General features: G+C 41.9%; 94 protein-coding genes, 5 tRNA genes and 1 pseudogene (1 of these 100 only partly in view). 51 read left to right on the forward strand and 49 right to left on the reverse strand.

Features of this window, described 5'->3' with window-relative positions; all coding sequences use genetic code 11:
* The 7 genes from hpnI to ZYMOP_RS01595 form a co-directional block, all read right to left on the reverse strand.
* Positions 1–593 carry the 5' portion of a bacteriohopanetetrol glucosamine biosynthesis glycosyltransferase HpnI gene (gene hpnI, locus ZYMOP_RS01560; protein ID WP_013933606.1) on the reverse strand. It extends 562 nt beyond the left edge of the window, so 593 of the gene's 1,155 nt are visible here — the first part of the coding sequence; it begins with the start codon at positions 591–593; the stop codon falls past the left edge of the window.
* A 57-nt stretch (positions 594–650) separates the two neighbouring features.
* Positions 651–1,676: an adenosine deaminase gene (locus tag ZYMOP_RS01565; protein WP_013933607.1), complete on the reverse strand. Its 1,026-nt coding sequence runs from the start codon at positions 1,674–1,676 to the stop codon at positions 651–653.
* A gap of 42 nt (positions 1,677–1,718) precedes the next feature.
* Entirely contained in the window at positions 1,719–2,843 is a 1,125-nt protein-coding gene (locus tag ZYMOP_RS01570) for a purine-nucleoside phosphorylase (protein ID WP_013933608.1), read from the reverse strand.
* A gap of 4 nt (positions 2,844–2,847) precedes the next feature.
* Positions 2,848–4,173: an NCS2 family permease gene (locus tag ZYMOP_RS01575; protein ID WP_013933609.1), complete on the reverse strand. Its 1,326-nt coding sequence runs from the start codon at positions 4,171–4,173 to the stop codon at positions 2,848–2,850.
* Between the two features lie 360 nt (positions 4,174–4,533).
* Entirely contained in the window at positions 4,534–6,123 is a 1,590-nt protein-coding gene (locus ZYMOP_RS01585; protein WP_013933610.1) for a DHA2 family efflux MFS transporter permease subunit, read from the reverse strand.
* Positions 6,101–7,342 (reverse strand): HlyD family secretion protein, encoded by a 1,242-nt coding sequence (locus ZYMOP_RS01590; RefSeq protein WP_013933611.1) that lies wholly within the window; start codon positions 7,340–7,342, stop codon positions 6,101–6,103. The genes ZYMOP_RS01585 and ZYMOP_RS01590 overlap by 23 nt, the downstream gene beginning before the upstream one ends.
* A 20-nt stretch (positions 7,343–7,362) precedes the next feature.
* A complete protein-coding gene (locus ZYMOP_RS01595) occupies positions 7,363–8,793 on the reverse strand; it encodes an efflux transporter outer membrane subunit (protein ID WP_013933612.1) in 1,431 nt (476 codons plus the stop codon).
* An 89-nt stretch (positions 8,794–8,882) separates the two neighbouring features.
* On the opposite strand from ZYMOP_RS01595, the gene ZYMOP_RS01600 reads away from it, so the two are divergent.
* A complete protein-coding gene (locus ZYMOP_RS01600; protein WP_013933613.1) occupies positions 8,883–9,518 on the forward strand; it encodes a TetR/AcrR family transcriptional regulator in 636 nt (211 codons plus the stop codon).
* Positions 9,519–9,606: 88 nt separating this feature from the next.
* Positions 9,607–10,752 carry an N-acetylglucosamine-6-phosphate deacetylase gene (gene nagA, locus ZYMOP_RS01605; RefSeq protein WP_013933614.1) on the forward strand — a complete coding sequence of 382 codons (1,146 nt, stop codon included), beginning with the start codon at positions 9,607–9,609 and terminating at the stop codon, positions 10,750–10,752.
* Positions 10,753–10,758: 6 nt separating this feature from the next.
* On the opposite strand, the gene ZYMOP_RS01610 is transcribed toward nagA, so the two are convergent.
* A complete protein-coding gene (locus ZYMOP_RS01610; RefSeq protein WP_013933615.1) occupies positions 10,759–11,253 on the reverse strand; it encodes a c-type cytochrome in 495 nt (164 codons plus the stop codon).
* Between the two features lie 142 nt (positions 11,254–11,395).
* Here ZYMOP_RS01610 and mtgA point away from each other — a divergent pair, with 142 nt between their 5' ends.
* On the forward strand, positions 11,396–12,112 hold the full coding sequence (mtgA, locus tag ZYMOP_RS01615; RefSeq protein WP_013933616.1) for a monofunctional biosynthetic peptidoglycan transglycosylase: 717 nt from the start codon (positions 11,396–11,398) through the stop codon (positions 12,110–12,112).
* On the opposite strand, the gene ZYMOP_RS01620 is transcribed toward mtgA, so the two are convergent.
* From ZYMOP_RS01620 to petA, 3 genes are read right to left on the reverse strand one after another with little or no spacing between them, the layout of a single operon-like run.
* Positions 12,081–12,920 (reverse strand): cytochrome c1, encoded by an 840-nt coding sequence (locus tag ZYMOP_RS01620; RefSeq protein ID WP_013933617.1) that lies wholly within the window; start codon positions 12,918–12,920, stop codon positions 12,081–12,083. The genes mtgA and ZYMOP_RS01620 overlap by 32 nt on opposite strands.
* A gap of 1 nt (position 12,921) precedes the next feature.
* Positions 12,922–14,214 (reverse strand): cytochrome b, encoded by a 1,293-nt coding sequence (locus ZYMOP_RS01625; RefSeq protein WP_013933618.1) that lies wholly within the window; start codon positions 14,212–14,214, stop codon positions 12,922–12,924.
* A gap of 11 nt (positions 14,215–14,225) precedes the next feature.
* Positions 14,226–14,783 (reverse strand): ubiquinol-cytochrome c reductase iron-sulfur subunit, encoded by a 558-nt coding sequence (gene petA, locus ZYMOP_RS01630; RefSeq protein ID WP_013933619.1) that lies wholly within the window; start codon positions 14,781–14,783, stop codon positions 14,226–14,228.
* A 169-nt stretch (positions 14,784–14,952) separates the two neighbouring features.
* Here petA and ZYMOP_RS01635 point away from each other — a divergent pair, with 169 nt between their 5' ends.
* Genes ZYMOP_RS01635 through ZYMOP_RS01645 form a run of 3 tightly spaced genes read left to right on the forward strand, consistent with a single transcriptional unit; the run spans position 14,953 to position 16,853 of the window.
* On the forward strand, positions 14,953–15,411 hold the full coding sequence (locus tag ZYMOP_RS01635) for a tRNA (cytidine(34)-2'-O)-methyltransferase (RefSeq protein ID WP_041581621.1): 459 nt from the start codon (positions 14,953–14,955) through the stop codon (positions 15,409–15,411).
* Positions 15,398–16,240, forward strand: coding sequence for an oxygen-dependent coproporphyrinogen oxidase (gene hemF / locus ZYMOP_RS01640; RefSeq protein ID WP_013933621.1), 843 nt, complete (start codon positions 15,398–15,400; stop codon positions 16,238–16,240). Before ZYMOP_RS01635 ends, hemF begins: the two co-directional genes overlap by 14 nt.
* Before the next feature lie 10 nt (positions 16,241–16,250).
* A complete protein-coding gene (locus tag ZYMOP_RS01645; RefSeq protein ID WP_013933622.1) occupies positions 16,251–16,853 on the forward strand; it encodes a GNAT family N-acetyltransferase in 603 nt (200 codons plus the stop codon).
* A gap of 54 nt (positions 16,854–16,907) precedes the next feature.
* On the opposite strand, the gene clpX is transcribed toward ZYMOP_RS01645, so the two are convergent.
* The 5 genes from clpX to ZYMOP_RS01670 form a co-directional block, all read right to left on the reverse strand.
* Positions 16,908–18,176 (reverse strand): ATP-dependent Clp protease ATP-binding subunit ClpX, encoded by a 1,269-nt coding sequence (clpX, locus tag ZYMOP_RS01650; protein ID WP_013933623.1) that lies wholly within the window; start codon positions 18,174–18,176, stop codon positions 16,908–16,910.
* A 146-nt stretch (positions 18,177–18,322) separates the two neighbouring features.
* Positions 18,323–18,958: an ATP-dependent Clp endopeptidase proteolytic subunit ClpP gene (gene clpP / locus ZYMOP_RS01655; RefSeq protein ID WP_013933624.1), complete on the reverse strand. Its 636-nt coding sequence runs from the start codon at positions 18,956–18,958 to the stop codon at positions 18,323–18,325.
* 89 nt (positions 18,959–19,047) lie between these two features.
* Positions 19,048–19,998, reverse strand: a complete 951-nt coding sequence (locus ZYMOP_RS01660; protein WP_013933625.1) for a glycosyltransferase family 2 protein — start codon at positions 19,996–19,998, stop codon at positions 19,048–19,050.
* A gap of 18 nt (positions 19,999–20,016) precedes the next feature.
* The gene (gene tig / locus ZYMOP_RS01665; protein WP_013933626.1) at positions 20,017–21,501 is read right to left on the reverse strand and encodes a trigger factor; all 1,485 of its coding nucleotides are present in this window, start codon (positions 21,499–21,501) and stop codon (positions 20,017–20,019) included.
* 113 nt (positions 21,502–21,614) lie between these two features.
* Positions 21,615–21,699 (reverse strand) — tRNA-Leu (locus tag ZYMOP_RS01670).
* Between the two features lie 148 nt (positions 21,700–21,847).
* On the opposite strand from ZYMOP_RS01670, the gene ZYMOP_RS01675 reads away from it, so the two are divergent.
* The gene (locus tag ZYMOP_RS01675; RefSeq protein WP_013933627.1) at positions 21,848–22,741 is read left to right on the forward strand and encodes an aldose 1-epimerase family protein; all 894 of its coding nucleotides are present in this window, start codon (positions 21,848–21,850) and stop codon (positions 22,739–22,741) included.
* A 94-nt stretch (positions 22,742–22,835) separates the two neighbouring features.
* Here the strand turns inward: ZYMOP_RS01675 and ZYMOP_RS01680 are convergent.
* A tRNA-Gln gene (locus ZYMOP_RS01680) sits at positions 22,836–22,910 on the reverse strand.
* A gap of 218 nt (positions 22,911–23,128) precedes the next feature.
* On the opposite strand from ZYMOP_RS01680, the gene ZYMOP_RS01685 reads away from it, so the two are divergent.
* The gene (locus ZYMOP_RS01685) at positions 23,129–24,667 is read left to right on the forward strand and encodes a glycoside hydrolase family 32 protein (RefSeq protein ID WP_013933628.1); all 1,539 of its coding nucleotides are present in this window, start codon (positions 23,129–23,131) and stop codon (positions 24,665–24,667) included.
* Between the two features lie 111 nt (positions 24,668–24,778).
* Here the strand turns inward: ZYMOP_RS01685 and ZYMOP_RS01690 are convergent.
* Positions 24,779–24,853, reverse strand: a tRNA-Gln gene (locus ZYMOP_RS01690).
* Between the two features lie 124 nt (positions 24,854–24,977).
* Between ZYMOP_RS01690 and ZYMOP_RS01695 the strand changes: the two genes are divergently transcribed.
* The 3 genes from ZYMOP_RS01695 to guaD all read left to right on the forward strand — a co-directional run bounded on the left by ZYMOP_RS01695 (position 24,978) and on the right by guaD (position 27,958).
* Positions 24,978–25,979: a GDP-mannose 4,6-dehydratase gene (locus ZYMOP_RS01695; protein ID WP_013933629.1), complete on the forward strand. Its 1,002-nt coding sequence runs from the start codon at positions 24,978–24,980 to the stop codon at positions 25,977–25,979.
* Between the two features lie 158 nt (positions 25,980–26,137).
* Positions 26,138–26,638 (forward strand): MarR family winged helix-turn-helix transcriptional regulator, encoded by a 501-nt coding sequence (locus ZYMOP_RS01700; protein ID WP_013933630.1) that lies wholly within the window; start codon positions 26,138–26,140, stop codon positions 26,636–26,638.
* Between the two features lie 18 nt (positions 26,639–26,656).
* Positions 26,657–27,958 (forward strand): guanine deaminase, encoded by a 1,302-nt coding sequence (gene guaD, locus ZYMOP_RS01705; protein WP_013933631.1) that lies wholly within the window; start codon positions 26,657–26,659, stop codon positions 27,956–27,958.
* 8 nt (positions 27,959–27,966) lie between these two features.
* Here the strand turns inward: guaD and ZYMOP_RS01710 are convergent, their stop codons facing one another.
* On the reverse strand, positions 27,967–29,715 hold the full coding sequence (locus tag ZYMOP_RS01710; protein ID WP_013933632.1) for an alkaline phosphatase family protein: 1,749 nt from the start codon (positions 29,713–29,715) through the stop codon (positions 27,967–27,969).
* A gap of 409 nt (positions 29,716–30,124) precedes the next feature.
* On the opposite strand from ZYMOP_RS01710, the gene ZYMOP_RS01715 reads away from it, so the two are divergent.
* Positions 30,125–31,360 carry an amino acid aminotransferase gene (locus ZYMOP_RS01715; RefSeq protein ID WP_013933633.1) on the forward strand — a complete coding sequence of 412 codons (1,236 nt, stop codon included), beginning with the start codon at positions 30,125–30,127 and terminating at the stop codon, positions 31,358–31,360.
* Between the two features lie 146 nt (positions 31,361–31,506).
* Here ZYMOP_RS01715 and ZYMOP_RS01720 read toward each other — a convergent pair whose 3' ends face one another.
* The gene (locus tag ZYMOP_RS01720; protein ID WP_013933634.1) at positions 31,507–32,388 is read right to left on the reverse strand and encodes a DMT family transporter; all 882 of its coding nucleotides are present in this window, start codon (positions 32,386–32,388) and stop codon (positions 31,507–31,509) included.
* Positions 32,389–32,631: 243 nt separating this feature from the next.
* Between ZYMOP_RS01720 and ZYMOP_RS01725 the strand changes: the two genes are divergently transcribed.
* The 6 genes from ZYMOP_RS01725 to ZYMOP_RS09630 all read left to right on the forward strand — a co-directional run bounded on the left by ZYMOP_RS01725 (position 32,632) and on the right by ZYMOP_RS09630 (position 35,439).
* The gene (locus tag ZYMOP_RS01725) at positions 32,632–33,264 is read left to right on the forward strand and encodes a glutathione S-transferase family protein (RefSeq protein ID WP_013933635.1); all 633 of its coding nucleotides are present in this window, start codon (positions 32,632–32,634) and stop codon (positions 33,262–33,264) included.
* A gap of 266 nt (positions 33,265–33,530) precedes the next feature.
* Complete coding sequence (locus ZYMOP_RS09185) at positions 33,531–33,854, forward strand: hypothetical protein (protein ID WP_013933636.1); 324 nt, start codon at positions 33,531–33,533, stop codon at positions 33,852–33,854.
* A gap of 199 nt (positions 33,855–34,053) precedes the next feature.
* On the forward strand, positions 34,054–34,608 hold the full coding sequence (locus ZYMOP_RS01735; RefSeq protein WP_013933637.1) for a glycoside hydrolase family 108 protein: 555 nt from the start codon (positions 34,054–34,056) through the stop codon (positions 34,606–34,608).
* Positions 34,609–34,650: 42 nt separating this feature from the next.
* The gene (locus ZYMOP_RS01740) at positions 34,651–34,875 is read left to right on the forward strand and encodes a hypothetical protein (protein ID WP_013933638.1); all 225 of its coding nucleotides are present in this window, start codon (positions 34,651–34,653) and stop codon (positions 34,873–34,875) included.
* Positions 34,872–35,297: a hypothetical protein gene (locus ZYMOP_RS01745; RefSeq protein WP_013933639.1), complete on the forward strand. Its 426-nt coding sequence runs from the start codon at positions 34,872–34,874 to the stop codon at positions 35,295–35,297. Before ZYMOP_RS01740 ends, ZYMOP_RS01745 begins: the two co-directional genes overlap by 4 nt.
* Positions 35,298–35,304: 7 nt before the next feature.
* Positions 35,305–35,439, forward strand: coding sequence for a hypothetical protein (locus tag ZYMOP_RS09630; RefSeq protein WP_255312299.1), 135 nt, complete (start codon positions 35,305–35,307; stop codon positions 35,437–35,439).
* 72 nt (positions 35,440–35,511) lie between these two features.
* Here the strand turns inward: ZYMOP_RS09630 and ZYMOP_RS01750 are convergent, their stop codons facing one another.
* Positions 35,512–36,501 (reverse strand): P1 family peptidase, encoded by a 990-nt coding sequence (locus tag ZYMOP_RS01750; protein ID WP_013933641.1) that lies wholly within the window; start codon positions 36,499–36,501, stop codon positions 35,512–35,514.
* 269 nt (positions 36,502–36,770) lie between these two features.
* Between ZYMOP_RS01750 and aat the strand changes: the two genes are divergently transcribed.
* Positions 36,771–37,577, forward strand: coding sequence for a leucyl/phenylalanyl-tRNA--protein transferase (aat, locus tag ZYMOP_RS01755; protein WP_013933642.1), 807 nt, complete (start codon positions 36,771–36,773; stop codon positions 37,575–37,577).
* Between the two features lie 35 nt (positions 37,578–37,612).
* Here aat and ZYMOP_RS09655 read toward each other — a convergent pair.
* From ZYMOP_RS09655 to secA, 4 genes and pseudogenes are all read right to left on the reverse strand, one after another.
* A pseudogene (locus ZYMOP_RS09655) lies at positions 37,613–38,080 on the reverse strand (DUF2155 domain-containing protein); the annotation flags it as partial.
* Positions 38,077–38,589 (reverse strand): outer membrane lipid asymmetry maintenance protein MlaD, encoded by a 513-nt coding sequence (gene mlaD / locus ZYMOP_RS01760; protein ID WP_013933644.1) that lies wholly within the window; start codon positions 38,587–38,589, stop codon positions 38,077–38,079. The gene mlaD and the pseudogene ZYMOP_RS09655, both read right to left, overlap by 4 nt.
* A 195-nt stretch (positions 38,590–38,784) precedes the next feature.
* Complete coding sequence (locus ZYMOP_RS01765) at positions 38,785–39,351, reverse strand: cold shock domain-containing protein (protein WP_013933645.1); 567 nt, start codon at positions 39,349–39,351, stop codon at positions 38,785–38,787.
* A gap of 222 nt (positions 39,352–39,573) precedes the next feature.
* Positions 39,574–42,348 (reverse strand): preprotein translocase subunit SecA, encoded by a 2,775-nt coding sequence (gene secA / locus ZYMOP_RS01770; RefSeq protein ID WP_013933646.1) that lies wholly within the window; start codon positions 42,346–42,348, stop codon positions 39,574–39,576.
* 355 nt (positions 42,349–42,703) lie between these two features.
* Here secA and argJ point away from each other — a divergent pair, with 355 nt between their 5' ends.
* Positions 42,704–43,933, forward strand: a complete 1,230-nt coding sequence (gene argJ, locus ZYMOP_RS01775; RefSeq protein ID WP_013933647.1) for a bifunctional glutamate N-acetyltransferase/amino-acid acetyltransferase ArgJ — start codon at positions 42,704–42,706, stop codon at positions 43,931–43,933.
* A gap of 56 nt (positions 43,934–43,989) precedes the next feature.
* On the opposite strand, the gene ZYMOP_RS01780 is transcribed toward argJ, so the two are convergent.
* Both ZYMOP_RS01780 and ZYMOP_RS01785 read right to left on the reverse strand, forming a co-directional pair.
* The gene (locus ZYMOP_RS01780; protein ID WP_013933648.1) at positions 43,990–44,430 is read right to left on the reverse strand and encodes an ASCH domain-containing protein; all 441 of its coding nucleotides are present in this window, start codon (positions 44,428–44,430) and stop codon (positions 43,990–43,992) included.
* 64 nt (positions 44,431–44,494) lie between these two features.
* Positions 44,495–45,607 carry a hypothetical protein gene (locus tag ZYMOP_RS01785; protein WP_013933649.1) on the reverse strand — a complete coding sequence of 371 codons (1,113 nt, stop codon included), beginning with the start codon at positions 45,605–45,607 and terminating at the stop codon, positions 44,495–44,497.
* 536 nt (positions 45,608–46,143) lie between these two features.
* Between ZYMOP_RS01785 and ZYMOP_RS01790 the strand changes: the two genes are divergently transcribed.
* The 3 genes from ZYMOP_RS01790 to ZYMOP_RS01800 all read left to right on the forward strand — a co-directional run bounded on the left by ZYMOP_RS01790 (position 46,144) and on the right by ZYMOP_RS01800 (position 52,485).
* A complete protein-coding gene (locus ZYMOP_RS01790; protein ID WP_013933650.1) occupies positions 46,144–47,550 on the forward strand; it encodes an NAD(P)H-dependent flavin oxidoreductase in 1,407 nt (468 codons plus the stop codon).
* A 260-nt stretch (positions 47,551–47,810) separates the two neighbouring features.
* Entirely contained in the window at positions 47,811–49,256 is a 1,446-nt protein-coding gene (locus ZYMOP_RS01795) for a catalase (protein ID WP_013933651.1), read from the forward strand.
* Between the two features lie 178 nt (positions 49,257–49,434).
* Positions 49,435–52,485, forward strand: coding sequence for a ligand-binding sensor domain-containing diguanylate cyclase (locus ZYMOP_RS01800; RefSeq protein ID WP_158498488.1), 3,051 nt, complete (start codon positions 49,435–49,437; stop codon positions 52,483–52,485).
* Between the two features lie 29 nt (positions 52,486–52,514).
* Here ZYMOP_RS01800 and ZYMOP_RS01805 read toward each other — a convergent pair whose 3' ends face one another.
* The 3 genes from ZYMOP_RS01805 to ZYMOP_RS01815 all read right to left on the reverse strand — a co-directional run bounded on the left by ZYMOP_RS01805 (position 52,515) and on the right by ZYMOP_RS01815 (position 55,892).
* Positions 52,515–52,931: an MliC family protein gene (locus ZYMOP_RS01805; protein WP_013933653.1), complete on the reverse strand. Its 417-nt coding sequence runs from the start codon at positions 52,929–52,931 to the stop codon at positions 52,515–52,517.
* A 488-nt stretch (positions 52,932–53,419) separates the two neighbouring features.
* Entirely contained in the window at positions 53,420–53,629 is a 210-nt protein-coding gene (locus ZYMOP_RS01810) for a heavy-metal-associated domain-containing protein (protein WP_013933654.1), read from the reverse strand.
* A 19-nt stretch (positions 53,630–53,648) separates the two neighbouring features.
* Positions 53,649–55,892: a heavy metal translocating P-type ATPase gene (locus tag ZYMOP_RS01815; RefSeq protein WP_013933655.1), complete on the reverse strand. Its 2,244-nt coding sequence runs from the start codon at positions 55,890–55,892 to the stop codon at positions 53,649–53,651.
* 316 nt (positions 55,893–56,208) lie between these two features.
* Between ZYMOP_RS01815 and folD the strand changes: the two genes are divergently transcribed.
* Entirely contained in the window at positions 56,209–57,111 is a 903-nt protein-coding gene (gene folD / locus ZYMOP_RS01820; protein WP_013933656.1) for a bifunctional methylenetetrahydrofolate dehydrogenase/methenyltetrahydrofolate cyclohydrolase FolD, read from the forward strand.
* 56 nt (positions 57,112–57,167) lie between these two features.
* A complete protein-coding gene (locus ZYMOP_RS01825; RefSeq protein WP_041581628.1) occupies positions 57,168–58,268 on the forward strand; it encodes a branched-chain amino acid aminotransferase in 1,101 nt (366 codons plus the stop codon).
* Between the two features lie 60 nt (positions 58,269–58,328).
* Here ZYMOP_RS01825 and ZYMOP_RS01830 read toward each other — a convergent pair whose 3' ends face one another.
* Positions 58,329–60,215, reverse strand: a complete 1,887-nt coding sequence (locus tag ZYMOP_RS01830) for a DUF885 domain-containing protein (protein ID WP_013933658.1) — start codon at positions 60,213–60,215, stop codon at positions 58,329–58,331.
* 230 nt (positions 60,216–60,445) lie between these two features.
* A complete protein-coding gene (locus ZYMOP_RS01835) occupies positions 60,446–61,627 on the reverse strand; it encodes a polysaccharide biosynthesis/export family protein (RefSeq protein ID WP_252507449.1) in 1,182 nt (393 codons plus the stop codon).
* 315 nt (positions 61,628–61,942) lie between these two features.
* Between ZYMOP_RS01835 and ZYMOP_RS01840 the strand changes: the two genes are divergently transcribed.
* The 3 genes from ZYMOP_RS01840 (at position 61,943) to ZYMOP_RS01850 (ending at position 65,103) form a co-directional block, all read left to right on the forward strand.
* A complete protein-coding gene (locus ZYMOP_RS01840) occupies positions 61,943–62,599 on the forward strand; it encodes an ABC transporter ATP-binding protein (protein ID WP_013933660.1) in 657 nt (218 codons plus the stop codon).
* 35 nt (positions 62,600–62,634) lie between these two features.
* Positions 62,635–63,882 (forward strand): glycosyltransferase family 4 protein, encoded by a 1,248-nt coding sequence (locus ZYMOP_RS01845; RefSeq protein ID WP_013933661.1) that lies wholly within the window; start codon positions 62,635–62,637, stop codon positions 63,880–63,882.
* Positions 63,883–64,149: 267 nt separating this feature from the next.
* Positions 64,150–65,103 (forward strand): KpsE/RkpR family capsule polysaccharide export protein, encoded by a 954-nt coding sequence (locus tag ZYMOP_RS01850; protein ID WP_252507430.1) that lies wholly within the window; start codon positions 64,150–64,152, stop codon positions 65,101–65,103.
* 273 nt (positions 65,104–65,376) lie between these two features.
* Here ZYMOP_RS01850 and ZYMOP_RS01855 read toward each other — a convergent pair.
* The 3 genes from ZYMOP_RS01855 to ZYMOP_RS01865 form a co-directional block, all read right to left on the reverse strand.
* A tRNA-Arg gene (locus ZYMOP_RS01855) sits at positions 65,377–65,453 on the reverse strand.
* An 89-nt stretch (positions 65,454–65,542) separates the two neighbouring features.
* Positions 65,543–67,510: a glucans biosynthesis glucosyltransferase MdoH gene (gene mdoH / locus ZYMOP_RS01860; RefSeq protein ID WP_013933663.1), complete on the reverse strand. Its 1,968-nt coding sequence runs from the start codon at positions 67,508–67,510 to the stop codon at positions 65,543–65,545.
* A gap of 325 nt (positions 67,511–67,835) precedes the next feature.
* Positions 67,836–69,407 (reverse strand): glucan biosynthesis protein D, encoded by a 1,572-nt coding sequence (locus ZYMOP_RS01865; protein ID WP_013933664.1) that lies wholly within the window; start codon positions 69,405–69,407, stop codon positions 67,836–67,838.
* Between the two features lie 311 nt (positions 69,408–69,718).
* On the opposite strand from ZYMOP_RS01865, the gene ZYMOP_RS01870 reads away from it, so the two are divergent.
* The 4 genes from ZYMOP_RS01870 (at position 69,719) to ZYMOP_RS01885 (ending at position 77,619) form a co-directional block, all read left to right on the forward strand.
* Positions 69,719–72,811, forward strand: a complete 3,093-nt coding sequence (locus ZYMOP_RS01870) for a beta-galactosidase (protein WP_013933665.1) — start codon at positions 69,719–69,721, stop codon at positions 72,809–72,811.
* Positions 72,812–73,166: 355 nt separating this feature from the next.
* Positions 73,167–74,861 carry a 2-isopropylmalate synthase gene (leuA, locus tag ZYMOP_RS01875; protein ID WP_013933666.1) on the forward strand — a complete coding sequence of 565 codons (1,695 nt, stop codon included), beginning with the start codon at positions 73,167–73,169 and terminating at the stop codon, positions 74,859–74,861.
* Positions 74,862–75,098: 237 nt separating this feature from the next.
* Positions 75,099–77,351 (forward strand): TonB-dependent receptor, encoded by a 2,253-nt coding sequence (locus ZYMOP_RS01880; protein WP_049778858.1) that lies wholly within the window; start codon positions 75,099–75,101, stop codon positions 77,349–77,351.
* Between the two features lie 64 nt (positions 77,352–77,415).
* Positions 77,416–77,619, forward strand: a complete 204-nt coding sequence (locus tag ZYMOP_RS01885) for a hypothetical protein (protein ID WP_013933668.1) — start codon at positions 77,416–77,418, stop codon at positions 77,617–77,619.
* Positions 77,620–77,650: 31 nt separating this feature from the next.
* Here the strand turns inward: ZYMOP_RS01885 and gltX are convergent, their stop codons facing one another.
* The 3 genes from gltX to ZYMOP_RS01900 form a co-directional block, all read right to left on the reverse strand.
* Entirely contained in the window at positions 77,651–78,985 is a 1,335-nt protein-coding gene (gene gltX / locus ZYMOP_RS01890) for a glutamate--tRNA ligase (RefSeq protein ID WP_013933669.1), read from the reverse strand.
* Between the two features lie 12 nt (positions 78,986–78,997).
* Positions 78,998–80,668 carry an NAD+ synthase gene (locus ZYMOP_RS01895; protein ID WP_013933670.1) on the reverse strand — a complete coding sequence of 557 codons (1,671 nt, stop codon included), beginning with the start codon at positions 80,666–80,668 and terminating at the stop codon, positions 78,998–79,000.
* A gap of 263 nt (positions 80,669–80,931) precedes the next feature.
* Positions 80,932–81,738: a PAS domain-containing protein gene (locus ZYMOP_RS01900; protein WP_013933671.1), complete on the reverse strand. Its 807-nt coding sequence runs from the start codon at positions 81,736–81,738 to the stop codon at positions 80,932–80,934.
* Positions 81,739–81,927: 189 nt separating this feature from the next.
* On the opposite strand from ZYMOP_RS01900, the gene ZYMOP_RS01905 reads away from it, so the two are divergent.
* The 3 genes from ZYMOP_RS01905 (at position 81,928) to ZYMOP_RS01915 (ending at position 83,851) form a co-directional block, all read left to right on the forward strand.
* Positions 81,928–82,003 (forward strand) — tRNA-Thr (locus ZYMOP_RS01905).
* Between the two features lie 400 nt (positions 82,004–82,403).
* Positions 82,404–82,649: a hypothetical protein gene (locus tag ZYMOP_RS01910; protein WP_013933672.1), complete on the forward strand. Its 246-nt coding sequence runs from the start codon at positions 82,404–82,406 to the stop codon at positions 82,647–82,649.
* Positions 82,650–82,966: 317 nt separating this feature from the next.
* On the forward strand, positions 82,967–83,851 hold the full coding sequence (locus ZYMOP_RS01915) for a nuclease-related domain-containing protein (RefSeq protein WP_013933673.1): 885 nt from the start codon (positions 82,967–82,969) through the stop codon (positions 83,849–83,851).
* 31 nt (positions 83,852–83,882) lie between these two features.
* Here the strand turns inward: ZYMOP_RS01915 and ZYMOP_RS01920 are convergent, their stop codons facing one another.
* Positions 83,883–85,601, reverse strand: coding sequence for a tetratricopeptide repeat protein (locus tag ZYMOP_RS01920; protein WP_013933674.1), 1,719 nt, complete (start codon positions 85,599–85,601; stop codon positions 83,883–83,885).
* Positions 85,602–85,750: 149 nt separating this feature from the next.
* On the opposite strand from ZYMOP_RS01920, the gene ZYMOP_RS01925 reads away from it, so the two are divergent.
* The gene (locus ZYMOP_RS01925) at positions 85,751–86,794 is read left to right on the forward strand and encodes a serine hydrolase domain-containing protein (protein WP_041581884.1); all 1,044 of its coding nucleotides are present in this window, start codon (positions 85,751–85,753) and stop codon (positions 86,792–86,794) included.
* Between the two features lie 4 nt (positions 86,795–86,798).
* On the opposite strand, the gene ZYMOP_RS01930 is transcribed toward ZYMOP_RS01925, so the two are convergent.
* Positions 86,799–89,543 (reverse strand): ATP-dependent DNA helicase, encoded by a 2,745-nt coding sequence (locus tag ZYMOP_RS01930; protein ID WP_013933676.1) that lies wholly within the window; start codon positions 89,541–89,543, stop codon positions 86,799–86,801.
* 382 nt (positions 89,544–89,925) lie between these two features.
* On the opposite strand from ZYMOP_RS01930, the gene ZYMOP_RS01935 reads away from it, so the two are divergent.
* Positions 89,926–91,503 (forward strand): lysine--tRNA ligase, encoded by a 1,578-nt coding sequence (locus ZYMOP_RS01935; protein WP_013933677.1) that lies wholly within the window; start codon positions 89,926–89,928, stop codon positions 91,501–91,503.
* Between the two features lie 62 nt (positions 91,504–91,565).
* Here ZYMOP_RS01935 and ZYMOP_RS01940 read toward each other — a convergent pair whose 3' ends face one another.
* Positions 91,566–92,183, reverse strand: coding sequence for a LysE family translocator (locus ZYMOP_RS01940; protein ID WP_013933678.1), 618 nt, complete (start codon positions 92,181–92,183; stop codon positions 91,566–91,568).
* Between the two features lie 124 nt (positions 92,184–92,307).
* Here ZYMOP_RS01940 and ZYMOP_RS01945 point away from each other — a divergent pair, with 124 nt between their 5' ends.
* The 12 genes from ZYMOP_RS01945 to ZYMOP_RS02000 all read left to right on the forward strand — a co-directional run bounded on the left by ZYMOP_RS01945 (position 92,308) and on the right by ZYMOP_RS02000 (position 104,113).
* Positions 92,308–92,745, forward strand: a complete 438-nt coding sequence (locus ZYMOP_RS01945; protein ID WP_013933679.1) for a GNAT family N-acetyltransferase — start codon at positions 92,308–92,310, stop codon at positions 92,743–92,745.
* A gap of 103 nt (positions 92,746–92,848) precedes the next feature.
* Positions 92,849–94,024: an aldose epimerase family protein gene (locus tag ZYMOP_RS01950; protein WP_013933680.1), complete on the forward strand. Its 1,176-nt coding sequence runs from the start codon at positions 92,849–92,851 to the stop codon at positions 94,022–94,024.
* Between the two features lie 250 nt (positions 94,025–94,274).
* Positions 94,275–94,832, forward strand: coding sequence for a recombinase family protein (locus ZYMOP_RS01955; protein ID WP_013933681.1), 558 nt, complete (start codon positions 94,275–94,277; stop codon positions 94,830–94,832).
* A gap of 169 nt (positions 94,833–95,001) precedes the next feature.
* Positions 95,002–96,252 (forward strand): L-dopachrome tautomerase-related protein, encoded by a 1,251-nt coding sequence (locus ZYMOP_RS01960; protein ID WP_013933682.1) that lies wholly within the window; start codon positions 95,002–95,004, stop codon positions 96,250–96,252.
* 5 nt (positions 96,253–96,257) lie between these two features.
* Positions 96,258–96,779, forward strand: coding sequence for a cupin domain-containing protein (locus tag ZYMOP_RS01965; RefSeq protein WP_013933683.1), 522 nt, complete (start codon positions 96,258–96,260; stop codon positions 96,777–96,779).
* A 213-nt stretch (positions 96,780–96,992) separates the two neighbouring features.
* Entirely contained in the window at positions 96,993–97,520 is a 528-nt protein-coding gene (locus ZYMOP_RS01970) for a DUF192 domain-containing protein (protein WP_013933684.1), read from the forward strand.
* A 298-nt stretch (positions 97,521–97,818) separates the two neighbouring features.
* Entirely contained in the window at positions 97,819–98,298 is a 480-nt protein-coding gene (rplM, locus tag ZYMOP_RS01975) for a 50S ribosomal protein L13 (RefSeq protein ID WP_013933685.1), read from the forward strand.
* Positions 98,298–98,852: a 30S ribosomal protein S9 gene (gene rpsI, locus ZYMOP_RS01980; protein ID WP_013933686.1), complete on the forward strand. Its 555-nt coding sequence runs from the start codon at positions 98,298–98,300 to the stop codon at positions 98,850–98,852. The genes rplM and rpsI overlap by 1 nt, the downstream gene beginning before the upstream one ends.
* Positions 98,853–99,062: 210 nt before the next feature.
* Positions 99,063–100,466: a globin-coupled sensor protein gene (locus ZYMOP_RS01985; RefSeq protein ID WP_013933687.1), complete on the forward strand. Its 1,404-nt coding sequence runs from the start codon at positions 99,063–99,065 to the stop codon at positions 100,464–100,466.
* Positions 100,467–100,683: 217 nt separating this feature from the next.
* Positions 100,684–102,375 carry a chemotaxis protein CheW gene (locus ZYMOP_RS01990; protein ID WP_013933688.1) on the forward strand — a complete coding sequence of 564 codons (1,692 nt, stop codon included), beginning with the start codon at positions 100,684–100,686 and terminating at the stop codon, positions 102,373–102,375.
* 368 nt (positions 102,376–102,743) lie between these two features.
* A complete protein-coding gene (gene cheB, locus ZYMOP_RS01995) occupies positions 102,744–103,769 on the forward strand; it encodes a chemotaxis-specific protein-glutamate methyltransferase CheB (protein ID WP_013933689.1) in 1,026 nt (341 codons plus the stop codon).
* Positions 103,770–103,852: 83 nt separating this feature from the next.
* The gene (locus ZYMOP_RS02000; RefSeq protein ID WP_252507431.1) at positions 103,853–104,113 is read left to right on the forward strand and encodes a hypothetical protein; all 261 of its coding nucleotides are present in this window, start codon (positions 103,853–103,855) and stop codon (positions 104,111–104,113) included.
* Positions 104,114–104,153: 40 nt separating this feature from the next.
* On the opposite strand, the gene ZYMOP_RS02005 is transcribed toward ZYMOP_RS02000, so the two are convergent.
* Positions 104,154–104,744: an ABC transporter substrate-binding protein gene (locus tag ZYMOP_RS02005; RefSeq protein ID WP_013933691.1), complete on the reverse strand. Its 591-nt coding sequence runs from the start codon at positions 104,742–104,744 to the stop codon at positions 104,154–104,156.
* Positions 104,745–105,234: 490 nt separating this feature from the next.
* Between ZYMOP_RS02005 and ispH the strand changes: the two genes are divergently transcribed.
* Entirely contained in the window at positions 105,235–106,260 is a 1,026-nt protein-coding gene (gene ispH, locus ZYMOP_RS02010) for a 4-hydroxy-3-methylbut-2-enyl diphosphate reductase (protein WP_013933692.1), read from the forward strand.
* Between the two features lie 3 nt (positions 106,261–106,263).
* On the forward strand, positions 106,264–107,409 hold the full coding sequence (gene hpnH / locus ZYMOP_RS02015) for an adenosyl-hopene transferase HpnH (protein ID WP_013933693.1): 1,146 nt from the start codon (positions 106,264–106,266) through the stop codon (positions 107,407–107,409).
* On the opposite strand, the gene ZYMOP_RS02020 is transcribed toward hpnH, so the two are convergent.
* The 7 genes from ZYMOP_RS02020 to hpnA all read right to left on the reverse strand — a co-directional run bounded on the left by ZYMOP_RS02020 (position 107,353) and on the right by hpnA (position 115,280).
* Positions 107,353–108,030 (reverse strand): phosphorylase family protein, encoded by a 678-nt coding sequence (locus ZYMOP_RS02020; protein ID WP_013933694.1) that lies wholly within the window; start codon positions 108,028–108,030, stop codon positions 107,353–107,355. The genes hpnH and ZYMOP_RS02020 overlap by 57 nt on opposite strands.
* Positions 108,031–108,161: 131 nt before the next feature.
* Complete coding sequence (gene shc / locus ZYMOP_RS02025; RefSeq protein ID WP_013933695.1) at positions 108,162–110,138, reverse strand: squalene--hopene cyclase; 1,977 nt, start codon at positions 110,136–110,138, stop codon at positions 108,162–108,164.
* A 19-nt stretch (positions 110,139–110,157) separates the two neighbouring features.
* Entirely contained in the window at positions 110,158–111,399 is a 1,242-nt protein-coding gene (gene hpnE, locus ZYMOP_RS02030; RefSeq protein WP_013933696.1) for a hydroxysqualene dehydroxylase HpnE, read from the reverse strand.
* Positions 111,396–112,271 carry a presqualene diphosphate synthase HpnD gene (gene hpnD / locus ZYMOP_RS02035; RefSeq protein ID WP_013933697.1) on the reverse strand — a complete coding sequence of 292 codons (876 nt, stop codon included), beginning with the start codon at positions 112,269–112,271 and terminating at the stop codon, positions 111,396–111,398. The genes hpnE and hpnD overlap by 4 nt, the downstream gene beginning before the upstream one ends.
* Positions 112,271–113,131: a squalene synthase HpnC gene (gene hpnC / locus ZYMOP_RS02040; RefSeq protein ID WP_013933698.1), complete on the reverse strand. Its 861-nt coding sequence runs from the start codon at positions 113,129–113,131 to the stop codon at positions 112,271–112,273. Before hpnC ends, hpnD begins: the two co-directional genes overlap by 1 nt.
* Entirely contained in the window at positions 113,128–114,267 is a 1,140-nt protein-coding gene (locus ZYMOP_RS02045; RefSeq protein WP_041581887.1) for a glycosyltransferase, read from the reverse strand. The genes hpnC and ZYMOP_RS02045 overlap by 4 nt, the downstream gene beginning before the upstream one ends.
* Positions 114,267–115,280 carry a hopanoid-associated sugar epimerase gene (hpnA, locus tag ZYMOP_RS02050; RefSeq protein ID WP_013933700.1) on the reverse strand — a complete coding sequence of 338 codons (1,014 nt, stop codon included), beginning with the start codon at positions 115,278–115,280 and terminating at the stop codon, positions 114,267–114,269. The genes ZYMOP_RS02045 and hpnA overlap by 1 nt, the downstream gene beginning before the upstream one ends.
* Positions 115,281–115,343: the final 63 nt, after the last annotated feature.

Genomic DNA, 115,343 nt, shown 5'->3' on the forward strand with positions numbered 1-115,343 from the left:
ATGACAGAAGGTAAAAAATTATAATCAATATTGGCCGCTGATAAACGTGACCAGTAACCGTTATCTCCCCTTCCATGATAGAGACAAGTAACGGCGCCTACACCGGGTTTTTCCAACGCATTGACCACTTGGCTGATATAATAGTCAGAAACGCTCATATCACTGTCACTAATAATCATAATATCATGACCGATATGGGCCGTTATATTAATTAAATTAGAAATTTTTGCGTTAGTACCATGCGTCTTGTTATCCACGATCAGACGGACCGGCGCTTTTGAATTTTGTGCCGCAATCAGACGCACAGTTTCTCCGGCGGGATCAGCGGGATGCTGAATACCGCACAACATTTCATAATCAGCAGGATAATCCTGATCAAGAAACGTCTGAAGATTTTCGGCCAAAGCAGGCTCATCACCATGCAGCGGTTTGATCAGAGAAACAGAAGGCCAGTTCCTAAGGGAAACAGTTTCTTTTTTTTGCCAATAGAGAACAACGATTGCTGCCAGTATAGTATAGCCGACCCCTATTAATGCCATAAGTAAAGCAATGCTCCCTATGAGCATTAATAGGACATGCAGGATGGTTATCATCTTTTAATCCTGATCATGAGCCGTTCTTATGCCTTTCTGGCTTGTTATTTATGAGAATTAAGCGCGTGCTTCAAAAGAGGCAGTATATTTATCTAATACCTCAATATAATGCGTGACAGTCTCATCTGAAAGAAAAGAGCCCAGAAAACTATTGCGAGCAATCAACGCAAAGTCATTCGCATCCAAGGCACAATTTTCGGCTAAGACTTGGTAGTTATCATTCACATAACCACCAAAATAGGCTGGATCATCCGAATTAATGGTAACGCGCAGACCATGCTTTAACATGTAAGGCAGAGGATGTTTCTTTAGATCTTTCACAACTTGTAATTTCTGATTGGAAAGCGGGCAAAGCGTAAATGTCATGCCAGAGCGTGCCATTCTTGTCACAAGCAAAGGATCTTCGACAATCCGATTGCCATGATCTAAGCGATCAACTTTCAAAACATCAATAGCCTCATCAATATAAGAAGGGGGGCCTTCTTCTCCTGCATGTGCAACTAATTTCAAGCCCTTTTGACGAGCTGTTGCAAAGACATGTTTAAATTTTGACGGTGGATGCCCCACTTCTGAGGAATCTAATCCGACGGCTGTAATTTTATCTAGCCAAGGTTCAGCCATACGCAAGGTTGTAAACGCAGATTCTTCATCAAGATGGCGAAGAAAGCACATAATTAACTGAACCGTCATCCCTAACTGGGATTCAGCTTCGGCAATACCTGCCAACAAACCGCGCATGACAACATCGAAAGGAATACCTCGATCTGTATGGGTCTGCGGATCGAAAAAAATTTCGCTATGGATGACATTATCACGACTTGCCCGATAGAAATAATCGCGGGCTAAATCACGAAAGTCTTCTTCCGTCCTTAAGACATTAGCGCTCTGATAATAAATATTAAGAAATTCTTGTAGATTGTTGAAATTATACGCTTCTTTTACAGATTCTATATCTTTAAAAGGCAGTTTAATCCGATTGCGTTCTGCAAGCTGAAACATTAATGTCGGTTCGAGGCTGCCTTCGATATGCAGATGTAATTCTGCCTTAGGTAGGCCTTTAATAAATTGACTCAAATTGTTCATCTAACATTCTCAATTAAATAAAAATTATGATTTATAATGTGGCTATGGTTGTGGAATATGGTCCCGATAAATTTCCCAATGTTGAGATAATTCATTCACGACTTTATTACCTACAGTGAAGGCCGCATTCAAAGCGGATTGCATAGCAGAAAGACTATCTTCTTCATGAACAAGACTAAAAACTGCATTTTCACCAAGCGGTGGAAGGGTGTAATTTGAGGCTGTCCGTAATATCATGACGCGATTGGGATCAGCGCGGCCTTGCGTTCCCAAGACAGAAATAGCACGTAAAATTCCGCTATCCTCCATCCCACTCATGACAAAAATTCCCTTCCCACCCGTCCAGTAAGCGACCCATTTTTCAATGTGATTATTGGCAATAGCCCCATGCCAGAAAGTCTGTCCGGTTGCTTCGTCCCCTTTTAAAATTTCAGGTGGATGGAGAGCCGCTTTATATCTGGGATAAAGCGCCCGAATTTTTTGTAATGTCAGCGTATCCGGTAAAGTTGTTTTCTGGGTTAATTGATAAGCCCAATTTTGGAGCTTTTTATTAAGCGGAAACAGATTATGAGCGGTATCCGGTAAAGGCTGCTGATAAGGTTTCTGGCGATCCCATGGCAGCCATCCAGTTGTCCAGTTAGACGGAATTTCACGTGGATCAACCATGTAACCAAAATCGCTGTCAATGACATCTCCGATCCAAGCTGCCGAACCGACACTGCCCGTATTCGGATTAACGCCAGCAATAGCAGCGACTAACCAATAAGCATGGGAGAAATCAAAGCGAGGATCTAACCCTAGGGCTATAACAGAAGTGGCGGCTTGCCCGGTTCCTATACCTGTATTGACAGCTAATACGCCCGTTTTTGGGTTATATCGAAGATTACGAGGGCCTGCTGAAAAAGGTAATTTATCAGGTAAAATATCAGCCCATGCTTGAAATTCACCCGCTTTGTCACCCTGATCTTCACCGATTTCAAAAGCGGTTAAAATGACAACACGAATAGATAGAGGTGTTTTTTGCGCTGCCAGTGTGCGTTTTGGATAGGCTTTAATATGAGCAGCAGGAATGGCCGCCGAAACTATACCGGGGCCAAATGTTGAAAGGCTCAAGGCCACAAGCAAGGCCGTGGCCGAAACAAGATTATTTCGTATATCTACCTTCATGCCCTCATCCTCTAGCCAAATAGCAAAAACGGCCAATAAACAAGGCCGCCAGACTGTACAGCAACCAATTTTCTTTCTTCATTTTGCCGCGCCCAATCTGGATTACTGCATAGGCAATAATGCCAAAAGCCAGACCATTGGCGATAGAAAAGCTTAAAGGGATTATAATCAACGTTAAAAAAGCAGGCAGAGAAACTTCGATATTTTCCCAATCAATTTCGGTCAAAGGCGCCATCATCAAAGCGCCCACTAGAATTAACGCAGGGGATGTTGCACTCACAGGAATGACTTGAGCATAAGGCGCTATAAAAAGCATACAAAGAAAAAGAGAACCCACAACAACCGCAGTAAGACCACTTCGGCCACCACTCTGTACGCCAGCCGCACTTTCAATATAGGATGTTACTGTAGAAGTCCCGGCAAGAGCCCCGACAAGGGTAGCAATCGCGTCGGTTAAAAGCATTCGATTTAAATTGGGAATTGAACCATCTTTATTCATAAGGCCGGCACGCTTGGTAACCGCAACCAAGGTGCCAATATTATCAAAAAGATCTACAAATAATAAAACAAATAAAATCTCAAGGACAGCTGATCCAAAATTATGACCACGATAGAGGGCACCTTTAATATCCAATGCAAAAGCCGTTTTTTTCAGCATTGCAGGGGTGTATTCATTCACTGAAAAATGAATAAGACCTGCTGACCAACCGATAAAAGTCGCCGCAATAATACCTAACAAAATAGCGCCTTTAACGCGATAGGCCATTAAAAGCGCTATAAATAACAGACCTAGAAGCGCAAGCAGCGTCTGCTTATCGCCGAGATTACCTAAGGTAACCATAGTGGATGGGTTAGCAACAATGATACCGGCATTCCGTAAACCAATAAAAGCGATAAAGAGGCCAATTCCTCCTGCGGTCGCTGAAAAAAGGGGGCGAGGAATAGCCTTGATAATCATCTGACGAATGCCGGCAAAAGTCAGTAAAAGAAAGATAACACCCGAGATAAAGACACAGCCCAAGGCCTGTTGCCAAGGTATCCCCATTTGCCCCACAACCGTAAAAGCAAAATAGGCATTCAAGCCTAACCCCGGTGCCAAGGCTAAAGGGGTATTCGCATAAAAACCCATAAGGATACTGGCGAACCCAGCGGCAAAACAGGTCGCCGCCGCAACCGCAGCATAAGGCATCCCGGCCTGTGCCAAAAGGGTCGGATTAACCACGATAATATAGGCCATGGTTAAAAAAGTTGTCAGACCCGCCAAGGATTCAGTCCGAACAGTGGTGCCCCGTTCTGTCAGCTGAAAATAACGGTCAAGCCATGCATACATACGCGCTCCCCTTAATTATAAAAATTATGTCCATTTTTGCAGGATTGTGCCCATTTTGTTGCACAGGGGAAGGCCTGTCATAAGGAGAGCGAAAAAGGTCAACAGTCAAAATTGACCGGATAAAACTTATACCAGTTAGCAGCCTTTCTATAAAGATATGCACCCAATATCTATAGAAGGCTTTTGTATTCATAAAGATCAGACCAAGATTTGAGAAAAAGCCCAAGGTAATAAACCCTAAAGCCGATGTCCTCGTAATACTCACTAGTCGTCCTATAAAAATTGATCAGCCTTCCAATATTAACCTAACAACAGATAGCCCGCTCTGCCGAACAGAGCGGGATCAAGACAGCATAGTTTCTAGTGGTTGGCTTTGTTTTTGGGAGCGGGTGCTAACCAAATGACCGTAGAAGCCGCAACGAAAATAAAAGAGCTAATATAGAAAATATAGGTGGTTGATAAGGCATAGGATTGCGCTTCAACAAGCTGATCAATAGCGGCGCGCGCTTTTTGTGCATTTATGCCACCCATCTGCAAAATAGGGACTAATGAAGCGGGAGCCTGAAGAATATTCGCTAATTCATTATGCATGGCTCTCGCATGATCTTCCCAAAGCGTGGTTGACCACGATGTACCGATAGCACCGGCCAAAGTTCGAAGAAAGTTCATTAAACCAGCCGCTGAAGTTGTTTCTTCCGGTTCTACCGAGGCCAAAGCTAATGTGGTCAAGGGAACGAAAAAGAAAGGCATCCCGATACCCTGCAAAAACTGGGGAATAGCAAAAATCCAGTAACTGCTATTAGTATCCCATAAAGTTCTAAGGGCAGTACATCCGCCTAGCCATAGAATACCCCCACTTACTAAAATACGGGGGTCTACAATAGAACTTAACTTAGCAACAATAGGGGAGAATAGAACCGCCAAGACACCAGACATAGCCGTTACAAAACCGGCATTGGTAGCCGTATAGCCCATAATACTTTGCAGCCATTGTGGAATAATAACCGAGGAAGCAAAGAAAACCCCAAAGCTGAAAGCCAAAGAGAGAACACTTATAGTAAACCCTCGATGTCGAAATATTCTAAGATCAACGATAGGTTCTTTTTCAGTTAATTCCCAGATAACAAAGACAACGAAACCAATCGCCGCGATGATCGCGAGGGTGACAATCATATTGCTGCCAAACCAATCATGATCGTGCCCGAGATCAAGTACAATCTGAAGACAAGCGATCCAGACGATCATGATCGAAAGGCCACCTTTATCGATATATTCTTTCAAAGTCTGTGTTTCTGTACCCCGTAAAAGAGCAAAAACACCTAGTGCACAGCTGACACCGATAGGAATATTGATGTAAAAAATCCATGGCCATGACCAGTTATCACTAAGCCACCCCCCCATAATAGGCCCGATGATCGGCGCCGTAATGGTTGTCATAGCCCAAAGCCCCATAGCTTGGGCATGCTGTTCTTTTCTGAAAACCCGAAGCAATAAAGTTTGGGTAATCGGCATCAAAGGGCCGCCACAAAAACCCTGACAACAGCGAAAGATCAGAATCGTAAGCAAGCTATGTGAAAAGCCGCAAAGGCAGGAAAAAAGCGTAAAACCTATAATAGATAAAAAGAACAATAATACCGTTCCAAATCGACGGGATAACCACCCCGTCAGAGGAACACAAATAGCTTCAGCCACAGCATAAGATGTAATAACCCACGTGCCTTGTGAGTTAGAGACAGCAAGATCACCCGCGATATGGGGAACAGATACGTTGGCGATAGTCGTATCAAGTACCACCATGAAATTAGTCATCGCCAGAATAATACCGGCAATAAGCTGGGTTCTCCCTGATAAGATGCCTACCGCTGAGGCTGGCAGGCGTTCATCGTTGGGCGGGCCAAAGGAAAAACGGGAAAAAAAAGCCGTCAGCTTATTTTTTTGAAGAGAGGTCAATGTCCGCCTCCATCGATAGACCTACCCGAAGCGGGTGAGCCCGTAACTCTTTAGGATCAAGCGCAATACGGACAGGCAAACGTTGGACAACCTTAATCCAGTTACCCGTCGCATTTTGCGCTGGAATAAGGGAAAATGCAGCGCCGGTTCCACCAGAAAAACCAACCACATGTCCATGATAAACAACATCACTGCCATAAAGATCAGAAGTCAGGGTCGCACTCTGTCCTACACGCACTTTACCGAGTTGGGTTTCTTTAAAGTTCGCATCCACATAAAGCTGATCAATCGGCACAATAGTGGCAATAGGCATACCGACATTAACCCGTTGTCCAACCTGTACTTGTCGTTGGGTAACAACACCCGACATCGGCGCTTTGATTTCAAGACGGCTCATATCGAGACGCGCCTGATCTAACGCTGCACGAGCAGCCATAACCTCAGGATTGGTTGAAACGGTGCTGTTTTTGATTAAGGCTTGGTTCGCTTCAAAATTGCCGATAGCCGTTTCTTTCGCTGCACGCGCCTGATCAACCGCGGCATGACTTTGTAGTAAAGCCGCACGGGCTTTTTCCAAGGCATTCGAAACAGCTGTCATCTCGTCTCGAGATACTGCGCCCGATTCAACCAACGCATGGCGGCGGCTGTAATCTGTTTCGGCACGATGATAGGTTGATTGGGCAGCAAGGTAATTGGCTTCAGCCTGTTCGATATTAGCCTGCTCTGCCATGATATTTTGGGATAAAGCATCGCCGCTGGCAGAAGTCTGCCCAAAACGGCGTTCTGCTACGGCTAAATTGGCTTCGGCACGGGCTAAAGCAATTTTTTGATCATCGGGGTTAAGACGGACTAAAATATCCCCTTTTTTGACCTGATCGGTATCCGATACGAATACATTTTCAATCGGGCCTGAGACCAACGCCATAACCTGTGCCGATTCAGCATTGACATAGGCATTATCTGTCGAGGCATGACGGGAGCCGACCAACCAGTACCAAATACCGTAAATGATAACAATTATCAGAAGAAGAAAAGCAAAATAGCGCAACCAGCGTTTACGTTTAGCCTTACTTTCTGTATCTGGCTTTGCATCCTCGACTGCCTTAGGAGAGGCTTCCTCCTGATGCGTCTGAGCATCAACCGTTGCATTGGCTTTATCAGGTGACGCATCCTCATTGGACGTTGCGGCATGCTGATTGTTTGGGTTATTCTCTGCCATGTTTAATCACCAAGATAAAGTTATGCTGCAGTAAAACCGCCGCCCAATGCCTGAACTAACGATACATCAAGCTGGAAGGCGCGTGCTTGAAGATCTGCGACCGCTTTTTTCAGAGACAGAATATTTTCCTCCCCCTGTAAAACCTCGATATAGGTTACAAGACCGCTTCTATATCTATCTGTTAAGACACGATAGGAAAGCTCGGCATGATTAAGGGCCTGTCGTGTTTGATCTAATTGCTGATTAAGTTGCCGCTGGCTAGTGGCAGCATCCGCTACCTGTTGTAACGCATTTGTTAATGTTTTATCATAATTTCCTACCGCTTCATCATAAGCAGCCCGCGTTTCCCGATATTGGCCTGATAACTGTCCACCCTTAAAAATAGGGAGATTCAGTGCAGCGCTTGCTGCCCCCAAGGCCATGCCATGCGTTGCCATATGTTCAAGGGCTCTGGTTTGATAACCAACAATGCCGGCAAGGCTAACATTCGGATAAAATTGTGTCTTAGCGGTTTTAATGCGATAATTGGCCGCTTCTGCTGTCAATTTAGCAGCCACAACATCGGGACGGCGTCCTAAAAGATTAATAGCGGCATTATCAGGCAGACCAATAGCCCTTAATTTTTCAGATTGGGGACGCGTAATCGCCATACCCCGATCAGGCCCCGCCCCCATCAAAGCAGCAATCTGATGACGGGTGATGTCAATGGATTCCTGATTGGCAACCAACTCTGCCCGCGCATTGGCTTGTCTTGAGCTGGCGTCCTGCATGGACGCATCATTATCCAGCCCATGACCTAATCTCTGCTCAGAAAGCTTTAATATATAGCTGCGAACTTCAAGGGTGCGCTCTAAAACAGCCCGTTCTTCAAATAAACGGGAAAGATTCGCATAGGCAGCTGCGATGCCTGTTGTCAGCATTAAAGCAGCTTCTTGCAAATCCACCTGAACGGCCTTAGCTTCCGAGGTCGCCGCCGCTAACTGGGCATGGTAGCCCCCCCAAATATCAATATTATAGTTGATCGTAAGGAAAGAAGCCCCACCATCGCCCCAGTCTTGCATATTGGGATTGCCCGTCAGTTGGCGGATTTCCTTATCCCGCATAAAATGACCGGCACCTGTACCCATGAAACCGTTTATAGAAGGCAGTAATCCGGCACCGGCTCTTTGTTTGCTGCCTGATGCGGATAAGACGCGGGCCCGCGCAATGGCCATATCAGGGGCTTTTGCAAGCGCTTCTGTCATCAAGCCATTAAGCTGGGGATCGTCATAAGATTTCCACCATCCCTCTCCCGGCCAAGGGGCGCCATTACCCGCTAACGATTGCACAGAGGCATAATCATGTGCATCTCGCATCTTTGGGGCTTTCCCCAAATGAGGAATCGAGGCACATCCCGTCAGCAATAGCGTCGCAGAGGAAAGGCTGATAATGATAGATTGCTTCAAATTCATATATTCTTCCGTACCAGACAGTACACTTTCCTCTTGTGCGAGAAGATAATTTTTGTCAAGAAAAATGTACTATAGAGTATTGAGTAGTTATGGAAATCATGGATACCTGCAAACATCATAAATACCAGGATCGTCGAGAAGCCATTCTGGAAGAAGCCACAAAATTTTTCCTCGAGAAAGGCTATGCTGAAACATCGATGTCAGCTATTGCGGCCAAAGTCGGAGGATCAAAAGGAACATTATGGTCTCATTTTCCTTCTAAAGAGGCTTTATTTGCCGCTGTAGTTGAACGATTAACCGATAATTTCCATAAAATTTATGTAAATTTACTCAACCCTCAATCAGATATTGAAGTAACCTTAAACCAATATGGTCAACTTTTACTTAAAAATATTGTAAAACCCGATAAAGTGGCTGTTCATAAATTGGCTGTTTCGGAATGTTGGCGTTTTCCTGAAGTAGGGCGTATTTTCTATGAATCAGGGCCCAAAATAGCTATTCATAATCTAGGGCTCTATTTAAAAAGTGCCATGGACAAAGGGCAAATCTGTCAAGATGATCCTGAGAAAACGGCTGGTTTCTTTCTTCATTCCCTATGTGCTGCCAGTATTCCTTCCAGACTTTATAATATTCCTCAGCCTGAACTTTTGAATAATCTTGAAAAGGATGTTAGCAAAATCGTTAGTCTCTTTTTAAAAGCCTATGCGCCCAAGAAAGAAAAATAATAAACTAGTCTCTGCGATATTCTACATATTCATTCATATGCCTTAAATATCAAAGAATTTTTAATATCAGTTTCAAGAAAGACGGACGATGCGGTTTGCTTTCACTCATGGTCAGATAGTAACACCAGAGGGTATTCTGCCTGATCATTCTGTTTTAATCGAAGAGGGTTTGATTAAAACTATTACCAAAGAACCCATTGATCCGCAGATTTCCTGTCTTGATCTTAAAAATCAACTACTTTTACCGGGTTTTATTGATATTCAGGTAAATGGTGGCGGAGGATGCCTGTTAAATGATAATCCGAGTGTAGAAACAATTGCTGTTATTGCCGCCGCCCATCGGCATTTCGGGACAACGGGTTTACTTCCTACCTTGGTCAGCGAAGATCTCAACGTTATTAAAAAAGCCTTATCCGCGACCAAAGAAGCTATTAAAACGGGTATTCAAGGGATATTAGGCCTTCATATTGAAGGGCCTTTCATTGCGATGAAACGGCGAGGTATCCATGCCCAAAGTAAAATTCGATCTATAGCTGAAGAAGATATCCATTTTTTATGCAAAGCCGCTGTAGAAAATAAAAAGCTATTTAAAATAATGCTGACGCTAGCCCCTGAGACAATGCCTCTTTCTATTATTGAAAGACTGTCTCAAGCCGGTATTTTAGTATCCATTGGTCATTCTGATAGTGATTATGAAACGGCGCAAAAAGCTATTGAAAAAGGGGCACGCGGTTTTACCCATTTATTCAATGCTATGTCCCAAAATACTGGCCGTGCGCCTTCTATGGTTGGGGCAGCTTTGGATAATGAAGGCGTTTATGCCGGAATTATTGTAGATGGTCAGCATGTTCATCCCGCCAATATTCGTATTGCCTTTAAGGCAAAAGGAGCGGATCGATTAATGTTGGTGACCGATGCTATGCCCTTAACGGGATGGGATCGGGACAGCTTTATGTTACAAGGTCAGATGATCTATCGTGACCAAGGTCGCATCACTGACGAAAACGGGGTATTGGCGGGTTCTCTTTTAGATATGTCCACAGCCTTCGCCAATATGATTAAAATGGGTCATGTCTCTATAGAAGAGGCCTCGCGTATGGCCTCTTCTACGCCAGCGCAATTTTTAAAATTAGATGACCGAGGGGTCATTGCTATAGGAAAAAGAGCCGATTTTGTTGTGCTCGATACGTATTTTAAACCACAAAGCGTTTGGATAGCCGGAAAAGCCGTTTAAAAAGCGCTAAAATGATCCATGTGCCGCGATCAGCTTTTGCCGTTCAATAGTCATTTGTGGGGCTGACTTTTTGGGCAGTGATCGGGCGGCTTTCACTTCGGCTGGCGTAAATGGTTTTATTTGCGGCATATTCTGCAAAGATAAAATGTAATTAAGAGCCCCTGAAATATCTTCATCTTTAAGATGACCCAAAGGCGTCATAACCCCTAAAAAAGGCATCCCGTCCACTACAATACGGCCTGCCATACCATTGAAGACAACCGAAAGCATATAGCGACGGCCTTCGTCAAAAGAGGCGATTTTACCGATCCGGTTGCTTAATTTTGGAGCCAAGTTAGTTGACCCCTCCCCCTTGGTTTGGTGACAGGTCGAACAATTGGTCATATAAGGCACGATACCTGGTGGGGCAGCTAGGACGCCCTCCAGAAACAGAGGCATAAGTGCTAAAATTGTCCCGAAAAACAGTTTTGAAAGCACTGTATTTCGGGTAAAATTTATCATCACTATTTCCCTCTCTAATAATTTTATAAAATCTGTAACTGTATGATCATAAATAACTATAAATCTTAAAAATTACCTTATAAACCCTGAAAGTAAGTATTCTGTTTTTAAATATAAAATTTTTATAGAGCAGGATTATGCGATGTTCCGGCTTCTCTATTTTATCGGACAGCTTGTTTTATCATTCGCTCTTTTAAGCACACTATGGGTGATGGTTTATAGTTTTGTCAGGCCACCCGTTACCTTAACCATGATAAGCAATGCTGTGGCTGGTTATGGCATTAATCAAAAATGGCGTTCTTTGGAAGATATTGACTCTAAAATGGCAGATGCGGTTATCGCCGCCGAAGACAGTAACTTTTGCAACCATCATGGTTTCGATTTTACGGCTATTGAACAGGCGGCAAAACATAATGCTAGCGGCGGACATATCCGAGGCGGTTCAACCATTAGTCAACAAACCGCTAAAAATACCTTTCTTTGGCAGAATGGCGGCTACGTTCGTAAAGCCATTGAGGCATGGTTTACTTTTTTAATAGAACATTTGTGGTCAAAGCACCGGATTATGGAAGTCTATCTTAATATAGCCGAAACCGGCATCGGTATTTATGGCGTAGAGGCGGCCTCACAGCATTATTTCCATCATGATGCCCGCCATTTATCGACTTTGGAAGCGGCAAGATTAGCGGCGGTCTTTCCTTTACCTAAAAAACGCACCGCTAATATGCCGAAAGGTTTTGTGCGCCGCTATGGCAATATCATTCAAAGCCGAATGGCAACCGTTGAAAAATCAGGGCTCAACCGCTGTCTTTTCAACACTATAAAAGCTAAACATCTCGCCATATCTGATAGCAAATAATGACAGCCAGCCCTGTTGCTATTAAGAGAAAGACTATAACGCCAAAGCCAATATGGTGGCGTTTTTCCAGTTCCGGTTCCGAAGACCACTGCAAAAAGGCGGTGACATCTTTGGCCATTTGATCCACCGTCGCCTTCGTTCCGTCTTCATAGATAACTTGATTATCTATCAAAAGAGGCATTGGCATCGCGATATGAAGGCCTTTAATATAAGGATTATAGAAATTGCCTTCTGGTGTTTTAAATTGTGGATAGCGTTGTTCTATTTCTTTCGGTTCAGTTTCATAACCGGTTAAAATAGAATAGATATGCTTGGTACCGCCTTTACGGGCTTTTACCATCAAAGATAAATCAGGTGCTGTCGTGATACCGCTAGTTCCAAGAGGATTGTAATAAGGCCCTGTTATCCGGTCGTTCATTTCCGGCTGGCGCATAAGCGCTTCTCCGGTATTATGATCGACATCTGGAATACGGTTGATCCATTCTTGCATCAACGCTTCGATCTGGGATTTATTGTAGCCTATTTCCGACAGATCCTGAAAATGAACCTGATTTAAGCTATGACAAGAGGCGCAAATCCCTTGAAAAACGGTAAATCCACGTCTTAATTGCGATTTGTCAAAATGACCCATTAAACCATCACTGGGTAAAGACAATGATTTTAACGGTTTCTGATAGTGTCTTGTTGGATCATCGACCTGTTTTAAACGGGGTTGTCCTATCCCCATCAATAAAGTGAGAACAAGCCCTAACCCCACAAGAATAGCCAATAGGCGAAGGCAGCCGATGCGGCGAAGAATAGTAAGCATATCAGGCACCCTCCCCTTTTTTAGGTGGTTGATTTAAGGGCACTGTTGTCTTGGGATAGCCTGCTTCTTCTAAGGATTTTGGAACGGGTAAAGTTTTTTCAAAGACTGGGAGAACAGGTAAAATCACAAAAAAGAAAGCAAAATAGTAAAGCGACGCGAACTGACCTAACCTTATCCATGGCTCTTCGGCAGGTTGTCTTCCACAAAAACCCAAAATTGCCATATCCAACAGAAAAAACAGGAAAAACAAACGGAATAACGGACGATAACGCCCTGATCGTACTGGGGCGTTATCAAGCCAGGGTAAGAGGAACCAGCAAAAGACAGATAATCCCATACCGATTACGCCCCACATTTTGGCAGGGACCCATAAAAAATCTACCGTAAAAGAGCGTAGAATTGCGTAAAAAGGCCAAAAATACCATTCTGGTTTAATATGGGGCGGCGTGACAAGATTGTTGGCCGGAACATAATTATCTGGATCAGAAACAATATTAGGACAAAAAAACAGTAAAGAACAGAATATCAGAAGAAACACGCCCACTGCCACGGCATCTTTGGCAATGTAATAAGGATGCATGGGAACGACATCTTCTGCTTTTGTCACTTCGATACCTGTGGGGTTACCTGAGCCCTTCCGGTGTAACGCCCAGATATGAAGCCCAACGACTCCAAGAATGACAAAGGGAAGCGTGAAATGCAGTACAAAAAAGCGGTTAACGGTGGCTGTATTCGGCGTAAACCCACCCAATACCCAAATACGGATATGCTCCCCAAAAAAAGGAACAACAGAAAACAGACCTGTGATGACTTGAGAAGCCCAATAGCTCATTTGTCCCCAAGCTAAGGTATATCCTAAAAAGGCTGTTGCCATGGATAACATGAACAAAACAACGCCAATCAACCAAATCATTTCTCGTGGGGCTTTATAAGAACCATAATAGATCCCGCGCAGCATATGGATGTAAAGCGCCGCAAAAAACAGACTGGCCCCTACCATATGCCCATAGCGGATAAGCCAACCTAGATTGACATAACGCATAATCGCTTCGATTGAATTGAAAGCCTCACTGCTGCTGGCAATGTAATGCATAGCCAAGGCCAGACCTGTGACGATCTGAAGGGTAAGCGCGATACCGGCAAGGGCACCAAAATTCCACAACCAGCTTAAATTACGGGGCACAAGATACCCGCCGCCCATAACGTCATGGAACAAACGGATAAGGGGTAAGCGATCATCAAGCCATTTCGTAAAACGGTATTTAGGCTGATATTTATGCGGAGGTATCGTCATAATAGAGAAGCTCAACCAATTGAAATGACAGAATTGCTGATAAACGCATAAGGCGGAACAACAAGATTTGTCGGTGCTGGCCCCCGTCTGATCCGACCGGCAGTATCAAATGCAGAACCATGACAGGGGCAAAAATAGCCTCCATATTCGCCACGAGGTTCACCAACATTACCCCCCAAAGGGATGCAACCGAGATGCGTGCAAAGTGCCATCGTAACAAGCCAATTTGACTTTCCTGGCTTGGTACGTTGAGAGAGCGTCTCTGGATCGCGCAAATCTGAAAGAGACACCGCGTTGGCTTCTGTAATTTCTTGTTTTGTCAGATGCCGGATAAAAACGGGCTGACCACGCCAGACAACTTTCAATGTCTGTCCTGGCTGGACAGCCGTAATATCTACTTCCGTTTTAGCCTGTGCCACAATATCTTTAGAAGGGTTCATCTGAGCAATTAAAGGTACAGCCGCACCACAAATCCCAACCCCCGTTACGCCACAAGCGGCAATATTCAAAAAATCTCGACGGCGTATGGGATGCATATCCTTTGACAAGCCATCTTGAGAAGACGACATAGATTTCCCCTTCCTTGCCCCTGGTTATTGCTGTCTTTAGATGACCCTCGAGCAGAAAAGCAACTTTTCTGAGCCATTTATGATGTAGGATTGAGATAGAGATGAAAATTATTAATATTCTTAATAAACTTTTTCACCATAACTTTCCAACTATTATTATAATCCAATGATGAGAATAGCATTATATCAACCGGATATTGCCGGTAATGTCGGAACTATTCTTAGAACTGCGGCCTGTTTCGGGGTGGGTGTCGATATTATCGAACCCTGCGGTTTTGCTTTTTCCGATCGTGCCTTAAAACGCGCCGGTATGGACTATGCCCAAATGGCACCCCCTATTAGGCATGATGATTGGCACGCCTTTTTACAGGCAAGACAAGAGCGGTTAGTGTTACTGACAACCTCGGGCGATATTAGCCTTCCTGAGATGGATTTTCAAAAAGAGGATATTTTATTGTTTGGATCAGAATCGGCGGGTGCGCCTGACTTTGTGCATCAGGCTGCCGCCCGACAGGTCAGGATTCCGCTTCTTTCTCAATTCCGATCTTTGAATATTGCCGTTTCAGCGGGGATCGCACTTGCCGAAGCGCTGCGCCAAACTAAAGGTTTTGTTCATGAAGTTAGATGAGCAACAACAATCCGTCTGTCATTGGTTCCAAAATTTGAGAGATAGGATTTGTTCACGTTTTGAGGCCATAGAACAAGAAGCCGGAAGCGATGCCTGTTTTACATTCGTTCCATGGCAGCGACAATCTGAAGAAATAGAAGAAGATGGCGGTGGTGGTGTTCGTAGCCTGATGAATGGACGGGTTTTTGAAAAGGTAGGCGTCAATATTTCTACCGTTCGGGGCTGTTTTTCAGCTGATTTTGCACGAAAAATTCCCGGGACAGAACGGAATCCTCATTTTTTTGCAACGGGTATAAGCTTGGTCGCGCATATGGCGAATCCCCATGTGCCGAATATTCATATGAATTGTCGTTTTCTAAGAACCTCAAAAAGCTGGTTTGGTGGTGGTATCGACCTCAACCCTTCTACCCCTTATGAACAAGATACTTCCGATTTTCATCATCATCTAAAAGAGATGTGCAATCGGCATAATCCTGACTATTATCCCCGTTTTAGCCAATGGGCAGAAGAATATTTTGACATTCCCCATCGCCATATAAAACGGGGTGTTGGGGGTATCTTTTATGACTATTTGGACAAAGATTTTGAATCGGACTTTGCTTTTACGCGCGACGTTGGAGAAGCTTTTTTAGATATTTTTCCTAAATTAGTCGCAAGAAGACAGGATATTTTACCTAATCAAGAAGATTTTAAGCGATTAAATATATATCGAGGCCGTTATGCTGAATTTAATCTGCTCTATGATCGAGGGACTATCTTTGGTCTGAAAACAGGTGGAAATATCGAGGCTATTCTTATGAGCCTGCCGCCACAAGCCGTTTGGAAATAGAGGATAGGCTATGGCTTTCTTCCCCTTAAAAAAAGGACAACTCGCTTCTTTAGTAACCGCTTTAGAAATGGTAAAACAACCCGACGGTGCCCTTTCTTCTTTAAGATCGATCCCTGAAAAAAATCTTTCTTTAAGCCGTTGGATAAGACCAAGCGTTGAAGCATATAAAGAAATTTTCCAGAAAATTGGTAGCCCATGGTTATGGTTTTCTCGGCTGGAATTAGAAGAACACGCTTTACTAGCGCTTATTCACCATCCAAAAATTGAAATTTACCGTGTGTTCAATGCTGAAAAGACCGAAACTATTGGGATATCCGAGTTAGATTTTCGCGAAAAAGGTCAATGTGAAATTACCTTTTTTGGCCTTTCACCGGATTATATCGGTCAGGGGATAGGAAATCAGTTAATGGGTATGACATTAGAAAAAGCGTGGCAGCCTGGTATCCGCCGCATCTGGCTCCATAGCTGTAGTTTTGATCATCCTTCCGCTTTATCTTTTTACCAACGCCATGGTTTTAAACCCTTTCAACGGATGATAGAGATTCATTCTGATCCGCGTATAACAGGCCTTTTACCAAAAGAGGCCGCTCCTCATATTCCTGTTATCCTTTAAAGATTACAGCAAAAAAGCAGCAGCCTCTTCTAATTCAAATTAAGGAATAGTATTTTAAGCAGCGCCTGAACTGGCCTCTTTATCTTTTTTAGCGAAAACACGAAGCGGCTCTTTGCGGCCTTCTGCTACATCCTTATCTACAATAATCTCTGACACATTCTCTAAAGAAGGTAGCTCGAACATTGTATCCAGCAAAATACCTTCTAAAATAGAACGGAGACCGCGTGCCCCTGTTTTACGTTCAATACCTTTACGGGCAATAGCCACCAAGGCATCTTCGGTAAATTCAAGCTTGGCATCTTCTAGCTCGAAAAGCTTCTGATATTGTTTTACCAAGGCATTCCGAGGTTCAGTGAGGATGCGCACCAAGGCGGCCTCATCAAGATCTTCCAGCGTTGCAAGAACAGGTAAACGACCTACAAATTCTGGAATAAGCCCGAATTTCAACAGATCTTCCGGTTCACATTCCTGTAAAATCTTTCCAGTGCGCCGTTCATCGGGGCTGGCGACATGGGCACCAAAACCGATTGATTTGCCTTCCAGACGATCAGCAATAATTCGATCTAAGCCGGCAAAAGCGCCCCCACAGATAAACAGAATATTGGTCGTATCGACCTGTAAAAATTCCTGTTGAGGATGCTTGCGTCCTCCCTGAGGCGGAACCGATGCGGTAGTCCCTTCCATTAATTTCAGTAAGGCTTGCTGAACCCCTTCACCGGAAACATCCCGTGTGATAGAAGGATTATCTGATTTTCGGGTAATCTTATCGATTTCATCGATATAAACAATACCGCGCTGTGCCCGTTCTACGTTATAATCACTTGCCTGTAATAATTTCAGGATGATATTTTCAACGTCTTCCCCGACGTAACCAGCTTCGGTCAAAGTCGTGGCATCAGCCATGGTGAAAGGTACGTCAAAAGTCCGTGCCAACGTTTCAGCCAGCAAAGTTTTACCGCAACCCGTAGGACCAATCAGCAGAATATTGGATTTAGCGAGTTCAACATCGGCATCTTTTCCGCCATGATTTAATCGCTTATAATGGTTATGTACCGCAACAGAAAGCACCCGCTTGGCTTTATTCTGTCCGATAACATACTGATCCAAAATCGTACAGATTTCCTGTGGCGTTGGCACACTGCCATCGCTTTTATGCAAAGCGCCTCTGGTTTCCTCGCGAATGATGTCATTACATAATTCGACACATTCATCGCAGATAAACACTGTCGGCCCGGCGATAAGCTTACGGACTTCGTGCTGCGATTTGCCGCAGAAAGAACAGTAAAGCGTGCTTTTGGAATCGCTGCCGCTCAGTTTGGTCATAACATCATCCTTGGCGGCTCTTTAGCCGCTTTCATCCATTCCAAGACCATTTTAGCGCCTGTTTTCCCTTTGCCGCAATCCGAAAAACGGAAAAATTGCAGCAAAGGTTCAAAAGAGCGGTATAAAAAGATTGAGTTAGGTTAGAATCACTTATCTTTTTCTTCAGAAGCGGCTGGACGCTTGTCAAAGACCTTGTCGATTAAACCAAAGGCCTGTGCTTCATCGGCTTCAAGAAATTTATCGCGATCCATAGCCTTTTCGATCTCTTCGATAGGCTGGTTGGTATATTTCGAATAAAGCGAATTCAAACGGTGGCGCATGCGTAAAATTTCACGAGCCTGAATTTCAATATCCGCAGCCATACCTTGCGCACCGCCTGATGGCTGATGAATCATAATGCGGCTGTTAGTCGTTGCAATGCGCATTCCGGGTTCACCGGCCGCCAGCAGGAAGCTACCCATAGAGGCAGCCTGACCAATACAAAGCGTTCCGACTTTTGGACGGATATATTGCATTGTATCGTGGATAGCGAGACCCGCTGTCACTACACCACCCGGTGAATTAATATAAAGATAAATATCTTTCTTTGGATTTTCAGCTTCCAAAAATAAAAGCTGAGCGCAAATCACAGAAGCCATATGGTCTTCGACCTGACCTGTTACGAAAATAATGCGTTCGCGTAACAGACGGGAATAAATATCAAAGCTACGTTCGCCACGGTTTGATTGTTCGACAACCATAGGCACCAAAGCATTAAAAATATCAGCGTGATCATGGCTCATGGAAAAACAGAGTCCTTAACAGTTGGCGAAAATTATAGATTGTCGCTATTGCTTATTTATTCAAGCCCCAAAGATTGCTCATTTCTCATTCAAAAAATCTCATGAGGACTTGGTTGTGTAAGATAAGCTAATCTCAAGGCCTCTCGTCGTCCATAAACGACCGTATCCAAAATAAGGCCACAGGCAAAAGAAAGGCTGGAAAGAATAACAAGGCCCGTTGAAAGAACGGCGGTTGGAAGACGCGGAACCAAGCCTGTATAACAATAGGTAATCATCAACGGAACCGCAAGGGCTATACCGGCTATAGCCAATAATAACCCTATGCTGCTAAAAAAGAGCATCGGCCGCTTAAGCCTGAATAAAGAAAAAATAGTTAAAAGAATAAGCCAGCCATCACGATAGGTTGATAATTTCGAAAAAGAACCCTCTGGTCTTTCACTATAGCGTGTATCCACTTCAGCGACTGGCATCTGAAGTTCTAAAGCATGGACGCTTATTTCAGTCTCGATTTCAAATCCGGTGCTTAATAACGGAAAACTTTTAATAAAGCGTCTTGAAAAAACCCGATAACCAGACAGAATGTCGGTAAAACTATGACCAAATAACCAAGCAAGGATAAAATTAAGAATTCTGTTTCCTAATTTATGCCCCAGGCGATAGGCTTGGTCGGAAACTGATTGACGGATGCCTACTACCATATCCAGCCCTTCATCACAAAGCATCGTGACCATTTTGGGCGCCGCATCGGCATCATAGGTGGCATCCCCATCGGCTAAAATATAGACATCGGCATCAATATCCGCAAACATCCGTCTAACGACATGCCCCTTCCCTTGCAGCCGTTCCGAACGAACAATAGCCTTATTCTCTTGGGCAACAGCAACGGTATTATCGCTACTATTATTGTCATAGACATAAATTGAAGCATCTGGGAGTGCATGACGAAAAGCTGCCACCGTTTTACCGATGGCAGCTTCTTCATTATGGCAGGGCAACAATACAGCTACTTTGTAAGGCGTTTTCTTTAAGCTGGGTTGCACCTTGTCTTAAGCCTTTGATTATTTAGCCGCAGAATCTGAGGTTTTTTCTTCAGATTCTTTAGCTTCTTTTTCTTTCTTCTTGGAAGAAGCCTTTTTCGCCTTTGGTTTAGCTTTGGCATGATCGTGATCGTGATCGTGATCATGGTCATGATTATGCGCTTTGCCGATGCTATCGTCATCAGCTTCAATAGCGGCTTCTAACTCTTCCCGCGTAACAGCGCGATCGGTGATTTCTGCTTTTTCGAAAAGAAGATCTACGACTTTATCTTCATAAAGCGGTGCACGAAGCTGAGCTGCAGCCATAGGTTCTTGACGCAGATATTCCATGAAACGCTGACGGTCAGCCGGATTATAACGCTGTGCCGCCTGAGAAATAAGCATATTCATTTCAGAAGACGTTACTTCTACGTTATTTTTTGTACCAATATCAGAAAGCGCTAAGCCTAAACGGACGCGACGTTCTGCAATAGCCCGATAGTCAGGGCGTTCCTTTTCCATTTCAGCCAAGGCAGCTTCTGAATCTTCTTCATGGCTGGCGGCATGTTCTAACTGCTGCCAAATCTGATTGAATTCAGCTTCGACCATCTGGGATGGAACTTCAAAATTGTAACTATCGGCTAATTGATCGAGCAGTTTCCGCTTCATATGGGTGCGGGTCAGGCCGTTCAATTCCTGTTCGATCTGGCCTTTCATTAAATCGCGAAGCTGATCTAAACTTTCAAGACCTAAGGATTTAGCAAACTCATCATCTACTTTTGCTTCGTGAGGAATGCGAACATCGCTAGCCGTTACGTCAAATTCTGCGGCCTTACCTTTAAGATAAGGCACACTGTAATCTTCTGGGAAAGAAACTTTAAGAACGCGACTATCACCTTGTTTGATGCCGACAAGCTGGTCTTCAAAGCCAGGGATAAACTGACCTGCCCCAATTTCGACGCTCATATCCGAGCCGGTGCCGCCGTCAAAAGCTTCGCCATCGACTTTACCAACAAAGTCGATAACGACCAGATCACCTTTTTCAGCCGCATGGCCTTCTGGCGCATCATCAAAGCTTTTTTGCTGGGTAGCAAATTCTTGGATTTTCTCGTCGATGATAGCCGTTGAAGCCTCAACCGTAAGCCGTTCTAGCTTCAGGGCATCCAAAGAAATTTCAGGGATTTCAGGCAAAATTTCAAATTTTACCTTTAATTCTGCATCTTTACCCAGCTCATAGCCTTCTGCCAGTTCAATTTCTGGTTGCATGGCGGGTTTTACACCCTTTTCGCTCAAAAGCTGCTGAACGCCTTCTTGCAGGGCACCGTTAAGCGCATCCTGAGCAATAGAAGCACCATACATTTTTTGAACCAGTTTCGCTGGCACCTTACCCGGACGGAAGCCTGGCATATTTACGCGTGGGGCTGCATCCGCCACTTCTTTATCGATTCGCTTACGAATCTCATCTGCCGTAATGGTCAGCGTATAGTTCCGCTTTAGGCCTTCATTTAACGTTTCGACAGTTTGCATTTCGTAACGAACCTTTATTTCTGAATTCTGCTAAAAGCCAAAAAATATTTGTGTCGAACTGACTCGACACAAATGTTGCTGTTTCCAGGATAAGATTCCTGAATAGAAAATGATGGTGCGGGCGAAGGGACTTGAACCCCCACATCTTGCGATACTGGAACCTAAATCCAGCGCGTCTACCATTTCCGCCACGCCCGCAAAGTTAAAATCTTTTGGCGAGGTCTATAACAATACTTTCCCTAAGAGCAAGCCCGACGTTGCTTTCTCTTAAAATATTCCTACCGATATAGCTTCAAGATTGATTAAAAGTAGCAGTTTCAAAAAAAAAATGCCATGAAAGCCGGTCATGAGCAAGCTAATCACTATAAAAAATAATTCGTTGGCGCTCGATATTTCGACATTAGGTGCCGAATTGCAGCGTATTGAGGATGCCAAGGGCCAGCAATGGCTATGGGATGGAAATCCTGCCATCTGGAGTGGACATGCCCCATTTTTGTTCCCGATTGTTGGGACTTTAGTCAATAATCAATATCATTTAGGCGATAAAAGCTATGACCTTCCGCGTCATGGTTTCGCACGCCGTAAGGAATTTGATGTCATTATCTTGGAAACAGACCATGTTTGTTTTCAACTGAAAGACGATTCACAGACTCGTGCCGTTTATCCCTTCCCTTTCACGCTTGAAATTGATTATCGTCTTAAAGAGGCCAGCCTGATTATTGATGTTAAAGTAACCAATACGGGCGATTCTTCCATGCCTGCCAGTTTTGGTTTCCACCCTGCCTTACGTTGGCCGCTTCCCACCGGGGCAGATCGAAAAAACCATGTGGTTCTTTTTGAAAAAGCAGAAACGGGCAGCATTGCAGGTGTTGATGCAGAGGGCTTATTTACCGGCCCGAGGGAGAATCCTGTGCATGACCGAACCGTTATTTTAAAGGATGATCTTTTTAAAGAAGATGCCTTGATTTTTGATAAAGTCGCCAGTCGAGCAGTTTGGATGGGTGCACCCGGTTATAAAGGGGCTGTGGTACGATTCCCTTTGATGCCCTCTCTTGCTTTATGGATGAAACCCGGCGCAAATTATCTCTGTATTGAGCCATGGCAAGGACATTCAGATCCGGTCGATTTCCAAGGTGATATTTTTCAAAAACCGGGAATTGTGACTATTGAACCGGCTAAAGAGCGTCATTTTGGTATAGAAATAGAAATTAATGCTGATGAATCGGCGTTAGAAAAGTAAATTAGTTTTTACGCATTTTTGTAATCTAGATGGGATCAGGCCATAGGTTATTTTTAACTTATGGCCTCATTCTTTTCTATTTTAAGAAGATATTTGGTTGGGGCGGCAGGATTCGAACCTGCGCATGACGGGATCAAAACCCGTTGCCTTACCGCTTGGCTACGCCCCATCAGATAAATCAAGGATAAAATTTCTTTTGTTAAGAAGCGCTGTCTTATAGCGTTCAAAATTTATTTGAAAAGCCTTGATTATTAAAAAAATCGTTAGAAAGAATTTTTATTCTCTAAGAGAGAAAATAGATTTTCTCGTAATTCTATTTAAGATGATCTAACTTCCAATAAAATTAATTTTTTGTTTTAAAAATCTCTAATTTTTGGGAGTTTTTGTGTGACGCAGCTTATTTCTTATGATCAACGTTTGATAAAAGCGAATGAAACACAGAAAAAAGGCAGCGTCACGGCTTTATCTTCTCGGTGGTATCCCGGCTATCATTTGGCGCCTCTTACAGGGTGGATGAATGATCCTAATGGTGTAATTTTTTTTAAAGGGGAATATCATGTCTTTTATCAATATTATCCCTTCGCACCTGTCTGGGGCCCTATGCATTGGGGACATGCTAAAAGTTCTGACCTTATCCATTGGGAAACCTTGCCCATCGCCTTAGCGCCTGGTGATGCGTATGATAAGGATGGATGTTTTTCAGGCTGTGCTATCGATGATAACGGGACATTAACCCTAATTTATACAGGGCACATTATAACCAACAAGCCTCATGAACCAGAAACTATTCGTCAAGTGCAATGTATCGCTACAAGCCAAGATGGCATCCACTTTGAAAAACACGGTATTGTACTTTCGGAGCCACCCGAAAAGGTTATCTGTCATTTTCGTGATCCCCGTGTGTGGCAAGAAAAGGATCACTGGTTTCTAATCATTGGTTATCGTACTGATGATGATCATCACCAAGGGACAGGGCATGTTGCTCTTTATAGTAGTAAAAACTTAAGGGATTGGAGCTTTTCAGGCACGCTTCTGTCTGATGATTCAAGATTACCGGCGGGTATGCGTTCTTATATGTGGGAATGTCCTGATTTCTTTCCATTAAATGGCCATCATATTTTGATGTTCTCACCACAAGGTTTAGAACCGCAAGGCTATCAAAACCGTAATTTATATCAAAACGGCTATATTGTTGGATCATGGGTAGAAAATCAATTTAAGCCCCAAACTTTTTTTACCGAACTAGACTATGGTCATGATTTTTATGCCGCACAACGCTTTGAAGACGGAAAAGATCGGCAAATTTTGATCGCATGGTTTGATATGTGGGAAAGTAATAAACCAAGCCAAAGGGATGGTTGGGCCGGTAGTATGACTTTACCACGAGAATTACAGCTTGTTGATAACCACATTCTTATGACTCCCGTAAAAGAGATCGAAAATTTAAGAATATCTGAAAAAACGCATGCAATAACCACGCTTAACAATGAAAAACATCATTTTCGGCTTAATTCTCCCTTACAAGAAATCGAACTTATTATTGACCTTAGAAAAAGCAATGCCGCTCAAGCCGGATTAGCGCTTAGAACCAATAATCAGGGGCAGGAAACTGTAATTTATATTGATCAAAGTCAAAAGCGTATCGTTCTAGACCGGAATCGTTCCGGTCAGAATCTCCAAGGAATACGAAGCTGCCCGCTACCAGAGACGAATAAACTGACGCTTCGCATTTTTTTAGACCGCTCTTCGGTGGAAATTTTTGTAGGTGATGATACTTATTCTGGTCGATACACAATAAGCAGCCGGATATTCCCCGAAAAAGACAGTATGGGAGCCTCTCTTTTTGCTATCGAAGGCAAAATGATAATCGATTCTTTTAAAAGTTGGGTTTTACAAGACGCTAATGCTCTATATTATCACCCATAAAGAGATCACTTGAGTGAAGTTATTTCAGATTTTGGGTTTGCTTGCGGGGTGGACCCTCTTTTTATTTCTCAAGAGAGCTAATTTAAAAACCACAAAAAAAATTGAAGAAAATGGTTGGGGCGGCAGGATTCGAACCTGCGCATGACGGGATCAAAACCCGTTGCCTTACCGCTTGGCTACGCCCCAATATCTACTGAACAGCAGAACGGTTTTCCTTATAACAATAGAAATCAGCTTGAAAAGCCTTGATTTTTAAAAATTTTCTTTCCAGCCTAAAAAATGTCCCTTCAAGGGCAAAGGACCCTTTATTATGGCTATCCTCATTACAGGTGTTGCAGGTTTTATTGGTAGCTATACCGCGAAAGCCCTTTTGGAAAAGGGAAAAAAGGTTATCGGCATTGATAACCTCAATAATTATTATGATCCTGCCTTAAAAAAAGCACGACTTTTACAGCTGGATAAAATTACCTCTGGCTCCTTTCAATTTTACAAAGCTGATTTTTCAGAAGCACAACGACTAAATGAAATCTTGAAAGAGCATGATTTTGACCAGATCATTCATTTCGGCGCACAAGCTGGCGTCCGCTATTCTCTTATTAATCCAAAAGCCTATGGTGAATCCAATTTAATGGGGCATCTCAATATATTGGAATTAGCGCGACATCGAGCTATTGCCCATATGGTTTATGCTTCATCCTCTTCTGTTTATGGCAACCGTTCTTTGTTACCGTTTAAAGTAGAAAGCCAGCCAGACTATCCAGTTTCTCTTTATGCTGCAACGAAGCGGGCTGGCGAGATGATGAGCGAAAGCTATGCCTATCTTTATCGAATGCCCCTTACCGGATTACGATTTTTTACGGTTTATGGGCCATGGGGACGACCTGATATGGCCATGTGGATTTTCACTCAGAGTATTTTAAATCACCAGCCCATTATGCTTTTCAATCACGGTGATATGCAGCGTGATTTTACTTATATTGATGATATTGTTTCAGGTGTTTTAGGTGTTTTAGCGCATCCACCGGTTGATGATGGCAAAGAAAAAGCCGGCGGCAGTATCAATCCCCATTCTCTCTATAATATTGGGAATAATCGTCCTGAAAAGCTCCAAGATATGGTCAAATTGCTTGAACAAGCCTGTCAACGTAAGGCAATTAAAGAATTAAGACCCATGCAGGCGGGTGATGTCTATGCTACTTATGCAGATATTACAGCGATCAAGCAGGATATTGGTTTTGAACCACAAACCTCTCTTAAAGACGGTATTCCGCGTTTTGTTGAATGGTTCTGTCATTACCATGATAGGATATAGTAGAATATTTTACCGATAAAAAATTTATAAAAATCCTTAAAAAAGATGAATCGTAAGAAGTTATCCTTTAATAATGAAAGAAAAAATAGCTTCCCTTAATTTTTTGCTCAATTTTTTTTAATTAAATATTTTTATATTATTAAGAAGGCCCTTTATCGATGAAGGATTCTTTTTCATCACCAGCCGATTCCCTTTTATTCCTGCGTGAAGCGGAAATAAGACGGGGTATTGAACTACTTTATTTTGGTTATAGTTCTGCTTTTAGGGCTATCGACAATTTATTAGAAGAAAATACGTTAGGCCAAGCCCATTATCGTGCGCTTTATTTTATGGCTAGAAAACCTGATCTTTCCGTAAGTGAACTATTACGCTTACTGAATATAACTAAACAATCCTTGGGACGGGTTATTCACGAATTATCAGAACGCCATTTAGTGACAGTCCGACAGGGTGAGCAGGATCGGCGATGTCGCTTATTGAAATTAACCCAAGCCGGTATCGCGTTAGAAGCTAATCTATTTAGCAAAATTCAGAAAAAAATGGCGAAAGCCTATGCCGAATCTGGCCCAAATGCAGTGACAGGATTTTGGAACGTCTTGGAAAATCTATTATCGGTTGAGATCAGAGATGCTGTCCTTGCGCTTCGCACCTATGATTGAAATATAAGGAAATAGAAAATGCGGCGTGGTTTTCGGGGTGAACTTCTTTCATTAAATGATGATCCTTCTTTTGTCGGATCAAAAGCGATTAATCATCAAGAAGATGGTATTATTGTTATTGAAAAAGGCATTATTATTGCACGCGGCTCTACAGAAAAAATAACCTCAGACTTTCCTGACCTTCCGGTAACCCATTTTCCCAATCATCTGATAATGCCCGGTTTTATTGACAGCCATATCCATTATTCTCAGGTCGATTGTATCGCTTCTGGCGGTGAAACTTTACTGGGATGGCTTGAAAAAAAAGTTTTTCCTATTGAAGCGCAATTTCAAGACAAAAGCTATGCGCTTACAACGGCAGAATTTTTTTTAAACGAATGTTTGCGTAACGGGACAACGACAGCTTTGGTTTTTGCTGGATCACAACCCCAGTCGGTAGAAGCACTCTATGAAAGCGCTTTTAAAGCGGACATGCGGATTATTGTCGGCAAAGTATTAATGGATTTAGGTCCCGAAAATCTTGCAGATACCACCGAAGGCGGATTATTAGACAGTAAAACTTTAATTCAGCACTGGCAGGGCCATGGGCGTTTAAATTATGCTGTAACACCCCGCTTCGCCTTAACCTCTTCCTCGGAACAATTGGCCGGAGCAGGCCAAATATTAAATGAATATCCCGATATAATTATGCAGACCCATTTGGCGGAAACTAAAGCCGAATGTGCGGCCGTCAAAGAACGTTTTCCAAAAGCCCGTGATTATTTAGAAGTTTATGAACATTTCGGTCTTGTAACCGACAGAAGTGTTTTTGCCCATTGCCTTTACCTGACAGATTCAGCTTTTGAACGCTTGTCTAACGCCGGTGCAGGCATTGCTTTTTGCCCTACTTCTAATTTATTTTTAGGCTCGGGTTTATTTAACTTTATGGAAGCCCAACGGCACTCGGTTAAAATAGGCCTTGGCAGCGATATAGGCGCAGGGACAAGTTTTTCGTTATTAGCCACCATGGGCGAAGCCTATAAGGTATGTCGTTTGCAAGGTTATAACCTTGACCCTTTTCATGCGCTTTATCTGGCGACATTAGGAGGGGCCCGTTTATTAAGGCTCGATCGTTATATCGGCGCCTTAACGGTGGGACAGGAAGCTGATTTCATCGTGATTGATCCCGCAGCAACCCCCTTATTAGCAAGGCGAACGGCTGATGCGTCATTAGCAGAAAAGCTTTTTGCCTTACAAATAATGGGGGATGATAGGGTCATTGCGGCCAGCTATATAAAAGGTAAGCCATTATGGGAAAAACCGGCTATGCGCCCATCCTGATTCCAAGATTATTCTGTCGGACAAGTCGATCCTTTTCCGGGGTCGAGATCAAGACAGCGGCCATCGACTTCACCTTTTTTGAGAGGCAGCTGAATAAGGGCGGATAGAGTAGGCATAATATCGACCGTTTCAACCGGCATAGGTTGCTCAAAACCTGAGACATTGGGGGCATAGAATAGAATAGGCACACGACGATCATAATTCCAAGGTGAACCATGAGTTGCAATGGCTTCCCCTTCTCCGTTCACTTTGGCAATAGGTGTAACACGCGGTTTTAACAGAACAATAAGATCTCCTGATCGTAGCGGATCAAAGGATCCTCTTGCCCGTTCGGCTAAAGTCCATAATTCGGGTGACTTAGTGGGTATCGCAATTTTATTCAGTTCCGAGGCGGTAAAGACGGCGGCAACCTGCGGATAAGCCGTTATTTCCGCTTTTGCAGCCTCAATAATCTGAGTTTTAATAGCGGGTGATATATCACGGGAAATATACCAATCTCCATGTGGACTGGTCGCAAATAATAGAGGACGGTTCGGATCAAGATGGAAACGATCAGCCAATTTGGAACTGATTATACTGGGTGTCAAACGAGCATCGACTCGTTGGGCCGTCGGAATACCGCGTAGATTAGCCCGTTCCGGTGTATCAAGGCCGCCGTGATCAGCCGTTAACATCAAAACATAAGGCACGCCATTACGATCAAGGGCAGCGATGATTTTGGCAATATTTTCATCAAGACCGGCCATTTGAGTGCACATTTCTGCACCCTCTGTTCCGTATTTATGGCCAATTACATCTGTGCCAGAAAGACTGATAGTTAAAAGATCAGGTGCATTACCATGTCCAAGTTTTAATTCATCAATTAATCCGACCGCTATATCCGTCGTTGAACGATCATAATCCGGTGTAGACCGAAAAGTTTTAAAATCACCGGCCTTACGAAATACGGGTGTTTTCCCGATAATAAAATGGTTATTTAACTCTAATGGAAGGGCATGATCAGCACAAAATGAAGGCATAATAGGCGTTTCATCTTGTTGTAACAGTGTATTTATCTGTTCATTAACTATTTTTACACTAGCTGGCATCGGCGCTTTTTGATCCGGCAAAGTTACATAAGAATCTTTTCTCCAAAACCACGCCTGATCAATCGAATGTCCTCCCATCATTAAGGCAGCCCGATCTTTTCCGGCTATAGAAATGACCCGACTGTGGGGATTAAGGGCTTTCATACGATCGCCAAGGGTTGGAACTTTCAAATATTGGATAGAAACTTTGTAATTTTTAGAATCGGTAAAGGCCACGGTAGGATCTTCACTACAATAAACTTTCTTATCCGCACGGGTTAAAGAGAGATCATACCAATGATTAGCAATAATACCTGTTCTTGACGGATGATCTCCCGTCAATAAAACAGAATGTCCGGGGCATGTCTGTGTGGCGGCATGGCTATGATAGGCTATCGGATAGACCACACCATTTTGTAGCTGTTTCATCCCCAACCTAAATCGATTCCGATATTCCGAGAACAAATTAGCAGAAAATTGATCAACTGATATTGCAACGACCAAATGTTGTCCTACCCAAGCCCCCACAGCCTTGTCAGAGATTAATGTAGAATCAGCTATTGTCTCTGAAACGCTTGCGGGCGGCGCTGCATCGGCGATCGCTTCCAGCATGGATACAGGCATATAAGCTATCAGTGCAAGGAGGGGCAAACGGCTACGCAGCAGCCGAAAAAAAGAATATGAAAGCAAAAGCTTATCCTTATTTTCATAAAGGTAAGTAGGGGCTTGATCGGAATTATCGTGCCTCTCTCTAAAACAATAATAATAAAAAATATAGAAAGAGGTAAAAGATAGGATAATCTTTACAATGACCTTTTATTTTGAATTAAAAGGTAAATATTCATCTATAACCTTTAATTGTTTAAGGTTATAATTTATATATTTTTAACATTTTTATTTTTTCAAAAAGAAACTCACTAATAAAATTAGTAATAATATTTTTTATTTAAAAAACATAAAATTTAATAACATAATTATAATTACAATTAGTAAAATTGAAAAACTTTTATTTTATTATAAAAATAATCATTTTTTTCTTGTTTAAAGAAACAGCTTTTGCCTACAATCTTTGTTGTAAAAGAAGTCAGAGAAGAAGTTTATGACCGATCATATAGAAAAAATATTAGAGAAGTTTTCTTCTCCCTTATCTTCTGAAAAAGGCTCGGCTGTTTTTGAACAGTTAAAACGCCAACCGGCAGATTCTCTTTTAGCGTTAATTGCACTTTGTCGTGCGGATAAACGTGAAAACAAAATTGATGTCGGGGTCGGTGTTTTTTGTGATGATCAAGGTCATACGCCCGTTATGAAAGCGGTTAAAGCGGCGGAAGTTCATTTGATCAATACCCAAAATAGTAAATCTTATTTGGGGTCTGTGGGTGATGTTGTTTTCTTTCAACAGCTAATGCCCATTATCTTTGGGACAGAGTATACATACCAGAATCGTCTTTCAGGCTTACAAACCCCTGGGGGTACAGGGGCATTACGGCTGGCTTTTGATCTTATTAAAGCGGCTAATCCGCATACCAAAATTCATTATGGGAAACCTACTTGGGCTAATCACGGTCAATTAATTGCCGCAGTGGGTTTAGAAGCTGTTAGCTATCCTTATTATAAAGCTGAAACGCGTGAAATTGATTTTTCCGCTATGATGGATGCCTTGAAACAAATTAAAAGAGGGGATGCCGTTTTATTACATGGCTGTTGTCATAATCCGACTGGATGTGATCTGACTTTGGATCAATGGCAAGAAATAGGAGCGGTTATTGCTAAGAGAGGTTTACTCCCTATCATTGATTTGGCTTATCAGGGATTAGGTGATGGCTTGGATGAAGACGCACGTGGTTTACGGCTTTTGCTAGATCAGCTTGATGAAGCTATCATCACTTATTCTTGTGATAAAAATTTTGGCTTATATCGGGAAAGAACAGGTGCCATTTATGTTCTCTCCGAAAATAAAACTGTAGCAGAAAAAGTTCAGTCTAATCTTACTTCTTTAGCACGGGCGACTTGGTCTATGCCGCCGGATCACGGCGCTGCTATTGTTAGAATTATTCTTGAAAGTGATATTTTGCGCCCCTCTTGGTCAACAGAGTTGCAGGAAATGCAGCATCGTATCAAGACTATGCGCGACCAGTTAGCCCAGGCAGACGCCTATTTTAGACCTTTAAGTCAGCAAAAAGGTATGTTTTCAATTTTACCGCTCTCTTCTGAACAGATTACCCGGTTACGCGTTGAAAAGGCAATTTATATGGCACCATCAGGCCGTATTAATATAGCCGGACTAACATCAAAGACCCTTCACCCCTTTATCGAAGCGGTAAAATCAGTTCTCTAAAAAAATCAAGGCTGTGATGTCTCTAATAACCTTCACGGTAACATTAAACTCCACAAAAAAATAACAAGGTTTATCACCAGTCTGAAAAAGCCCTTAATCAGAATTAAGGGCTTTTTTTAACTATCCGGCTCGTCTCAGAAAAAAAGTTAATAATGCTTCTGGTGTTCTCGCGATAGAAAGAAGCCTATCCCGACCAAGAGAAAACCGACCAAATGCATCCACCCTAATCTTTCACCCAGAAAAGGAACGGCAATCAAGCTTCCAAAAACAGGCATCAAATATAAAAATACAGCGGCTCGACTAGCACCGATAAGATGAACCCCCCTATTAAAAAACATAAAGGCAAAAATGGATGGGCCAATCGCCAGATAAACAATTGCTAATAGCGCTTTGTAGTCGTGGAATGGCAGACTTACGCCTTGCGTTACCTGAAAAGGAAGCAACACTAAAAAAGCTGCAAAAAAACAGGTAAACAGAAGGACAAAAGGATGGATAGGGGGTTTATGACGTAAAAGTGTTGCGTAAAGCGATTGCAATAACATCGCTCCCGTTAAAAGAAGTAACCCGCTTATAGTCGCTGTTGCGCCCCCGCTGCCTCGCGCAAGAATAACTAAAAGAATACCTGTAAAAGCAAAAAATATGGCCATAATACGTCTATGGCTGGGCTTTTCCCCATAGATAAAAAAAGCAAAGAGTAAAATAGCAACGGGTGTAGCAGACTGAATCAACAGAGCGACCGTTGCCCCTGTCGTATGAAGGCCAAGATAGGCAAAAGTATTAGAACCCGCCTGACCTGTCGCCCCTAATAAAAGAATAATAGGCCAAGATTTGAGAATGAATGGCCATTCTTTTCTCAAGGAAGAAGCAACAAAAGGGAATAAAATAAGACAAGATAAGGCCCAGCGCCAGAAAGACAAACTAACAGCCGGTATCGACACAGGAATAATTCGGCCAATTACAAAGTTGCTAGCCCACATAAAGGCGGCAAGCGATAATGTAAGCCACGCGCTATTCCACAGTTTATCCATGATCCCCCGCTTCATTCTGTCTTGAATTTGTCGCTCTTACATTTTTGTAATGTTATTACAAATCAAAATTATCTTTCAAAAAATAGAATAAAAAAAGAGGGTTAAAAACACCTCTGGAAAACCTCCTTATTATTTTTTCAGTCGTCTTTTATCCGAATTTTTCTTTCAAAATTATACAGAAAATATCGCAGCCTTGTGCAAACAGGCGTAAGAAAATCGAGAGCTATATAGAAAGGGAAGCGGATGAAACTTTATGATTATAACGGCGCATCCAACCCACGTCGGGTACGTATCTTTATCGCAGAAAAATCTATTAATATCGAAACCATTCAGGTCGATCTTGCTTCTGGTCAGCAGTTTTCTGATGAGTACAAAAAGATAAACCCTTATTGTGTTGTACCCACTTTATTGCTGGATGACGGTACCGCTATTGGTGAAGTGCCTGTTATTTGCCGTTATCTTGAAGAGATATATCCTGATCATCCGCTTATAGGTTCTACAGCTGAAGAGCGGGCGATCATCAGCATGTGGGAAAGACGTATCGAATTAGATGGTTATTTTTCAGTAGTAGATGCGACCCGTAACAGTAATAGTAATTTAAAAGGCCATGCAGTTACAGGCCCTCATAGCTACGAACAAATTCCGGCTTTAGCCGAGCGAGGAAAGAAACGAACTTTTAGTTTTTTTGAAGATTTGAATAGCCTGTTAGAAAAACACAGCTATGCAGCCTGTGATCATTTCTCGATCGCTGATATTACGGCTGTAGTAGCTATCGATCTTGCTAAAAAGCGCCTTGATATAACGCCCGATTCAGCACTGACACATCTTCATCGTTGGTATAAAGCTGTTTCGGCTCGTCCTAGTATGAAAGCCTAATTTTAAAAATAGATTATTTTTGTATTTTATAAACGGCATAGATTTTCTCTATGCCGTTTTAATCTCAATTAATAAAAATTTTTATTTAAAAAAATTATAAATAAATTTATCGCTCTATTAATTTGTAATTTTAATAATTAATAACTTATTAAAAAGTAATTAAAATACTAATTTTCCAACAAAAGTGATATTTTATCGTTGACTTCTTTCCTACATCTCTCATTCTTGATATTTATAGAACATAACAAGAACAAGAGTATTCGATTATGAGGCATTCTGAACAGGCAACCTCTTATGAGACCTATTCCTCCGCTCCATCGCTATCATCATCACTTTATACAACAAAGATAGCGCATCGTGCCTGCTCTAAAGATTTCACCTCTTTGGAGCAGACATCTTCATGCGAAAATTTTGAAAATTCGGCGGCTAATCATTTACGTCGTGTAGGCTATGTCCCCGTGTGCCACGCGAACATTGTCGATATGACTTTTGAATCGGATGTATGGTTAGTAGGACGGCATATCGTATCCACTGCTGATATGATTACGATGGCAACCTCTCGTGGGTTTCAATCTAAAAACATACAATAACGGCAATAACTCTAAATTTAAAAGGGCTGATTGCCTAAGCTATCAGTCCTTTTTTGTGCTTTAAAATAGTAAAAATAGCCCTTCCTCTACACATTAAGCTATTTTTTTAATTTATTTACATTTTGGAAATTAATTATGATCTTGCTTTTAACAGAAGTGGACATTTTCGTTGTGTCTTTATTCTGTTGGAGGGCGTCTTATGATGACGCCTGCTGATTTTATTCATTGGTATATTAACCATTGGGAAGGAGGCTTATCGCTTGATCCCGCAGATCAAGGTAATTGGTGGCAAGGTCAACTTGTCGGCTCGAAATATGGGATAACAGCGGCGGCGCTTTCCCAAGAACGCAACAGCCCAACAATTACGGCCAAGGACATGGCCGCGCTTACTGAAGACGAGGCGATTAAAATTGGTCTTACTCAATATTACCAAGCCTTTAATTTTAATCAATTACCGTGGAATCGGGTGACAGCTTCAATACTGGATAAAGCGTGGGGATCAGGGCCTAGAACCGCTATCCGGTTATTACAAAGACTGATTAAAGTCGATGCCGATGGGATCATAGGCCCCACTACCATCGCTGCTTATCAGAAATGGTTGCATCATTATGGAGAAGTCCAAGCGGCCAATTTATGGGCAGATTGTCGAGAAAATTTTGATAGCACGCTCAATCAGCCTCGTTTCTTAAAAGGGTGGAATAACCGCACCAATAGTTATCGACCTGATAGTGCATGGTGGTTAACGATGACATAAAATTAGAACAAAACATGAACAAAAATAGAGAGGATCAAAAACATGCGTTTTTACACCGTAATACGCTGGATAAAGGGACGCTTACAAGAACGCACCACATGGGGAGGTTTACTCATCGTGACGGGCACATTGCTGGGGCACGATATGGGTTGGATCAATAATATGGCTCAAGGTATCGGTATGGCGACCGTCGGCGGCACGCTGATTTCTTTTAGCGACCAAGGTAGCAAAAATATTTCCGATCATGGAGCTAATGGCGCATCATGATCAGTATATCCTTAATATGGTCTTTTTTAAAAGGATCATGGCGTCCGATTGCCTGTATTTCAGCAATTATCTTGGTAATAGCGCTTATTCATCACGACGGCTATCGTCGAGGTCGCCATTATCAAAAAGCCCAATATGAAAAGGCCATCGCGCTTGTTCAAAAGCAGGCCGCTAAAGCGCAACAACAGCTTAATACTCTGGCCAATACAGCCCTTCAGAAACAACAGGATCAGGCTCAGAAAATAAGGATTATTAGAGAAAATGTGCAAAAAGTGGTTGCGCAGCCGATTTATCAAACTCTTTGCGGTAATGCTGCTGCTACCCGCTTGCTCGACAACGCACGTCGTGCAGCCAATGCCGGACTTACCAATCAGCCTGATGACGCCTCCCCCAACGCTGCCAGCCTTTCCGCACAACCCTGACAATAGCTTGACAGCAGCGCAGTGGATGGAAGGCAGTGTTAACCTTTATCAGGTCGCCGGTAGTATCAGATTACAATTATTGGAATTACAGGCCGCCGCAGAAGTTCAGAAAAAATTATCTTTAAAAGATAATAGCCATTAATAATTCTAACCTATTCTACGCCTGTATTTTTTATTTCTATACAGGCGTAGAATAAAACAGAGACAACCATTATTATTTATTGGCATGGTAAACAGCGCGCGCGATAGCACGCGCCACACAATCAGCGGCAGCCGATCCAATGCGGGCCACTTCGATATTCGCCATTTTGTCCTCCCCTATATCAATAGCACCGGAAGAAAGCGCAAATAAACTATCCCCATCAAAAGGGGTATGAACAGGGCGTACGGCACGAGCAAACCCGTCCTGTGCCATTATGGCCAATCTTTTGACTTGGTTTCGGTTAAGCTTGGCTGTTGTTGCGATTACCGCTAACATCGTATTAGCCCCTCCCTTTAGGCGAGCCATATCCGTAAGTCGTCCTTCATCTGGAAAAATATCGGGATTGGCCAAAAAAGAACTATCCGGTCTTTTCCCACCAAATTCTTGACCAATTTCAAAAGGCCATGCCCAAAAACTTTGGTTATCTGCCATGTAAGGAGAACCAACAGGATTGGCAGCAACAAGCGCGCCGACAATCAAGCCCCCCCCTAAATCCAGTGAAGCCGAGCCAATACCGCCTTTCACATGGCCCGCCATAGCGCCCCGTCCCGCCCCAACAGATCCTAGACTGAAATCCGCGGCTACTGCCTTAAGGGCTTTGACACCCAAGTGATAATAAGGGGGTCGCTTGCCCCAATTTTTATCCCCTTCATTCGCAAGATCATATAATACAGCCGCCGGAACAATAGGTACTGGATAATGTTGAGGATTGAGTTTTAGTCCCTCACCGCGATAGGCTAATTCTACAGTAACAGCCTCCGCGGCAGCTAATCCAAAAACAGAACCGCCGGTAAACACAAGTGCATGAAGACCCCCGACAAGATTTTCAGCATCTAAAACAGAGGTTTCCCGTCCCCCAGGCCCCCCGCCGCGAATATCAACCGCCGCTGTCCATAAAGAAGGACATGTAATCACTGTTACTCCGCTGACAACGGCTTCATCATGCGCTTGACCAACAAGTATCCCTTCAACATCCGTGATAAGGTTACGTAGGCCGGGCATGGGTCTTTTAATTTTTTCCAAAAGGCACCTTTTATTTAACGAACATCCTGTTTTTTGAAATATAATAATATTTTATATAAAAATTAATATTTTTTATAACAACAATCCGATTATGTATTTTACCCAGTATATTAAGCCATATCAGTCCATAGAGAGATCGTTTTAAAAGACTTGAGAAGGCGTATTACTATTATGTTTTTTATCAGGATCAAAAAATTTTAATAAAGCCTACAATAACTTATATACATCGCCTATTTTAGAAGATGGTTATGAATAGTATTGATCCTCATATGTTACTCAGTGCTTATGCCGCGGGTATTTTTCCGATGTCGGATAGTCGAGAAACCGATGAGGTTTATTGGGTCGAACCTCGAAAAAGGGGTATCCTACCCCTCGATCACTTTCATCTATCCCGTTCTTTGGCGAAGCTTATTCGTTCTGATCGTTTCTATGTCACGGCCGATAAAGCGTTTGAGGCTGTTATTGATAACTGTGCAGAGCCGACAGAAGATCGCCTTGACACTTGGATTAATCCCCCCATTAAAGAGGCGTATTGTACCCTTCACCAATTAGGTCATGCCCATTCTATTGAATGTTGGGATAAAGGTAAACTTGTTGGGGGGCTCTATGGGGTGCGTTTAGGTCATGCTTTCTTTGGGGAAAGCATGTTCAGTAGAGCGAATAATACCTCTAAAATTGCGCTTGCTTGGTTGGTGGCTCGACTAAAGGTCGGGGGATTTTTACTTCTTGATTGTCAATTTATTACTGACCATTTGGCTTCAATGGGTGCCATCGAAATCGAAAGAGATGCCTATTTAAAACAATTAAAGCCTGCCGTTTCTAGCCATTTCTTTAATAAACCGGTTGGCTTATGGCAAGCTTTGGATCAGTTGCCCCCTTTAATAAAAACCAAGGCCTCTCTCCCAAAAAATTATGAACTGAGGGCCGGTTTAGGTGAGGGAGATTCTGATCGGGATGCAGCAGAATTTTTAGTGGAGTCCTTAGAGGCCGAATCTTTTTCAGCACCGCGTCCTAATGGCGCTCGCATCGTACAGCTTTTAGGCCATACATCGTAATCAGGGCTTTCCACGACATTCAAGGCAGGGGCTTCTTTATAAAGCCAACCTGAAAAGATTTTTTGCCAACGATGATTATATTTAAGGGCTTCAATCTGTACAAAAGCCCCTGTCAAATGTTCGTTTTCCCATGGCATAGTCTCTTCACAAGCACGAAGGGTAATCGTGATGTCCTGTAAATGTTCAACATTTCCCGGACGCATTGTCAAATCCTGTGATTGACCTGTTCTCTTATTCAGAAGCCCTAGAACCGCTGTCCGTTGACTCATGGGTAGCAAGCCTTTTTCGACAGGTGCAGGGACAACTTCATAATCTGCACTATTCTCGGAAGGCATATCAACCTCTTCCAGCTGGACATTGTCTGTCCCTTCAGAAGAGGAATTTTCTTCATGACTGTCGAAAAAATTTAGCCATTCTGGACGATTACTTTTTATATCCCATAATAGACCACCAGACAGAAGCACTACTAAAACCAGAAAAACAGCTATTACCCAATGTTTCATGAAGCCTTATCATTCGTTTGATGAGAAGAATCATTTGAAGGTGTTTTAGCGGTACCACCACTGCTATTCAGATAATGGCCAATCAGCCCCATAAGATTCACAGAGCCTTGCGTGTCAAGAATGGTATCACCTTCTTTTAAGAATTTTTCTGATCCACCCGGCATTAAAGAAATATAAGAACTACCTAGTAAACTATCAGACGTGATAGCCGCGCTACTATCAGAAGGCACCGGTATGGTAGGATCTAAGGCTAAAGTCATCATTACCTGATAACTTTGCGGATCAAGCTTTTCTGTTACAACACTGCCTACTTTTACCCCTGCAATTTTTACGTCAGAATCTGAATCGATACCGCCTGCATTAGGGAATAAAGCCTTTATATGGATAGCATTCGCCGCAACACCACCGCCGGTCTTTTTCCATGCATGAATAGCAAAACCTATGGTTGCAATGATTACCAGCAGGCCGACTAACGCTTCTGCGCCGTATTCACGCATAATATTCTTCATCGGACAGTTACATCTCTTTTCTTAAAGATAAGCTTCTTTTTATAAAAAGGCCTTCCATGATGAAAGCTTTTTAATAGGAACAGATATCTATACCCTTATTTTCTTCTCTTATTGTATCCTAAAAAGCGTGAAGGCTTTATGTAAAAGATAAATAGGCTAAATATATTTTGTAAAAATCATCTGATCGTTTCAGTTTTACATTTCTTTCAAGGCAACCGCCAATAAGCCTTTAGGTCCCTGTGTGATATGAGCATACAGTATTTTACCCATTTGAACTTCATGGATACCAGCACGCCGAAAAGTCTCTATATGAACAAAAATATCAAAATTATCGGATATTCGTGTAAAGAAACCATAGCCCTTAGTTCTATTAAACCATTTAACCGTAACAGGTTCAAATTCGGTTATATCATCCATGATGGCTAAAGGGGCTGGTTCTATTTTCTGAACTACAGAAACAGGACTACTTTCTGTAGTTGCCGTTGAAAAATCAAGAGAAAGTATCTTGCAGGCTTTTAAACCCCGTTCATTTTGGGTAGCTAAGCATTCTACGCGTGTACCTTCGGGCAAAGCCCGTCGTCCATGCTCTTGTAAAACGGAAAAATGAACAAGGACATCGCCGATCCCCTTGTCCGCCACCAGAAATCCAAAACCTCTGATAATATCAAACCATTTAATATAGCCCGTAATCGAAAGCGTTTCTAAAAAAGTTGCTATTTTGGGAGGGGGATTAAAAGGATCGTTTGCGTGCAAGTTTAACATTCTCCTTCTCCTCAAAGACAAAACTATCATTTCTCGTAGAAATAATGAAGAAGAAATGTAATATCGTTATGAATTTTATGTAAAAATAACAACATTTTTATGATAAAATTTAATTGTTACTTGTTTTTAGACAACAAAATTTCTCTCAATTTTTTATTTAGGTTATTTCAAACTATAAAAATAAAGCTGTCAGAAAGACAGCTTTATCAAGACAAGATAGCGTTAAGATTTTGCGTCGGTAAAGGCCCCATGACAATGTTTATAGCGCTTACCAGAACCACAAGGGCAAGGTGCATTACGGCTTATTTTACCTACCCAATGGGCAGGATCTGCATCTGATAGGGATTTATTTTGAGCCGCCGCGTCAAGTAAAGCTGTATTCTGATCAACCGTTATTCGATCCCCATCGGCATCGGTCTTAGCTTGATTTTCAAAGAAAACGTTATCCTGAGCAGCCAGGGCTGCCATAATGTCAGGTGAATTTCTTAAAAATTCTGGTAATTCCGGTAATTCTAATGAAGGTTGAAAAAATTCGATTCTGTTTAGATTACGGGTTACATCCTCACGAATAGCTAACAACATACGTTCAAATAGAGCAAAAGCCTCATGCTTATATTCATTGATCGGCGTTTGTTGGGCATAAGCGCGTAGATGGATAATTTGTCTCAGACTATCCAAAACAGAAAGATGTTCTTTCCAATGGTGATCTATGGCTTGAAGTAGGGTATTTTTTTGGAGATCCGCCCAATGTTCCGACGGAATATCTTTGATGCGATCTTGTAAGGAATCCTCTGCCGCCTGAAACACACGTTCGGCCACAATTTCGGGATCAATACCGTCTTCATTCTGCCATTCTTCAACAGGTAATGTTAAATTCAGAATATCCGCCGCTTTTTCTTTCAAGCGCTCTATATCCCATTGTTCAACATAGCTACCTTCAGGGCAGCATTCTGCAACGAAGGCCCCAATGGTTTCTTCCTGCATTTCTTCAACAAGTTCATGAACAGACGGGGCATCCATGATAGTAGCGCGTTGTTCATAAATAACTTTACGCTGCTCATTCATTACATCGTCATATTCAACGACCTGTTTGCGAATATCATAATTACGGGCTTCCACCTTACGCTGGGCCGTCTCGATGGCCTTTGACATAATCGGGCTAACAATTGCTTCACCATCTGCCAGACTTTTGTTCATCATTTTGGCAAACATCGTCTGAGAACCAAAAATGCGTAAAAGATCATCATCAAGGCTTAGATAGAAGCGACTTAAACCCGGATCGCCTTGACGACCGGAACGCCCACGTAACTGATTGTCAATGCGGCGGCTTTCATGTCTTTCTGTGCCTAGAACGAATAAACCACCCGCATTGATAACCTTTTGTTTCTCTTCTGCGACTTCTTTTTTAATGCGTTCAATGGCAGCATCCCGTTCCGAGCCTTCTGGCATATCCCGCAATTCATCCGCCACACGAAAATCAACATTGCCGCCCAATTGAATATCCGTACCTCGGCCAGCCATATTGGTAGCAATAGTTACCGCACCAAAACGCCCTGCCTGTGCTACGATATGGGCTTCCATTTCGTGATAACGTGCATTCAGAACCTTATGGGGAACGCCTTCATGTTGTAAATATTCTGAAAGCAATTCGGATTTTTCAATAGAGACAGTGCCCACTAAGATCGGCTGACCAGAAGCGGCATGCTTCTTGATCGCTTTCGCTATAGCACGGAACTTATCTTCCATATTTTTGTAGAACTGATCATTTTCATCAGCACGTCGTATCGATAGATTAGTAGGAATGGTAACGACGTTCATTTTATATATCTGATGGAATTCCGCGGCTTCTGTAGCAGCGGTTCCAGTCATACCCGCGATACGGGGATAAAGTCTGAAATAATTTTGGAAAGTGATCGAAGCAAGCGTCTGATTTTCAGGCTCTATTTGAACCCCTTCCTTGGCTTCAATAGCTTGATGCAAGCCTTCTGACCAACGACGGCCTTCCATCATTCGACCCGTAAATTCATCAATGATAATAATTTTACCATTTCTAATGAGGTAATCGACATCTCGACGGAACATCAGATTAGCACGCAAAGACTGATTAAGATGGTGGACAATCTGGGTATTTTCAAAATCGTAAAGATTGCCTTCTTCCAGCATATCCGCCGCTTTTAACAGCTGTTCTGCTTTTTCAGTGCCCTCTTCTGTAAGAATAACATTCTTTTGTTTTTCATCGATTTCATAATCTTCAGCCGTCAATTTTTTTACGATTTGATCGACGGCGATATAAAGATCAGATTTATCATCTGTTGGGCCAGAAATAATTAAAGGCGTTCGTGCCTCATCAATAAGAATTGAGTCAACTTCATCAATGATGGCATAGTTGAAGGGACGCTGCACCATTTGGGAACGCGAATATTTCATATTATCGCGAAGATAATCAAAGCCCAGCTCATTATTTGTCGCATAGGTAATATCAGCCGCATAGGCCTGACGACGCTCTTCATCTGAAATGTTTGGCATAATAACGCCGACTGTCAGACCAAGAAATTTATAGACTTGTCCCATCTGTTCGGCATCGCGCTTGGCCAGATAGTCATTCACCGTTACGACGTGAACGCCTTTACCTTCCAAGGCATTAAGATAGCAGACCAAGGTCGCGACCAAGGTTTTACCTTCGCCGGTACGCATTTCGGCGATTTCACCGCGATGTAAAACAATACCTCCGATGATCTGAACGTCATAGTGACGCTGACCCAAGGTACGCTTGGCTGCCTCACGAACCGTTGCAAAAGCCTCCGGAAGAATCTGATCCAGAGTCTCTCCCTTGCTAAGCCGTTCTTTAAATAGAAGCGTTTGTCGGGCAAGTGCCTCATCATCCAAGGCTGCAATACTGGTCTCGAAACTATTTACTTTCTCAACAATACGGCGCAGGGATTTAACATAACGATCATTAGCAGAGCCGAATAAAGCCTTGGCAATAGCGCCGAACATGGGCAGTCCCTAACAATTTCAATGCATGCGATGGATAATAGAACAGACCTGCAAAAGTCTGTTTTTTTAAGCTGATAAACTGACAAGAAGATAGGCAGCCGCCATAATAACGTCAATCATCCCCCCTGATTGTTATTGCCTCTTTTCTCCTTGATCCACTAGTTTTTCTGATAAAATTGATCTTATCAAGCGGGAAGGTTTAAGGGCATTTTTTATATCTCTACCGCTATTTTATTGGTTTTTCGAGCTTTTTATATCATCTATTGAAGAATAAATACTCGTATCCTTAGTAGGGAAACGCTATCAACGCCGTATTACGAACCGGCCGGTTTATTGTGATTGAAGGATCTTTAGTATGATCGCCAATATTTCCCCGCTTGCGCCCCAGCATTTACCTGAATTACCGGCGATAGACGGGATTACATTGCGAGCCGTTTGTGCCGGCTATAAAGATTGGCAACGTAATGATCTTAGCTTTTTTACCTTTGCGCCAGGTACGACGGTCGCTGGCTTAACTACCAAGTCAGCTTGTCCTTCTCCAGAAGTGGAATGGTGTCGTGCTGCTTTGAAAAAAGGACAAGCAAGAGCATTAGTTGTTAATGCGGGCAATTCCAATGCCTTTACGGGGCATCGCGGTCGTGAAGCTGTTGCGGCTATTACAGCGCATGTAGCAGAGCATCTTAATTGTGCACTCCACGAAGTTTTTGTTTCCTCAACCGGTGTTATCGGCGTCCCCTTACCGATAGAAACTGCCTGTAAGGGTCTGGAAAAAGCGTTTAATGCACCTTCTGTTGATTGGGAATATGTCGCCAATGCGATTATGACAACCGATACTTTTCCTAAAATGTCGGTAAAAGAAATCACCGTCCAAGGAAAAACCGTTAAAGTTGTCGGAATCATTAAAGGTTCAGGGATGATCGCACCCGATATGGCAACCATGCTCGGCTATATTTTTACGGATGCCGCGGTTTCTTCCGATTTACTCCAGACAATGCTCAATCATGCTAATAAAAAGAGCTTCTCTTGCATTACAGTAGATAGTGATACCTCTACCTCTGATACGGTTCTGGCCTTTGCTACCGGCAAAGCGGGTAATGTCTTATTACGTGATCCCAAAGATAAAGACGCGGAAAATTTACAGCAGGCCATAACTGAAGTCTGTCTGGATCTTGCCCAAAAGGTTGTCAGAGATGGCGAAGGCGCCAGCAAATTTATCTCTATTACTGTTACGGGTGCGGTATCCGATGAGAGTGCCCATATCGTGGCCTTGTCTATTGCCAATTCGCCTTTAGTTAAAACCGCTATCGCTGGAGAAGATGCCAATTGGGGGCGTGTTGTCATGGCGGTTGGAAAGGCGGGGCAACCCGCTGAACGGGATCTGCTTTCTATCCGCTTTGGGGGCATTGAGGTCGCAGCCAAAGGTATGGTGGTGCCTGACTATGATGAAGCGCCCGTAGCTGCCCATTTAAAAGGCAAAGAAATAGATGTCAGCGTAGACCTTGGCTTGGGTGATGGAAGAGCACAAGTTTGGACTTGCGATCTTACCCATGGGTATATTTCTATCAATGCTGATTACCGTAGTTAAGGTATCTTAAGGTTAGATAAGGGACGAAACCTATCAGGTTTCGTCCATTTTTTAAATCAATGATCCCCCATAGCCTCTAATCGGCTGGTTTCTTCTGGGCTAAGCCAGGTCAGGCTTTGCGGTGGATAAAAACGAGGTCGGATATTCCGTAATTCGGTCAAACTTATAGGCGATATCGTCTGATTGTCATACAGTAGGAAAGCAGTCGCTTTGTCACTGTTTTCAAAATAAGCTTTATACTGCTTTTCTGTCAGAAAGGCTTGCTCTCCATAATGCGACCAGAGATCATGCGGTGTACCCGTGACGATTTGTCTGATCCGAGCATATCCAAGAATAGCCTGAACCGGCTTTGTGCTATAAATCCAAAGTCGGCCTGTTTCTACGGGTAAAGCTATCCGACGACGGAATTCCACGGTTTTTTTGCCTGTTACGATGGCCTCTGCGAATTCGGGCCAAAGCGAAATAACCGCTTCGGAACGGTCGATTTTATCCGTCATATATTAAAAACCTACCGCATAGTTTATTGAAGATTGTATCTGATTATTGCTCTATCGGAATTCATTATTTCGGAGCCATAACCGGCATTTTTTCGGTATTTTTTTGTCCCATGGCTATCTTACGGCGTCCTCCGCCCTTTACCGGAGCAGCAAGCATTTTATTAGAAGCGGGATTGGAAATGTCGGAAGAAGGTTTTTCTATAATTTGAGAAGAAGACGCAATGCTGGATAAAGGTTCAAAAGCCCCCAATTCATGACGTAAATCTTCTGGAATAACGGTTGCGTCATAAGGTTGCTGAATAGGGCTATTTTTTGCTGAGCCTTGGTGAATTGTTCCATAAATTTGGGCATGACCAGTAGCGATCAAATAGCGATCGAGGCTATTTATAGCTGTAGTTATCGCCGTTTCGTCACCATTGGCTAAGGCGGCCAAGGCTAAACTATGCGCTAATAAAGCATCATCGGCTTTGGTGCTTTGGCTAAGAACGAAACCTGCCTGATTATAATCCTGTGCTGTATGCAGATGGCGTCCATTAAGCAAATCGCGAATTCTTTGTCGTCTTGAGGCGCCTGCTATATCTGAATCCCCGTTTTTTGACGATTTTTCTTCCTGAAAAATTTTAGAGACTTCAATGTTAGGAGGTATTTCGGGACGATCAATTGTATAAACGCGATTGATTTCCCAATTTAAAGTGAAAGGCGCTCTGGTATTAGTTCGAATAATAGGCCAGCGTATCCCCGCTAAATCCAGAATATTCAAAGACGCACTGTTATTATCATCAAGCCACATTTCAATATCGTGCCGCATCCCCTGCCCGTCACGCGTCGAAAAAAACAGATGATCGTCAAATAATCGACTGCTTATTATTTGTTCTCTAACTAAAGGACCATGAACCCCTGTGAAAGCTTTTGCTGTAATAGTAAAATGTGGGTGGGTTAAGGCACCGTCGAAAGGATAGGCGGAATCATGGGTTGGTTCTAACTCTAATTCCAGAATCGTTTTGCCACCGCTGGTGACGGCCCATCCTCCGACATAATCAATGGCACGATGGGTCTGTCCTATGGGAGAAGCCGTTAAAGACGTCGGATCTGTACTATTTGTTTGGGCTATTAGGGGGCTAAAAAATAGCGGTAAAAAAGAAGCAAAACAGCCTTTAATCCAAGGATGAAATCGCAAATCAGCTATCCTTTCAAACGTACAGATTAAGCATAAAGCCTACCCAAATATATTATCTATTTATTGTAGGATATTCCCTTGAAAAACTTGTTTTAAGGAAAAAAATACCAATCTTCTAAAAAGAGAATAGAACTTTAATGGATAAACTATTATAAAATATATTTTATTTTTGGATTTTAAAACTTTTTTCGACTAAAATATGCTTTTTTATGGTAAAAAATTTAATATAATAAATAATATTTATATATTATCATAATAAAATTTTACTTTTTATGTATTTCAATTTGATAAATTTTATTTTTTTAAAATTTTTTTAATAAAATTTTTTTTGAAATTATTTTTTCATTTCAACAGGATGTCTTATCCAAAATATTTTGCCCTTCTAAGGGATTCACTTGGTTCCCTAACTAGGGAAAAGGAATGATTTTAACCTTTGTTACCTTCGTGAATGATTTGAAACTAAACTTCTATGTCCATTATTGATAAAGCGACCTGACAACATTTTAAAAATTTGAATTTAGTAAGGGAGGATTAATTTGTTCAAAGGCTTGCACCCAATCCAGTATGGCGGGCGTGAAGTATGGCCTCTTATTGAAGGCGCAAAGGGTATTGCTGCTTCCGATCATATGAGCGCCGGAGCATGGGCGGCGGCTGGTGGTATTGGTACGATTTCGGCTGTCAATGCAGACAGTTATGACGAGCAGGGACAAATTATTCCCCAGATTTATCACGCCCGTACAAGACCAGAGCGTCATAAAGAATTGATTAATTACGCTATTTCCGGTGCCGTTGATCAGATTGAACGTGCGTATGATATTGCATCTGGTCGCGGCGCAATCAATATTAATATTCTATGGGAAATGGGCGGCTCTCAAACTATTCTGAGAGAAGTTTTAGAACGCACCAAAGGCTTGGTAACCGGCATAACCTGTGGTGCAGGTATGCCTTATAAGCTATCCGAAATTGCGGCTCAGTATCAGGTATCTTATTTACCGATTGTCTCTTCTGCTCGTGCTTTTAATGCTTTATGGAAACGGGCATATTCTAAAGCTCCCGAATTTTTAGCAGCGGTTGTTTATGAAGATCCATGGTTAGCTGGTGGTCATAATGGTCTGTCCAATGCCGAGGATCCTAAACAACCACAGGCACCCTATGCGCGGGTGAAAGCGCTTCGTGATACTATGCGGGTTTGTGGAATTTCGGATAGCGTTCCTATCGTTATGGCTGGCGGGGTATGGCATCTTGAAGAGTGGAATGATTGGATTGATAATCCAGAATTAGGGTCTATCGCCTTTCAGTTTGGAACACGGCCTCTGCTGACTAAGGAAAGTCCTATCCCTCAGGCATGGAAAGACCGCCTTATGGAATTAGAGGAAGGCGATGTGCTGTTACATCGTTTTTCTCCAACCGGATTTTACTCTTCTGCGGTGCGTAATCCTTTTTTAAAGGCACTTGAAAGCCGCTCGGAACGCCAGATTGCTTTTTCCGGTGAAGCGGCGGGCGATCACCAATCTTTACTGGATGTTGGCGTAAACGGTCGCAATAATTTATGGGTTACAGAAGGTGACTTGATAAGAGCCCATGAGTGGGTAAAACAGGGTTTTATCTGTACGCTTAAAACCCCTGATAATACGCTTGTTTTTGTTACCCCAGAAGAAATGCAGGCGATCCGTAAAGATCAGGCAGCTTGTATGGGCTGTTTAAGTCAGTGTAATTTTTCTTCGTGGTCAGAAACTGGGAAAGGTATGACTGGCCGCATTCCTGATCCACGCAGTTTTTGCATTCAAAAAACACTACAAGATATTGCCCATAGTGATAATGTAGAAAATAACCTGATGTTCGCAGGACACTCGGCTTATCGGTTTAAAAAAGACCCTTTTTATTCAAATAACTTTGTACCCTCTGTTAAAGAGTTAATTGATAGAATTCTTACCGGAAAATAAAATTATAAAAATCGGATAATGGTTTTTTGTTTTTATATTTTTTAACAAAAAATTCATTGTCCGTTTTCAATCTGAATTACTATTTTTGATGGTGTAATTCTATTTGATAGTATGATTTTTAATGAGGTCTATTAATTCAACCCCATACATTATTTGTATAAATTCTGTCGTTATGGATACAACTCGCCTCACTATGCGTTTAATTAAAAGGTAAACCATCAATAAATATTTTAAACTCGTAGTGAGTAAGAGGCGGTATTATGACTAAACCAGATATTCATACTGAATCTGGCCGTATAGTTGGGGATAACCAAAATAGTATAACTGCAGGGCAACGGGGGCCAACCTTATTACAAGATGTTTATCTTGTTGAAAAATTGGCACATTTTAATCGGGAACGTATTCCAGAACGGGTGGTTCATGCCAAAGGTTCTGGGGCATTTGGTGAATTAACAGTCACCAAAGATATTACCCGCTATACAAAAGCAAAACTTTTTTCAGAAGTTGGCAAAAAAACGCCTATGTTTGGCCGTTTTTCTACTGTCGGGGGTGAAAAAGGTTCTGCCGATAGCGCCCGTGACCCACGGGGTTTTGCTTTAAAATTTTATACAGAGGATGGTAACTGGGATTTAGTAGGCAACAATACGCCGGTCTTTTTCATTCGGGATGCTATAAAATTTCCTGATTTTATCCATACGCAAAAGCGTGATCCACAGACTAATTTAAAAGATCCCAAGATGATGTGGGATTTTTTCTCCCAAAGTCCTGAGAGTTTACATCAGGTAATGATCCTTTTTTCTGATCGGGGTACGCCCTTTAGTCATCGTTTCATGCATGGTTTTTCTAGCCATGCTTATTCAATGATTAATGCCGCTGGTGAAATCCATTATGTCAAATGGCATTTCCTTACCCAACAAGGCATCAAAAATTTAACAGCAGAAGAAGCGGAAGCTTTGGCTGGTAGTAATCCAGATCATTCGCAGCAGGATCTTTTTGAAGCGATTGAGAAGGGCGATTTCCCGAAATGGACGGTTTACATTCAGGTCATGACGCCTGAACAAGCTAAAGTGCAGCGGCTTAATCCTTTTGATGTTACTAAAGTATGGTACCATAAAGAATTCCCATTAATGGAAGTCGGGGTATTAGAGCTTAATCGTAACTCGGAAAATTATTTTCAGGATGTAGAGCAAGCGGCTTTTTCTCCAGGAAACACCGTACCGGGTTTATATTTTAGTCCAGATAAAATGCTGCAAGGTCGTTTATTTGCCTATGCTGATACGCAGCGTTATCGTTTGGGCATTAATTTTAATCAGATACCGGTTAATCAACCTAGATGTCAGGTTAATAGCTATTACCGTGATGGTTTTATGCGGGTCAACGGTAACGGTGGTAAATCGGCCAATTATGAGCCTAATTCTGATCCGGCAGCGCCTATCGAAAACCCTGCTTATAAAGAGCCTATTATAGACATAGACGGCCCAGGTGCTCATTATGATCGTTATGAAGACCCGGGTAATGAAAATTTTGAACAGCCTGGTAAGCTTTACCGGATAATGAAGGAAGACGAAAAAGACCGTCTTGTTTCTAATCTAGCGGCTTCTATAGGCGCGCCCACGGTTCCCAAAATTATCCGTGACAGACAAATTGAACTGTTTGCGCGTTGTGATGCGGATTTAGGAGATCGTTTGAGAAAAAAATTACCCTAGAACCTTACTTATTGATTTTATACAAATAGGCACACCCTTATAAAGCGTGTGCCTATTTTTATTTATAACAGTTATTAATATTTTTATCTTATCAGAAAGAGAAAATATAATGTATTTTTAAATTAATTTTTACTAAAGAAACATTTTTATATTATCACTTCATATAAAAAGATTTTACGTGTTTGATACTATAGTCTTTATGCGAAAGGACGTTCTTGTCCTTCTTTGTATAAGCGCTCTTCTATTTTTTTTGGAAGATGTGCCGCTTAAGGCTGAGAATTCATGGAGTAGCTGGCGACCGACCTATATTCAGACAGTTGATGTCTCTAGTGAAAATCATAGTCTTTATAATAATATTGCCGCTATAACGAAAGATAAGCGAGGTTTAATCTGGATCGCAACAAAAGGCAGTGGCCTCGTCCGTTATGATGGGCAACATGCAGATGTTTTCAGATATTCTCCTACTGAAAAATTTAGTTTACCTGATAATGTTATCCATACGCTGGCTCCTACATATGATGGGGGTTTGTTACTCGGCACAGATGTCGCAGGTGTTATTCGTTTTGATCCCAAGGATAATAAATTCTATTCTTATCCTACTGATGGGTATCATAATTTAGGGAATCGTATTTACCGGATTATAGCGGATAAAAACGGCGGTTACTGGGTTGGTTCGGACATTGGCCTTTCCCATATTGACAGCGATCTTAAATCAACGCATCAAATATTTGTCTTCTGCCAAGCGCATGGCACCTGTACCAGCCAAACTAAGAGTATATGGCAGGATGACGATGGTACAGTTTTTATTGCGACTAATACCGCTATATTGCGGCGTCTAGCGAGTGAACAGCAATTTCATCCTGTTCATTTTTCTAATATATCCTCTAGAAAAATTGCTAAATTAGGTATTAGTGCCCTTTATCGCGATCATAGAGGTCGCCTGTGGATAGGGACAGAAACGCAAGGTGTTTTTTATCAAGCCGCCAATGGGACGTTGCAACAACGGCCTGAATTAAGCGCAGATAGCTCTTTCATTCGCTATCATTCCATAAGAGATTTTATAGAAACCAATAAAAATGAACTTTGGATAGGAACGGAAGGTTCTGGAATTGTTGCCTTTAATGAGGCCACAGAAAAAGTCCGTTCTATTCATCGAGATACTGAAAATCCTGAAATAGCGAATAGCGATTCTATCTGTTCTTTCTATCGCGAAAAATCTGGTAATATTTGGATAGCAACGGACGGGAATGTCGCCTTTTATAATGCGGCAGAAGATCACGTTTTTAATTTCGATGACCGAAATAACGATAACTTAAAAGCGTTGGCCTCTCGAAATGTTTATTCAATTCTCGTAACCAAAAAAGGTCAGATATGGCTGGGATTAAGCAATGGTCAAATTGATTGGTTGGATAAAAAACATGATCTTGTTAGACATCTAAAATTAAAGGGTCCACCATCAGGTGAAAGTATTCACAGCCTGATAGAAATGAATGACGGGTCTATATTAGTCGGTTCTAAGGGATTAAATGTCATTGATCCTGATAAGTTAAATATAACCCCTTATTTTATAGAAGATTTACCAAAAAATTTAGTTATCAATATTCTTATACAAAAAAATGATGAAATTTATATAGGGACATCAGAAGGACTATTTGTCTATAATGTTATTTCAAAAGAATTAAATCATTTTACCCATGACAATGACAATAAAGATAGTCTCTCGAATAATAGGATTTTAGACTTAGCCTTTAATAATAAAGGTGTTTTAGCGATAGCTACCGCTAAAGGCTTTAGCTTTTATTATCCTGATAGTCATCATTTTGATAATATTTTTCATGATGAAAGAAATGAAAACACCTTACCTAATGATTATATTGCTTCCCTTGCGATTGACCATAAAATTATCTGGGCAGGGATACGAGGTGGCTTGATTTATAACTCTGAAGAAAGAATAAAGGCTTTTTTGCCTTTTTTAGCAATATCTTTAGATAAAAGCAGCCTGATATACGAAACTATTCAGAGTTTAGAAAACGATACTAGGAATCGCCTTTGGATGGCGGGTAATGAAAAAATTGCTGTTTTTGATAAAAGCTCAAAAAAAATTCATCTATTAAGTCAACGCGATAATTCTGAAAAAGTCACCTATTATCCCCATAGTATTGCAGTAGGCCCAGAGGGTGAAATGCTGTTTGGAGGCTCTAATGGTCTGACAGTTATTGATAAGACCTTTAACCCCGATGACATCCCCGCCTTCCCGACAGATTTAGCTTTAACGGATATAGAAATTAACGAGAAAAAAATCGTTTACGGAAAATTACCAGAAAGTGGGCAAGCTACGTATCTTCCTTCTCATATCCGTAGTTTAAGATTACGCTTTGCGCTTCTCGATTATGCTTCTTCGCATCAAATACATTATAGCTATCGACTTGTCGGTCAGGATACCCAATGGTTAGATTTGCCCCCTGACACACCCCCTTTCGTTATATATTCTCACTTACCGGGAGGTAATTTTGTTTTTGAAATTAAGGCTGTTGTCCCAGGCCTTAACAAGCCCGTTTTTGAAGCAAAATATCCTTTTATTGTGGCACATAGTTGGTATGAGCTTTGGCCTATCAGAATTATTTTTGTAATCCTATCGATCTGCGGCATATACTTTATTATTACTAGTCAGACGAAAACACTTCGTAAAATTATTGAAAAAAGGACATTCGAACTACAAATAACAAATAAAAGATTAAAGGCATTGGCAAATACAGATGAATTAACGGGATTACTTAATCGAAGAGCTTTCACTTCGATATTCAATGAGTTCTGCGCTAATTTTGCACAGGATCATAAAAAATTTTCTGTTTTCATCTTAGACATTGATCACTTTAAAGTTATTAATGATCGAGATGGCCATCTGGCGGGTGATATAGTTATTCAGTATATTGCTTCTAAAATTAGTGATAATATTCGCGATCGAGATGTCGCAGCCCGCTATGGTGGGGAAGAATTTGTCGTCATACTGCCTAATACCGAGATAAAAACAGCAGAAGTTGTAGCGACCCGTATTGGGAAAATTATCTCTGATAAGCCCGTGATCTATCAGGATAAAAAGATTCCTGTAACAGTCAGTATCGGCCTCGCCATGATAAAGGTTGATGATACACCCGATTCCTTATTAGAAAGGGCTGATAAACGTCTTTATTCCGCGAAAGAACAAGGCAGAAATCGGGTCTCCTCCTAGCATCGTTTTTCTCTAAAGAAATTTCAATTCTATTGCTTTGCTAAGTTAATGTGACAATCCTTTAGCAGAATTTGACTTTTGTCGACATTATCCCCCTGAAAGGAATAAAGTGTACCATTATCACCTTTTTCCCACCAAATCAGGCCATGCGATAAGTCTGTTCCATAATGCCCAATATAACGCGAGCCACTTGCTGAAACGGATTCCGACAAACCATAACTTTTATGATTAAGATCTAGTACGACAAAGACGGGTTTATTACTATGTTCTGAGCCAGTAGTAACATAATGAATAAGTATATTTTTATTCTTCGGACAATTGTATTGATAGATATTCTCATTTAATTTCAAATTATTTATAGATTTTGATGAGTTTAAATGGGGTTTTTGCGCCAAAAGTGGCGAATTTATAAGAAGAAAGGCAATAATATATTTACATTTCATCATTTACACCATTAATTTGAAATTAAAATTCAAATTATTTTTATTTATATTATCATAAAAAACAATATAATTTTTTATTATTAGTGATTTATTTTAGAATCGACAAATATCCCAATTTTAAAAGCGTACTTCGTGCTTATCGAATTTATACAAGCAAAAATAGTGATTCGGTTTCAATAAAAAATATTAAACCCTATGATATAATTTCTTATGAATTTTATAGGAAATTTCAGAAATCCATTCGCAAAAAACAATTAAATTTTATAATTTAAATTCAAAATATTTGGAAAAATTAAAAAATTAATACAAAAACAAAAAAGTAAATTATATAAATTTACTTTTCAATTAAAGCGTATAGGCTTGTTGTAAGTATTAAGGAGAGAGTTTCCAACCTACCTGTAAAAGCAGGTAGGTTGGAAGATTTAAAAAATATTTTAAGCTATGAGTTAGGTTCTATAATCCTACGGCTTTATTTTTACATTTTGATCTTTCTACCCTTGAACCTCATATCCTAGATCTTCTATTTCTTTTCGAATAGCCTCTTCTGTAATCTTTTCAGCGCTATAATCGACAGTAACCGCTTTATTTTTGAGAGAAACCTTTACCTCAGTAATACCGTCAAGCTGACCCAGTCCATTTTCAATAGCCTTGACACAATGTTCGCAATGCATGCCATCAACTTGTATAATTAACCGAGTCATAAATTTTCTCCTAAAAAATTTAAAAAGGTTTCCAACGGCTTAATAATAAAGAATTACTAATCACTGAAACCGAACTCATAGCCATCGCTGCACCCGCTATGACCGGGTTAAGAAAACCAAATGCCGCGAGTGGAATACCTAGTATGTTATAGATAAAGGCAAAAAATAAATTTTGTCGCATCTTTCTCATTGTAGCACGGGATAAGGTAATAGCAGAGACAACATCTCTTAAATCAGATTTAACCAATACAATATCAGCGGCTTCCATGGCGATATCTGAACCGGCTCCAATCGCAAAACTAACATCGGCTATGGCTAAGGCAGGTGCATCATTAATGCCGTCTCCTACCATGGCTACGTAATAGCCCTGTTTGCGAAGAGTTTGGATTTCATCCGCCTTTCCTTGTGGCAAAAGATTAGCCTTAAACGTTTTGATGTCAGATTTCTCTGCAATCGCCGCCGCCGTATTAGCGTTATCTCCTGTCATCATGATTACCTTAATACCAAGGTGATGAAATGCCTTAACGGCTTCTTTAGAAGATGAACGAATAGGATCCGTAAGCGCTAGACTGCCCAGATAGTGTGAACCTTCTGCAAAATGAACAAATGTCGCCCCTTCCCTTTCTACATTTTCGATATGCGCCTTATTAAAAGAGGATTGCTGCATATCGTTTTCTACATCAACGCCAGATTCATGTAAGAATCGAAGGGAACCCATTTTAAAAATAGAATGATCCGGTTTGATAGCTGTCAGTCCAAGGCCTGCTTTTTCTGTTATCTGGGAAACCTGAAAAGCCTCAGCCGATTGTCCATGGCAAAAATGTGTAATCGCTTGGGATAAGGGATGAGAGGAATGAAGGGATAAGGAAAGGGCTACATTTAATAGATAAGTCTGATCTATAGACGAGGCGAGTAAAACAGTAGAAACCGCGGGTTTCCCTTCTGTTACAGTGCCTGTCTTATCAACAATAAGACAATTTATATTCTGGGCACGTTCTAAAGATTCTGCATTCCGAATAAGAATGCCGGATTTGGCACCGGCCCCCGTTCCGACCATAATAGCTGTTGGAACCGCAAGACCTAAAGAACAAGGACAGGCTATCACTAATGTTGCTACGGCGGATACTAGCGCATAAGAAAAAATGCCTGTAATCCACCAGCTTAGAATGAAAGTTAAAACAGCAATACCCATGACAATAGGGACAAAAATGCTGGCGATTTTATCGGCTAACTTTTGAATTGGCGCTTTTGACCCCTGCGCCTCTTCTACCATTCTGATAATACCCCCTAATGCGGTATCATTCCCAACAGCAATGGCTTCTATTCGAAGCGGACTACCTTTATTAATTGTCGCTGCAAAAATTTTATCGCCTGCTTTTTTGCTAACAGGCATGGCTTCACCCGTTAGCATCGCTTCGTCGACATCGGATTCACCAGAAATTATTATACCATCAACCGGCACGCGTTCTCCTGCACGGATAAGAACAATATTACCGGTCTTTATCTGGTCAATATCAACATCTACTATTTTACCTTCTTCTTCAATATGCCCTTTCTTAGGTTGTAAGGACAATAAAGACCGCATAGCAGAACCCGCTCGGCTTTTTGCATGGCTTTCTAGTAAGCGCCCTAAAAGGATAAGGGTAATAATCATAGCACTTGCTTCAAAATAAACATGAAGAGCGCTAAGACCTAAAAAAGTGACAATGGTACTATATAAATAGGCAATACCTGTGCCGAGCGTTATCAGGACATCCATATTCGCCGCGCCGCTTCGCAACGATTTCCATGCGGCGACAAAAAAAGGCGCACCGGCCCCGAATTCTACAATTGTCGCTAATACCCACTGCGAGAAACGCGGCATTTCCATAGCGGTCATATTTCCATGATGGGTAGGCCATAGCATTACAATCATTTGCCATAGAAAAGGTAAGCTACAGATAAAGGCGACAAGGAAGCGATAAAGGTCTAATTTTTGCTGTTTTTTTTCTATTACAGCCCGTTTTTCGTTATCAATCTTTTGGGCTTCCGAAGCGCCGTAACCGGCTTTTTCTATGGTTGCGATAAGATCTGATGGGCTTACTTTATCGGGATCGATTAAAATATGCGCTTTTTCTGTTGCAAAATTGACGGCAGCCTTCACGCCTGGCATTCTATTGAGTAATTTTTCAATACGACTTGAGCAAGCCGTGCAATCCATGCCTTCTATTAGCAACTGTACTGACCGCAGTTGTTTCGTATTTGAAGTTACGGACTGCATCATAGACATTCCCTAAAGCTGATTATAGCTAGAGTATGGATAGATATTTATATGATACAAGCCGTATTTTATAAGGCCTGAAAATTTGTTTTTTAAGCAAATTATCAGTCAAAAAAAGAAATAAAATTATAAAATTTAAAGATTCCTTTTATGTCCAAAGAAACCCTACCTATTGGGACTATTTTTTAATTTGTTTTCTATTTGATAAAGATTTTTAAGACTTGTTTTCTTTCAAAATAGAACCATCCCCCTATATAGGGCACAATCCAGCCTAAAAAAGAAGGCTGATTCTTTAATGGATTCTTTATAAGGATTGTTCATGACTGAGGCAATAATTATTGATGGTAAAACTTTTTCATCAAATTTACGTAATAAAATTGCCGAAGATGTCAAATCTCTGAAAAAAGAACAGGGAATAGTTCCAGGTCTTGCTGTAGTTTTAGTGGGCGAAAATCCGGCTAGTCAAATTTATGTCCGTAAAAAAGAAGAAATGACTAAAGCGGTCGGCATGCATTCCGTTAGTCATCATGTGAAAGCCGATATTAGCCAGCAAGCTTTGTTGGACTTAATTGATACCCTTAATCGTGATCCTGTCATTCATGGCATACTGGTTCAGTTACCTCTTCCAAAACATATTGATACTCCAACAATTTTAGCCGCTATTGATCCGGCTAAAGATGTCGATGGTTTTCATATTATAAATGCAGGATTACTGGCTATTGGCAAACCGGCCTTGGTACCTTGTACGCCAGCCGGTTGCATGATGTTGTTGAAGGATACTTTGGGAAATCTTCAAGGAAAGAGTGCCCTAGTTATTGGTCGTTCGACCATTGTAGGTCGCCCGATGGCTCAACTTTTACTTGCGGCTGATTGCACCGTCACGATTGCGCATCGATATACGAGCAATCTAGAGGCTTTATGCCGACAAGCCGATATTGTTGTTGCCGCTGTTGGTATTCCTCATTTTGTCAAGGGAACATGGATTAAACCTGGGGCGGTTATCATTGATGTAGGTATTAATCGTATTCCTGCCCAAGATCCTGAGGCAAAGGCCGCCGGAAAGACAAAAATCGTCGGAGATGTCGATTTTGAAGAAGCGGCTAAAGTCGCTTCGGCCATTACCCCTGTACCGGGTGGGGTTGGCCCCATGACAATCGCTTGCCTTCTCAATAATACTATTCAGGCCGCGCGGGCTTTATCCGATTCAACGGCCCCTTCATGAGGGGGATAGTATTCAATTTATAGATAACTTTTACGTTAAATAAGATGGGCAGAATTATGTCTAAGACAAAAATATCTTCAATGATTATGATAGAAGCCACATCTAACCCTACCCCCGCTGACAAGCGTAAAGCGATGATGGAAAATCCTGGTTTTGGTACCACTTTTTCTGATCATATGGTTGTGGTACGCTATTCAGAAGAGAAAGGGTGGCATGATGGGCGGTTGATGGCACGTCAGCCTTTACCTTTAGATCCTGCGGCGTCTGTTCTTCATTATGCTCAGGAAATTTTTGAAGGCATGAAGGCTTATCGCGGTAAGGATGATGAAATTCTGTTATTTCGTCCTGAAGAAAATGCCCGTCGTTTTCGGCATTCAGCGGATGTCATGGCCATGAAGCCCGTTCCAGAAGAACTTTTTCTGGAAGCTGTCCATAAATTAGTCGAAATTGATCGTGACTGGGTCCCAGATGCCGAGGGGGGTAGTCTTTATATCCGTCCTTTCCAAATCGCAAGTCAGCCTTTTTTGGGGGTAAAACCGGCTAAAGAGTATCTTTTTGTTGTAATTGCCTGTTCAGTTGGATCTTACTTTAAGGACGTTAGCAAGGGGGTTCCGATCTGGGTTTCAGAAAACCATGTTCGCGCTGTTCCCGGTGGTACGGGTACCGCCAAATGTGGTGGCAATTACGCGGCTAGCCTGACTGCTCAAGCAGAGGGGTATGAACATGGTTGCGCTCAGGTTGTATTTTTGGATGCACTGGAACGTCGTTGGATCGAAGAATTAGGGGGTATGAATGTCTTTTTCGTGATGAATGACAAGACGCTTATTACCCCTCCGTTAAAGGGCACAATTCTGCATGGAATTACCCGCAAGTCGATTATCGAATTAGCGCGGGATAAAGGTTATACCGTTTTAGAACAGCCTTATAGCCTTGATCAATGGCGTGAAGATGCCCGTTCTGGCAAACTAGCTGAAGCTTTTGCCTGTGGCACAGCCGCTGTAATTACTTCAATCAGTAAGGTCTGTGATACCCACGGTGATTTTGAAATTGGGAAAGACGGCGCCAATAATCCGGTCGCTAATGAATTACGGGAATCTCTTATTGATATTCAACGCGGTCGAGTTGCAGACCCTTATGGTTGGGTCGAACGCGTTTAAAAATTATTAATATAATGCCAAAGCCACCGGAAGAACTGTCCGGTGGCTTTTTTTAAAAAATCAAATTTTTACGCTGTCAATGTAGCGGTCAATAACGTTCCTTAAAACAGGTAACGGAACGCCACCCGTTTTAACAACAGCATCATCAAACGATCCTAGATCAAAAGCTTGCCCTAACGCCTCTTTGGCATGCTGCCTTAATCTTAAAATTTCAAGCTGTCCCATCTTATAGCCACAAGCTTGGCCTGGGCTAACGCAATAGCGATCAACTTCGCTTGTCGCGGCTTCTTCCACATAGCCACATTCTTCTATCAGATAGCGGATAGCTTGTGCTCGCGACCAGCCCATGGCATGCAATCCTGTATCAACAACTAAACGACAGGCTCTAAATTGTTGATCTAATAAATAGCCAATCTTGCTGATAGGATCATGGGTATAAAGGCCTAATTCGTCTACTAACTTTTCGGCATAGAGGGCCCAGCCTTCAACAAAAGCATTAAAGCCCATCATCGATGAAATGAGCGGAACATTTTTGTTATATTCTGCTAAATAAGCCCCCTGCCAGCTATGACCGGGGATACCTTCATGCGCGGTTAGCGTTGTTAAAGAATAACGCGGCCATAGTTTTGTAGAGGCTAAATTAATATAATAAACAGCAGGACGGCTACCATCCAGGGCCGGAAAATTCATATAGCCAAGAGGTGCCCCCTTCTCGACATCTGGAGGCACTCTTTTTATCGTAATGGGTGCCTTCATGGGCAAATGAGATATTTGGGATAAAAGAGGCCTAATAGCGGCAAGGCGGTCTTTCAGATAGGCTAATATTTCTGCCCGTCCAGTGTCATTATCAGGATAGAGGAAACGCTCGTCTTTGCTTAATACCTGCAATCGCTGACCCACAGGACCTTGTGTAAAGCCTTGTCCTTTAAGAAGCCCATCCATTTCTGCCTTTAAAAGAGCATTTTGTTCAAGCCCAATTTTATGAATTTCAGTGGCCGGTGTTGTAAGCGTAGTGCCTAACCGTAAAGCCCAATTATAATAGGCTTCGCCATTTGGTAGACGCGCTACTGATGGATTAATATCGGCTTTGGGAATAATGTTAGAAAAGGCTGAAATCTCTTTATCCAAAGCCGGATACAGGCAATCTTCAACAATTTTAGCCGCTTTAACTGAAAAATGACGGTCTTGGATATTCGCTTTTTTAGCCCGACTATCCAAGCTTTGAACAAAACTTTGCTCAGAGGCTTTTATCGCCCGAAAGGCTTGCATCTGGGCTAAAGCTTTATCCGCAATAAAGCGAGGAGGAATAATACCAAGGGCGGCTTCTTTTTTAAGCTGTTCAGTTTCTTGGACTATCTGAGAGCCAAAAGCTTGCAGTCGTGAGAAATAGGCCTCTATATCTGTTTGGTTTTCAATACGATGCTGAGAATTTAAAAAATCTGCCATAAAGGTCGTAACGCCATTTTGTTGGCTGATACTGTATGTTTCTGTTCCTCCTGAAAATCCAGAGGCGGCACCGCCACCATAAGAAAACTGTAATCCATCAATGCCCCGATCGACAGCATAGGAAACCGTATCATAATGAAGCTGATCTTGATCTTTAGAAATATAGGGTTTAACCTCATTTAATCGGTTCCGCATTGAACGAATTTGATTAGCCCAAGCGGTGAGGCCTTTATCCGAAGCATCAGAAAGTTTGAATTCCAGAGCGGCATTTTTGCCTTTATCCATCCCCAAACTAGTAGCTGTTTCTGGAGATAGGTTAAGAATTTCTTGAGAAAAATTGTCTAACAGATTCGCTAAAGGCGAAGTGGTTGGTAGCGCCGCTTTTGTTACATTCGGCATTATGCTTTTGATAGTGCCGGCTATAACTAAACTAGCACCTACACCTAATGCGCGTCGTCTATTGCAATCCCATTTGCCACGTTTTTTTCCCTGATTATCCATGTAATGTGCCTCCCCCCGTTGGCAAAAGCCTTTTCTAAAGGCCAATAGAAAACAGAAAACAATTATAAAATTTTAGTTTTAGGTTTTATAATTGTAATAAAGCATAGCATTTCGGATTATCAAAACAGACGCAAGAAAAATATCTTTCTAAGACATAATAATATTTTGTTTTTTTATAAAAGCCCCGATCTCAACATAAAAGCAAGATCGGGGCCAAAGGACAAAAAATCTTAATAGGCGGCAGCGCGCGCTATAAGAAGAGGCGCAAATATTTGATTAACAATATTAGCAAATTTTATAGCCCGCGTCAGTTTAGCACTCGCTATATAAAGCACATCTTTATCGCGTAAAGTAAAGCGTTGTGCTAAAAAATAACTAGAAGGATCTAGCATATTAAGCTTATAGATAACGGGTCTTTCTTTATTAGGTGCATTAGGATCTGGGACAAAACGCATCAAGAATACAGCCCTCGGATCAGAGATATTATCATTAGGACCGCCTCCCCTTGCTAGGGCTTCTGCTAGTGAGACTTCTGGATTATTAAATCCCATTTGGTCAACTTTGCTACCGGCTCCAAAAACAGAAAAAGTCCGAGGCCGCCTCACCAATTCAATACGATCTCCGGGAAGTAAAACCAAGTTATCAGGGCTTTCAGGCGTTATATGATCCAAACGCTGCTTAATTGTCTTATTACCTCGAGAAAAGATAATGACCGTATCCGCCAAAAGTACAGGTTGTCGAGGCCCTCCCACGAAGGAGACTGCATCTAGCACTCTTTCCCGATAAAGCGTTAGAGGCATACGCCCTGATTTTGTGGCATCATCACCTCCGACATAAACAGTGTTCGCTACATTCTCGAGAACAGCGACCATCGCCTGAGGTTTTTGGGATTGTGTCGAAAAAGCCTGCTCAATTAAATGTTGAATCTGGATGGTACGTAATCCAGCAACATGGAGCCGTCCGCCGTAAGGTAATTTTATAGTACCCATGGCATCGACAGCCACTATATCAAAATGTTCGCCTGATGCGGAAGGGTCAATACCCGTATATCCATAGCGATTACTGTTACCTATAAAAAGACGCGTTCCGGCTTCATAAATACTAATTCGTAGCACATCACCAGGCCCGACAAGATCAACTCGTCCCTCTTCTGTCAGATCTCTTAATTTTAGATTTCGGCTGTCAACATTAGAATTTTCTTTAGTATATCTTTCTGCTGCGGATGAAAGGGAAATATTATCATCTAAAATTTCACTGTTTTTATCTGCCGTTAATACAGCGGTCATGCCGTTAGAAGGTAAATTAAGATCCACAAGTTCAATGTTAAGATGATTTTTACCGGGCTTCACTCCTTTCAACAATTGATGTGCTGTCGGGCCGCTTGATGGTAAAGAATTACAACCAGCGAGCACTAGTGGCAATAAAATTAATCCTGATCTAGACAGGTATGCGGCATATCTCGATAAAAACCGAGTAAAGGAGGAGCAAGAAGTCGTCATCACTTAGGGCTCTTGCTATATCTCAGAAAAAAAATAAAGCACCCCTCACCATTTTTGTGAGCAACCTTAAACGGAATGTCCATTCTGCCTCTTTTTATGAGATAAGATTTTTTATAAATTTTTTTGTAATTAGGTTTCTATAAATGAAGCGCTCACTTTATACTAATTAAACATCTATCCAAAACAAATATGCAGAATCTAGCTTTTTAAGCTAAAATGGTAAAGAAAATGATTAGATTTAATAATGTTACAAAAATTTATAAAAATAAAAACTTTGAAAATATTGTCTTCAAAGACCTTAACTTTACATTAAGGCGAGGGCAAAGCCTGGGTATTTGTGGAGCGAATGGGGCGGGAAAGTCAACCCTTACACGTCTAATCGCCGGTGTAGAAAAACCAACTTCGGGCACAATTACAAGAAAAATGTCTACATCTTGGCCTATCGGATATACTAGCGCGTTTCAAAGCAGTCTGACAGGCGCTGATAATTGTCGCTTCATTGCGCGTGTTTATGGGAAACCCGAAGCTGAACTTTTGGCTTATGTAGAAGATTTTGCTCAATTAGGACGTTTCTTCAGACAGCCTATTAAAACTTATTCAGCGGGCATGATTGCAAGGTTAGCTTTCGGTGTATCCTTGGCAGTACATTTCGACTGTTATCTGGTCGATGAAGTTACAGGAGCTGGCGATGAGCGATTTAGAGCTCGATGCCAAGAAGCCTTAGCCCAACGTCGTCAAAAAGGTACCCTTGTTATGATTTCGCATGACTTCAATACGTTGAGAGAATATTGTGACTTAGGGGCTGTTATGTATCAAAAACAACTTTATTTATTTGATAATATTGATGAAGCAATTGAATTTCACCAAGAAAAACAAAATCAATAATGCTTAAGTTATTTTTTCAACTAAGGATTTATATAATGCTACCAGATCGGGAGATCATTCTTGATCTGTCACGTCTTTTATCGCGTATACTTCATTCTACGCCGACAGGCGTTGATCGCGTAGAAATGGCCTACGCCCGCGAATTAATGCAAACTATTCCAGATCACTTACACTTTGCTGTAGTCAATATTTTTGGCGCTTATGGTCGCATCCCACGAGAAACAGCTTTATCTTTTTTAACGCATACCGAAGCCCTTTGGAATGGTAAGATTACAATTCCAAGCAAAAAAATTGAACGGTTAGTATATATAAGTAATATTTATCGGCGTATGTGGCCTCGTTCTGTTCCCCCCAAGCCTAGTCATGTAACACGGATTTTTTTGCAATCCTCCCCCCATCATTTAACCCATAAAAAACTAACTGCCTCTATTTTAAAGAAAGAACACGCTAAGTTTGTGTGTTTGCTTCATGATCTGATCCCCATAGAATTCCCCGAATATGCAAGGCCAGACGGTGCAGAACTTCATATAAAACGTTTGCGTACCGTTGCCGAATTAGCAGACGGTATTATTGCCAATTCTTATGATACCCAAAAAGAGTTTCAGACATTTTCGAAAAATTTTGGGCGTTCGATACCTATTATAACAGCGCATCTAGGTATTGATCCGATTCATAAAACTTTTTCAGAAAAAAATGGTCAGACTCTCAAAAATCTATTTGACATTGACAATATTTCTAAAGACCATCCCATATTCATTTGTTTGGGTACAATTGAACCTAGAAAAAATCACCTTTTACTTCTCAATATTTGGAGAAAATTAGTCCAAAATTATGGAGATAAAGCACCTTATCTTATTTTAATTGGCCGTCGAGGTTGGGAAAACGAGAATATTGTTGATATGCTCGAGCGATGTCCTGCTATCAAAAAGCGTGTCTATGAATTTAGCAATCTTGATGATCGTCAAATACAACTATGGTTAAAACAAGCACGAGCCTTGTTGATGCCTTCTTTTGCGGAAGGCTATGGATTACCCATTGCGGAGGCTATAAATTTAAATCTTCCGGTTATCTGTAGTGACATTCCTGCCCATCGAGAGGTCGGCGGTGAGGTTGCAGAATTTCTTGATCCCTTAGATGGTGTAGGGTGGTTAGATACTATTTTGGATTATAGTCAGGCTGAATCAAAGCGCGTAAAAGCACAGAAAATAGCTATGAAAGAGTGGCAACCTCCTTCATGGAAAACACATATTTCTGCTGTTCTACAGTTGGTTCAAGACTTATAAAACTGATACTTAAAAAATAACAATATTTTATTGTTAACTGATTTGGAAAAAAATGTGGAAACGACAGGCGAAGAATACAATAATAAGTTATTAAAAAATGTCCTTTTCTTAAAGGAAAAAGCCAAAAAAATATGGAACAACAATAGAAATTTTATAATAGTTGTTGTTATCCCTATTTTATGTCTTTCCGCCTATTATTTATTATTAGCCTCAAAACAATATGAATCCGAAACACACTTCGTTGTCCGTTCTGATGGACAAAATGCAATGCCTGGGACTGGTTTAAGCCAGATGATGGGTGCATTAGGCAGCTCGGGCGGAAGTCAGTCCGAAGGTGTCAGTGTTAATGATTATCTTCAATCCCATGATGTGGTTGCAAAAATAAAATCTCAGGTTGACCTAGTTTCTATGTTCCGCAGGCCAGAAGCTGATATTATTGCGCGTTTATGGTTTTCTAATCCGACACCAGAAACTTTGCTGAAATATTATCTCCGTCATGTTCGGATCAAATACGAGACTGAAACCGGTATTACAAATATAAAAGTCAGGATGTTTCGCCCAGAGGATGCCTATTTACTAGCTCAAATGCTGCTAAAACTAGGAGAGGATCGGGTCAATGAGATGAACAAACGGCGTTATGATAGTGCTGTAGGGGTAGCCAAAAATCAACTACAACAAGCCGAAGACAAAATTACTGAAATTCAAGTTGCCATAACGCATTTTAGGCGGGGGGATCAGGATTTGGATCCAAAGGTAACTGGGGAAACTCAAATCAAATTAGTCTCTCAATTGACCGCGCAATTGTCGCAGGCTCGAGCACAATTAGATTCAATGAAGCAAACTATTTCCCCCGATAGTCCTCAATATATAGCACAAGCTCGACAAGTAGAGGCCTTAGAGGCTGTCGTTAATAAACAAAGAAATATTATGACTAGTGGCCAAAAGGCGATTGTTGGTGGTCTTGGATCTTATGAAGAATTACGGATAAGACAAGAATTTGCTGCAAAACGCTATGAGTCTGCAGCAGCCTCTCTTGTAAGAGCAAATGAAACAGCAATGCGACAAAAATTATTTATTGTGCACGTTGTTGAACCTAATATGCCGGTTAAGTCTACCTATCCCAAACCCCTACTGACAATTGCAGGTGTTGGACTCGTCTTAATGATTGTTTATGCTATCGGCTGGTTAATCGTCGCAGGTACACGCGAACACGCTGCTTGATTTTTAGATTGAAGACGATAGTTTGATAATAGATATAATGTATTAAAATCAAACTATCGTCTCTTTAAGGTAACGTTATTTATAATTAGAATAGGCATTCTAATTATAATACAGTTATTGAGAGTGAGATAATTCACTGATAATAAAATGAATAAATACTCATTAAATAATACGGCGTATTAAAAATAATTTTTTGTCACTTGCCATTATGCAAGAACATTAAGAATAATTATTTTCTATGAAAAATGATTAAGATATACTGAGGAAATATCTTGGTGCACCCGACAGGATTCGAACCTGTGGCCTCTGCCTTCGGAGGGCAGCGCTCTATCCAGCTGAGCTACGGGTGCCAGAGAAGAGGTCTTTAGCAAAGCCTTCCTCTGGCGGCTACCCTAAAATGATATATTCTGAAAATTTCCTAGCAAATAACACTAGAAAATTAATTTTGTCCCGTAATCGGAACGACTTTCGTCCTACTACTAGTGACCATAGCGGCCGCTGTAGATAATTGAGACTTTTTCGGAACATTAGAATACGCATGAAGAGGCATAGTGGCCGCTTCTTTTAAAGCTATATGGACAATACCACTTGCCGTAGAGGCTTCTAATGTCCCGTCCTGACGATGTTCTTCAGGCGTAATAAAAATCCCTGTGCCAGCTAACGCACGTCCCATAGCTGGGCATGAAGTTATATAGGCAATGGCAGGGGCTAAAATTAGTCCAATAGCGACCATTAAAAGCCATGTTAATGAACCCCCACCTATTAAAGCAAGCAAAGCGAATATAACGCCTACAATCATATGGGGGCGATAGTGATTAAAGGCTTCTGAAAAGTCGATACCATCCACCTCTCGTCTTTGCGTGTTCCAGCCGCTAGGGCGACCACGTATAATATCGATAAAGGTTATGGTCTGAGTCACCATAAGCATAGGAGCAATAAAAGCGGAAAGCGGTATTTCAATAACAACACTGGCAAGAATACCACTTACGCCCCCCAATGCTTTGGAGCGCCGCCGATCCATAACAGCCCAAATAACAGCCAGAATTTTGGCACCGAACAGACAAATAACGGTTAAAATCAATAACCAAGGAGAAGGGGATAAACTAAGATTGGCACCGGCGCCGCCAAAATGGTGCATTAAGGTGGCAATCAATAGGAAAAGCCATACAGTAGATGTCGCATAAGAGGTAACACCGATTAATAATTGTAAGCGGTTGACCCAATGAAGGCCTTTTATACCCAGTAAACGGGTATGCTGTAAGTTACCTTGACACCAACGACGATCTCGAATAGCGCCATCGATCAATGTAGGAGGATATTCTTCATAGCTACCTTCTGCCATAATAGTGTGGACGGTCCACCCCTTGCGACGTAGCAAAGTGGCTTCCACAACATCATGACTCATAATATTACCGCCAAAAGGTTCTTTTCCTGAAAGTTTAGGTAGACCACAACTTTCTGCAAAAGCTTTGACGCGGACGATAGCATTATGTCCCCAAAAACTGGCTTCAGAGCCTGACCACCAGATTAAACCAGCGCTAGCCAAGGGCCCATAGAGACGGGCTGAAAATTGTTGCCAGCGGGCAAAAAAAGTTTGGCCATTTACTGGCATTGGAACTGTTTGCAATAAGGCTAAACCTTTATCCCTATCCAAACTGGCAGCCATACGGGTGATAGTTTGACCGGCCATAAGACTGTCAGCATCCAATATCAGCATGTAGTCGTAACCACCGCCAAAATTATGTATCCAGTCAGCAATATTACCAGGTTTTCGAGCAATATTTTTTTCTCGCCGACGATACCATACCGGTAAATCGACTTCTTCTTTTAGTCTTTTTAACGCTGCAAATTCAATTAAACCATTAGCGGGATTAGAGTCACTGAGAATAAAAAATTCAAAATGTTTACCGAACCCTGTTTTTGCAATAGATTGTGCAATTACCTTAATCCGCAGATAAACCATATCGACGTCTTCGTTATAGATAGGCATCAATATAGCCGTTTTTCCACGCGGAGCTACCGAAGCAGGGGGCATTTGATAATCAGCAGAAGCCCGCCCGCGAACTAGCTGAATAAATCCTATTAAGGCTCCCATGAAACCAAAGAAAAGCCATGCAAATAAGGGCGAGAATAAAAGAAAAATTAAAATTTCGCTGAAACTGATGCCTTGCACGGCTTCGGCAAGCCAGACATCTGCAGCGGCGGCTATCGCAACAATAATCGTAATACCAAAGAGTAACCCACGTCGGTTACCGATACCAGGAGGAGAAGTTTTAGGCTTTTGGGTGATAGGTCCAACCTTATCCCATGACTGGATAGGCATGGCTATCGGTATTCGGGGAGGAAGAGAAAAAAAAACTTCATCCATTTTAGTCGGCTGTTCTATAGATGTCTTCGTAGGAGTCATCGTTATTCGCCTTTCCCCAGAAACCGGCTATAGAGTTTAAAATGACTATAAGCTCCGTCATTTCTATAATTTTTGCAGGCAATAGAAAAACAGGGATTATGGCATCACTTTTACCGGCGTCTTAAAAATCAGATCAACCTGGCTGATGAGACCATAGTTTTCACTAAAACCACTTTACTATGCTTTAGATTATCATGCAATTCGGTAACTATATATGCCCGAGAACGACTTCACCCAAATTGACTATAAATCCAAGGGATTTCTCGGTCTTTAGCGGAACCAGAAAAACAAAGAATTACAGCCTTTGGGTTAGTCGACTACTTCATTAACCTATTGCATAGAGCCAGGTCTCACTGACAGCATTGTTGCCTTGTTTTAGATAGCCACGTAATTCGGTGACAGCATTTGGAACAGGCTTGATTTCTACAGTCGCACGCCAACGATTTGAGAAACCTGCAACAGCGGCAGCGCTACTGTAAATAATTTGTCCCTGACTGGCTGTAACGACAAAGTCTACGCTGTTATTGGGTAATTTTTCTAGAGCTGAGCCTTCAAAATCGACAACGATTTTTTCTATACCTGCCTTCGCCCAACGTTCATCTTGTCCGACGAAATCATCGCTCGCCATGCCTGTGCGAGTGGCGATAACATAGGAGGAGGGTTTGGGAAGAGGTTCACTATTAAGCCATGTCAGACGATAGGATAAGTCATGGCGATCACCAGCCTTAGCAGGGCCAGCTGGCACCCACATGGCGCCAATATTATCATCCGTTTCACCTGTCGTTGCCATTTCGAGCAGATTAATAGCGCCAGCACCCCAGTTGTTACGGGTTTCAAGCCATAGGTTAGGCCGTTTTTCGTAAAAGAAATTATCATCCTGATAGTGATCAAAATCACGATCTCGTTGTATTAATCCCCATCCCTTAGGATTTTCATCGCTAAAGCTACTTACTCTTGTGACAGTATGATTTTCCAAAGGACGCCATAGTCTTTCGCCCTTCCCTGTCCATAGAGCCAATCCATCGGAATCATGAACTTCCGGTCGCCAATCTTTTCCGGTGCGGTGATTGTTTTCACCATACCAGAACATACTCGTCATGACACCAAAGCCCAACCGTTCTACATTTTTACGTAAGCGCACGGTGCAATCAATATCCTGAACAACATGGCCACCCTGATGACGGTTGACAATGCGATAAGCGCCAGAAACACTTGGGCCTTCTAATAAAGCATAGACTGTTAAGTCGCCATTATTAGGGCTACGTTCTAACCAAAAACGGGTAAAAACAGGAAATTCTTCTGGATGATTAAAACCTGTATCAATAGCTAGACCACGCGCTGATAAGCCATATTGATCCTGATCTCCAGAACTTCGGAAATAAGAGGCCCCCATAAACGCTAACCAATCATGGGCCCTATTGGGATTCATGAAACGAAAGCCTCCGAAACCAGCTTGATTTTGGGGTAGTTTATGTAATGGGCTATCCGCAGGCGCATTAAATAAACTATCAGAAAAAAGCATTTCTCGTGATTGCCCTTTCTCTACAACGTAAATTTTCAAAGGAATAGGGGCTGCACGATTAACGGGGAAAAATTGGGTCGCTCTTAGCGGATCGTTAGCCCATAAGGTGCGATCATCCCGCCAGCTAATTTTACTCATAGCGTTATAATCAATCGCCATTACCTGAGGTGTCGGCTTGGGAGGCGTATAAGGATGCTGGGATAGATCTATCGCGTAGGATTTTAGGCCTTCCCACGAGAAATTTTGAGCCTTTCCAAAACTTAAGCCATCATTCAGCGCAGCTGCGAAGAGTGAATCTCCCTTAAAACCTGTCCCTGCAACAGCAGCAATACCCAAGGTAAACAGCATCTGACGTCGGTTATAAGTGGCGCTCATCTATATTCTCTCCGAATAGTTATGCATGGCTTGATAAGGATGCAGACAGGATAATTTAAAGATATATTACCTTATAACAATGCGTTATTTACAATTTATATCCCTGTTTGCAGGATGCATCTTTTATTGACTAGGGCTGTATAATTTAATGCTTTACCCTCCCTTCAACAATCATAGGGGCATGGGCAAGGGGATAAATCGTAAAATAAGATGGTTTGTATTTTAGAAGCGACCGATGACATCGGTTTGATATTTCCTACCCATAATTTGAGTTTATAGACAACATCTAAAACAGGATAAAAGTTACCCTTATGAAAGGCATAGGAAGACAATACCGGCTATTAGCACTCCTGATGCCTTTATGGATGACATCGGTAGTAGGACATGCGGTTCCCGCCGATACCGCAGAAAGTAAAACGCGCTTATCTCGTCCGGTAAAGGGAAATGATATAACCGTTAGTTTACCCGCAGAAAAGACGGTTCGCATTACCTTTGACCGCTACTCCGCTATGATTGATAGCCAAAGATTTCTTATTTGGAGTGGTGAATTTGACCCTTTCCGCCTGCCCAGCCCTTCTTTATGGCAGGATGTCTTTGAAAAAATGAAGGCTATCGGATTTAATACGGTAACCATTCAACTTGATTGGGCTTATCATTCGCCTGCCCCCGGTGTTTATGATTTCAACGGGATAAGGGATATTGATCGCCTACTTAGTATGGCAAAAGTAGCCGGCTTATACGTTGTTATCCGAATTGGGCCTTATGCCGATGCTGATCTATCCCGAGGCGGTTTCCCCGGTTGGCTAACCCGTCAAAAAGTAAACGCCAGAAGTGATGACCCAACTTATCTTACGGCGGTTGATGAATGGTTAACCCATGTCAACGCAATCATTAGTCGTCATCAATATGATGGGGAAAAAGGTAATGTTATTCTTTATCAAGTTGAAGACCGTTTGGGAGATCCTAGCCCCGTAAAACAGCGCTATATGGCGCATCTTTACGCCAAAGCGCGCCATGATGGTATCAGCTTACCTATTTTTCATAATGAAACAGGCCCAGTCGGTGATTGGCTCTCCGTAGCCCAATCAAGTGAAGACAGCGCCCATATGATTGACTTACATGGCTTTACCACAAACACGACCCGTCTTTGTGATATTCAAAATCAACCTTTAAGAGAGATCGCCCCCCCTGATTTAGGCTATTATAGCCCTAGCAATACGGCTGATTTTTTACGACGACCTGCCACTAGTCTTGTCACTATCCAAGATGGGGATGCCGATTATTGGGGCAGTAATGATCGCTATAGCTGTCTCGTCAAAAGTAATGATGAACGCCATCAAGCTTTAATATTAGGGACGAATTTAAGTAATGGTCTAACCAATCAAACCCTTAGAATGGTCTATGGGGGCATTAACTGGGGATGGCTTGGAAAATCTGGCCGTTTTACGTCTTTTGACTATAGCGCCCCGATTGATGAAGCGCGTAATCTTCGCCCAAAGGCGAATGGTTTGAAACGTTTGGGACAGTTTATAACGGCCTTCCCAGATATTACGAAAATGGCGCCCGGTGCGATTATTGTCCCGACATCCAGTCATATCCGCGTTTTGCATAATGTTAATCCAGATACAGGTTCACATTTACTGTTTATTACTCATAAGCCCGCCAACAGTCTGCATGACAGCAAATTTACGCTGTCCCTTACGCTGCCAGACGGTACCTACACCTTGCCTGAAGAAGGAATGTTAGAGTTAAATGGGCATGATAGTAAGTATCTGATAGCCGGTTTTAATCTCGGCAGGAATCGGTTGGTTTATTCAACATCCCAATTTCAGACGATGATAACGCAGGGTGAGCATGATGTCGCGTTATTTAATGGTCTTCAAGGGGAAGCAGGGGAAACGGTGCTACGCTATGAAACCAAGCCACGTGTGACCGTTATAGAAGGGAATGCCCATTATTTTTACGACCCCGCACGTCATGACTTACGCCTCAATTATATTCATACAGGGCTTATACGAATAAAAATTGAAAATGGTGGACCTACGCCGCTTATTCTCTTGATCGGGGATGAAAATGAATCGGCACGCTTTTGGAAATTGTCTACCGAAGCGGGGGATGTATTAGCACGCGGCCCTACCCTTATTCGTCAAGCCTCAACAACCGATCTGACTTTATCTTTGCGCGGTGATACAGGCTATCAGGAACCGTTAGAAGTGTGGGCACCGCCGACTATTATGTATTTAGAATGGAATGGCCATCGCACCAGCTTTAGTCGCAGTATGATCAATGGCAGCTTGATTGCTAAAGATACGTTACCAGAGCCAGAATCGGCTACCTTGCCAGACCTTATGACCCTTGATTGGCAAGCAGCCGAAGGCACTCCAGAAGCGAAACCCGATTTCGACGATAGCCGCTGGCAAAAAACAGAGGATATTCCCGATACTGCGACGGTATTACCCCCTGATGGACAACCGAATCTTAATGCGGATTCTTATGGATTTCATGATGGAGATATTTGGTATCGAGGCCATTTTACAGGCGATAGTCAGGCACAGGAATTGACGTTACATTATGGCGCAGGGGGAAGTGGCTTTTTACAATTGTGGATGGATGGTCAGTTTTTGGGTGAAGGTGAGATGGAAAGCGGATTATCGCATCCTGCCAACCGGGACACTATACGTTTTAAGTTACCCGATATGGCCCAAAAAGCAGGAGATCATGTTTTCTCTGTGATGATCCGATTAAATGGCCATCAAGAAGATAATGCCTATAATAACAGCCAGAGAGCTCCTTCTGGTCTCATTGCCGCATCCCTTGCCGATCCGTCAGGGCCTGCTTACGCGGTACCTATTGCATGGCGTATTCAAGGGAATCTGAATGGTGAAAATCTGGTTGATATTGATCGCGGCCCCCTTAATAACGGTGGACAATATGGTGAGCGTGAAGGTTGGCATTTACCGGGCTATTCAGCCAGCAATTGGTCTTCCGGTGATATTGGCCATTTATCTTCAAAGCCTGGCACAACATGGTATCGAACGCATTTCAAGTTAGATCTGCCTAAACAAAATGATATGACGCTTGGATTGACGATTGGTGATCTCCAAAAACTCCGTTCAAAAAGCCATTATCGGATGCTAATTTTTGTCAATGGTTGGAATGTTGGGCAATATATAGCCCATATTGGTCCACAGCATATTTTTTCTATCCCAGCGGGTATTCTTGATCATCATGGGGATAACACCTTGGCGCTGGCGGTAACTTCTGCTGGCACTGCCATTGATAAGAACAATACCCTGATGGAACCTATTCATCTTACCGTTCTTCATAATGTGGTTGGCGGCGTACCCGTAGAAAAAATAGAAGCCGCAGACTGGCGTGAAGTGAAAGAAGCGCAAACGCAATAAACTTATACTGATATTTTTAAAAAAGGGGTTTAGTTATCCAAAAAACAATACAGCGTTATTGATAAATTAAGAGGCATCTAATCTTAAAAAAAGAGAGGTAGCAACGTTTCATTATAGACTTCTGTTTTTAATACCCTTATAAAATAGCTATGCATTCCTTTACCTCTCTACGTCTCGATCTACGACTTATACGCCCTTAGGCGTACAAAAAGCCGTGGCCTTCTTGTTACAGCAAGGCCAGACGTCTAAGGGGTGACTTCTAAAATACTATTTGAAGCTAATTTTATGGCATCCGCATAGATACGGTATGATGCTTTGAATAAAATTACTGCCAAGAAGCTAACAGGAATAATAAATGCTGCGCGATCCTTCTGCTAAATATCGCTCTTTTCCAACTATTGATTTGCCTAATCGTCAGTGGCCTTCTCGGGTCTTAAAAAAAGCGCCCATCTGGCTCTCAACTGACTTAAGAGATGGTAATCAGGCCCTTGCTAATCCTATGAATGGCGAGAAAAAACGGCGTTTGTTCGATTTATTGGTATCGATTGGTCTGAAAGAAATCGAGGTTGGTTTTCCTTCCGCCGGTGCCACTGAATTTGACTTTATCCGTAGTCTCATTGAACAAGGCGCGGTTCCAGAAGATGTAACATTACAAGTTCTGACACAAGCACGTCAGGATTTAATTACCAAAAGCTTTGATAGTCTTGAAGGCATCAATCGTGCGATCATCCATGTCTATAATGCCATTTCCCCCGCTTGGAGACGTATCGTCTTTGGGATGGAACGTGCCGAAGTAAAAAAGCTGGCCATTTCCGGCGTCACGATGTTAAGAGATGAAGCGGAAAAGCGTCCTAACACAGACTGGCGTTTTGAATATAGCCCTGAAACTTTTTCAACGGCAGAATTGGATTTTAGTCTGGAAGTATGTGAAGCTGTCTTAGATGTTTTGCAGCCCACACCGGAAAAACCTTTAATCTTTAATTTACCGGCTACCGTTGAAGCAGCCATGCCGAATATTTATGCCGATCAGGTCGAATGGTTTTGCCGTAATATTTCTCGCCGAGATTCCATCATTATTAGCGTTCATCCCCATAACGACCGTGGGACCGGTATCGCTGCTGCTGAAATGGCCCTTTTAGCAGGCGCAGACCGTGTAGAGGGATGCTTGTTCGGGAATGGTGAGCGTACCGGTAATGTTGATTTAGTCACCTTGGCGCTTAATCTGTATACACAGTCGATCAATCCTGAAATTGATCTCTCCGACATTGATAAAGTCATTAAAACTGTAGAATATTGTACTGAATTACCTGTTTCTCCTCGTCATCCTTATGCGGGTGATTTGGTTTTTACGGCTTTTTCAGGGTCTCATCAGGATGCTATTCGCAAAGGCTTTGCGAAGCGTTCCGAAAAAGAGGACAAAAACAGTAATCAAAATATCTGGGAAGTACCGTATCTCCCCATTGATCCAGCTGATTTAGGCCGTTCCTATGAAGCGGTTATCCGTGTTAACTCTCAGTCCGGTAAAGGCGGTGTTGCGTGGGTAATTGAACAGGATCAAGGTTTAAAAATGCCCCGTCGATTACAAGTTGATTTCAGTCGACAGGTTCAGATTTTGGCAGATTCCTCTTCCAAGGAATTAGATTCATCTGACATCTGGCAAGCCTTTGTGAAATATTACCATCTCGATAATAAAGGCCACTTTCAGTTGCTCAGCTTTAATGTTGGACAGGATAAAAACGGATATTCTGTTATTGGTAAAGTTAAAGCAGGCGATGAAATATGTGAAGTCCAAGGCCGCGGGAATGGTCTGATTTCTAGTATTATTGATGCCTTATCAGGCATCAGAAATATTAATTTAAATGTGATTGATTATCAGGAACACGCCATCAGCCATGGTAATAGGGCTCAAGCTGCCGCCTATATTGAATGTTCAATATTTGAGGGCAAGACTGTCTTTGGTGTAGGTGTCGATGAAGACATTGCGACCGCTTCAGTGCGGGCTGTTTTAAGCGCTGTCAATCGTGCCTATGATGCTGATTATAGCGCCTAACTGATAAAATATTCCTTTCAGGAAATAGCCGTCATTTTTAATGATGGCTATTTTTTTGAGAGGGCTCTTTTAAAGAGAAAAACAATCCAAAAAAAAGGTCGAACTATCCTTTTTAGCATTCGCTAGCTGCCTAAATTAAGATTTTTTGCAAATTTATTCATCTGTTGTTCATAAAAATTCCCTTTTAGAATGTTATGTTATCACATAACAATATTAATGGGGGATACAACAGGAGTGATGATTTCAAAAAGACTGCGAATAGGTTGTCTGACAAAATATAGTTTAGCAGGTTTAACGACGCTGGCTTATATGTTGATGAGCCATGCCGCCTATGCAGCCACTGAAGAGACAGTTCCTACCGAACAAACAATCGATCAAAAGGAAAAGGCTGAAGACAAGACGGACACGCCTAACAATCAGGATAGTGCCCAAAAAAATACCATTTTAGTCACCGCTCAAAAACTAAACGAAGCCCGCGCCCAGATTCAATCACATCTCGGTGCTACTGTTTATTCGCTCGATCAAAAACAAATTGAAGCCATTCCGGGTGGCTATAATCAGCAAATGAATAATATCCTGTTGCAAATGCCGGGCGTTACTCAGGATCAGTTTAGTCAGGTGCATATCCGAGGCGATCATAACAATCTGCAATATCGTATCAATGGTATTATTTTACCTGAAGGCATATCGGTTTTCGGTCAAACCCTAGCCCCTCGTATGATTGAGAAGATGGATTTGATTACGGGTGCCTTGCCTGCGCAATATGGTCTACGCACCGCAGGTATCATTGATATTACGACTAAAAGCGGTTTACAGAAAAATGGCGGCACCGCCTCTATTTATGGCGGCAGCCATCAAACAATTATTCCTAGTGTGCAATATGGGGGATCAACCGGTTCTACGAACTATTATGTAACAGGTGAATACCGCCATACAGCTCTTGGTATTGATAGCATTGATGGTTCATCAACACCTTTACATGATCATAGTAATCAAGGGCATTTCTTCGGCTATCTCGACCATATTTTAGATGATAGTAACCGAATTTCGCTGACAGCTGGCTATTCTCAACAGAATTTTCAGATTCCGAATCCACGGAATATTCATCCCGGTGAAAATGGAACCACAGGCTTCAATCTTAATGGTCAGACTGATTATCTAAGTAATAATCTTGACGAGAATCAAAGAGAACGAACAGGTTTTGCCCAATTAGCTTTTATGCATGATTCTGGCCCCTTTTCGATGCAGGCTTCTATATTTGGACGTTATTCCTCTCTAGATTACTATCCTTCCGTAGCAGGTGAACTAATCTATAACGGCCTAGCGCAACGTATCACGCGAAGAAATGTCGCCTTTGGGTTGCAATATGATGCGTCTTGGCATGTCAGCAAGCATCATACCTTAAGAGGCGGCTTCTTCTTTGATCGAGAACGCGGTAGCACCTTCTCCACATCCTCGGTTTTCGCCGCAGATGATGATGGCAACCAGACGAGCACACTACCACTTTCTGTCATCGATAATGGCGGTAAAACGCAACTTACCTATAGCGCTTATGTGCAGGATGAATGGAAGCTCGCTCAGAATTTAACCTTTAATTATGGCGTGCGTTTCGATCTTTATTCAAGCTATCGTACCGAGCATCAGTTTAGCCCCCGTGCTAATCTGACATGGCAGCCTACCAAGACGACAGCCTTGCATATTGGTTATTCCCGCTATTTCTCCCCGCCGCCCTTTGAATTGGTCAGCTATCGCACCATCAGCCGCTTTACAGGGACAACGGGGGCCGCGACTGGCGTTAATCAAGCGACAACGCCTTATGCTGAACGACAAAATTACTATGATGCCGGTATTCAACAGAAAATTGGTCGCGATTTCACTTTTGGTGTTGATGGCTATTATAGGCAATCCCATAATTTGATTGATGAAGGTCAGTTTGGGGAAGCCATTCTGATGACACCATTTAATTATCGCTATGGTAAGATTTGGGGTATCGACTTTAACAGTAGCTATACTCATGGCGGATGGCATGTTTATGGCAATTTTGCCTATCAGAAAGCCTTAGGCAAGAAGATTGTTTCTAGCCAATATAATTTTGATCCTGATGATCTTGCCTATATTGCCAGCCATTATATTTATCTTGATCACAATCAAAGTTGGACAGCTTCCGGCGGCGTTTCTTATCGCTTCCGCGATGGTGTCTTAAAGAATCTGCAATTAGGGGCAACGGCGCTTTATGGCTCCGGTCTTCGCACTGACCTTTCCTTAGCGAATGGCGACAGCATTCCTAATGGTGCCAGTGTAAAACCCTATGCTTCCGTCAATACAACCATGATGTATCGTCTTGAAAAACAAGGTATTGATCTTCGCTTTGATATTATCAATATCGGCGATCATATTTACCAAATCCGCACAGGTGAAGGTGTGGGTGTTGGTTTACCCTCCTATGGGGCAAGACGCGGCTTTTTCTTTGGTTTTTCTAAAGATATTTAACCAATATGAAGGGATAAAGGATAACCGCCTTGTCCTTTATCCTTTCCCTATTTATGGATAGAATATGAAATTCGGCATAAGAAAACCCAGCCTACGCAAAAGTATTGCGGCCAGAACGTCGCCAACGCGTATTATCAAAAACAAGTTGGGTCTAAAGATGCCGCGGGGTTGGGGTTGGTTAACCGATCCTAAAAAAGCACTTTATAATCGTGTATATAATCGAACGAGTATTTCTATCTTTGATCTGATCAAAAAGCTTTTGAAGTAAACTTCTTGATCAGATCAGAATATATTGTGGTCTATTTAATTGCTTTATTCAGACGGAATAACGTATTTTCACGGCCGATCAAAGGAAGTAATCCGGCCATATCCGGACCATGATTTTGTCCTGTCAACGCTAAACGCAGCGGCAAGAACAACGCTTTCCCCTTACGTCCACTTTCCTTTTTAAGCGTTGTAATCAGAGCATTCCAAGGCTCAGAAGCCCAATCTATACCCTTGGCGACCTGACAGGCAGTCTCCAAGTAAGCTTTATCTTCCTCTGAAAATTGCGGGATTTCAATATCCCCTTTGACAATATTCCACCAAAATTTGGCTTCCTGAATAGATTCAAGGTTTGGTCGAATAATATCCCACGCCTTTTCGTCCATATCTTTGGGTAAACGGCTGGCGACATCTTTATAAGGAAGAATATGCAAGATACGGGCATTAATATGTTTTAATTCTGCCATATCAAAACGAGCGGGCGCACGACTAAAATGCTTGAAGTCAAAATTTTCGACCAAAGGCGTAAGATCTGTAATCGCTTCAACAGGATCACTTGTGCCGATGCGGGCCAGTAAAGATTCCAGCGCAATCGCTTCGATATCGGCAGCCTTGAAGTCAGCTACGCCATCGGCTCCGAAACGTTTGGAGATTTTAGCATCACCGCCCGTCAATAAAGCCATATGCGCAAAATCAGGTATTTCGGCATTTAATGCCGAAAACATCTGAATTTGGGTGGCGGTATTACTGACATGATCTTCACCCCGAACTACGGTCGTGATTTCCATATCAATGTCATCAATGACACTGGGTAAGAGATAAAGCCAGCTACCATCCGCACGGCGGATAACCGGATCTGATAACAAGGCCGGATCAAAACGCTGTGGGCCACGGATCAAATCATTCCATATAATGGGCTTACTGTGATCCAAACGAAAACGCCAATGCGGTTCGATGCCTTGTGCTTTAAAGGATTCATGTTCTTCTATGGTCAATCGCAAGCCTGCACGGTCATAAATAGGGGGTAAACCGCGTCCAATAGCAATTCGGCGCTTTAATTCCAGTTCCTGACTGGTCTCATAACAAGGATAGACTCGTCCTTGGGTTTTTAGATATTCAAAGCGAATATCATAAAGTTCAATGCGTTTTGACTGTTTATATTCGGCATCAGGATTGAGATTAAGCCATGCTAAATCTTTACGGATAGCTTGCGTAAATTCCTCAGTCGAACGCTCACTATCTGTATCATCAATTCGAAGAATAAAACGGCCATTATGGTGACGGGCATAAAGCCAGTTAATTAAAGCCGTACGAATATTACCGACATGAAGAAAGCCCGTCGGTGAAGGAGCAAAGCGCGTAGTGATCACAAGATAACCCGATCAGGAATGAGAAGAACGAAAATGATGCGAAAGGGGATAGCGGCGATCTCGACCGAAATTGCGTATCCCCAACTTAACGCCGGGAGGTGCCTGACGTCTTTTATATTCTGCCCGATAAAGCAGGTTTTCAATACGCGTTACCAAGGCTTCATCATAGCCTTTAGCAACAAGATCGGACACGGATAGTTCCTCCTCCACTAATCCTATTAGAATAGCATCAAGAATATCATATGAAGGTAAGGAATCGCTGTCTTTTTGATCTTCGCGTAATTCAGCAGAAGGCGGTTTTGTAATAACACGTTCTGGCATGACGGGACCTTTGGGCCCTAGTCCATCCACAGGATTATAGGTGTTACGCCAACGTGCAATTTTAAAGACATCGCTTTTGTAGAGGTCTTTTAAAACAGAGTAGCCGCCATTCATATCACCATAGAGCGTGGCATAGCCTACAGCCATTTCGCTTTTATTGCCGGTCGTTAATACCATCGGACCAAATTTATTGGAAATTGCCATTAATACTACGCCCCGTAGGCGAGATTGAATATTTTCTTCGGTCAGATCAGGTTGACGATCTTTGAAAAGAGAGGCCAACATCTGATCCATGGCCTCGACTGAAGGATTAATCGGTACACTATCTAGCCTACATCCCAACATATCAGCGCAAAGCTGAGCATCTTCAAGGCTTTCGGCGCTAGTATAGCGTGATGGTAACATAACACACCACACCTTATCAGCGCCCAAGGCATCGACAGCCACGGCGGCAGAGATCGCACTATCTATTCCACCGGACAATCCCAATATAACCCCAGGAAAACCATTTTGACGCACGTAATCCCCCAAACCCATCATCATGGCTTGGTAGATTTCAGCTAGCTGGCCATTTTCTCCCGATTGTATCTCAGCCTTTTCACCTTCTAAACAATACCAGCCCTGTTCCTTTTTTTGCCAATGAGTAAGGATTATGACTTCCTGCCATTGGGGTAAGATAAGCGCCGGTTTTTGGTCTGCATTAAGAATGAACGATCCCCCATCAAAGACGATCTCATCCTGTCCCCCTACCCGATTGAGATAAACACAAGGTAACTGGGTTTCATGGACTCTTTCAGCAACTAATTGACGGCGGATACTATATTTTCCCGTTTCAAACGGGCTACCATTAGGCACCAGCAATAATTCGGCACCTCGTCTTTTTAAATGATCGCAAACTGTAGCTGTCCAAATATCTTCACAAATCGGAATTCCCAAAGAAACGCCTCGAAAGATAATCGGTTCAGGCAATAGACCGGATGAAAAGAGGCGTTTTTCATCAAAGGTGCCATAATTTGGCAGATCATATTTATAGCGGATTGCGGCGATTTTACCCTGATCCAAAAGAACCATAGCATTAAATAATTTATCTTTTTCCCGCCACGCTGTGCCTACTAGAAGGGCGGCTCCTCCGTCATTGGTCGCTTGGGTCAGTCGTGCAAGCTCTCTATCGGCAGAGTCTAATAATCCAGATTTTAAGACCATATCTTCTGGAGGATAACCAATAAGCTGTAATTCAGGAAATAAGATAAGATCCGTATTTTCAGCTTCATCCCTGATTTTTAATATGGCATCGGCATTGGCACGGCAATCACCAACTGTCTGACGAATCTGAGCCAGCATTATAGTTAAATGGTCGGTCATGCTTTTTTCGGCCAAAACTCTTCTTTTTGTTTATAAAAAAGTTTTGGCACTTTTCCTCCTTAAACTCCGGATAGGGTCTTTATAAAAGCTGTCTCTAAGGAATTGAATCCAAATAATTAGAAATCGGATAGCTACATCAATTTTATTTTAATTATGTTTTTTTGTGCTAACAAAACAGTATAAAAATAATAAAAAAATATGCTACCTAATTATAAGAGGGAACATTTTGCACTCCCTCTTATAAATAAATAATTTTCAAAAAATTACTTTTCAAAAAATTTATTATAATCAATATTATCTTCATTTAATTGTGCAATTATATCTAGTTCATCATTATTTTTTCGACGTGCTAGTAATAAAATATAATCATTTTCTACAGGACCCAGTTTTATAGTAGTTACAGCTGGAGCATGACGAGCTGCCGCTAGTTCAGCTTCTGTTTTTATCTCCGGTAGAATAGATGTCTGTCTATCGTCTTTTATAGGGCTGTTATTCTTTAACGCATCAACGGAAGTTTTTGATGAAGGCGAAGCGGATGAGGATTTCTCTTTCGACAAAATTTTCCAGTTTAAAACACCATAAAGATAGTCGATTTTTGTGCCATCTGAAGAAAAAGGCATAAAAATGCCTCGATACATCAAGGAATAGCCCAGATAATTTGTAAAATTAGCCTCAAAACCGAGGGGGCCCCCATGATTAATCACTTCAGAAAAGTGAGAATTTGTCGCCATATGGGCAATCAGGCTGCCTTTGGGAACATCAGCAATATGATTAACATGATAGGTAAGATGATCGACCTGACGTAATTCATATCCTAGAAAAACTATGGCAGGGTTTTTCGTGTTTTCTCTAAAATCCAGTAAAAAACTATGCTGTCCGAAATCTGTAATGGCAGCAGGATCAAATTCACTTACCAAGGGTATTTTCCGGCCATGTAAGACAGATACCCAGAAATCGCGAGCGCGTACATGCATCCGACGGTGATCGGAACCGATATCTTTCATAATACTGTTGTCTTCAGTGCTATGGGGGATCGCTACGCTTTTTTCATCTTTCTGACTATTCGTCATACTTTTTCATCTTTACCTTAAAAGTTGTCGTCGTCATTTCACGCTTTTGCGTGAGAGGTATAGGCCTATTTTAAGAGGAGAGCATAAAATATTCATGCTTAAAATATAGCTAACAGAAAAAATTTTCTGAAAAATACAGAATTGGCTTGAAGATTTTTAAAACGACTGTTAAGAGCCACCCTCTGTCGCGCCGCTTTAGCTCAGCTGGTAGAGCATCGCATTCGTAATGCGGGGGTCGCAGGTTCGAGTCCTGCAAGCGGCACCACTTCATATTATAGCGCCAGATCAAAATTCCTTGAAATTTCAAATTCAGATCTCGCCATATTATATTAGCCATATACTTTATAAAAGAATACAGACCATTCCATTTATAACCGACAAATTAATGATAGATTTGTCAATTAGGTTAAGTCTCCCTATTCTTGATAAGGCAAAATTATTTTAATTTTTATCAAGTTAAAGTTTTTTTGGATAAAATTTTTATTATTAAATTTTAATAAAATCCTCTTTTAAACTGTATTGAAAATATATTTTATTTAATATTAATTAAAAACATTATATCGAGATTGCCCGGTTAAACGCCCTTATCTCTAATGTTCTATTCTCTTTTTTTCTTAAAAATGATAAATTATCTCAAATTTATCGATTATGTAAGGGATGCTGGAATGGAACATTTTAACGAAAATATAATCGATGAACTAAAAGAAAAAATTGAAAACATACCCGCCAAAGAAAAAGGGATAACAAAAAAAGACATCTTCAATAAAATGGTTAATTCTATAAAAACTTTACATTCAAAAGGATATTCGCCTGATGAAATAGTTGAATTTTTTAAGGAAAATGGAATTTATAGTAATAATGGTTATGTAACTTCTTTAATTGTAATGACTGTATATTGCCATCCTACTTAATTATTTATATGAAAAATAGAAATATTTTATTGTAATTTTTAAACATCAAAAACCTCTTTTATTATTAAGTTTTTATAAATAATTTTTTATCAAGTAATTTAAGTTTACCTCGGATAAATCAAACGTAGCGTTACCTTCTAAAGATTCCGGTAATATAAAAGAAATACTATAGTTTTTTATAATTGCATCGACGAGCATACATAAAATTATCGATAAAATCGAAAATCACAGAATAATTTTCTTTAAAATATATTAAATTTACAAAAATTTGCTATATCCCAATCCTCCATAGATATTGAAATTCTTTCGAGGTTATCTTGCTTAATAGCATTATTATTGTCTTTGTTCTTTTTACTTGTCTCATAATTCCGATCGCGACAGCAGGTATTTATATCCTCAGTGAAAAACGCTCGAAACGTCGAAGTCCTATTACAGAACCGCTTTTACCCCTTCCCGGTGAAACCCTGAGTAAAAGCTTACAGCATCAAAATATCAAACTTATAATGATAATGCAGGCCGCTATTTTGATACCTTCTATTGTTACCATTATTTTATTATATCAATGGGTTATACCTTCACAAATCAAATTTCATGTCCTTGATATTGTTTTAGCTGTCATTTTTATAAGCAGTATCGCATGGTCGGTTTATGCCACCAAATCTATAATGGAAAAAAGACGCGCTATCATCGCTGGTTTACAAGGGGAAAGAGCAACGGCGCAGTGTTTTCAGCCTTTATTGCAAGAGGGATGGCAAATTTTTCATGATTTACAATGCCCAAGAGGTAATATTGATCATGTATTGGTCGGGCCTACGGGTGTATTTGCTATCGAAACAAAATATCGTTCTAAATATGCCCATATTAAAGGCCGTCAAAATGCACTTGCCCAATATGATGGGCAGATTATTCTTTTTTCTGGTAAAAACAGAGAAGAGATAGCCTTACAGCAAGCCCGTGCTGTAAGCATGGAACTCGCCAAAAATTTACAAGGAAAATTGGGCCATTTCGTACCTGTAACACCCGTTGTTTCTTTACCGGGGTGGTATGTGGAGGGCCGTTCACTCAACACGCATCAAGAAGTGATCGTCCTAAACCCTAAAAATCATGCGCTTCTTACTAAAAGAGCTGTCACTATTAAACCTATGCTCTATAATCGAATTTGTGCGGCTTTAACTGAAATGACCCTGCGCGGCACGCAATAAGGTCTTGAGTAGTACATGTAAATTTACAGGCTCATTTTTGCATTATTTTTGATCTATAGAGGCGCGCCTTTTCTCCCCATTGTTGCATTTCAGAAGACGGGAAGTCTTTAAGATAAACGATCAATGCATCAAAAACCGTGGCGGCCTCTTCTGACTTTTCCAAATGATCCAAAATGACAGCTTTATTAAAAAAGGATTCGGCTACAATGAGAGCTATGGTTGGAGAGGATCGGTCTTTAAAATGATTGATCAGTTTATCATAAAGGTCAACCGCTTCATCGGGATGCCCTAACAGGTTAGTAAGACTAGCCTTGTTGAATAAAGCACTGGTGACATCTTGGATAATTACCGGATTATCAGAGTCTTTATAACGGGAGAGCAATTTATCATAGGCTGCTAGTGCGGCCTCACGTTGATGCAACATGCTATAGGCAATGCCTTTATTAAAGAGGGCACCACTTATGATATTTTCGACGGGAGGCGATTTCGAGGCTTTAAAACGGGTATAAATTTCATCATAAGTTTTAATAGCTTCTTGCGTGCGCTTATCTTCGGCCAAAAGAATAGCCTTGTTAAAGAAAGCCGCCGCAGTATCCTCTTCCATAGTTGGAATAGAAGAAAGAAAACGTGTAATTACAGCATCATAGAAAAAAATAGCCTCATTTCTTTTAGAAATTTTGCCTAAAATAACGCCCTTATCAAACAGAACTTTTGCGATAGCCTCTTGCATATATTTATCATTGTTCGCACTAAATAGATCAATAGCCTTATTCAAAAATAAGATTGCTTCTGATGCTTTACCCATATCATTGAGCAGTAATGCTTTATTGATAAAAGAAAATATTACTTTTTCTTTTATTGTTATTGATTTCGTATCTTTAAATTTATTTATGATCTTATCATAATCATCAATAGATTTATCAAAAATATTTATTTTTTTAAGTGTGTTCGCTTGATTGAAAAGAGAAGATATGACTATTTCTTGTAATTCATTCCGGTCAGCATTTTGGAAACGGTCTATAACCGTCTGATAAACTATAACCGCTTTTTCCGGTTGTTTCATATCCTCTAGCAAAAGCGCTTTATTATAAAGGCATTTAGCTAATTCCTCTTCAATAAACGGATCGTTATACTTTCCAAAAAGTTGAAGTAGGCTATCATATGTATCAAGCGCCGCTTGAAACTGATTATTATCCTTGAGTAAAATCCCTTTATTCAACAGTGCAATAATTCTTTCTTGTTTAAGATCATCTTGCCCCGATCGGTTGATTGACAAAAATTTATCATATTCTGATAGCGCTTCTTGTGTTTTTTGCATGCGGGCTAAAAGGGTTGCTTTATAGAAAAAAGCTAATGCAACATATTGTTGATCATTGGACGATTCACTTTTATCCAAATGAAGAATTAGCTTATTAAAACAGGAGAATGCTGCATTATTATGCCCTATAGTGCTTAACAAAAGGGCTTTTCTTAAAAGGCTTTTGGCTAAATATTCATGGATAACGGGTGATTTATCCCCTTTAAAGCGGTCATAAAAATCATCGTAAGTATCAATAGCCATCGACGGGTTAAAAAATTCAAAATTAAAGGCTTTGCTATAAAGTTCTATTGCAAATTTTTCCTTCATCGCATCATTCTTATAATATTCATGGGGAACCGCGATGTAAGTAGGCGTATCTAAAATAATCTGGGCATGAAGAGGAAAATTAAAAAATAATACCATTAAAAAGAATTTCGATGGCCCCTTCATTAAGACATATCCCATTTTTAACATATATAATTAATATATTATTATAATATTTTATAGATAGTATGTAATTTTTATTAAAAAATATTTTAAAAACAAAAAATAAATAGAGATAAAGAGTAAATTATCGTCATTAAGGAAATATTGTGTCTATTTCATTCTCTGAAATTTTAGATAATCTTGTAAAAGACGCTTTTTTGCCGATGGATAGTTTTATCTCTGAGCACAAAATACCCTGTGCTTCACTGGGTGTGGTTACACGCGAAGGAAAACAGGCTTTTCATTTTTCAGGCTATGCACAACTTATCCCTGAAAAAGAACGCTTAACGCGGCATCACTGGTTCGATCTGGCATCCCTAACCAAGGTTATGGCAACGACGCCTGCCCTTTTGAAACTCGTTGATAATGGCTTCATTGATCTTGATTCTCCCTTGACTGAGGCCATACCTGATCTAAGGCAATATGAAGTCAATACCGCCTATGAACGCGGACTTACTTTTCGGGATTGCTTGACACATAATACAGAACTACCTGCGGTTGAGCCCCTCTATACCTATGGCGATGATCCCAACAGATTGCGGCATTTTATTCTACAAAACCCGTGGAAAAGAGTATCGGTGCCCGTCTATTCTGATATTAATTTTATCCTGATCGGGATTGCTATAGAAAGATTGACAGGTCTTCCTTTAAGGGCATTAGCATTACCCCCTGGTCTTACTTATGGGGCATCACCTGATTTAGCCGTCGCAACAGAAAACTGCGTTTTTCGTCATCATGTCCTAAAAGGAGAAGTGCATGATGAAAATGCATGGGCTTTAGGCGGTGCAGCGGGTCATGCGGGTCTCTTTGGAACTATAGAAGGCGTTCTTCATTTTGCCTATTCTCTTTTAACAGGCGAGGGTGCTTCCGATAAGGCTATTCGCGCAATGCGCCAGCGTTCTGCTAATCCCAAAAGAAGTATAGGATGGGAATGTAAATCGGATAATTGGGCGGGTGGACAAGCCTGTTCTGGGCAGACAATTGGCCATACTGGATTTACAGGCACGGGGTTATGGATTGATTTTCAACGCGGTATAGCTTGGACTTTACTCACTAATCGAGTTCATCCTACCCGTTTTTCGGGTGTTCCGATGCAGAGCATCCGAAAACAGGTCAGTGACAGAATTATTGAGGGTTGGGATAAGGTATATTTATAAATTTTTAGTCGTGTTTTATCCGGCATTGTGCCTTTATTCTTTCCACCGCGATATCTAACGGCAAGCGGTTTATTTTAATGCCTTCTGGAAAAGCATTCAGTAACCGTGACGGAACCGCCGAAGAGAGCAACACAAAGGCACCTTTATCCCCTTGCCTTCGGATAAGCCGTCCAAAGCCTTGCGCTAATTTTGCCCGAATAATTTGATCGTCGTAATGACAGCCACCATAAGCCATCCGTCTTGCCGCATGGGCGACTGTAGGCCGTGGCCATGGCAACCCTTCCATGACGACGAGACGTAAAGAATTTCCCGGGACATCAATACCATCTCGCAAGGCATCCGTGCCCAGTAAAGAAGCTTGCGGATCATCACGAAAAATATCGACCAAAGTTCCCGTATCCATGGGATCAACATGTTGCGCGTAAAGAGATAATCCCTGGCGCGCTAAATGATCAGCAATTCGCGTATAAACGCCCCGAAGACGCTGAATAGAAGAAAATAGACCTAAAGCCCCCCCTTCGGATGCTTCCAGCAATCGGACATAGCCGTTACTTAAAGCCGCAATATTGTTTTTGGGAATATCATTAACAATGAATATCTCAGCAGAAGAGGTATAGTCAAAAGGACTTTGCGCCTGAAAATGCAAAAGCGGACTATTGAGATAGCGTGCTCCACTCCGCCTTTCCGCTTCTGTCCAATCTGCCTTTATACTTTTAGCTTCTGTCTCAAGATCAGACTGTGAAGGGTATTGGGTATTATTAACCCCTAAGGTCGCAGAAGTTACCAATAATCCATGGGAAGGTTTAAAAACATGTTCGGCCAGTGGTTCCGTGGGATCTAACCAATGGCGATGAATCCCAATATCATATTCCCTACCTTCAATCCGATCCACTGCCAGCCAATCAATAAAACGAGGATCAGCTTGTGCGGATAGACGCTCAAGCAATGTCAACCAGCTAGACAGTAAATCTTCCCGATTTTCTAAACCATTAATCAAACTTTCTATTTTGCCTCTGATCGGGTTGGTCAACCAATCCGGTGTTTCGTGCAGCAATTGTTCAAGGCGCTTTCCTAAACTGATCAGGGGTTCTAAAATAGAGTGAATGGCTATTTTGCTTTCATGAGCAGCCGCTATTACTTCACCATCTGGTTCAAAAATCTCAGCCTCAATGCCATAACCGCTTGCTTTAGATGCGGAGGCAGCGCGGGCGTAAACCATATCCCTAATTGCGTGAAAAAGCTTTTCAATAACCCCGCGCGGTTTGTTTTCAGATAATCGCGTAAGCCAACTGTCTGAAGGCAATATACGCGCGGCTTCTTTTAACAGTTCAACAGATAAGGCCACTTGTTCATCATAAGAAGCCATTTCTGCAAAACCACGGCGGCGGCGACTGCGCCCTTCAGCACCCGTCAGCCATCGTCGTAATTCGCTAGATTCCCTTCCGGTAAAGGCAAATGAAAAAGTAGCATCCGCCGCTTCAAAAAGATGATGACCCTCATCAAAAATCAGCCGTTCAAGACCATTCCCTTCAGGCCCACTTCTTGAGGCCAGTAACATCACCAAAGCATGATTAGCGATAACAAGGCTGGCGTTATCGGTTGCCCGTACAGCGTGCTCGATAAAACAGCGCCTAAAATGGGGACAAGCTGCATAAATGCATTCCCCCCGTCGGTCTGTAAGGGAAAGCGCCCCATTGCGACGAAATAAACTGATAAGCCATCCCGGCAAATCACCGCCGATCATATCCCCGTCACGCGTATAGGCCGCCCATCTGGCGATCAAATGCGCTAAAATAGCCGAGCGATACCGAAAATTGCCTTGCAAGGCTTCTTCCAGATTGAGCAGGCACAGATAATTTTCACGCCCTTTTCGAACGACAACATTCTTTTTATAGCTTTTATCATCTGGAAAAATACGCTCGGATTCTCGACCCAGCTGCTTTTGTAAAGCCTTGGTATAGGTCGAAATCCAAACAGTTCCGCCGGATTGTTCAGCCCATTTCGTCGCTGGCGCCAGATAGCCCAGTGTTTTACCGATGCCTGTTCCGGCTTGGGCTAATAAAAAATGAGGCTCTTCTTCTACTAACCGAGGTCGAAAAATCTGACTGACATTTTGAGTATAGCGGCGTTGTTCAGTCCTTATTTCTGCTTTTTGTCCCAGAATAGTGCTAAGGCTGGCGTCACTATCTTCCACAGATAAAATAACAGGACGCGCGGGCGGTTTTGGGGCTGATTCTTCCCATTCAGCAAGCCGTGAAAACAACCAACGTTCTGGATGGCGCGGTTTTATCAAATATTGACTGAGAAAATGGCTCCAATTCCATTGATGACGTGCAAGAGCCGTGGCGCTATCCCATGCGCCTTCTTTTTGTTGCCATTTGGGATTTGTGACTGTTTTTAAAAGTTGGGCAGTTATGTGGTGTAACGACACCGCTGTAGATACTTCGTCCGTAGGTAAGGGAATATCTAAAAATTTAGCTAACCCGCGTGGGGTCGGTACCGTAAAACAAGCCGGATAGACAAAGGCAAATAACTCTAAAATATCTAAAGCTGAAATCTCGGGTATTTTTAGACGGCTGGCCATCATAGGCGTATTAAGGACAATAACGGGATTTTTTTGTAACAAATTTAAAGCCGCTGTTCGGTCAAGTGAGCGAACATCACCATTAGCAAAGGCTATCCAGATGCCTGCATGGGTTGCGTATAAGGCAGGTGGAATCCGATCTTCTGAAAAAAGACTTTCTGTCACACAGTATTCCTGATTAAAATCGGATTTTTCACTATCAAAAGCGATTTAGAAGCGATCTATGAGATAAGAAGATATTTATAAAATAGGAAGAGAGACTAAATTTTTTTATCCTATTTTAGCAAAGATAAAAGGTATTTTTTATACCGGCTATCTTTGCTAAAAGCTGTGTGATTTTGAAAAATTTCAAACCCCTGTCAGGATGAAAATTTTCGACCTATCTTATCTGACGGACCCTTTTTCCCTTAATAGGGAATACCCAAAAGCCTTTAAGAGAAAATGTTGATTTTTTTTATCCCTGTAATAGGGAAAGATACATAAATTTTTATTTTTTAAAGAGCGGTTTTTTTATCAGCTCTTTTCTTTTATTTCGATACAGGACCATATGACACAGGAAAATCCTCTTCGCATTGCAGCCCAAAAATCTAAAGCATGGCCTTTTGAAGAGGCAAGAAAACTGCTGAAACGCTATGGTAAGAGTGCCCCTGAAAAAGGTTATGTGCTATTTGAAACGGGTTATGGACCCTCGGGATTGCCTCATATCGGCACCTTTAATGAGGTGCTTAGAACGACAATGGTGCGCCATGCCTATGAGATTTTATCCGATATCCCGACCCGTCTGATTGCTTTTTCTGATGATATGGATGGCCTGCGTAAAGTTCCCGATAATGTGCCAAACAAGGCGATGCTGACGGAAAATCTGGGAAAACCCTTGTCCCGTATTCCAGACCCTTTCGGAAAATATGAAAGTTTTGCCCATCATAATAATGCGATGCTGCGCGATTTCTTAGATCGTTTTGGCTTTGAATATGATTTTTATTCAGCAAGTGAGCAGTATAATTCGGGGCGTTTTGATGAAACTTTAAAAGAAATCTTAAGAAATTACGCAAAAATTATGAACATCATGCTGCCGACCCTCCGGGAGGAACGGCGGGCAACCTATTCCCCTATCCTGCCTATCAGTGAAAAAAGCGGTATCGTTTTACAGGTGCCGGTTGAAGTCGTGGATGCCGAAGCAGGCCTTATTCGTTTTGAAGATGAAGGCGAAATAGTCGAGCAGTCCATTTTAAAGGGTAAAGCCAAATTACAATGGAAAGTAGATTGGGCTATGCGCTGGAAGGCGCTTGGCGTTGATTATGAAATGGCTGGTAAAGACCTGATCGACTCTGTGGTACAATCTTCAAAAATTACCCGTGCCATTGGTGGACGTCCTCCCGAAGGTTTCAATTATGAAATGTTTCTGGACGAAAATGGCGAAAAGATTTCAAAGTCCAAAGGCAATGGTATCAGCCTTGAAGAATGGTTCCGCTATGGCTCACAAGAAAGCCTTGCCTTTTTTGCCTATCGTGAGCCTAAAAAGGCGAAGTCCTTACATCTAGGCGTCATTCCACGCGCTATTGATGAATATTGGCAGTTTCGTAGAAACTGGCATGATCAGGATTTTGATAAAAAATTAGGCAATCCTGTTCATCATATTCATAAGGGTAAAGTGCCCGCTACTGAAATGCCGGTTCCCTTTAGCCTGTTACTTAACTTGGTAAGTGTATTAGGGAATGGTGCGGATAAAGCCATGGTTTGGGGCTATTTGGCACAGCTATTGCCTGATGCACACCCCGAAAAATATCCTGATCTTGATCCTTTAATCGGCTATGCCATTGCGTATCATCAGGATCACATCGCCCCTACCCTCAAGCGGCGCGCGCCTACAGAAGAAGAAAAACAAGCATTAACCGATCTGGATTCACGTTTATCCACTCTGCCCGCAGATGCCACAGCAGAAGCTTTACAAACGGAAGTTTATGAAGTGGGCAAGACCTATTATGAAAAGGACCTGCGCGGTTGGTTTGGTGTTCTTTACGAAACGCTGTTGGGTTCAAGTCAAGGTCCCCGTATGGGAAGCTTCATCAAACTTTACGGTATAGACAATAGCCGGAAATTAATTGCAGAAGCGCTAGAAAAATAGCGACCTTTTCAACCAGGATAGGAGGCTACGAATGGAGTCTCCTATCTTTTTAAAATTTAAACTTATTTTCTGGAAAAAACTAATTTTAGTGCAAAGCTAAAAAATATAGTGCCTATTATGCGATCTAGCCAGATTTGGGTTTTAGGTAATTGGAACCATTTAGATAAATAGGAAGTCGCTAAAATAAGAATAAGGGACCATATCATACCCAATAGAATATGAAGAATTACTAAAAATAATATATACTGGGTTATATTACAATTATCAGGAATAAATTGGGGTAAAAAGGTTATATAAAACACCCCTATTTTGGGATTAAGTAAATCAGTTAAAAAGCCTTTAAAAAACCAATAAAAATAATCAGAATGAGCCTTTATAATATTAATTTTGACCTTATTTTTCTGATTTATAAACCATAATTTTATACCGAGCCAAAATAAATAAACAGCACCTGTCATTTTAATAGCGTTAAAAATAAAGGGCGAATTTGATAAGAATTGCCCTAACCCAAAAGCAACAATAATCCCCCAGACGATACAACCTGATCCTATACCTATGATTGTAGCGAACGCTTTCTTTCTATTTTGGGATAAAGACACTTTAAGGATAAGGGCTGTATCAGCCCCTGGGGTAATGACGAGTAATATAATGGCTATCAAATAAGCTAAAATAGAAGGCATATTGTCGATTTTATATAATAAAATTCTATATACTGCACTATTATAAACTAGATAGTTTCAAAATTAGAGACAACACCCAAAAGTAAGCAATTTTTGAAATCTGATTAGCCAAAGAGAATTCAATATGATTATTCGGGATGCAACTGCCGCTGATGAACAAGCATGGCGTCATCTTTGGGCGGGATATACAGCCTTTTATAAAACCGATCTTTCAGAAGAAATAACGGCTATGACATGGGCCCGTGTTCTAGACCCAAATTCGTCTATGACAATACGTATAGCAGAATGCAAAGATCAAATTATTGGCTTTGTTCTTTATGTTATCCATGAAGGAAGTTGGGTTCTAAACCCTATTTGTTATCTTGAAGATCTTTTTGTCGATCCTGCTGCACGTAAAACCGGCGTGGGTCGAGCTTTAATAAAAGATATAATACAACTTGCCTCTAAACATCATTGGTCCCGTGTTTATTGGCATACCGAAGTCGATAATTCTGCACGTAAACTTTATAATCAATTTATTTCGGCTGACAATTTTGTTCGCTATTTAATTAAAATCAATTGACAATAAGTTAAAGTATTATTTTGTTTTTGTAAAATTTAATATTATGAAATTATATATAAAAAACATAATTTTATTTTAATAAAAACATAAAAAGGATGCTGACATGCGTATTTTTTCTAAGCATGTATTAGGCTTATGCTTTGGCTTAACTTTGTCTGTAATAACCTTTACATCCTCTGCCCATAGTGCCCCTACAAATGTTAGTTTCAGTCAAGCGCCTTTCGGAAAAACGGCTGAAGGAGAAGCGGTATCAATTTATACTTTGAAAAATACTAAGGGCGTAATCGTTCGGTTTATTTCCTATGGGGGTATTATTCAGTCCATAGAAACGCCTGATCGTGATGGTAAATCAGGCGATATTGTACTCGGTTTTGCAGATTTAAAAGGCTATACTGTAGATGCCGCAAAAGGCGGTTTATTTTTTGGGGCCCTAATTGGTCGTTATGCGAACCGCATTGCCAAGGGAACTTATACACTTCAAGGTAAGACTTATAATGTCCCTATTACCGCGACCCCCAATGCTTTACACGGTGGTACGCGCGGTTTTGATAAATATGTGTGGACTGTGCGCCCTTTACCCGCAACTGAACATGAAGCGGGTGCTGTACTAACGCTAGTTAGCCCTGACAATGATCAAGGTTTTCCAGGCACATTAACGGTACATGTAACCTATACGCTTAATGATCAGAATGAATTACGGTTACGGTATCAAGCTACAACAGATAAACCGACCGTTCTTAATCTCAGCAATCATAGTTATTTTAATTTAGGGGGTGAAGGATCCGGCTCAATCGAAGATGAAATCTTAAAAATTAATGCCGATAACTATACACCTACTGATATGACTTCAATTCCAACGGGCGATATTGTCAGTGTTGCAGGGACACCTTTGGATTTTCGTAACCCTATGCGTGTCGGGGATCATCTACGCGATAATTATCCCCAGCTTCAATATGCACGGGGATATGACCAAAATTGGGTTATAAATGGTGCTTATGGAAAACAGCCTCGGTTGGCAGCGCAAATTTTCGATCCTAAAACGGGGCGTGCAATGGATGTGCTGACATCACAACCTGGCTTACAGGTCTATACCTCCAACTCACTGGATGGCACATATTACGGGAAAACAGGTAAACAATATCGTCAGACAGATGCAATAGCCTTTGAAGCCGAACATTATCCAGATTCCCCTAATCATCCTTCTTTTCCTACAACCGAGCTTAAACCCGGACAGAATTTTGATTATACGACCGTTTTCCGTTTCGGTGTTCGTCGTTAAAAATAATCGCAATAGTATCAAGCCGTAATGTGTAATTTTAACATCTTTGTGATGAAGTATTTAATATATAAAGTGGCAAAGATGTTAAAATTTATCAAATTAATTTTAATTTCACAAAATTTTGTTGTTTTTTTACTATATTTTTCAATATTTTATTAACATCTCTAAAAAGAATGAATGCTCCCTATTTCCTATTCTTAAAACACATCTTATAAATAAAAAATCTATTTGGGTCAGGGGGAGTAAAAAGATGAAAATTGGTTATGCCCGTGTATCGACGCATGAGGAAAATTTAAACTTTCAAATTGCTGCATTAGAAGCGGCTGGCTGCGAAGAAATATTCACTGATAAAGTCAGTGGCATTAAAGCCGAACGTCCCGGTTTAACCGAAGCCTTAAACTTTATGCGTGAGGGTGATAAGTTTATCATCTGGCGTTTAGATCGTTTAGCACGATCGTTGAAAGAACTTATTACTTTAGTCGAACGTTTAAAAGAACATTCTATTTTATTTGAAAGTTTGTCAGAAAAAATTGATACGGCATCATCATCAGGGGGTCTGATTTTCCATATCTTTGGCGCTATGGCCGAATTTGAACGCAATCTTATCCGCGAAAGAACACAGGCCGGTTTAAAAGCGGCCCGTGCGCGTGGTCGCCTTGGCGGGCGTCCCCATACGCCTGAAAAGAAAATTAAAACAGCAATTGATCTTTATCATAACAATCCTGATCTGCCGATTGCAGAAATATGCAAGCTGTCAGGTGTAAGTCGCGCAACACTTTACCGCTACTTAAAGACTGAAAAAAATTAATAATAGAAAATACTTTATACACTTATACTAAAAAGACTGTTCGTCATATTTAAGAAACAAAAAGTTTCCTTGGCGAAGGTCTTTGTATTTTAGTAATAATGTGAGATAAGTTTAAGGATAAAGACAGGGATTATATATCGTTAATCAATGAAATGATCGGAGATACCGATTGAAGAATTTGGTTACCCCTAAAAAAGTCGGCCAAGTTGAGGATACCTCTAAGGCCACTGCATGGCTAAGCCGTAGGGCTTTTATAGCCGCTTCGGCTATGATTGCAGGCGTTGATGTCGTACAGGCACAGACTCCGATTACCGGCGAAAATGGCGATCAAGGTTATGAACCCGCTGGAAATTTAGAAATTATCGCTGATTTTTATGGGCCTGGGCCATCTGGCATTGTAGTAACTAAAACTAATCGGATTTTTGTAGGTTTTCCCCGTCATGCGATTAATCACAGAGGGGCTACTCTGGGTGAGTTAGTCAATGGACAGGTTATTCCTTGGCCCAATGCAGATATTAGCTTGCCCTCTAATAAAGCTGCTGCCGATCGCTTAGTTTCAATTCATGGTATGACTATGGATGCGCAGGGCATGATATGGGCTATTGATGATGGCAAATTAGCGGGTCATCCTATCGCATCCGGTGCTGCAAAAATTCTTTGTTTTGATCCTCAAAATAAAACTATTCTTCATCGTATTCTCCTTCATCGTCCCGTGCTTTTACCCGATAGTCATATGAACGATCTCAGCGTTGATCTGACCCATGGCCCCCAAGGAACGGTGTATGTTACAGATAGTTCGTTCGGACATCAGCCCGCCCTGATTGTTGTTGATATTGCTTCAGGAAAGCAACGTCGCGTATTAGCCAAACATTATTCTACGCAAGCAGAACCTCATTTTATGGCTGTTGTGGAAGGTCGTCCGCTTGTTTATTCACCTGACCAGAAACCACGCTTTGTGGTGGGCGGCATCGATGGCATCACAATTAGCCCTGATAGCAGCAGATTATTTTATTCACCCCTAACTAGTCGCCGCCTTTACAGCCTTCCGACAAGTCTACTCTCTGATTCTAAAATCACAGAAGAGCAACTCGCTGCCGCGGTTATTGATGAAGGTGAAAAAGGTGTCGCCGATGGATTGGCGACCGATTCATCAGGGCGAATTTATACGACTAATTTTGAACATGATGCTATTTTTAGGCGTCATACAGATGGATCTTTCGATCTTATGGTTCACGATCCCCGTATTTTATCGCCTGACGGAATTTTTTGTACTGATACACATGTCTATTGCACATTAGGACAATGGAACCGCTTAGCTGGTTTTAATGGTGGTAAGGATATGCGGAGACCGCCTTATCATTTGATCCGTTTTCCTATCAATCCATTGCCCCCTTATAATGCAGATGGGAAGCTAGGATGAAAAAAATGAAAAGCCGTCGTGTTACTGTCGCGTTAGCAACTATTATGTATTTGGCTATAGGGGCATCTGTGGCGAAGGCTGTACCGCAAGTACCAAAAGCCGCTTATTGGCATAATTGGACAGATAGCAAAGGCGTCACCCATCTAACGAAATGTTATTTTCATAATTACGATTTAAAAACCATGTCAAAGCCAGCCGGCCCACAATGGCAAGACCGGTTAAGCGAAGGTAATGCCACCGTTATTTCTACAATCCAGCCCGCCCATTGGAATGGAATATGGCATGAGGATCCTAAAGTTCAGTGGATCATTCCCCTAAAGGGAACTTGGTTTGTGGAAGCTATGGATGGCACAAGAGTTAAAATGGGACCGGGTGAGATTTCATTGGGTGAAGATCAAAACTCTATCCCTGATGCGGCAGGGAAAAAAGGTCATTTGGCCGGTAATGTGGGAAATGGGCCGGTAACTCTAATGGTAGTTCAGTTGTCTGCTATCCCGACCATTAATCAGCCTTGTCATTTTAAATAAGCTTTTACCTTTTAAATTAAGCACTTAATGCCAATCTTGGATTAATTGATATTAAAAGAGGCTATCTGGATTATTAACAGATCGCCCGCCTTTACCTTTCGTTCTATTCACAAAGCATATCCGATATTACAGAAATAACTTTTCTGTCATATGAGGCATTATCAATATTATTTTGATAGTGCTGCGGGCATAGAGATATAAGAAAGGTAGTTTATGCGTAAAATTCTTATATTAGCAGCAGCTTTCATATTATCAGCAAATAGCGCTGATAATACGACAACAGTGGATAATAACGCGGCCCCTGCCCCTATTGACGGGTGGACAAGTTGTAACATGGAAATTGTGACCGCTAGTTTCGGCACAAAAATTCCGATGAAAGATATTCCTATCGCCCAGACCACCTATCAAATAAACCAAGGTGTCTCTAATTTAAATAGCGGTATGCCTATCATGCTGTTTCTTTGGCAGAATCCGCGCAGATATGCTTTTTCTATGCGTATGGTGCAACGTCCTATGACGGTTGCCTTTATAAATGATAAAGGTGAAATCGCGCAGATTGAAAACATGAAGCCTAATTCTGATAAACAATATGTTTCGGATAAACCTGTCCACGCCGTTCTTGAAGTCGGAAAAGGCTTTCTAAGCAGCCATAATATTACAATAGGCTCTAAAATAGTTATCAAGCAATGTTCGGCACCAACAGCTTTTCCAGATCAATTCTTTAAATCTAAAGACTGGTAATAATTGAATAGTATTAAGGATATATTTTTATCTTAGACAAAAGAATTTATATTTTGAGGTAAAAATATATCCTTTACATTATGGGATGGGCTCTACTGAATCTTATCCTCAAAAAGAACGTCCTATCGAAGCTTTTTTTGTCAAGGTATTATAATACCACTCTAGAAAAGCCCGATTTGTCTTGACTATTCTTGATTAAATTGTAATTAGCCGCCTTTAACAGCAGGTATTCTGACTATCAAAAAATCAGAATATTTCATGCATTTTGAATTTTTAGCCATATGAGGAATAAGAGCCCATGAAGGCGCTCATGAAAACGACGAAGCCGGCAACGCCAGCAACCGTCGAAAAAAAATGGCATCTCATTGATGTCGAAGGATTGGTTGTTGGTCGTGTTGCAACGATCATTGCCAATCTTTTACGCGGTAAGCATAAGCCTAGCTTTACCCCTTACATTGATTGCGGTGACAATGTCATTATCATCAATGCGGATAAAGTGCGCTTTACCGGCCGTAAGATGCAGAAGAAAATTTACTATAAGCATACGGGTTATGCTGGTGGTATCAAGGAAACGACCCCAGCAAAAGTGTTGGAAGGTCGTTTTCCCGAGCGCGTATTAGAAAAAGCGGTTGAACGCATGATCCCGCGCGGCCCATTAGGTCGTCAGCAAATGCGCAATCTTCGTATCTTTGCCGGTGCAGAACATACGCATACGGCGCAGAATCCTGAAGTTCTTGATGTTGCGGCTATGAACCGCAAAAATAAGGTGGGTGCCTGATGGCTGATCATCGTCAATCCCTTTCCGACCTCGCTGATCTGGCAGCTGTAGGCGCGGCTAAGGTTAATGCGGTCGAAACCTCTGTTGAAAAAACAGAAGTTATTGTTGAAAAGAAGCCGGTTGTCGTTGAATCAACGGCACCATTACGTGAGCAGATTCTGGATGCGCAGGGTCGTGCTTATGCGACCGGTCGTCGTAAAGATGCCGTTGCACGCGTCTGGATCAAGCCAGGTAGCGGTAAAATCATCGTCAACGGTCGCGATCAGGAAGTCTATTTTGCTCGCCCAACCCTGCGTTTGGTGATTAATCAGCCTTTTGATGTTGCAGAACGTCGTGATCAATATGATGTCGTCGCAACCGTTACCGGTGGTGGTTTGTCGGGTCAGGCCGGTGCTGTAAAGCACGGTATTTCTCAGGCTCTCACTCGTTATGAACCCAACCTTCGTTCTACCGTTAAGGCTGCTGGGTTCTTAACCCGTGATAGCCGCGCTGTTGAACGTAAGAAATACGGTCGCGCTAAAGCACGTCGTAGCTTCCAGTTTTCCAAGCGCTAAGATATTATTTAATAATATTTTACAGAAAAAAATGGAAAGGGTGCCAATTGGCACCCTTTTTGTTTATAAAATGGATATAATTTTTTCTATATATGTCGTAAAAACTATAGACTCCTTTATGCACTGTCTCTGTTTTGAGTGAACCTTGTTATTTTTGCGGTTAAGGAGTTGATATTATTGGCTTTTTCTTCATTATCATAGGGAATATGTGTGTCTGAAGATTTCAAGGAACGGTTGCAATTATTTAATATAACCGCAGAGGATTATAAGAATCTTCCAGCGCTTAAAGCTATTATCGAGCGTTATGGCAGTAAAGCCCTTGACTATCTTTACAACCATCTTACGCATACCTCTGCCCGTCGCTTCTTCAAAAGCAAAGAGGTTATAGAGACAGCCAAAAAGAAACAGCTGGCCCACTGGCTAACTTGGTTCAGCAAGCCTTTTGATAAAAAAAGTGAAGAAAAATCTAAAAAAATTGGTGCGATTCATGCCCAAATTGGCATTACGCCCACTTATTATATTAGTGCCTATGCGGTTAATTTAGATCAAATGATCCAAAGGGCTATTAATGCTGCCCCCGGCGGGGCATTGTTACATCGAAAATTAGCTAAAAAAATAGGCGCTTTTGTCAAACTAACATTGTTAGATATAGAAATCGTAATTTCGAACTATGTAGATTATGAGCGTCAAGAACGGAATCTTATTCTTCAAAGTTTAAGTAAAGCTTTGCACCAGATTGCAGAGCAGAATTTTGATGTCGTTTTAGAACATATTCCTAAAAATTATGCGGCTATTGCTAATGACTTTGCCGTCATGCGTTCCAGTCTGGCAACGACGATGGCGAAAGTCATTTCTATTGCTAATAATGCCCGATTAGAAGCCCATACTATTGGGCAGTCTTCTCATGCCTTGCAAGATTCCAGCGATCAACAAATCAGGGCTCTTGCCGAGACAACAGATACCATGAACAAAATTGCAATGGCTGCGGAAAAGACAGCCACGCAAGCAAGGGACGCTAGCACATCTATTGATCAAACACGTGAAAAAGCGAGTGATGGAGGTAAAATCGCTTCTGAAGCGATAAACAGCATGGAAGCCTTATCGGCATCCTCGAAAAAAATATCAAATATTGTGACTTTAATCGATGATATTGCCTTTCAAACAAACCTGCTTGCCTTAAATGCAGGTATTGAAGCGGCTAAAGCCAATGAAGCCGGGCGTGGTTTTACGGTCGTTGCCAATGAAGTGCGCGCCTTAGCGCAGCGTTCCGCAGAAGCGGCTGCGGGTGTAAAAAGTCTTATTGAAGATAGTTTGAAACAACTTAGTATCGCCACTAATCAGGTCCAAAAAACGGGCAAAACCTTTGAAGATATTATTAGTAATATTGAATTAGTGAATAGCCAAGCGCGGGATATTTCTATTTCAGCAGCAACTCAGTCACGCGAATTACAAGATGCGGCCACTATAGTCGAAAATACAGAGCAAGTAACCCGACAGGGTGGAATGATTGTAAAACAATCTACACAGGCTTCTCAGAATATTGTTAAGGCTGTTGACTGGTTAGGCACTGAACTAGAACGTTTTCATCTAAGCAAAAATGAAACTGGACATTAATATTATCCTTTTATAATATAAATAGATAATAGTAATCGGATAAAAAAGACTATATTTCTAATTTGAGGCTTTTAAATAGAATACCTAATTGCCAGTCATGCCTTTTAAATTTAACGTAAAAATTTCAGTAGAATGATTACAGGGGCGTTCTATTAGCTATAATATGATCCTAGCTGACAGGAAAAATAAACGTTCTTTCGTGGACTAAAGCGCTATTATGACAGAATTCCCCAAAAGGCATTTTCTTTTATGGGAAAAGCAGCGAGAGCAAATTGCCCATGATTTAAAGGCCTGTCAGGCTGGAATCTATGATGACAAAATGCTTAATCGCTTGGAAGCCGTTGCCACGCATTTAGGTAAAGAAGCGGCTGACAGTGGGGATGAAGCGTTTGCTAGTCTGGCACAGCATCTAGCTCAATTACTTACCTATCTTCAAAATGATAAACTTGTCTTAAATCTGTTTCTGATTGACTTAATACAGCGCAGTTTTGAAGCTATTGAGGCCTATATCACAGCTCTGAATTCGGGTCTCTCACTACCCGACCATGCGAAATTGGATACCGAGTTACAAGAAAATTTAGCGTCCAGTTCCGAATGGGCCCTTAAAAAAGTTGGTGTAGATATTGCTACGGATGCCCCGTCAGATTCCCCCACAATATCACTGCCTTTGATCCGTCCGCCTTCCAAGGCAACACCTGATGGACAATGTATCAATCAGAGTGTCGCTGAGAGTTCTATTTACGTTGAAGGCAGTAACTTACCGCATATCCCCATTGATCCAGATAAACTCGACGGATTATTCAAGATATTCAATGAAATGTTGAGTATTCGAGCCTCTTTATCTGAAGGAAATGCGTCAAATATAGAAAGCCGTAATCAGGATAATGATCTTGATAAACTCGATGATTTAATTCAATCGGCCAATAATTATACGCTTTCGTTGCAAACTCAAAAGATAGAAGGATTATTTTCTCAAATTATCCCGATTATCGAGCATCGTTATGCCCAAAAAAATAAGTTTATTACTTTTTCGATAATAGGTGGTGATACCAAGATTGATAAACGTATTGTTATTTCCGTGGGAGAAGCTTTGCTTGAATTAGTCGATAATGCGGCATTGCACGGAATTGAATCAGCAGAAGATCGGCAGAAGGTCAGTAAACCTGAAAATGGTCGTATCTGCTTAGAGGCAAAATGCCATGCCAGCCGTCTTAGAATTGCAATAACGGATGATGGACGTGGTATTATCTGGGAAAATCTGATTACTCTAGCCGAAAAATATGGATTGATTGCGGATAAAGACAAAGAAAATAATAAAGACACTAAAATTTTCAAAAGTATTTATAAACAAAAAGAAAAAAGCGGATTGGCTCACGTAAAACGTATCATCCAATCTTTAAGGGGGGAGGTAAGTATTTATGCGCCCCCCAATATAGGCACGCGCGTTACGTTGTTTTTACCTCTTAACCAAATGATGATAGAAGGTTTAATCGCTAGAGTAAAACAACAAAGTTATATTTTCCCGATCTCTGATATTACTGAAAGTATTGCTGTTGAACCAAAGGATATTCACTGGGTCGACGATAAACAATCGATGATAAAATTACGAGATAAATGGCTACCTGCTATTGCCTTATCCTCGTTAATCGGCGGAGAGACCTTTCATAAAGATTCCTTTAAGGAAGGGCGAAAAATACTCATTCATGTTGATTCTACTATTCATCAACCAGAGATTACGCTTATTGTAGATACAATTGAAAGCCAGAGACAGCTTGTTGTCCAAAATCTGGAAACGAATTTTCAAGCGGTGCGGGGTATTACCGGAGCAGCTCTGATGGAAAATGGCGAGATGGCTTTAGTCGTAGATCTAGAATCCTTGCTACATTCTCCACCCCCTCAATATACCTAAAAGAGTAATATAATATTGTTTTGACAAAACTTTAATATTATTTATAGGACAAAGCGATATAACCAGCCAATTGTCACCTTAAAATTAAATTTTAAAAATGAAGAATTATGCAAAAATTTTAGAAAATATTATATCAATATAGTAATTTTTAATACTATTAATATTTTTACATTTGCAATAAATGTCAAAAAATATCATTTTAGAGGTAATTCGATCAAAATTATTTTTATACTATGCTAATGCTATTAAGCTGTTTATCAAAAATTCATATTATAAATAATTTTGAGATATCCATTGTGGATTATTTACTCCCTGTCAGGTAACGTTTTTTGTAACGGACGTTTTAAAATCAGTAAAAGGGATGCAGGATGAGCGATCCGGTTCGCGTTTTAATTGTTGATGATTCTCTTACCATGCGCACCTTGTTTTCTGAGGTGTTAGACAGCTTTGATAATATTCAGGTTGTCGGTGTTGCCGCTAATGCGGATGAGGCACGAGAACGCATCACAGAATTATCCCCTCAAGTAATTACCCTCGATGTTGAAATGCCCGGCATGAGCGGTATCGATTTTTTAGAAGAAATCATGAAAGAACGGCCTATGCCCGTTATCATGCTTTCGACCCTTACACAGCGCGGTGCTGAAATTTCATTACGGGCTTTGGAATTAGGCGCTTTTGAATGTTTCCCCAAACCTCAGAATGTTACCCCTGAAGTTTTCAGGAAGATTGGTCCAAAGCTTGCCGAACTGATTGTTGCTGCTGCGGGGGGTAAAATCCGCAAGAAAACGCGCCAACGTAAGGTTGCAAAAGAAGCTTTAGAATGGAATGGCAAAATGATTGCTATGGCTACCTCAACGGGGGGTGTTGATGCCATGCTTGACATTTTACCAGAGTTTCCAGCCAACTGTCCGCCTACCCTTATCGTACAGCCGCTGGATGATAGTTTTACCGAAATTTATTTAACGCGTCTTGGATCGGCTATTAAACCGCAGGTTAAACAAGCCAAGGATGGCGCTAAATTAAAGCAAGGTATTATCTATATTGCCAGTGATACCAGCAGCCATGTTGTAATTGATCGGTGGCCCGATCCCACTATTCGCCTTCTGCCTAAAGATCCGGTGCAAGGTCATCGCCCCAGCGCTAGCTTACTTTTCGCAGCGCTTTCCAAAACGGCAAAAGATGACGTTGTTGCAGGCATTTTAACTAGTGTCGGCGATGATGGCGTCGCCGGTATGCGGGCTTTAAAAGCAAGCGGCGCCTTCACTTTTGCTCAAGATCAGGAAACTTCTATTGCAGGTGATGGTCCCCGTGCGGCACGCGATGCAAAAGTTATTGATCAGGAAATCGCTATTGGCGATATTGCCTCAGTTGTCCTCGCAAAATGTCAAAAATGACGTCGAACGAGCCTACAGTTCTTCCGGAGCAAGCAGAGCTTTGCTCCGGAGCACTGTGTAAAAGCAATCAGGCAACAACATTGTTGTTTAAAAAGCTGGCCGCCGAAATAGCGTTAGTACGTCATGATGTCGAAAATGTATCTTTGATATTATGCGCTGACCCTCATGTAGTCGATAATCATGTAACGGTTCTACAGGATTTTGATCATATCAGTCAGCGACTATCTATTATCGCTGATATTCTACAGGCAGAAGATCGTCTTGAAGCGGTTAAAAATATAACTTTAGAAGTATTAGCCGCAAGATTGAGAGATGACTCTTTAGGTAATAAGCCGGTTCTTTAAAAGAAGTTCCGGCTTATTGCGCCAACCTTACTTTACTATTTTATTTCATAGCCTTTGCATCAAGGCTCGTTAATTTATGTACTAAAGCAGGTATACCCCCCGATGCAACGGTTGATGAAAAATCGGCTCGCTGTACAGCAAGCTGGCTAACGCCATCTGAGATAATATCAACGATTTTCCATTTCCCTTGATTAAGGCGCATCCGGTAAATAAGCTTATCGCTGGTGATAGTGGCGCGCACCAATTTATCAGCCCCCCGACTGGTTACGGGTTGTTCGGTTTTAAATTGTTCGCCGCCATAGCTGACAAAATTACTGGCGAGCATCACGGCACTATGATGCTCAAGAGCTTCTATCGCATGTTCGCGATCTCCAGCATTAGCAGAAGCCCAACTTGCCCCCACCACCAAAGATGTCATTGTCTGCATATCGTAATAATCACGGACGATCGTTTCAAAACGACTTGTTCGGCCGCTAATACCTAATGATTTTCCCTGTTTCATAATGTCAATAATGGCATTGTGATAAGCATCAATTTGGGCGGCTGCAGGGTCTGTTGCTTGGGCATGGACAATAACAGGTACAGCAGCAATAAATATTGCAGGTAACAAATTCCGAAATCTTAAAGTCATCAATAAATCCTACTCTCAAATTCAAAATAACAAAAAAGACATAATACCCCTATCCACCACTCAAGATCATCCCTGTTAATAAGGATTGATAGCTGCCTAAAGGGAAAATATCCTTTTTATCTCTTGGCTTTCCACCTAACTGAATGGGTCTTTTTTAACAATTCTCCCTGAACGGAAAAAGAACATTCGGTCTTGAAGAGACATGCTTTTTATCATTCATCGACAGTTTAGAACTTTTTATCCAATTCTTCATAAAAATGCTTCGTTAGACCCTAATGAAAAAAAACGCAGAAAAAGCAATGAGGTTTCTTTTTAGAAAATGTGGTATATAAGTCACTGTGTTTTTTATACATAATTCACACTAAATCTGCCCGTTTTGTGCTATAAAGCGCGTTATCTGCTTTCAGATCATCTGTAAAATAGTTACAGGTCTAACCGTGATCAGGCCAAGATAGGCTTAGAATAAAAGCATCCAATATCGGGAATGTTTGTGATAAAAATCATTCTGGCTCAGCCGCGTGGCTTCTGTGCGGGTGTCATCCGCGCTATCGAAATCGTCGATCAGGCACTCGATCGTGTCGGCGCACCGGTATATGTTCGCCATGAAATCGTTCATAACCGTCATGTTGTTGATACACTCCGTGCCAAAGGCGCAGTTTTTGTCGAAGAACTTTCAGAAGTTCCCTCTGGCGAAGTAACCGTATTTAGCGCGCATGGTGTAGCACGTACCGTCCAAGAAGAAGCAGACCAACGGGGATTACCTGTCGTTGATGCAACATGTCCCTTGGTTAACAAGGTTCACGCTCAGGGGAGACGCTATCTCTCTCATGGACGCACTTTAATTTTAATCGGTCATGCTGGTCATCCCGAAATTGAAGGGACATTGGGGCAAATTGACGGTCCGGTTCATCTGGTAGGGTCGGCTGAACAAGTAGCTGATCTTAAAATTCCAGAAGATACGCCGGTTGCCTTCATTACCCAGACGACTTTGTCCGTCGACGACACACGTTCTGTGATTGCCGCTTTAAGACAGAAATTTTCGGATGTTATTGGCCCCGATACTTCCGATATTTGCTATGCCACCCAGAACCGCCAGACGGCCGTTCGGGACTTATGCAAAAAATCTGATCTCATTTTGGTCGTGGGGTCGCCAAACAGTTCTAATTCCAATCGCCTACGCGAAATAGGGTTAGAAGAAGGGCTGCCCAGCTATTTGATTGCCGATGGTAGCGAAATAGATCCTGTCTGGTTTGAAGATATTCATACCGTAGGATTAACCGCCGGTGCCTCAGCACCAGAAGAATTAGTGCAAAGTGTTATCGCGGCTATCCGTGCATTAGGGCCAGTAACGGTAGAGCAGTTGCCCGGTGTAGAAGAAAAAATTGCTTTTCGTCTGCCCCCTACCCTTCGCCATCTTAAAGCGCGTAATGCGGCCCATAATATAACAAAAGATGAAGCCGCCGCTTCTTCACAGGATGCTGACAGCATCACTAATGATACAGAACAGGAGGCTTGAGCCTTGGGTATTCCTTTTAGTCAAATCTTGCGGATTGGTTCCTATATTGTTGGGAAACATATCAAAGGCACGAAGCGTTATCCTTTAGTTTTAATGCTGGAACCTCTTTTCCGCTGTAACCTTGCTTGTCAGGGCTGTGGTAAGATTGATTATCCGAGCGAAATTCTTAATCAGCGGTTGTCTTATGATGAATGTATGACAGCGATTGATGAGTGCGGAGCGCCTGTCGTTTCTATCGCAGGTGGTGAACCACTCTTGCATCGGGATATGCCGAAAATTGTCAAAGGGGCCCTTGATAAAGGGAAATTTGTCATTTGCTGTACCAATGCTTTGCTTTTTGCAAAGAAGGTAGATCAGTATGAACCGCGCCCTAACTTTACATGGTCGATACATCTTGATGGTGACAAAGAGATGCATGATCGTGCCGTTTCCATGGAAGGTGTCTATGAAACGGCCGAGGCAGCCATTCGTCTAGCAAAGGCTAAGGGTTTTCAGGTTTCGATTAACTGTACCCTCTTTAATGATGCAGATCCTGAACGCACTGCAAAATTCTTCGACCGTATGAAGGCTATCGGTATTAATGGCATTACGGTTTCACCGGGTTATGCGTATGAACGTGCCGCTAATCAGGATGAATTTCTGAACCGTACCACGACCAAAAAGCTCTTCCGTAATCTTTTTGAGCGTGGAAAAGGGCATAAATGGCCATTCAATCAATCCATTCAATTTTTGAATTTTTTGGCGGGTAACGAAGCTTATAAATGCACCCCTTGGGGCAACCCAACGCGCACTGTTTTTGGATGGCAGCGTCCCTGCTATCTCCTAGGTGAAGATTACGCCAAAAGCTTCAAAGAATTGATGGAAGAAACGGCGTGGGATGATTATGGCGTCGGTAACTACGAAAAATGTCAGGATTGCATGGTGCATTCCGGTTTCGAGGCTACCGCCGTTATTGATACGGTGCACCACCCCTTAAAAGCAGCGATGGTTGCTTTAAAAGGTATAAAGACTGATGGCCCTATGGTGCCTGATATTAGTCTTGCCCATCAACGACGGGCAAAAGATGTTTTTTCGGATCATGTTCAGCAGCGTTTAGCTGAAATCCGGAAAGCCGATGCTGCTTCCAAAAAGAAGATTGACGCGGCTTAATTGCTTTAAAGCTTTCGTTGCTGCCTTAGCGGCAGTAACGAAAGCGGGCAATTGTGTAGGATGACAGAGAAGCGATCCTAACAATGCCGGAACATCGACACTACCATCTGGTCGCATCGCCACAGAAAACGCGGGCGGTAAAGTATGATCTGCCTGATCGGATATGACTCTAAGAATAATAAAAGGGCAGTTATATTGCTCAGCGATCCGAGCAACAATATGCGATTCCATATCGACCGCTATGGCCTTTTCATCCGCTGCAATTCTTTTTTTCTCTGACATATCGGATATCAGAGTACCATCTGCATAAAAAATGCCGCTCTTAATTGAAGGTAAAAATGTTCGGATTACGACCTGCCAGCCTAAGTCGCATTCTGCTTCAAAACCGCCTTTTACCGCAGTAGCCAGTACCCAATCCCCGACCTTTAAATCGGTATCCAGAGCCCCTGCCAGACCAAAGCTAACTAAACCAGAGATGGTATTAGCCTGCATAATTTGGTTGAGTGAACGCTCTAAGGTAAGAGCATCCCCCCCACTAGTTAAAGATAATACCTTATCACATTGTGCTGCAGCCTTAGCTTCACGATCGATTCCGGTGACAGCCAGAATATGACTAAGCATGTCGCTCCTTTACTTTGTTATTTATCCTGCCTGCTCGGCGTGATGCGGCGAAAAAAATACGGCCGATAAAAAACCGACCGTATAAACATTACTCTTTTTTGGTTACTATTCTCTTATCGAATAATATTTCATTACATACCATAAGCTACTTTAGGTTGGTTAGCGCGGCTTAAATTACGATAGCGCGCCAAAGCCCAAAGAGGAAAATATTTGGAATACCCATGATAGCGAAGATAAAAAACGCGTGGGAATCCGCCACCGCTATAGTAATCTTCTTTCCAGAAACCATGTTCATCTTGATTGTTAGCAAGCCAGTTAATACCACGGGCAACAGCTGTAGAATCCGTTTCGCCAACAGCCATCAACCCCAATAAAGCCCAAGCTGTTTGGGAAGGTGTTGACACGGCAGGTTGATAGCCTTTGTAATCTAAAGCATAGCTGTCACAATCTTCGCCCCAGCCACCATCTTCATTTTGAATGGATTCTAACCATTGGACAGCACGACGAATATTAAGATGGTCATGAGGAATATCGGCGGCATTTAAAGCACAAAGAGCAGACCATGTGCCATAAATATAATTGACGCCCCAACGCCCAAACCAACTCCCATCCTTTTCTTGTTCCTGGAAAAGATAATGGACAGCGGTTTTCATATCATCATCTTGAAGCGTTTTGCCCGCTTGCGCCAGCATAGAAACACAGCGTGCAGAGACGTCAACCGTTGGCGGATCTAATAAAGCACCATGATCAGCGAATGGTATATTATTAAGATAATAATAGGTGTTATTGGCATCAAAAGCCCCCCACCCGCCATTATCGCTTTGCATCCCTAGCGTCCATTCTATGGCACGCGATTTAGACTCTTCAAATTTGCTGCCGATCTCTGGTAATTTTCCAGCTCGGTCCATCGCCATGACGACGACGGCAGTATCATCTACATCAGGATAATAGGCATTATTATATTGGAACGCCCATCCACCGGGGCGAAGGTCTGGTTTTTGCCAAGCCCAATCCCCTTTAACATCCAAAATCTGTTGAGGTTCCAACCAATTCAAAGCATCAATTGCAGCTTTTTCAGCTTTATCACCGCCCACTTCTAACATGGCATGGGCGGCTAAAGCGGTATCCCAAATAGGCGATAAACAAGGCTGACAGTAAATTTCATCATCACTGTCTTGTTCTTCAGGATTGAAGACTAAAAGCTTTTCGACTGCCTTTCGGGCAATAGCCCGTTCTGGATGATCTTCAGGATAACCCAAAGCATCATACATCATTACGCTATTCGCAATAGCAGGATAAATTCCCCCTAACCCATCTTCACCGTTCAAACGTTCGGAAACAAAATTGACACAAGCATCAATCGCTTTTTTACGATTAGCTTTAGGCCAAAAAGATTCTGCTTTGTGCAGTACTTTATCTAATGCGCCAAAACCGATTTTCCATACCCACTTACCGTCGGCCCGTGCTGGGACCGTTGCCCCCGGAACGAAAAGCTCATCGACAAGGATACCCCGAGGGTTCTTGGCAAGGGGCCTAACGGCCTGCAATACCAATAACGGAACCAGAACTGTCCGTGCCCAGTAAGACATCTTATTAATATGGATGGGGAACCAATCCGGCAGAAGCATCATTTCTACCGGCATTTGGGGAACCGTCTCCCAAGGAATGGCACCATATAAAGCGAGCTGTAACCGCGTAAATACATTAGAGGTGATAGCCCCCCCATGGGCTAAAATTTCTTCACGGGCACGCTGCATATGCGGTTCATCAGGCGAATCCCCAATCATTTTTAAAGCAAAATAAGCCTTAACGGTCGCGCTAATATCGAAACCGCCCTTATAAAATAAAGGCCACCCGCCATGATCCCCTTGAATCCGGCGAAGATAGCGCCCGATTTTAGCTTCAAGTTCTAAATCTTCTGGTTCACCCAGATAATGACGGAGCAGAATATATTCGGCTGGAATGGTAGCATCAGCCTCAAGCTCAAACACCCAATGGCCATCCTGCTTTTGGGTATCCAGTAATGCCTGTGCCGCCTTTTCAATGACAGGTTCTATATTGTCAGGCAAAATACTCAAATTAGGAACAGAAGAAGTCGATAGGGTCATTTATCAGCTCTCTATGAAATCAATCAGATAAAACCAGATCAGCTGCTATATGCCCTGATCGGATAGCACTTTCTATAGTGGCGGGCAGTCCCGTACGGGTCCAATCGCCGGCTAAAAACAGATTATGCCAACAGGTCGTTGCGGGTGGCCGCCGATTGTTTTGTTCAGGTGTTGCTTCAAAGGTTGCCCTTTTCTCCTTAACAATCTGCCAAGACGGTAATTTCTGATTTAAAGCATATACAGTGGTAATATCCTGCCAAATACGATTTACCAGAGTTTCTCGATCTTCCTCAAGTAGAGCATTGGCAGCACTGATGGTAACAGATAATCGATCTGGAAAGGCAAATATCCATTCGGCTGTTCCACCAATAACACCCATAATAGGTGCGATACCGGCAGGAGGCTTTACACAAAAATGCGCATTAATAATAGACTGATATGCATTAGGTGTTTCAATATTGGGCAATAAATCAGAAACGACCCATGATGGCAGGGCGATAACAAGCTTATCGCCCTTCTCCAAGGTTATATTTTCACTACCAAAATCTAACGTTACAGCATAATGATCAGAAAAATCTATCTGACGAAGACGTTTGTTAAAGTTTACTTCGACCCCTTTTTCTTTAAGATAAAGAAGTGCTGGATCGATAAAAGCGCTGGCTAAATCAGGTTTTGCTATACGTGGTAAGCACGCGTGGCCACCTTTTAGCAAACTTTCTTTGATAACTTTTTCGGCTAAACGCGCAGAGCCTTCTTTGGCGGGAGTATTAAGAACCGCGACAAAGAAGGGATCCAGCAGCTTATGCCACAAGCTATTCTGTGTTGGAAGAATATCGCCGATTTTACTATCAGCTTTAGAAAATAATAGCCGCGTTAAGGCTAAATAATCCATTATTTTACTGTGTGGCACGCGATTATGCGGGAGAAAAAACCACCATGGTAAACGCCCGTTATTTAGCTTTATGGTATAACGTTCTCTGTCTTTTAGGTCACAAAAAGAAAAATCTGCATGACTAGGGCCGCTAAAATTATGATCGGCACCAATAGTTTTTAAATAAGAATGGGCAGATTTATTTCCGGATAATAGCATATGGTTGCCATTATCAATGACCATATCTAATTTTTTATCATAGTAAGAGCGGCAACGTCCACCAGCCCGTGCCGCCGCTTCATAAATTCTTACTGACTTACCAGCTTTAGAAAGCGCTACAGCCGTTGATAAGCCAGCCAACCCGGCGCCTACAATATGCGTAATGCTCATGAAACAACCTTAAGTCTGAGCAATGTCCACAAAAGAGCTAGCTTGTTATGGCGTACTTTTTTTCTAGGGGCTTTCCAGCCTTGTGCCAGCATTTTTCGTAATAACGCAGAATAGGCGGCCGCCATCAGGCGGGGTGCGATAAGATGTCCTTTAGGACGTCCTATAATAATATGGTCAGATGCCGCATAATGGCCTTCGGCTTGCCAAGCCAGAGCGCGACAGACACTATCTAATCGAGGATCGCTTAAAGCCTTATCAATATCGAGGGGTATACCGGCGGCTTCTAAAGGTTCACGAGGCAGATAGCAGCGATTAATCGTCGCATCTTCATCCAGATCCCGCAGAATATTAGTAAGCTGTAAAGCACGTCCTAAATGGTAAGCAAGTTGCTCGCCGATTTCGGTATCCATACCAAAAATGCGAACAGACATGCGCCCAACTGCCGAGGCCACTCGATCACAATAAAGATCAAGGGTTGCTTCATCAGGAAACTGAATAGGGCCTTTCAGATCCATAGCCATGCCATCAATGACAGCGACAAAATCTTCTTTTTTCAAATGAAAATGAGCAACACTTTCCTTAAGAAAACGCGCCTGGCCACAGGATTTCCCATTGTAAAGAGCGTCAATATCAGATCGCCATTGTTCCAGTGCGTGTTCTCTTTCTTGCGCACTACCTTCTAAATCATCAGCGATATCATCAACTTGGCGACAGAAGCTATAGACTGCATACATGGCTTCCCGCTCTAAGAGCGGCAAAACGCGCATACCGATATAAAAGCTACTATTTTTTGCCCCGCTGCTTATTGCACGCGTTTCTGAAACAGTATTAGAGGTCTCTTCTGCCAGAGTATTTTTTTTGGCAAGCTTCATTAAGAAAATACTCTCCCTGCAGCAGCGATAAAGGCTAACCCAAAAGCTTCAGCCTTATTATGATGAACGCGCTCAGATAATGGATCACGCTTTATTAAACGTTTTGTCAAACTTTCAGCCAACCGTTGAATAACGGCGACCTCAACGCCCAAACGACGATCCTGAATCGCTTCAGAAAATCCCGCTGAACGCTTTAAAAGCTGCATAGTTTTTAAAGCAAGGGTAGAAATCGCTTGCTGTAAAGCTAAAGAGGCGTGGAACCGACCTAAATCCCCCATTGAGGCACCCACCGCTTCCATAATATCGGTGGGTATATAGACCCTGTTCAACATTCTATAATCTTTGCCACAATCTTGCAAATGATTGATAATTTGTAACGCCGTACATAAGGCATCATTCATAGGCCAAAGGTTGCGGGATTCCCCATGAACATCTAAAACAAAACGCCCAACTGGTGCTGCCGAATAACGACAATAGTCGATTAGGGCATCCCAATCTTTGTAGCGATTTATAGAGACATCCCGTCGAAAGGCTTCCAAAAGATCAAGCCCATGGACCGAGGCCTGTTCCAAATGATGATTAAGGAGCGTTTCCCGAAGAATGACGGCATCAGTATCGTTTTGGCTTTCGCCCGTTAAACTGGCCCGCATTTCTTCAAGAATAGACAGTCGATCTTTTTTACTGGCCGTTGCATTATCCGCTACATCATCAGCATGTCGGGCAAACTGATAAAAAGCCAAAATAACCGGACGATATTTGGGGTTTATCAAAAAAGAGGCGACAGGAAAATTCTCATCCTGATGCCCTTTGCCAGAAGCTAAAGCGACAGCCTCTAATCTATCTTTTGTTTTTGTTCTCACAGACCTATCCGTGCTTGCGCACGTCCCTTCCACATACCACCTCGCCCTTGCCATACATGCACTGCAGAAAAAAAGGTTGCACCGCTATAAAAGGCTGCGATTAAAGGAAGTGCTATACCCCATAAAGGGGATCGATGATAAAAATGTAAAATCGGCTGAAAAGCAAGGGCCATCATAACCCATCCGGCTATTCCGATCCAAGCCGCAGTTCCATGCCCCAATAACGCCAAAAACGGCGGTATCAAATAAACAATTCCCATACCGATTAGGGTTAAAGCTAAAAGAATAGGCGAATATCGCAATTGCGCATAGGCCGAGCGGGAAATCATATGTCCGATTTCTTTAAAATTAAGATAGGGACGAATACTCAGCGAACGATTTGTCAATGATAGGCGAATTTTACCCTGTTTTTTCATGATGGCGCCTAAGCTGCAATCATCAATAATAGCATGACGGATTGAACTGATGCCACCCGCATTTTCAAGGCTTATTCGATCCGTCAACATACATCCTCCGGCTGCACCTGCAACTTTACGCTTTGGATCGTTGATATATCGGAAAGGATAAAGCATCTGAAAAAAGAAAACAAAAGCAGGAATAAGGGCCCATTCAGCAAAATTGTTGCAGCTCAAACGGGCCATAAGAGAATGGAAAACCAGCCCTTCCTCTTCAGCTTTCGCTACTAACATCCGTAAAGTATCCTGTTTATGGGCAATATCAGCATCGGTTAACCATAACCATTTTACAGATCCCGCGGCTTTAATCCCTTGTTCCACAGCCCATAATTTACCCGCCCATCCGCTGGGAACGGGCTTTCCATCCAAAATAACCAGATTGTCGGCCTGACAGTCTTGAAGCGTTGCTACAGCGACTTCTGCCGTATTATCTTCGGAGCCATCATTCACCAGAATAATTCTGAAATTTCCGGGATAGTCTTGCGTCAGTAAAGACCGAATAGTTTTATCAATAACATCCGCCTCATTTCGTGCTGGCACAACGGCTACTACATCCGGCCATATTTCCAATTTTGGGAAAGGACGATCATCGCGTTCCAGGCAAAGCCAGAATCCGCCATGAAAAAACAAAAGCCCGATCCATATGCTAAGTGATAGTAAACCTAGAAGGGTCACCACCATCATAACATACCTTCTTCCCGAAACCATTGCAGGGCATCGGTGATAGCTTGCTGCCAGGGCCGCGCTTTGTATCCCAATAGGCGTTCTGCTTTTTTAGAAGAAAAATACATATGATAACCCGCCATTTTTAAGGCATCTCGGGTTACGAAGGGTTCAATTTTAGTTAATTTAGCGAAAGCCTCGGCGCCCCAGGCCAAAGGAAAGAGGGGCCAGCGTGGTAAAGCGATTTTAGGCGGTTTCCGACCAACCTGTCGGGCAATTTCAGCCAACATCAAACCCAGAGGGACATCTGTACCCCCCAGAATATATCGTTCGCCCACAATTCCTTTTTCAAGCGCCTTCACATGTCCATCAGCAACATCATCAACATGAGCTAGATTGAGACCTGTATTGACATAGGCGGGCATTTTACCTGTCGCCGCTTCAACAATAATCCGACCTGTCGGCGTTGGTTTAACATCACCAGGCCCGATAGGGGTAGAGGGATTGACAATCACGGCAGGCAAGCCTTGCTCTGCGATCATCCTTTCCACCAATCTTTCGGCCTCTACTTTGGAGCGTTTATAGGCCCCAATAGCGCGTTCTGGTGTAAGAGGGCGCGTTTCGTCGCTAGGATGTCCGTGTCCCGGTGCCAATGTCGCGACGCTACTTGTATAAACGATACGCTTAATATCAAGATAAAGCGCCGCCGTCATAATAGCTTGCGTATGCTGACGGTTATGTCGGATAATTTCCTGAGAATCGGGTGCCCAAAGCCGATAATCAGCCGCGACATGAATAAGAGCGCCACATCCTGAAAGAGGTTCTCTTAAGGAAGGGGGATCATCAAGGTCACCATAAACGATTTCGCCGGGGAAATCGCGAATATTAGTAAGCGGGCTACTGGGGCGCACCATACCGCGCAGCTTGTATCCTTGTTCCGCCAATGACCGCGCTACCGCAGATCCGACAAATCCGGAAACACCGGTTACCAATACAGGCTTATCTTTATCCACCTGATTTTGATCTTGCACGATATACCCCTTATACGCCTCCAATAAGCGGAAATAACGGCGCTATACTCTGGATTCAGATTT

The sequence above is a fragment of the Zymomonas mobilis subsp. pomaceae ATCC 29192 genome (assembly GCF_000218875.1).
Taxonomy (GTDB): Bacteria; Pseudomonadota; Alphaproteobacteria; order Sphingomonadales; family Sphingomonadaceae; genus Zymomonas; species Zymomonas pomaceae.

What these genes read in the sequence shown, in the direction of transcription:
- ZYMOP_RS01565 (WP_013933607.1), bottom strand. Translation starts at nt 1,676, where the DNA reads ATGAACAATTTGAGTCAATTTATTAAAGGCCTACCTAAGGCAGAATTA.
- ZYMOP_RS01570 (WP_013933608.1), bottom strand. Translation starts at nt 2,843, where the DNA reads ATGAAGGTAGATATACGAAATAATCTTGTTTCGGCCACGGCCTTGCTT.
- ZYMOP_RS01575 (WP_013933609.1), bottom strand. Translation starts at nt 4,173, where the DNA reads ATGTATGCATGGCTTGACCGTTATTTTCAGCTGACAGAACGGGGCACC.
- ZYMOP_RS01590 (WP_013933611.1), bottom strand. Translation starts at nt 7,342, where the DNA reads ATGGCAGAGAATAACCCAAACAATCAGCATGCCGCAACGTCCAATGAG.
- ZYMOP_RS01595 (WP_013933612.1), bottom strand. Translation starts at nt 8,793, where the DNA reads ATGAATTTGAAGCAATCTATCATTATCAGCCTTTCCTCTGCGACGCTA.
- ZYMOP_RS01600 (WP_013933613.1), top strand. Translation starts at nt 8,883, where the DNA reads ATGGAAATCATGGATACCTGCAAACATCATAAATACCAGGATCGTCGA.
- nagA (WP_013933614.1), top strand. Translation starts at nt 9,607, where the DNA reads ATGCGGTTTGCTTTCACTCATGGTCAGATAGTAACACCAGAGGGTATT.
- ZYMOP_RS01610 (WP_013933615.1), bottom strand. Translation starts at nt 11,253, where the DNA reads ATGATAAATTTTACCCGAAATACAGTGCTTTCAAAACTGTTTTTCGGG.
- mtgA (WP_013933616.1), top strand. Translation starts at nt 11,396, where the DNA reads ATGTTCCGGCTTCTCTATTTTATCGGACAGCTTGTTTTATCATTCGCT.
- ZYMOP_RS01620 (WP_013933617.1), bottom strand. Translation starts at nt 12,920, where the DNA reads ATGCTTACTATTCTTCGCCGCATCGGCTGCCTTCGCCTATTGGCTATT.
- ZYMOP_RS01625 (WP_013933618.1), bottom strand. Translation starts at nt 14,214, where the DNA reads ATGACGATACCTCCGCATAAATATCAGCCTAAATACCGTTTTACGAAA.
- petA (WP_013933619.1), bottom strand. Translation starts at nt 14,783, where the DNA reads ATGTCGTCTTCTCAAGATGGCTTGTCAAAGGATATGCATCCCATACGC.
- ZYMOP_RS01635 (WP_041581621.1), top strand. Translation starts at nt 14,953, where the DNA reads ATGAGAATAGCATTATATCAACCGGATATTGCCGGTAATGTCGGAACT.
- hemF (WP_013933621.1), top strand. Translation starts at nt 15,398, where the DNA reads ATGAAGTTAGATGAGCAACAACAATCCGTCTGTCATTGGTTCCAAAAT.
- ZYMOP_RS01645 (WP_013933622.1), top strand. Translation starts at nt 16,251, where the DNA reads ATGGCTTTCTTCCCCTTAAAAAAAGGACAACTCGCTTCTTTAGTAACC.
- clpX (WP_013933623.1), bottom strand. Translation starts at nt 18,176, where the DNA reads ATGACCAAACTGAGCGGCAGCGATTCCAAAAGCACGCTTTACTGTTCT.
- clpP (WP_013933624.1), bottom strand. Translation starts at nt 18,958, where the DNA reads ATGAGCCATGATCACGCTGATATTTTTAATGCTTTGGTGCCTATGGTT.
- tig (WP_013933626.1), bottom strand. Translation starts at nt 21,501, where the DNA reads ATGCAAACTGTCGAAACGTTAAATGAAGGCCTAAAGCGGAACTATACG.
- ZYMOP_RS01675 (WP_013933627.1), top strand. Translation starts at nt 21,848, where the DNA reads ATGAGCAAGCTAATCACTATAAAAAATAATTCGTTGGCGCTCGATATT.
- ZYMOP_RS01695 (WP_013933629.1), top strand. Translation starts at nt 24,978, where the DNA reads ATGGCTATCCTCATTACAGGTGTTGCAGGTTTTATTGGTAGCTATACC.
- ZYMOP_RS01700 (WP_013933630.1), top strand. Translation starts at nt 26,138, where the DNA reads ATGAAGGATTCTTTTTCATCACCAGCCGATTCCCTTTTATTCCTGCGT.
- guaD (WP_013933631.1), top strand. Translation starts at nt 26,657, where the DNA reads ATGCGGCGTGGTTTTCGGGGTGAACTTCTTTCATTAAATGATGATCCT.
- ZYMOP_RS01715 (WP_013933633.1), top strand. Translation starts at nt 30,125, where the DNA reads ATGACCGATCATATAGAAAAAATATTAGAGAAGTTTTCTTCTCCCTTA.
- ZYMOP_RS01720 (WP_013933634.1), bottom strand. Translation starts at nt 32,388, where the DNA reads ATGGATAAACTGTGGAATAGCGCGTGGCTTACATTATCGCTTGCCGCC.
- ZYMOP_RS01725 (WP_013933635.1), top strand. Translation starts at nt 32,632, where the DNA reads ATGAAACTTTATGATTATAACGGCGCATCCAACCCACGTCGGGTACGT.
- ZYMOP_RS09185 (WP_013933636.1), top strand. Translation starts at nt 33,531, where the DNA reads ATGAGGCATTCTGAACAGGCAACCTCTTATGAGACCTATTCCTCCGCT.
- ZYMOP_RS01735 (WP_013933637.1), top strand. Translation starts at nt 34,054, where the DNA reads ATGATGACGCCTGCTGATTTTATTCATTGGTATATTAACCATTGGGAA.
- ZYMOP_RS01740 (WP_013933638.1), top strand. Translation starts at nt 34,651, where the DNA reads ATGCGTTTTTACACCGTAATACGCTGGATAAAGGGACGCTTACAAGAA.
- ZYMOP_RS01745 (WP_013933639.1), top strand. Translation starts at nt 34,872, where the DNA reads ATGATCAGTATATCCTTAATATGGTCTTTTTTAAAAGGATCATGGCGT.
- ZYMOP_RS01750 (WP_013933641.1), bottom strand. Translation starts at nt 36,501, where the DNA reads ATGCCCGGCCTACGTAACCTTATCACGGATGTTGAAGGGATACTTGTT.
- aat (WP_013933642.1), top strand. Translation starts at nt 36,771, where the DNA reads ATGAATAGTATTGATCCTCATATGTTACTCAGTGCTTATGCCGCGGGT.
- mlaD (WP_013933644.1), bottom strand. Translation starts at nt 38,589, where the DNA reads ATGAAGAATATTATGCGTGAATACGGCGCAGAAGCGTTAGTCGGCCTG.
- ZYMOP_RS01765 (WP_013933645.1), bottom strand. Translation starts at nt 39,351, where the DNA reads ATGTTAAACTTGCACGCAAACGATCCTTTTAATCCCCCTCCCAAAATA.
- secA (WP_013933646.1), bottom strand. Translation starts at nt 42,348, where the DNA reads ATGTTCGGCGCTATTGCCAAGGCTTTATTCGGCTCTGCTAATGATCGT.
- argJ (WP_013933647.1), top strand. Translation starts at nt 42,704, where the DNA reads ATGATCGCCAATATTTCCCCGCTTGCGCCCCAGCATTTACCTGAATTA.
- ZYMOP_RS01780 (WP_013933648.1), bottom strand. Translation starts at nt 44,430, where the DNA reads ATGACGGATAAAATCGACCGTTCCGAAGCGGTTATTTCGCTTTGGCCC.
- ZYMOP_RS01795 (WP_013933651.1), top strand. Translation starts at nt 47,811, where the DNA reads ATGACTAAACCAGATATTCATACTGAATCTGGCCGTATAGTTGGGGAT.
- ZYMOP_RS01805 (WP_013933653.1), bottom strand. Translation starts at nt 52,931, where the DNA reads ATGATGAAATGTAAATATATTATTGCCTTTCTTCTTATAAATTCGCCA.
- ZYMOP_RS01810 (WP_013933654.1), bottom strand. Translation starts at nt 53,629, where the DNA reads ATGACTCGGTTAATTATACAAGTTGATGGCATGCATTGCGAACATTGT.
- ZYMOP_RS01815 (WP_013933655.1), bottom strand. Translation starts at nt 55,892, where the DNA reads ATGATGCAGTCCGTAACTTCAAATACGAAACAACTGCGGTCAGTACAG.
- folD (WP_013933656.1), top strand. Translation starts at nt 56,209, where the DNA reads ATGACTGAGGCAATAATTATTGATGGTAAAACTTTTTCATCAAATTTA.
- ZYMOP_RS01825 (WP_041581628.1), top strand. Translation starts at nt 57,168, where the DNA reads ATGTCTAAGACAAAAATATCTTCAATGATTATGATAGAAGCCACATCT.
- ZYMOP_RS01830 (WP_013933658.1), bottom strand. Translation starts at nt 60,215, where the DNA reads ATGGATAATCAGGGAAAAAAACGTGGCAAATGGGATTGCAATAGACGA.
- ZYMOP_RS01840 (WP_013933660.1), top strand. Translation starts at nt 61,943, where the DNA reads ATGATTAGATTTAATAATGTTACAAAAATTTATAAAAATAAAAACTTT.
- ZYMOP_RS01845 (WP_013933661.1), top strand. Translation starts at nt 62,635, where the DNA reads ATGCTACCAGATCGGGAGATCATTCTTGATCTGTCACGTCTTTTATCG.
- ZYMOP_RS01850 (WP_252507430.1), top strand. Translation starts at nt 64,150, where the DNA reads ATGCCTGGGACTGGTTTAAGCCAGATGATGGGTGCATTAGGCAGCTCG.
- mdoH (WP_013933663.1), bottom strand. Translation starts at nt 67,510, where the DNA reads ATGACTCCTACGAAGACATCTATAGAACAGCCGACTAAAATGGATGAA.
- ZYMOP_RS01865 (WP_013933664.1), bottom strand. Translation starts at nt 69,407, where the DNA reads ATGAGCGCCACTTATAACCGACGTCAGATGCTGTTTACCTTGGGTATT.
- ZYMOP_RS01870 (WP_013933665.1), top strand. Translation starts at nt 69,719, where the DNA reads ATGAAAGGCATAGGAAGACAATACCGGCTATTAGCACTCCTGATGCCT.
- leuA (WP_013933666.1), top strand. Translation starts at nt 73,167, where the DNA reads ATGCTGCGCGATCCTTCTGCTAAATATCGCTCTTTTCCAACTATTGAT.
- ZYMOP_RS01880 (WP_049778858.1), top strand. Translation starts at nt 75,099, where the DNA reads ATGATTTCAAAAAGACTGCGAATAGGTTGTCTGACAAAATATAGTTTA.
- ZYMOP_RS01885 (WP_013933668.1), top strand. Translation starts at nt 77,416, where the DNA reads ATGAAATTCGGCATAAGAAAACCCAGCCTACGCAAAAGTATTGCGGCC.
- ZYMOP_RS01895 (WP_013933670.1), bottom strand. Translation starts at nt 80,668, where the DNA reads ATGACCGACCATTTAACTATAATGCTGGCTCAGATTCGTCAGACAGTT.
- ZYMOP_RS01900 (WP_013933671.1), bottom strand. Translation starts at nt 81,738, where the DNA reads ATGACGAATAGTCAGAAAGATGAAAAAAGCGTAGCGATCCCCCATAGC.
- ZYMOP_RS01910 (WP_013933672.1), top strand. Translation starts at nt 82,404, where the DNA reads ATGGAACATTTTAACGAAAATATAATCGATGAACTAAAAGAAAAAATT.
- ZYMOP_RS01920 (WP_013933674.1), bottom strand. Translation starts at nt 85,601, where the DNA reads ATGAAGGGGCCATCGAAATTCTTTTTAATGGTATTATTTTTTAATTTT.
- ZYMOP_RS01935 (WP_013933677.1), top strand. Translation starts at nt 89,926, where the DNA reads ATGACACAGGAAAATCCTCTTCGCATTGCAGCCCAAAAATCTAAAGCA.
- ZYMOP_RS01940 (WP_013933678.1), bottom strand. Translation starts at nt 92,183, where the DNA reads ATGCCTTCTATTTTAGCTTATTTGATAGCCATTATATTACTCGTCATT.
- ZYMOP_RS01945 (WP_013933679.1), top strand. Translation starts at nt 92,308, where the DNA reads ATGATTATTCGGGATGCAACTGCCGCTGATGAACAAGCATGGCGTCAT.
- ZYMOP_RS01950 (WP_013933680.1), top strand. Translation starts at nt 92,849, where the DNA reads ATGCGTATTTTTTCTAAGCATGTATTAGGCTTATGCTTTGGCTTAACT.
- ZYMOP_RS01955 (WP_013933681.1), top strand. Translation starts at nt 94,275, where the DNA reads ATGAAAATTGGTTATGCCCGTGTATCGACGCATGAGGAAAATTTAAAC.
- ZYMOP_RS01965 (WP_013933683.1), top strand. Translation starts at nt 96,258, where the DNA reads ATGAAAAGCCGTCGTGTTACTGTCGCGTTAGCAACTATTATGTATTTG.
- ZYMOP_RS01970 (WP_013933684.1), top strand. Translation starts at nt 96,993, where the DNA reads ATGCGTAAAATTCTTATATTAGCAGCAGCTTTCATATTATCAGCAAAT.
- rplM (WP_013933685.1), top strand. Translation starts at nt 97,819, where the DNA reads ATGAAGGCGCTCATGAAAACGACGAAGCCGGCAACGCCAGCAACCGTC.
- rpsI (WP_013933686.1), top strand. Translation starts at nt 98,298, where the DNA reads ATGGCTGATCATCGTCAATCCCTTTCCGACCTCGCTGATCTGGCAGCT.
- ZYMOP_RS01990 (WP_013933688.1), top strand. Translation starts at nt 100,684, where the DNA reads ATGACAGAATTCCCCAAAAGGCATTTTCTTTTATGGGAAAAGCAGCGA.
- cheB (WP_013933689.1), top strand. Translation starts at nt 102,744, where the DNA reads ATGAGCGATCCGGTTCGCGTTTTAATTGTTGATGATTCTCTTACCATG.
- ZYMOP_RS02005 (WP_013933691.1), bottom strand. Translation starts at nt 104,744, where the DNA reads ATGACTTTAAGATTTCGGAATTTGTTACCTGCAATATTTATTGCTGCT.
- ZYMOP_RS02020 (WP_013933694.1), bottom strand. Translation starts at nt 108,030, where the DNA reads ATGCTTAGTCATATTCTGGCTGTCACCGGAATCGATCGTGAAGCTAAG.
- shc (WP_013933695.1), bottom strand. Translation starts at nt 110,138, where the DNA reads ATGACCCTATCGACTTCTTCTGTTCCTAATTTGAGTATTTTGCCTGAC.
- hpnE (WP_013933696.1), bottom strand. Translation starts at nt 111,399, where the DNA reads ATGAGCATTACGCATATTGTAGGCGCCGGGTTGGCTGGCTTATCAACG.
- hpnD (WP_013933697.1), bottom strand. Translation starts at nt 112,271, where the DNA reads ATGAAGCTTGCCAAAAAAAATACTCTGGCAGAAGAGACCTCTAATACT.
- ZYMOP_RS02045 (WP_041581887.1), bottom strand. Translation starts at nt 114,267, where the DNA reads ATGGTGGTGACCCTTCTAGGTTTACTATCACTTAGCATATGGATCGGG.